The organism is Arthrobacter sp. NEB 688, from assembly GCF_013201035.1.
In the GTDB taxonomy this organism is placed as follows: Bacteria; Actinomycetota; Actinomycetes; order Actinomycetales; family Dermatophilaceae; genus Phycicoccus.
In genome coordinates this window covers 2435940-2550972 of record NZ_CP053707.1, presented here as the reverse complement: position 1 = coordinate 2550972, position 115033 = coordinate 2435940, and the positions used below count along the sequence as shown (strand labels likewise).

At 74.4% G+C, this 115033-nt stretch carries 103 protein-coding genes (2 of these 103 only partly in view); 51 read left to right on the top strand and 52 right to left on the bottom strand.

Annotated elements, in window-relative coordinates; all coding sequences use genetic code 11:
• Nucleotides 1-128 carry the final stretch of a LacI family DNA-binding transcriptional regulator gene (locus HL663_RS11920; protein ID WP_286175583.1) on the top strand. 841 nt of this gene lie to the left of the window's left edge, so only the last 128 of its 969 coding nucleotides appear in the window; the start codon falls outside the window, past its left edge; the stop codon is at nt 126-128.
• On the opposite strand, the gene HL663_RS11915 is transcribed toward HL663_RS11920, so the two are convergent.
• Both HL663_RS11915 and HL663_RS11910 read right to left on the bottom strand, forming a co-directional pair.
• Complete coding sequence (locus HL663_RS11915) at nt 121-1566, bottom strand: APC family permease (protein WP_286175582.1); 1446 nt, start codon at nt 1564-1566, stop codon at nt 121-123. The two genes, HL663_RS11920 and HL663_RS11915, sit on opposite strands and share 8 nt — an antisense overlap.
• A 136-nt stretch (nt 1567-1702) precedes the next feature.
• Complete coding sequence (locus HL663_RS11910; RefSeq protein ID WP_173028587.1) at nt 1703-3829, bottom strand: DNA gyrase/topoisomerase IV subunit B; 2127 nt, start codon at nt 3827-3829, stop codon at nt 1703-1705.
• Nucleotides 3830-4065: 236 nt separating this feature from the next.
• Here HL663_RS11910 and HL663_RS11905 point away from each other — a divergent pair, with 236 nt between their 5' ends.
• Together HL663_RS11905 and HL663_RS11900 are read left to right on the top strand one after the other, a co-directional pair.
• The gene (locus tag HL663_RS11905; RefSeq protein WP_173028586.1) at nt 4066-4278 is read left to right on the top strand and encodes a DUF7455 domain-containing protein; all 213 of its coding nucleotides are present in this window, start codon (nt 4066-4068) and stop codon (nt 4276-4278) included.
• A 33-nt stretch (nt 4279-4311) separates the two neighbouring features.
• Nucleotides 4312-4794 carry a DUF456 domain-containing protein gene (locus HL663_RS11900; RefSeq protein WP_173028585.1) on the top strand — a complete coding sequence of 161 codons (483 nt, stop codon included), beginning with the start codon at nt 4312-4314 and terminating at the stop codon, nt 4792-4794.
• A gap of 35 nt (nt 4795-4829) precedes the next feature.
• Here the strand turns inward: HL663_RS11900 and HL663_RS11895 are convergent, their stop codons facing one another.
• From HL663_RS11895 to HL663_RS11870, 6 genes are all read right to left on the bottom strand, one after another.
• Entirely contained in the window at nt 4830-5207 is a 378-nt protein-coding gene (locus HL663_RS11895) for an SCO2097 family morphological protein (protein ID WP_173028584.1), read from the bottom strand.
• A gap of 62 nt (nt 5208-5269) precedes the next feature.
• Nucleotides 5270-6568, bottom strand: coding sequence for a DNA polymerase IV (dinB, locus tag HL663_RS11890; protein ID WP_173028583.1), 1299 nt, complete (start codon nt 6566-6568; stop codon nt 5270-5272).
• A 182-nt stretch (nt 6569-6750) separates the two neighbouring features.
• A complete protein-coding gene (locus tag HL663_RS11885; RefSeq protein WP_173028582.1) occupies nt 6751-7524 on the bottom strand; it encodes a methyltransferase domain-containing protein in 774 nt (257 codons plus the stop codon).
• A gap of 45 nt (nt 7525-7569) precedes the next feature.
• Nucleotides 7570-11400: a DNA polymerase III subunit alpha gene (locus HL663_RS11880; protein WP_173030140.1), complete on the bottom strand. Its 3831-nt coding sequence runs from the start codon at nt 11398-11400 to the stop codon at nt 7570-7572.
• 59 nt (nt 11401-11459) lie between these two features.
• The gene (locus tag HL663_RS11875; RefSeq protein ID WP_173028581.1) at nt 11460-11873 is read right to left on the bottom strand and encodes an SAV_6107 family HEPN domain-containing protein; all 414 of its coding nucleotides are present in this window, start codon (nt 11871-11873) and stop codon (nt 11460-11462) included.
• Nucleotides 11874-11887: 14 nt separating this feature from the next.
• Nucleotides 11888-12163: a DUF6504 family protein gene (locus HL663_RS11870; protein WP_173028580.1), complete on the bottom strand. Its 276-nt coding sequence runs from the start codon at nt 12161-12163 to the stop codon at nt 11888-11890.
• 207 nt (nt 12164-12370) lie between these two features.
• Between HL663_RS11870 and HL663_RS11865 the strand changes: the two genes are divergently transcribed.
• Complete coding sequence (locus tag HL663_RS11865) at nt 12371-12910, top strand: YbaK/EbsC family protein (protein WP_173028579.1); 540 nt, start codon at nt 12371-12373, stop codon at nt 12908-12910.
• A 308-nt stretch (nt 12911-13218) separates the two neighbouring features.
• Here the strand turns inward: HL663_RS11865 and HL663_RS11860 are convergent, their stop codons facing one another.
• Entirely contained in the window at nt 13219-13629 is a 411-nt protein-coding gene (locus HL663_RS11860) for an MmcQ/YjbR family DNA-binding protein (RefSeq protein ID WP_173028578.1), read from the bottom strand.
• A 273-nt stretch (nt 13630-13902) separates the two neighbouring features.
• Between HL663_RS11860 and HL663_RS11855 the strand changes: the two genes are divergently transcribed.
• Nucleotides 13903-14550 carry a leucine-rich repeat domain-containing protein gene (locus tag HL663_RS11855; protein WP_173028577.1) on the top strand — a complete coding sequence of 216 codons (648 nt, stop codon included), beginning with the start codon at nt 13903-13905 and terminating at the stop codon, nt 14548-14550.
• Between the two features lie 271 nt (nt 14551-14821).
• Here HL663_RS11855 and HL663_RS11850 read toward each other — a convergent pair whose 3' ends face one another.
• Nucleotides 14822-15727 carry a methylenetetrahydrofolate reductase gene (locus HL663_RS11850; protein ID WP_173028576.1) on the bottom strand — a complete coding sequence of 302 codons (906 nt, stop codon included), beginning with the start codon at nt 15725-15727 and terminating at the stop codon, nt 14822-14824.
• 94 nt (nt 15728-15821) lie between these two features.
• Here HL663_RS11850 and HL663_RS11845 point away from each other — a divergent pair, with 94 nt between their 5' ends.
• Nucleotides 15822-16907, top strand: a complete 1086-nt coding sequence (locus HL663_RS11845; RefSeq protein ID WP_286175577.1) for a polyprenyl synthetase family protein — start codon at nt 15822-15824, stop codon at nt 16905-16907.
• Nucleotides 16908-16916: 9 nt separating this feature from the next.
• Here HL663_RS11845 and HL663_RS11840 read toward each other — a convergent pair whose 3' ends face one another.
• Nucleotides 16917-17321, bottom strand: coding sequence for an Rv2175c family DNA-binding protein (locus HL663_RS11840; RefSeq protein WP_173028574.1), 405 nt, complete (start codon nt 17319-17321; stop codon nt 16917-16919).
• A gap of 164 nt (nt 17322-17485) precedes the next feature.
• Between HL663_RS11840 and HL663_RS11835 the strand changes: the two genes are divergently transcribed.
• Genes HL663_RS11835 through HL663_RS11825 form a run of 3 tightly spaced genes read left to right on the top strand, consistent with a single transcriptional unit; the run spans nt 17486 to nt 21503 of the window.
• Entirely contained in the window at nt 17486-18607 is a 1122-nt protein-coding gene (locus HL663_RS11835) for a lytic transglycosylase (RefSeq protein ID WP_173028573.1), read from the top strand.
• Between the two features lie 50 nt (nt 18608-18657).
• On the top strand, nt 18658-20568 hold the full coding sequence (gene pknB, locus HL663_RS11830; protein ID WP_286175576.1) for a Stk1 family PASTA domain-containing Ser/Thr kinase: 1911 nt from the start codon (nt 18658-18660) through the stop codon (nt 20566-20568).
• Between the two features lie 5 nt (nt 20569-20573).
• Nucleotides 20574-21503, top strand: coding sequence for a DMT family transporter (locus HL663_RS11825; protein ID WP_173028572.1), 930 nt, complete (start codon nt 20574-20576; stop codon nt 21501-21503).
• Between the two features lie 12 nt (nt 21504-21515).
• Here HL663_RS11825 and HL663_RS11820 read toward each other — a convergent pair whose 3' ends face one another.
• From HL663_RS11820 to HL663_RS11800, 5 genes are all read right to left on the bottom strand, one after another.
• On the bottom strand, nt 21516-22562 hold the full coding sequence (locus HL663_RS11820; protein WP_286175575.1) for a threonine aldolase family protein: 1047 nt from the start codon (nt 22560-22562) through the stop codon (nt 21516-21518).
• 5 nt (nt 22563-22567) lie between these two features.
• Nucleotides 22568-23920, bottom strand: a complete 1353-nt coding sequence (locus HL663_RS11815) for a class II 3-deoxy-7-phosphoheptulonate synthase (RefSeq protein ID WP_502709024.1) — start codon at nt 23918-23920, stop codon at nt 22568-22570.
• Nucleotides 23921-23990: 70 nt separating this feature from the next.
• The gene (locus tag HL663_RS11810; RefSeq protein WP_286175573.1) at nt 23991-24692 is read right to left on the bottom strand and encodes a response regulator; all 702 of its coding nucleotides are present in this window, start codon (nt 24690-24692) and stop codon (nt 23991-23993) included.
• The gene (gene macS / locus HL663_RS11805; RefSeq protein ID WP_173028568.1) at nt 24689-25870 is read right to left on the bottom strand and encodes a MacS family sensor histidine kinase; all 1182 of its coding nucleotides are present in this window, start codon (nt 25868-25870) and stop codon (nt 24689-24691) included. The genes HL663_RS11810 and macS overlap by 4 nt, the downstream gene beginning before the upstream one ends.
• 8 nt (nt 25871-25878) lie before the next feature.
• Nucleotides 25879-26685, bottom strand: a complete 807-nt coding sequence (locus HL663_RS11800) for a lysophospholipid acyltransferase family protein (RefSeq protein ID WP_173028567.1) — start codon at nt 26683-26685, stop codon at nt 25879-25881.
• 145 nt (nt 26686-26830) lie between these two features.
• Here HL663_RS11800 and HL663_RS11795 point away from each other — a divergent pair, with 145 nt between their 5' ends.
• The 3 genes from HL663_RS11795 (at nt 26831) to HL663_RS11785 (ending at nt 27998) form a co-directional block, all read left to right on the top strand.
• Nucleotides 26831-27388 (top strand): hypothetical protein, encoded by a 558-nt coding sequence (locus HL663_RS11795; RefSeq protein WP_173028566.1) that lies wholly within the window; start codon nt 26831-26833, stop codon nt 27386-27388.
• Nucleotides 27389-27445: 57 nt separating this feature from the next.
• On the top strand, nt 27446-27679 hold the full coding sequence (locus tag HL663_RS11790) for a ribbon-helix-helix domain-containing protein (RefSeq protein ID WP_173028565.1): 234 nt from the start codon (nt 27446-27448) through the stop codon (nt 27677-27679).
• A gap of 82 nt (nt 27680-27761) precedes the next feature.
• Complete coding sequence (locus HL663_RS11785) at nt 27762-27998, top strand: type II toxin-antitoxin system PemK/MazF family toxin (protein ID WP_286175572.1); 237 nt, start codon at nt 27762-27764, stop codon at nt 27996-27998.
• Between the two features lie 66 nt (nt 27999-28064).
• Here the strand turns inward: HL663_RS11785 and HL663_RS11780 are convergent, their stop codons facing one another.
• The 4 genes from HL663_RS11780 to HL663_RS11765 are packed head-to-tail and all read right to left on the bottom strand — an operon-like array spanning nt 28065 to nt 30607.
• Entirely contained in the window at nt 28065-28748 is a 684-nt protein-coding gene (locus HL663_RS11780; RefSeq protein WP_173028563.1) for an endonuclease/exonuclease/phosphatase family protein, read from the bottom strand.
• A gap of 11 nt (nt 28749-28759) precedes the next feature.
• Entirely contained in the window at nt 28760-29800 is a 1041-nt protein-coding gene (locus HL663_RS11775) for an ROK family glucokinase (protein WP_216842555.1), read from the bottom strand.
• Complete coding sequence (locus tag HL663_RS11770) at nt 29793-30155, bottom strand: hypothetical protein (RefSeq protein WP_173028561.1); 363 nt, start codon at nt 30153-30155, stop codon at nt 29793-29795. Before HL663_RS11770 ends, HL663_RS11775 begins: the two co-directional genes overlap by 8 nt.
• 8 nt (nt 30156-30163) lie before the next feature.
• A complete protein-coding gene (locus HL663_RS11765; protein WP_173028560.1) occupies nt 30164-30607 on the bottom strand; it encodes an SRPBCC family protein in 444 nt (147 codons plus the stop codon).
• 74 nt (nt 30608-30681) lie between these two features.
• Between HL663_RS11765 and HL663_RS11760 the strand changes: the two genes are divergently transcribed.
• Both HL663_RS11760 and HL663_RS11755 read left to right on the top strand, forming a co-directional pair.
• Nucleotides 30682-32472 (top strand): AMP-dependent synthetase/ligase, encoded by a 1791-nt coding sequence (locus tag HL663_RS11760; RefSeq protein ID WP_173028559.1) that lies wholly within the window; start codon nt 30682-30684, stop codon nt 32470-32472.
• Entirely contained in the window at nt 32465-33853 is a 1389-nt protein-coding gene (locus HL663_RS11755) for a hypothetical protein (protein WP_173028558.1), read from the top strand. The genes HL663_RS11760 and HL663_RS11755 overlap by 8 nt, the downstream gene beginning before the upstream one ends.
• Here HL663_RS11755 and HL663_RS11750 read toward each other — a convergent pair.
• The 3 genes from HL663_RS11750 to HL663_RS11740 form a co-directional block, all read right to left on the bottom strand.
• Nucleotides 33810-35075 carry a serine/threonine-protein kinase gene (locus HL663_RS11750; protein WP_173028557.1) on the bottom strand — a complete coding sequence of 422 codons (1266 nt, stop codon included), beginning with the start codon at nt 35073-35075 and terminating at the stop codon, nt 33810-33812. The two genes, HL663_RS11755 and HL663_RS11750, sit on opposite strands and share 44 nt — an antisense overlap.
• A gap of 23 nt (nt 35076-35098) precedes the next feature.
• Entirely contained in the window at nt 35099-35347 is a 249-nt protein-coding gene (locus HL663_RS11745) for a hypothetical protein (RefSeq protein WP_286175571.1), read from the bottom strand.
• Between the two features lie 90 nt (nt 35348-35437).
• Nucleotides 35438-41773, bottom strand: a complete 6336-nt coding sequence (locus HL663_RS11740) for an Ig-like domain-containing protein (protein WP_173028556.1) — start codon at nt 41771-41773, stop codon at nt 35438-35440.
• Nucleotides 41774-41961: 188 nt separating this feature from the next.
• Here HL663_RS11740 and HL663_RS11735 point away from each other — a divergent pair, with 188 nt between their 5' ends.
• The 4 genes from HL663_RS11735 (at nt 41962) to HL663_RS11720 (ending at nt 45475) form a co-directional block, all read left to right on the top strand.
• Nucleotides 41962-43680 (top strand): DEDD exonuclease domain-containing protein, encoded by a 1719-nt coding sequence (locus tag HL663_RS11735; protein WP_173028555.1) that lies wholly within the window; start codon nt 41962-41964, stop codon nt 43678-43680.
• A 243-nt stretch (nt 43681-43923) separates the two neighbouring features.
• On the top strand, nt 43924-44325 hold the full coding sequence (locus HL663_RS11730) for a VOC family protein (protein ID WP_173028554.1): 402 nt from the start codon (nt 43924-43926) through the stop codon (nt 44323-44325).
• Between the two features lie 89 nt (nt 44326-44414).
• A complete protein-coding gene (locus tag HL663_RS11725) occupies nt 44415-45170 on the top strand; it encodes a dienelactone hydrolase family protein (RefSeq protein ID WP_173028553.1) in 756 nt (251 codons plus the stop codon).
• Between the two features lie 23 nt (nt 45171-45193).
• Entirely contained in the window at nt 45194-45475 is a 282-nt protein-coding gene (locus HL663_RS11720) for an Lrp/AsnC family transcriptional regulator (protein ID WP_173028552.1), read from the top strand.
• 21 nt (nt 45476-45496) lie between these two features.
• On the opposite strand, the gene trpD is transcribed toward HL663_RS11720, so the two are convergent.
• Nucleotides 45497-46570, bottom strand: coding sequence for an anthranilate phosphoribosyltransferase (gene trpD / locus HL663_RS19160; protein ID WP_216842554.1), 1074 nt, complete (start codon nt 46568-46570; stop codon nt 45497-45499).
• A gap of 5 nt (nt 46571-46575) precedes the next feature.
• Nucleotides 46576-47022: a response regulator transcription factor gene (locus HL663_RS19155; RefSeq protein WP_216842553.1), complete on the bottom strand. Its 447-nt coding sequence runs from the start codon at nt 47020-47022 to the stop codon at nt 46576-46578.
• Nucleotides 47023-47243: 221 nt separating this feature from the next.
• Between HL663_RS19155 and ctaE the strand changes: the two genes are divergently transcribed.
• The 6 genes from ctaE (at nt 47244) to HL663_RS11685 (ending at nt 53475) form a co-directional block, all read left to right on the top strand.
• Nucleotides 47244-47828 carry an aa3-type cytochrome oxidase subunit III gene (gene ctaE / locus HL663_RS11710; RefSeq protein WP_173028551.1) on the top strand — a complete coding sequence of 195 codons (585 nt, stop codon included), beginning with the start codon at nt 47244-47246 and terminating at the stop codon, nt 47826-47828.
• Nucleotides 47829-47881: 53 nt separating this feature from the next.
• Nucleotides 47882-48694 (top strand): cytochrome bc1 complex diheme cytochrome c subunit, encoded by an 813-nt coding sequence (qcrC, locus tag HL663_RS11705; protein ID WP_173028550.1) that lies wholly within the window; start codon nt 47882-47884, stop codon nt 48692-48694.
• Nucleotides 48695-48737: 43 nt separating this feature from the next.
• Nucleotides 48738-49883, top strand: coding sequence for a cytochrome bc1 complex Rieske iron-sulfur subunit (gene qcrA, locus HL663_RS11700; RefSeq protein ID WP_173028549.1), 1146 nt, complete (start codon nt 48738-48740; stop codon nt 49881-49883).
• Between the two features lies 1 nt (nt 49884).
• Complete coding sequence (qcrB, locus tag HL663_RS11695) at nt 49885-51624, top strand: cytochrome bc1 complex cytochrome b subunit (protein WP_173028548.1); 1740 nt, start codon at nt 49885-49887, stop codon at nt 51622-51624.
• Between the two features lie 82 nt (nt 51625-51706).
• Entirely contained in the window at nt 51707-53134 is a 1428-nt protein-coding gene (locus tag HL663_RS11690; protein ID WP_173028547.1) for a serine hydrolase domain-containing protein, read from the top strand.
• The gene (locus HL663_RS11685) at nt 53122-53475 is read left to right on the top strand and encodes a metallopeptidase family protein (protein ID WP_173028546.1); all 354 of its coding nucleotides are present in this window, start codon (nt 53122-53124) and stop codon (nt 53473-53475) included. Before HL663_RS11690 ends, HL663_RS11685 begins: the two co-directional genes overlap by 13 nt.
• A 91-nt stretch (nt 53476-53566) precedes the next feature.
• Here HL663_RS11685 and HL663_RS11680 read toward each other — a convergent pair whose 3' ends face one another.
• From HL663_RS11680 to ctaC, 3 genes are read right to left on the bottom strand one after another with little or no spacing between them, the layout of a single operon-like run.
• Nucleotides 53567-53980, bottom strand: coding sequence for a cytochrome c oxidase subunit 4 (locus HL663_RS11680; RefSeq protein ID WP_173028545.1), 414 nt, complete (start codon nt 53978-53980; stop codon nt 53567-53569).
• 3 nt (nt 53981-53983) lie between these two features.
• Nucleotides 53984-55729 (bottom strand): aa3-type cytochrome oxidase subunit I, encoded by a 1746-nt coding sequence (gene ctaD, locus HL663_RS11675; RefSeq protein WP_286176058.1) that lies wholly within the window; start codon nt 55727-55729, stop codon nt 53984-53986.
• Nucleotides 55730-55754: 25 nt separating this feature from the next.
• Complete coding sequence (gene ctaC / locus HL663_RS11670; RefSeq protein WP_173028543.1) at nt 55755-56648, bottom strand: aa3-type cytochrome oxidase subunit II; 894 nt, start codon at nt 56646-56648, stop codon at nt 55755-55757.
• A gap of 130 nt (nt 56649-56778) precedes the next feature.
• On the opposite strand from ctaC, the gene HL663_RS11665 reads away from it, so the two are divergent.
• Nucleotides 56779-57906, top strand: a complete 1128-nt coding sequence (locus HL663_RS11665) for an aminotransferase class V-fold PLP-dependent enzyme (protein WP_286175570.1) — start codon at nt 56779-56781, stop codon at nt 57904-57906.
• A complete protein-coding gene (locus HL663_RS11660; protein WP_173028541.1) occupies nt 57903-58148 on the top strand; it encodes a sulfurtransferase TusA family protein in 246 nt (81 codons plus the stop codon). Before HL663_RS11665 ends, HL663_RS11660 begins: the two co-directional genes overlap by 4 nt.
• Here the strand turns inward: HL663_RS11660 and aat are convergent.
• The 4 genes from aat to HL663_RS11640 form a co-directional block, all read right to left on the bottom strand.
• Nucleotides 58106-58810, bottom strand: coding sequence for a leucyl/phenylalanyl-tRNA--protein transferase (aat, locus tag HL663_RS11655; RefSeq protein ID WP_173028540.1), 705 nt, complete (start codon nt 58808-58810; stop codon nt 58106-58108). The two genes, HL663_RS11660 and aat, sit on opposite strands and share 43 nt — an antisense overlap.
• Before the next feature lie 11 nt (nt 58811-58821).
• Nucleotides 58822-59805 (bottom strand): carbohydrate kinase family protein, encoded by a 984-nt coding sequence (locus HL663_RS11650; protein WP_173028539.1) that lies wholly within the window; start codon nt 59803-59805, stop codon nt 58822-58824.
• Between the two features lie 76 nt (nt 59806-59881).
• Complete coding sequence (locus HL663_RS11645; protein WP_173028538.1) at nt 59882-60253, bottom strand: HesB/IscA family protein; 372 nt, start codon at nt 60251-60253, stop codon at nt 59882-59884.
• A gap of 207 nt (nt 60254-60460) precedes the next feature.
• Complete coding sequence (locus tag HL663_RS11640) at nt 60461-61624, bottom strand: glycerate kinase family protein (protein WP_173028537.1); 1164 nt, start codon at nt 61622-61624, stop codon at nt 60461-60463.
• Between the two features lie 87 nt (nt 61625-61711).
• On the opposite strand from HL663_RS11640, the gene HL663_RS11635 reads away from it, so the two are divergent.
• Both HL663_RS11635 and nadA read left to right on the top strand, forming a co-directional pair.
• On the top strand, nt 61712-62227 hold the full coding sequence (locus tag HL663_RS11635; RefSeq protein ID WP_173028536.1) for a DinB family protein: 516 nt from the start codon (nt 61712-61714) through the stop codon (nt 62225-62227).
• Between the two features lie 19 nt (nt 62228-62246).
• Nucleotides 62247-63443 carry a quinolinate synthase NadA gene (gene nadA / locus HL663_RS11630; RefSeq protein ID WP_173028535.1) on the top strand — a complete coding sequence of 399 codons (1197 nt, stop codon included), beginning with the start codon at nt 62247-62249 and terminating at the stop codon, nt 63441-63443.
• 19 nt (nt 63444-63462) lie between these two features.
• On the opposite strand, the gene HL663_RS11625 is transcribed toward nadA, so the two are convergent.
• Genes HL663_RS11625 through HL663_RS11610 form a run of 4 tightly spaced genes read right to left on the bottom strand, consistent with a single transcriptional unit; the run spans nt 63463 to nt 66662 of the window.
• Nucleotides 63463-64029, bottom strand: coding sequence for a hypothetical protein (locus tag HL663_RS11625; RefSeq protein ID WP_286175568.1), 567 nt, complete (start codon nt 64027-64029; stop codon nt 63463-63465).
• Entirely contained in the window at nt 64013-64240 is a 228-nt protein-coding gene (locus tag HL663_RS11620) for a hypothetical protein (RefSeq protein ID WP_173028534.1), read from the bottom strand. The genes HL663_RS11625 and HL663_RS11620 overlap by 17 nt, the downstream gene beginning before the upstream one ends.
• A 59-nt stretch (nt 64241-64299) precedes the next feature.
• Nucleotides 64300-65343 carry a glutathione S-transferase family protein gene (locus HL663_RS11615; protein ID WP_173028533.1) on the bottom strand — a complete coding sequence of 348 codons (1044 nt, stop codon included), beginning with the start codon at nt 65341-65343 and terminating at the stop codon, nt 64300-64302.
• A gap of 17 nt (nt 65344-65360) precedes the next feature.
• Complete coding sequence (locus tag HL663_RS11610; RefSeq protein ID WP_173030136.1) at nt 65361-66662, bottom strand: dipeptidase; 1302 nt, start codon at nt 66660-66662, stop codon at nt 65361-65363.
• A 161-nt stretch (nt 66663-66823) separates the two neighbouring features.
• On the opposite strand from HL663_RS11610, the gene HL663_RS11605 reads away from it, so the two are divergent.
• A complete protein-coding gene (locus HL663_RS11605) occupies nt 66824-67402 on the top strand; it encodes a DUF3043 domain-containing protein (RefSeq protein WP_173028532.1) in 579 nt (192 codons plus the stop codon).
• 19 nt (nt 67403-67421) lie between these two features.
• On the opposite strand, the gene HL663_RS11600 is transcribed toward HL663_RS11605, so the two are convergent.
• The 3 genes from HL663_RS11600 to gcvT form a co-directional block, all read right to left on the bottom strand.
• Nucleotides 67422-70610, bottom strand: a complete 3189-nt coding sequence (locus HL663_RS11600; protein WP_173028531.1) for a thioesterase domain-containing protein — start codon at nt 70608-70610, stop codon at nt 67422-67424.
• 90 nt (nt 70611-70700) lie between these two features.
• Nucleotides 70701-70916 carry a hypothetical protein gene (locus HL663_RS11595; RefSeq protein WP_173028530.1) on the bottom strand — a complete coding sequence of 72 codons (216 nt, stop codon included), beginning with the start codon at nt 70914-70916 and terminating at the stop codon, nt 70701-70703.
• A complete protein-coding gene (gene gcvT / locus HL663_RS11590) occupies nt 70913-72016 on the bottom strand; it encodes a glycine cleavage system aminomethyltransferase GcvT (RefSeq protein WP_173028529.1) in 1104 nt (367 codons plus the stop codon). The genes HL663_RS11595 and gcvT overlap by 4 nt, the downstream gene beginning before the upstream one ends.
• Before the next feature lie 56 nt (nt 72017-72072).
• On the opposite strand from gcvT, the gene HL663_RS11585 reads away from it, so the two are divergent.
• Nucleotides 72073-73599, top strand: coding sequence for a leucyl aminopeptidase (locus HL663_RS11585; RefSeq protein ID WP_173028528.1), 1527 nt, complete (start codon nt 72073-72075; stop codon nt 73597-73599).
• A gap of 80 nt (nt 73600-73679) precedes the next feature.
• Here the strand turns inward: HL663_RS11585 and HL663_RS11580 are convergent, their stop codons facing one another.
• Nucleotides 73680-73874 carry a DUF5302 domain-containing protein gene (locus tag HL663_RS11580; RefSeq protein ID WP_173028527.1) on the bottom strand — a complete coding sequence of 65 codons (195 nt, stop codon included), beginning with the start codon at nt 73872-73874 and terminating at the stop codon, nt 73680-73682.
• Nucleotides 73875-73949: 75 nt separating this feature from the next.
• A complete protein-coding gene (locus tag HL663_RS11575; protein WP_173028526.1) occupies nt 73950-74276 on the bottom strand; it encodes a hypothetical protein in 327 nt (108 codons plus the stop codon).
• 160 nt (nt 74277-74436) lie between these two features.
• On the opposite strand from HL663_RS11575, the gene lpdA reads away from it, so the two are divergent.
• The 3 genes from lpdA to HL663_RS11560 are packed head-to-tail and all read left to right on the top strand — an operon-like array spanning nt 74437 to nt 78665.
• The gene (gene lpdA / locus HL663_RS11570; RefSeq protein ID WP_173028525.1) at nt 74437-75819 is read left to right on the top strand and encodes a dihydrolipoyl dehydrogenase; all 1383 of its coding nucleotides are present in this window, start codon (nt 74437-74439) and stop codon (nt 75817-75819) included.
• A gap of 39 nt (nt 75820-75858) precedes the next feature.
• Nucleotides 75859-77763: a 2-oxoglutarate dehydrogenase, E2 component, dihydrolipoamide succinyltransferase gene (gene sucB, locus HL663_RS11565; RefSeq protein WP_173028524.1), complete on the top strand. Its 1905-nt coding sequence runs from the start codon at nt 75859-75861 to the stop codon at nt 77761-77763.
• Between the two features lie 11 nt (nt 77764-77774).
• Nucleotides 77775-78665, top strand: a complete 891-nt coding sequence (locus tag HL663_RS11560; protein ID WP_286175566.1) for a TIGR01777 family oxidoreductase — start codon at nt 77775-77777, stop codon at nt 78663-78665.
• Nucleotides 78666-78675: 10 nt separating this feature from the next.
• Here the strand turns inward: HL663_RS11560 and HL663_RS11555 are convergent, their stop codons facing one another.
• Nucleotides 78676-80163 carry a protein kinase domain-containing protein gene (locus HL663_RS11555; protein WP_173028523.1) on the bottom strand — a complete coding sequence of 496 codons (1488 nt, stop codon included), beginning with the start codon at nt 80161-80163 and terminating at the stop codon, nt 78676-78678.
• Nucleotides 80164-80247: 84 nt separating this feature from the next.
• On the opposite strand from HL663_RS11555, the gene HL663_RS11550 reads away from it, so the two are divergent.
• Nucleotides 80248-80982, top strand: a complete 735-nt coding sequence (locus tag HL663_RS11550; RefSeq protein ID WP_173028522.1) for a Type 1 glutamine amidotransferase-like domain-containing protein — start codon at nt 80248-80250, stop codon at nt 80980-80982.
• Between the two features lie 13 nt (nt 80983-80995).
• Here HL663_RS11550 and HL663_RS11545 read toward each other — a convergent pair whose 3' ends face one another.
• Together HL663_RS11545 and HL663_RS11540 are read right to left on the bottom strand one after the other, a co-directional pair.
• Nucleotides 80996-82030 carry a Gfo/Idh/MocA family protein gene (locus HL663_RS11545; protein ID WP_173028521.1) on the bottom strand — a complete coding sequence of 345 codons (1035 nt, stop codon included), beginning with the start codon at nt 82028-82030 and terminating at the stop codon, nt 80996-80998.
• Nucleotides 82027-84327 carry an MMPL family transporter gene (locus HL663_RS11540; protein WP_173028520.1) on the bottom strand — a complete coding sequence of 767 codons (2301 nt, stop codon included), beginning with the start codon at nt 84325-84327 and terminating at the stop codon, nt 82027-82029. Before HL663_RS11540 ends, HL663_RS11545 begins: the two co-directional genes overlap by 4 nt.
• Nucleotides 84328-84399: 72 nt before the next feature.
• On the opposite strand from HL663_RS11540, the gene lipB reads away from it, so the two are divergent.
• From lipB to HL663_RS11525, 3 genes are all read left to right on the top strand, one after another.
• The gene (gene lipB, locus HL663_RS11535; RefSeq protein ID WP_173028519.1) at nt 84400-85038 is read left to right on the top strand and encodes a lipoyl(octanoyl) transferase LipB; all 639 of its coding nucleotides are present in this window, start codon (nt 84400-84402) and stop codon (nt 85036-85038) included.
• 65 nt (nt 85039-85103) lie between these two features.
• Nucleotides 85104-86129, top strand: a complete 1026-nt coding sequence (gene lipA, locus HL663_RS11530) for a lipoyl synthase (RefSeq protein WP_173028518.1) — start codon at nt 85104-85106, stop codon at nt 86127-86129.
• Nucleotides 86130-86188: 59 nt separating this feature from the next.
• Entirely contained in the window at nt 86189-86914 is a 726-nt protein-coding gene (locus HL663_RS11525; protein ID WP_173028517.1) for a DUF4191 domain-containing protein, read from the top strand.
• A gap of 18 nt (nt 86915-86932) precedes the next feature.
• Here HL663_RS11525 and HL663_RS11520 read toward each other — a convergent pair whose 3' ends face one another.
• A complete protein-coding gene (locus HL663_RS11520; RefSeq protein ID WP_173028516.1) occupies nt 86933-87379 on the bottom strand; it encodes an RDD family protein in 447 nt (148 codons plus the stop codon).
• A 188-nt stretch (nt 87380-87567) separates the two neighbouring features.
• Here HL663_RS11520 and glnA point away from each other — a divergent pair, with 188 nt between their 5' ends.
• On the top strand, nt 87568-88992 hold the full coding sequence (gene glnA / locus HL663_RS11515) for a type I glutamate--ammonia ligase (RefSeq protein WP_173028515.1): 1425 nt from the start codon (nt 87568-87570) through the stop codon (nt 88990-88992).
• A 66-nt stretch (nt 88993-89058) separates the two neighbouring features.
• On the opposite strand, the gene HL663_RS11510 is transcribed toward glnA, so the two are convergent.
• Nucleotides 89059-90000: a LacI family DNA-binding transcriptional regulator gene (locus HL663_RS11510; protein ID WP_286175565.1), complete on the bottom strand. Its 942-nt coding sequence runs from the start codon at nt 89998-90000 to the stop codon at nt 89059-89061.
• Between the two features lie 245 nt (nt 90001-90245).
• Here HL663_RS11510 and rhaI point away from each other — a divergent pair, with 245 nt between their 5' ends.
• The 4 genes from rhaI to HL663_RS11490 are packed head-to-tail and all read left to right on the top strand — an operon-like array spanning nt 90246 to nt 95791.
• Entirely contained in the window at nt 90246-91409 is a 1164-nt protein-coding gene (rhaI, locus tag HL663_RS11505; protein WP_173028514.1) for an L-rhamnose isomerase, read from the top strand.
• 2 nt (nt 91410-91411) lie between these two features.
• Nucleotides 91412-93457: a bifunctional aldolase/short-chain dehydrogenase gene (locus tag HL663_RS11500; protein ID WP_173028513.1), complete on the top strand. Its 2046-nt coding sequence runs from the start codon at nt 91412-91414 to the stop codon at nt 93455-93457.
• Between the two features lie 8 nt (nt 93458-93465).
• Nucleotides 93466-94899, top strand: coding sequence for a rhamnulokinase (locus HL663_RS11495; RefSeq protein ID WP_173028512.1), 1434 nt, complete (start codon nt 93466-93468; stop codon nt 94897-94899).
• Between the two features lie 58 nt (nt 94900-94957).
• On the top strand, nt 94958-95791 hold the full coding sequence (locus HL663_RS11490) for an SDR family NAD(P)-dependent oxidoreductase (protein ID WP_173028511.1): 834 nt from the start codon (nt 94958-94960) through the stop codon (nt 95789-95791).
• A 10-nt stretch (nt 95792-95801) separates the two neighbouring features.
• Here the strand turns inward: HL663_RS11490 and HL663_RS11485 are convergent, their stop codons facing one another.
• From HL663_RS11485 to HL663_RS11470, 4 genes are read right to left on the bottom strand one after another with little or no spacing between them, the layout of a single operon-like run.
• Nucleotides 95802-96548: a FadR/GntR family transcriptional regulator gene (locus tag HL663_RS11485; RefSeq protein WP_173028510.1), complete on the bottom strand. Its 747-nt coding sequence runs from the start codon at nt 96546-96548 to the stop codon at nt 95802-95804.
• Nucleotides 96549-96557: 9 nt separating this feature from the next.
• Complete coding sequence (locus tag HL663_RS11480; protein WP_173028509.1) at nt 96558-97376, bottom strand: SDR family NAD(P)-dependent oxidoreductase; 819 nt, start codon at nt 97374-97376, stop codon at nt 96558-96560.
• The gene (locus HL663_RS11475; protein WP_173028508.1) at nt 97373-98308 is read right to left on the bottom strand and encodes an alpha/beta fold hydrolase; all 936 of its coding nucleotides are present in this window, start codon (nt 98306-98308) and stop codon (nt 97373-97375) included. Before HL663_RS11475 ends, HL663_RS11480 begins: the two co-directional genes overlap by 4 nt.
• On the bottom strand, nt 98305-99837 hold the full coding sequence (locus HL663_RS11470) for a flavin-containing monooxygenase (RefSeq protein ID WP_173028507.1): 1533 nt from the start codon (nt 99835-99837) through the stop codon (nt 98305-98307). The genes HL663_RS11475 and HL663_RS11470 overlap by 4 nt, the downstream gene beginning before the upstream one ends.
• 107 nt (nt 99838-99944) lie before the next feature.
• Between HL663_RS11470 and HL663_RS11465 the strand changes: the two genes are divergently transcribed.
• Nucleotides 99945-101165 carry a PucR family transcriptional regulator gene (locus HL663_RS11465; RefSeq protein ID WP_173028506.1) on the top strand — a complete coding sequence of 407 codons (1221 nt, stop codon included), beginning with the start codon at nt 99945-99947 and terminating at the stop codon, nt 101163-101165.
• 39 nt (nt 101166-101204) lie between these two features.
• Here HL663_RS11465 and HL663_RS11460 read toward each other — a convergent pair whose 3' ends face one another.
• Together HL663_RS11460 and HL663_RS11455 are read right to left on the bottom strand one after the other, a co-directional pair.
• Nucleotides 101205-102197: an alpha/beta hydrolase gene (locus HL663_RS11460; protein WP_173028505.1), complete on the bottom strand. Its 993-nt coding sequence runs from the start codon at nt 102195-102197 to the stop codon at nt 101205-101207.
• Entirely contained in the window at nt 102194-104905 is a 2712-nt protein-coding gene (locus tag HL663_RS11455; RefSeq protein WP_173028504.1) for an alpha-L-rhamnosidase, read from the bottom strand. The genes HL663_RS11460 and HL663_RS11455 overlap by 4 nt, the downstream gene beginning before the upstream one ends.
• Before the next feature lie 107 nt (nt 104906-105012).
• Here HL663_RS11455 and HL663_RS11450 point away from each other — a divergent pair, with 107 nt between their 5' ends.
• The 8 genes from HL663_RS11450 to HL663_RS11415 all read left to right on the top strand — a co-directional run.
• A complete protein-coding gene (locus HL663_RS11450; protein ID WP_173028503.1) occupies nt 105013-106023 on the top strand; it encodes a LacI family DNA-binding transcriptional regulator in 1011 nt (336 codons plus the stop codon).
• 36 nt (nt 106024-106059) lie between these two features.
• Nucleotides 106060-106950: an alpha/beta hydrolase gene (locus HL663_RS11445; RefSeq protein WP_173028502.1), complete on the top strand. Its 891-nt coding sequence runs from the start codon at nt 106060-106062 to the stop codon at nt 106948-106950.
• A gap of 71 nt (nt 106951-107021) precedes the next feature.
• Complete coding sequence (locus HL663_RS11440; protein WP_173028501.1) at nt 107022-108329, top strand: MFS transporter; 1308 nt, start codon at nt 107022-107024, stop codon at nt 108327-108329.
• 350 nt (nt 108330-108679) lie between these two features.
• Nucleotides 108680-109075, top strand: coding sequence for a response regulator (locus HL663_RS11435; RefSeq protein ID WP_173028500.1), 396 nt, complete (start codon nt 108680-108682; stop codon nt 109073-109075).
• 89 nt (nt 109076-109164) lie between these two features.
• A complete protein-coding gene (locus tag HL663_RS11430) occupies nt 109165-110346 on the top strand; it encodes a glycosyltransferase family protein (RefSeq protein ID WP_173028499.1) in 1182 nt (393 codons plus the stop codon).
• The gene (locus tag HL663_RS11425; RefSeq protein WP_173028498.1) at nt 110343-112145 is read left to right on the top strand and encodes an ABC transporter ATP-binding protein; all 1803 of its coding nucleotides are present in this window, start codon (nt 110343-110345) and stop codon (nt 112143-112145) included. The genes HL663_RS11430 and HL663_RS11425 overlap by 4 nt, the downstream gene beginning before the upstream one ends.
• Nucleotides 112142-113335 (top strand): glycosyltransferase, encoded by a 1194-nt coding sequence (locus HL663_RS11420; RefSeq protein ID WP_173028497.1) that lies wholly within the window; start codon nt 112142-112144, stop codon nt 113333-113335. The genes HL663_RS11425 and HL663_RS11420 overlap by 4 nt, the downstream gene beginning before the upstream one ends.
• Nucleotides 113332-115033, top strand: partial view of a glycosyltransferase gene (locus HL663_RS11415; protein WP_173028496.1) — the 5' portion only. Its footprint extends 1226 nt past the window's final position; only the first 1702 of its 2928 coding nucleotides appear in the window; it begins with the start codon at nt 113332-113334; its stop codon lies beyond the right edge, outside the window. Before HL663_RS11420 ends, HL663_RS11415 begins: the two co-directional genes overlap by 4 nt.

The following is a 115033-nucleotide window of genomic DNA, read 5'->3' as shown; positions in this document are numbered from 1 at the left end:
CCCAGGGCCGCGAGGCCGCGGTGCTCCTCCTGCGCGCGCTGACCGGCGACGCGCCGGTGCTCGAGCAGGTCGTCATGCCGACCGAGCTCGTCGTGCGCGAGTCGACCGGGCCGGTCCCCCTCAGTTGACGGTGCCCTCGGACTCCGCGAGGTCCTCGGGGTCGCGCAGGTAGGTCTTCTTGCCGCGGATGGCGCGGTTGGCGAACCACGTGATCGCCCAGAGCACGACGCCGATCGCGAGCAGCCAGCCGGCGATCTGGTACTGCAGCCCGTCGCGCCCGGTCCACGGGCCGACGAAGAACGCGCACAGGACCGCCCCGATGACCGGCAGGACCGTCGGCGCGACGAAGTGCTTGCGGTCGATCCGGTCGCGGCGCAGGACGAGCACACAGACGTTGACGATCGTGAAGACCCCGAGCAGGAGCAGCGCGGTCGTCCCGCCGAGGGCCGAGATGACCTGGCCCTGCGCGTTCTGGGTCACGACGACGATGAGCCCGACGGCGACGGCGGTCGTGAAGAGGATGGCCGCCCACGGCGTCTGCCGACCGCGGTGCACCTTGCCGAGGAAGGGCGGCAGGACCTCCTGGCGGGCCATCCCGTAGAGCAGGCGGCTGGCCATGAGCATGTTGATGAGGGCCGAGTTGGCGACGGCGAACATCGAGATGAAGGGCAGGAGGGTCGAGATGGGGATGTCGGGGGCCGCGGTCTCGACGACCGTCACCAGCGGGGTGTCCCCGCTCGCCAGCTCGCCGACGGGGACGATCGCCACCGCGAAGAGCGCCACGAGGACGTAGATCGCGCCGGTGATGCCCAGGCCGGTCAGCATCATCTTCGGGAAGTTGCGGACCGGGTCCTTGGTCTCCTCGGCCATGTTGACCGAGTCCTCGAAGCCGACCATCGCGAAGAACGCGAGCGAGGTCGCGGCGGTGACGGCGAGGAAGGCGTTCTTGTCGCCGGGGCTGTCGAAGACGACCGTGCGGCTGAAGTCGGTGCGGCCGGCGAAGACGGCGTAGAAGCCGACCATGATGACGAGCAGCAGGCCGGAGAGCTCGACGCAGGTGAGGACGATGTTGGCCTTGACCGACTCCCCCACCCCGCGGAAGTTGACGAGCGCGACCAGCCCCATGAAGGCCAGCGCGATCGCCATGATGAGCGTCGCGTTGTCGGCGTCCAGCCCGAAGCCCTTGGCGAAGTTCGAGGCGAAGGCCCGTGAGGCGGTCGAGGCGCTCGTGATGCCGGAGCACATGACGGTGAAGGCGACGATGAACGTCACGAAGTGCAGCCCGAACGCCTTGTGCGTGTAGAGGGCCGCACCGGCCGCCTGCGGGTACTTCGTCACGAGCTCGAGGTAGGAGAACGCCGTGATCGTCGCGATGACGAACGCGACGAGGAAGGGCACCCACGCCGCGCCGCCGACCTCGGCCGCGACCTCACCGGTCAGCGCGTAGACGCCGGTGCCGAGGATGTCGCCGACGATGAACAGCAGGAGCAGCTTCGGCCCCATGACCCGCTTGAGCTCGGTGGGCTCCTCGCCCGCCACCCGGCCCTGCTCCACCTCGGTGCTCATCGTCGGTCCCCTCTGCGGGACGCCTCCGGTCCGGCGTCGGTGCGCCCACTCTGGCCCAGCCCGGGGGCCGCGGCAACAGGGCGCGCGGGCGCGAGGGGGCCGCGTCGAGGGTGGTGCGCGGCGGGGGCCGGGCCGCTCAGGCGTCGATGCGCTCGCGGTCGAGCGCGCCGGCGCTCTCGATGATGAAGTCCTTGCGCGGGCCGACCTCGCCGCCCATGAGCAGCTCGAAGACCTTGCCGGCGGTGTCGAGGTCGCCGAGGGTCACCTTGCGCAGGGTGCGGTGCGCGGGGTCCATCGTCGTCTCGGCCAGCTGGTCGGCGTCCATCTCGCCGAGGCCCTTGTAGCGCTGCAGCGGCTTGGTCTTCTTCCCGCGCTTGGTCAGGGTCGCCATCGTCCGGCGCATCTCGGCCTCGGAGTAGGTGTAGATGACCTCGTTGGCCTTGCTGCCCGGGTTGACGACCTCGATGCGGTGCAGCGGCGGCACCGCGGCGTAGACCCGACCGGCCTCGACGAGCGGGCGCATGTAGCGGAAGAAGAGGGTGAGCAGGAGTGTCCGGATGTGGGCGCCGTCGACGTCGGCGTCGGTCATGATGATGACCTTGCCGTAGCGCGCCGACTCGAGGTCGAAGGTGCGCCCGGAGCCGGCGCCGATGACCTGGATGATCGAGGCGCACTCGGCGTTGCCGAGCATGTCGGTGACCGAGGCCTTCTGGACGTTGAGGATCTTGCCGCGGATCGGCAGCAGGGCCTGGTGGTCGCTGCTGCGGGCCAGCTTCGCCGTGCCGAGCGCGCTGTCGCCCTCGACGATGAACAGCTCGGTGTGCTCGGGGTCGCTGCTGCGGCAGTCGGCGAGCTTCGCCGGGAGCGACGAGGACTCGAGCGCGGTCTTGCGGCGCTGCGTCTCCTTGTGCATCCGCGCGCTGATCCGCGACTTCATCTCGGCGACGACCTTCTCGAGGAGGGTCGCGGCCTGCTGCTTGACCGGGCGCTTGGTCTCGAGGAGGAGCGCGGTCAGCTCGCGCTCGACGACGCGGGAGACGATCTGGCGGACGGCGGCGGTGCCCAGGACCTCCTTGGTCTGGCCCTCGAACTGCGGCTCGGCCAGGCGCACGGTGACGACGGCGGTGAGGCCGGCGAGTGCGTCGTCCTTCTCGAGCTTGTCGGAGCCGGCCTTGAGCCGGCGGGCGTTGGCCTCGACCTGCTTGCGCAGCACCTTGAGCAGCGACTGCTCGAAGCCGGCGACGTGGGTGCCGCCCTTGGGGGTGGCGATGATGTTGACGAACGAGCGCAGCGTCGTGTCGTAGCCGGTGCCCCAGCGCACCGCGACGTCGACGGCGCACTCGCGCTCGACCTCGGTCGGGGTCATGTGGCCCGCGGCGTCGAGGACCGGCACGGTCTCGGTGAAGGAGCCGGTGCCCTGCAGGCGCCACACGTCGGTGACCGGGGCGTCGGCCGCGAGGTACTCGCAGAACTCGGAGATGCCGCCGTCGTGGAGGAAGACCTCCTCGGTGGGCTCCTCGCCGCGCTCGTCGCGCACGACGATCGTCAGCCCGGGCACGAGGAAGGAGGTCTGGCGCGCGCGGCCGAGCAGGCCCTCGAGGTCGAGTCCGGCCTCCTGGAGGAAGATCTGCCGGTCGGCCCAGTACCGCACCCGGGTGCCGGTGACGCCGCGCTTGGCCCGCCCGATGACCTCGAGGTCGCTCGTGCGGGTGTAGGGCGTGAACTCGTGCTCGGGGTCCTTGCGGCCCTGGGCGCCGGCCACGTCGGAGAAGACGCCCGGCTCGCCGCGGCGAAAGCTCATCGCGTAGGTCTTGCCGCCGCGGTCGACCTCGACGTCGAGGCGCGAGGAGAGGGCGTTGACGACCGAGGCGCCGACGCCGTGCAGGCCACCGGAGGCGGTGTACGAGCCGCCGCCGAACTTGCCGCCGGCGTGCAGGCGCGTGTAGACGAGCTCGACGCCGGTCAGGCCGGTGCGGGGCTCGATGTCGACGGGGACGCCGCGGCCGTTGTCGCGGACCTCGACCGACCCGTCGTGGTGGAGCGTCACCTCGACGCGGTCGCAGAAGCCGCCGAGGGCCTCGTCGACGGCGTTGTCGATGATCTCCCAGAGGCAGTGCATGAGGCCGCGGGAGTCGGTGGACCCGATGTACATGCCGGGACGCTTGCGCACCGCCTCGAGGCCCTCGAGGACCTGGAGGTGGTGGGCGGTGTACTCGGTCGCGGACTTGCTCGTCGCGGTCTTCTTGGCAGCGGTCGCAGGCACCTACGGAGCGTATCCGCCGCCCCCGACGGCCCCCGACAGGCGCACCGGCCCGCCCGGTGCCGTCGCGGCGGCGGGGTCGGTCGAAAGGTCACGATCTCGACACCGGCCGGTCAGATGCTCACCCCCTGCGCCGTGGGAAGGATCTGGCGTGCTTGACTGTTGCAACGCCTGCCGATCCGCACAGGGTCGGTGGACCGAACACCTAGCACTGACCCGGACGAGCCGAGGAGGCCGACGTGAACGCCGCACTGGCACCCACCCTGACCGCCGCGGACCGGTGCGACCGCTGCGGGGCCCAGGCGTACATCCGCGCCCGTCTCCACGCCGGCGGAGAGCTCCTGTTCTGCGCCCACCACGGCCGTGAGCACGTGCCGGCCCTGGCCGACAAGGCCGACATCATCGACGAGAGCGAGCGGCTGACCGAGCGTCAGCCCGTCGTCGGCGACTGACCCCGAGGCACACCCCTCACCGTGGACGCGCCGGTGGATGACATCTGGCTCGTCCTGCCCCCGCTCCTCATCCTGCTCGGGCTCGTCGGGATCGTCGTCCCGGCGCTGCCCGGCACCCTCCTCGTCATCGCCGGCATCGCCGTCTGGGCGGTGACGACGCACACGCCGACGGCGTGGGTCCTCCTGGCCTTCGCCGTCGTCGTCGCGGTCGCCGGGCGGGTGCTGCAGTACCTCGTGCCCGGGCGCCGGATGAAGGCCCAGGGCGTGCGCACCTCGACCCTCGCGCTGGCCCTCGTGCTCGCGGTCGTCGGGTTCTTCGTCATCCCGGTCATCGGGGCGCTCATCGGCTTCGTCCTCGGCGTCTGGCTCGTCGAGTCGGGCCGGGGCGCCTCACGGGCGCAGGCGTGGTCGCGCACCAAGCACGCCGTCGTGGCCGTCGCCCAGAGCATGGGCATCGAGCTCGCGGCGGCGCTCGTCGTCGCCGGGCTCTACGTCCTCGGGCTGCTGCTCACCTGAGCCGCAGCCCGCTGGGCGTCATCTGCTGGTCTGCGTCACCAGTTGTTCTGGCGGCGCTCCCATCGCTCGTCGAGCCGGTCGATGAGGGAGCTCTTGCGGCGCCCGCGGCTCTTGGCCTGCTGGACCCCGCCGGTGTCGGTGACGACGCCGAGGTGGGCCTTGCGGGGCGGGGTGACGGCGTAGGCGACGGAGGCGACCATGAGGGCGAAGCCGACGGCCCCGACCCACATCGTCGTGTTGACCCCCACGAGGACGAGCCCGAGCCCGGCGACCAGACCGAGGACCCCGAGGATCCACCGTCGTCGCTGGAGTGACCCGCCGCCCTTCATGCTGGAGGCGAACTTCGGGTCCTCGGCGGCGAGCGCCTGTTCCATCTGCTCGAGCATCTTCTGCTCGTGGTCGGAGAGGGGCACAGATCCTCCCTGGTCGGCCCGCGGCGCCGCGACGACGCCCCCGGGGGTGTAGCTCTGGGTCCTCAGGATATGTCGCGCGGTCCTCCCACGGAAGCGGATGGACGAGGTTGCACACCAGACGGACGAGGTTGGTCCTCAGGACGCGGGGTCCGGACGAGGCTGGCCGGCCGGACCACCCCCGACCCGAACCGCGCGCGGGCCCGGTCGACCGCCCGGTCGGCGTCCCGCCAGCCGTGCTCGGGCTCGCCGAGCACCCCCTGCAGAGGCGCCTCCGACGCCGGGACCAGGCCCGACAGCCGCACCCCGACGAGCCGGATCCGGGCCCGCTGGAGGCCGAGGGCGTCGAAGAGCCCGACCGCCGTCGCGTGCAGCGTGCGCCCGCTGTCGGTCGGCTCGCGCAGCGTCCGGGACCGGGTGATCGTCGTGAAGTCGCTGAACCTCACCTTGAGGGTGACGGTTCGGCCCGTGAGGCCGGCGGCCCGGGCGCGCGCCGCCGTGCGGTCGCCGAGGCCGAGCAGGCGCCGTCGGATCTCGGTGGCGTCGTCGATGTCGGCCTCGAAGGTCTCGTCGCTGCCGATGCTCTTCTCGCGCTGCTCGCGCTCGACCGGCCGGGGGTCACGGCCCCACGCGAGCTCGTGGAGGTGGCGCCCGGTGGCGGTGCCGAGCCCGCGCTCGAGCGTCGCGAGCGGCGTGTGGGCGATGTCGGCGACGGTGTGCAGGCCGAGCCGGGTCAGGGCCTCCTCGGTCCGGTCGCCGACCCCCCAGAGGGCCGCGACGGGCAGCTGCTGGACGAACGGCACGACCTCGTCGCGCGGGACGACGAGCATCCCGTCCGGCTTGGCCAGCCCGGAGGCGAGCTTGGCGACGAACTTGCTCGGGCCGACCCCGACCGAGCAGGTGATGCCCTGCTCGTCGTGGACGGTGTCGCGGACCAGCTGGGCGATCGTCGCCGGGCTGCCGAGGCGGCGCAACGCCCCCGAGACGTCGAGGAAGGCCTCGTCGAGCGAGAGCGGCTCGAGGTGCGGCGTCACCGACCGGAAGGTCTCCATCACCCCGGCCGAGATCGTCGCGTAGAGGTCGTGGTCCGGGCGCAGCACCGTGGCCTGCGGGCAGAGCCGCCGCGCCCGCGACATCGGCATCGCCGCGGCGACCCCGAACCGGCGCGCCTCGTAGGTCGCCGAGAGGACGACACCGCGGGTGCCGCCCCCGATGATGACCGGGGTGCCGACGAGCTCGGGGTGGGCGAGCAGGCTCGCGGACGCGTAGAAGGCGTCCATGTCGACGTGCAGGACGGTGCAGCCGGTGTCGTCCGGCGGGGTGTCGGCGAGCCGCTCGGGCAGCGCGAACTGGCGCCGGCTCACGGGGCGCTCCCCCGGTGATCGCGCCCCATCCCGGCCGGGGTGCCAGCGATGGCCCCACCCGCGGTGGCGGAGTGGGGGTGATCACCCCCGGTCCGACGCCACGAGCCCCGCCACGAGGTGGGTCGGGAGGCGGCCGCGGGCAGCGCGAACTGCCGCCGGCTCACGGGGCGCTCCCCCGGTGCTCAGCCCCGGGTCGCGAGGACGTGCAGGGCGCTGCCGAGGCTGCCGAGCAGCGGGTGGCCGGTGTCGGTCGCCGCGGCCTCCTCGAGGGCGGCCAGGGTGGTGCGGTCGGCCTCGGAGTCCAGGAGCGCGGAGGGCACGAGGTCGGCGAAGACCCGCACGCCCTGGACGTGGACCGGGGTGAGCCCGTGCGCCTCGACGAGCGCGACGACGGCGGCCTCGTCGAACCGCCGCGGCGCGGGGTCGTCCTCGCCCCAGCGCCCGTCGGGTCGCTCGAGGACCGCGCGGGCCCGGTCGAGCCGGCCGGCGAGGGCGTTGGTGAGGACGGCGTGCAGCCGCTGGGCGACGACGAGGCTGAACGTCCCACCCGGGGCGAGGAGGCCGGCCGCCGCGCCGACCGCGGCCGCGGGGTCGTCGACGACCTCGAGGGTGCCGTGGAGGCAGACGAGGTCGAAGGGGTCGTCGGCGCCGACGAGGGAGCCGACGGTGTCGGCGTCGCCCTGCAGCGCCCGGACCCGCTCCTGGACGCCGCGCTCGCTCGCGCGCCGGCGCAGCGAGAAGAGGGCGTCCGGGCTGGGGTCGACGACGGTGAGCTCGTGGCCGGCGACGGCGAGGGGCACGGCGGTGCCGCCGGTGCCGCCCCCGAGGTCGAGGACCCGCAGCGGCCGCCCGAGGGCCGCCGCGCGCTGCTCGGCGTGGGCGTCGAGGACGCGCTGGACCGCCGTCGTCCGCGACCCGCTCGCGGGGCCGGGCCGCCGGCCGCGGTCGTCGGACACGGTGGGTCTCCTCCGGGGCGGTGGGGCGCTGGTGCGGTGCCCACCCTAGTGTCCCGAGCTGCCGGGGCTCGCGTGCCACAGCTTGCGCGACGGCAGCGCCGGGGCCGCGGCCGCCGCCGGGACGACCTGCCCCGGGGGCGTGACCGTGACCGGGCGGGGCAGGCCCCCCGGGTGGTCGAGGACCGGCACCCCGCGGCCGGCCCGGGGGTCGGCGCCCGCGGGCTTGATGTCGGCGTACGGCGACTGGCGGAAGCCGGAGGCGTGGACGAGGACCCGGCGCCCGGAGCGCTCGGCGGCCTCGCGGGCGGCGTGCTCGGCGGCCTCGGCCCGGGCGACCGCCTCGGCCTCCCCCGCCGCGACGGCGGCCCGCACGGCCTCGAGCCCGCCGAGCTGCCAGGCGTCCCAGAGCGCCGCGAGCTCCCAGGCACCGGTGGCCCGGATCGACACGCCGCGCTCCCCCGTGCGGCGCAGCACCCCGCGGACGAGGAGCAGCCACGAGTGGAAGACGACCCCGGAGTAGGGGCCCTGGACGTCCTCGAAGAAGGTGCAGTCCGAGGGTCCGGTGCCGTCGTCGAGGGTGAGGAAGACCACGCGCCGGCCGGAGCGGACCGGCGGCGTCTGGGTCGCGACCTTGACCCCCGCGACCCAGACCTCCGAGCGGCTCCGGGAGCCGACGAGGTCGCGGCTGCGGGTGACCCCGAGGGCCTCGAGCAGGGGCTCGTAGAAGCTGACGACGTGGCTCGAGACGTCGAGGCCGAGGACGTCGAGCTCGGCGCGGACCCGCTCGGCCCCCGTCATCTCGGGCAGTCCCGCCCCGGCGACAAGGCGCGGGCGGTCGCCGAGGTCGAGGGTCAGCTGGGTCGGCTGCTCGGCGGCGGGCACGACCTCGCGGGCGGCCCGGCTCTGGGCGGCGGCGCGCAGCCGGACGTCGACCCCGCCCGCCTCGACCTCGGCCGCCGCGGAGGTCGGCAGGGCCCGCCGGGTGGTGCGCGCCCCGCGGGAGCGGGCGGTGCCGCGGTCCCAGCGGTCGAGCTCGGCGACGTGGAGGAGCAGGTCGCGGCGGGTGACCCGGCCGCGCCGCCCGAGGCCGCCCCCGGTGGCGGTGCCGTGGAGGGAGTCGAAGGCGCCGGCGAGGACGAGCCGCTCGGTGACCGGCCGGCTGACCCGCGCCCGGGCCCAGAAGTCACCGAGGTCGGCGTAGGGCTGGCCGGCGACGACCCGCGCGACCTCGGCCTCGCTGATGCCCTTGACGTCGGCGAGCGAGAGCCGGATGCCGTACGGCTGCGGGTCCTGCTTCCAGCCCGGGCCCGCTGCGCCCGCCTCGTCCGGCCCGAGGACCCGCTCGATGCGGTAGACCTCGCGCGAGGCGTTGACGTCGAGGCCGAGGACGGGGATGCCGAAGGAGCGGGCGTCGTCGAGGAGCAGCCGCTTGGGGTACATCCCCGGGTCGTGGGTGAGGATGCCGGAGAGGAAGGCCGCCGGGTGGTGGGTCTTCAGCCACGCCGAGTGGTAGGTCGGCAGCGCGAAGGCCGCGGCGTGCGCCTTGCAGAACCCGAAGGACGCGAACGACTTCAGCACCTCCCAGATCCGGTCGCGGTCCTCGGCCGCGTAGCCGCGCGCGGCCGCCGCGGGGCGCCACCACGCCTCGACCTCCTGCTGGCCGTGCGGGGTGCCCATCGAGCGGCGGACCTCGTCGGCCTGGGCCAGGCTCACCCCGGTCGTCTCGGCGACGATGAGGAGCACCTGCTCGTGGAAGACGACGACGCCCTCGGTCTCCGCGAGCGCCGGGACGAGGCTCGGGTGGAGGAAGCGCGTCTCGCGCCAGCCGTGCCGGGACTCCAGGAACGGCGTGATCATGTCGGACTTGACCGGGCCGGGCCGGAAGAGCGAGATGTCGACGATGAGGTCGTCGAACGCGGTGGGCCCGAGCTTGCCGACGAGCTCGCGCTGGCCGGGGCTCTCGATCTGGAACATCCCGAGGGTGCGGGTGGTGCGGATGAGCTCGAAGGTGTCGGGGTCGTCGAGCGGCACCTGCGCCTCGTCGTCGAGGTCGATGCGCTCGCCGGTGACCCGCTGCACCTCGGCGACGGCGTGCGCCATCGAGGACTGCATCCGGATGCCGAGGACGTCGAGCTTGAGGAAGCCGAGGGTCTCGACGTCGTCCTTGTCGAGCTGGCTCATCGGGAAGCCGAGCCACGAGGCCTCGACGGGCGTGCGGTCGAGCATCCCGGCGTTGGACAGCACGACCCCGCACGGGTGCAGCGCGATGTGCCGGGGCAGGCCGTCGAGGGACTCGACGAGGTCGAAGAACTGCGCCAGCCGCGGGGAGTCCAGGCCGCGGCTGCGCAGCTCGGGCAGGTCGGCGATGGCGTGCCGAGCGTCCTTGGCGCGCACGTGCGGGAAGGCCTTGGCGATCTCGTCGACCTCGAGCGGGGGCATCCCGAGCGCGGCGCCGACGTCGCGGACGGCGTGGCGGACCTTGTAGGTGTCCATCATCGAGACGCACGTGACGCGCTCGCCGCCGAAGCGCTCGAGGACGGCCTCGTAGATCTCGGTGCGGCGGGCCGACTCGACGTCGACGTCGATGTCCGGCAGCTCGGCGCGCAGCGGGGAGCAGAACCGCTCCATGAGCAGCCGGTGGCGGATCGGGTCGACCCCGCTGATGCCGAGGAGGTGGTTGACGAGGCTGCCGGCGCCCGAGCCGCGGGCCGCGACGCGCACGCCACGGGCGCGGACGAGGTCGGTGACCTCGGCGACGGTGAGGAAGTACGTGGGGTAGCCGAGCGAGCGGACGACGGTGAGCTCGGCGTCGAGCCGGTCGAGGACGACCTGCCGCTCGGCGTCGGTCGCGTCGGGGTAGCGCCACCCGACCGCGGCCCGGCACTTCTGCGCGAGGACGTCCATCGGGTCGGTGCCGGGCTCGATGCCGAGGACCTCGGGCTCGGGCAGGTGGACCGCGCCGATGCCGAGGTCGTCGCGGGCGTCCTGGACGCACTCGGCGGCCACCCGCGCGGTCATCGCGAGGAGGCGCTGCGCGCGGGAGGTGTCGCCGCCGGTGACGACCAGGGCGCGCGCGTGCATGTCGGCGGTGCTCGCGAGGTGGCCGGCGTCGGTGACCCGGTCGAGGTGGCGGGAGTCGAGGACGACGAGCCGGCGCGCGGCGTCGAGGACGTCGACGGTGCGCACCTGCCCGGGCTCGGCGTGCCGGACGGCGGCGCTGAGGACCGCCGTCACCCCCGCGGCGTCGGCGAGGGCGAGCATCCGGCCGGCGTGCGACCGGCAGCCCGGCGTGCCCTCGGGGCCGCCGTGCAGGACGACCTCGACGGCGAGGCCGTCGCGCGGCAGGAGCGCGCGCCAGCGGGCGAGGAGGTCGCGGGCGTGCTCGCGCTGCCCGGCGAGGACGGCCCGCCCGACGTCGGAGTCGGGGCCGAGGAGGACGACGAGGCGCGCCGGGGCGGCGGCGTCGTCACCGCCCGGGGCCGTCCACCGGGCGAGGAGGGCCGGGGTGGTGACCGGGACGCCGCGCTCGCCGCGCAGGTGGGTCTCGGTGACGAGCCGGCAGAGGGAGGCCCAGCCGGCCGCGGCCGCCGCTCCCCCGCCGCCGCCCCGGCCGAGGACGGTGACCCGGGGCCGGCGCGGGTCGACGATCGCGCCGCCGCGGACCGGGGTGCGCGCCCGTCGCACGGGCGGGGCCGGCAGGAGGTCCTCGACGGCGAGGTCGACCCCGAGGACGGGGTCGACGCCCGCCGCGCCGCACGCCTGGGCGAACCGGACCGCGCCGTAGAGCCCGTCGCGGTCGGTCAGCGCGAGCGTGCCCTGGCCGAGGTCGACGGCACGGGCGACGAGGTCGTCGGGCTGCGAGGCGCCGTAGCGCATCGAGTACCCGGAGGCGACGTGGAGGTGGGCGAACCCGTCGGTGGAGGGCACGGCGGGGCTCAGGCGGAGCGGACGGGGGCCAGCCGCCGGGTGGTGTGGGCCGCGGGGACGCCGAGGCGGGTCGCGACGAGGTCGAGGAGGACCTCGGCGTCGCGCAGGAGGTCGTCGGCCTCGCGGGCGGTGACGCGGACCAGGCCGGTCTCGACCCCGACCCGCTGCCCGGTCACGGCGGCGAAGCGCTCGGCCCACTCGGTGAGCTCGGGCGCGCAGCGGGCGACGAGCGCCCAGACGTCGTGCGGCCCGGCGCCGGGGGCCTCGGGGGCCGGCCGGGACGCGACGAGCGCGGCGGCGGCCCGCAGCGCGGCGAGCGAGGCCTCGAGGTAGCGGGTGGAGGCCCGGCCCGCGACGCAGGCGGCGGCGAGCGAGGCGCGGGAGCGTTCGAGGAGGTCGAGGGTGGTGGCGGCGTGGGGCATCGGTCTCGTCCGTCTCAGTCGTGGGCCCGCAGGAGGAGCCAGTGGTCGTCGTCGCGGCCGAGGTCGAAGACCCCGACCGGACCGGACGGCGGGTGGGCCTCGACCCGCCACACCCGTCGCTCGGTCGCGGTGGCCGCACCGTCCTCCCCCACCTCGCGCCACCAGGGGCGCCGTTCCTGCCAGGCGTCGAGGACGGCGCACACGGTGTAGCGCCGCCCGCGCCAGACGAAGGAGCGCGGGGCCGGGTCGGCCCCCGCCACCTCGAGCGGGTCGTCGTGACGACGCACCATGAGGCACCTCCGGACGGGCAGGACCGATCGCCCGGCGACCTCGCGGGGCCGGTGGACCGGTGGGGGATGTTCGAACGCGTGTTCGACCTGATGACCACTGTAGACCCCCCGTCCGACATCCCGTCAAGCGACGGCGGGACCCGTCCGGACCCCTCCGGGACGCCGCACCACCTCCCGCCGCGGGGCCCGCGTCACTACGCTGCGGCCATGTCGCCCGAGCCCGCCGGCGTCGCCCCGCAGGAACCCCCTGCCGAGCGCGACCTCACCACCCACCGCCGCGTCGCGGGGGTGCTCGAGACCCTCGCCCTGCACCACGTCCGCCCCGAGCTGCGCCAGCTGCCCGGGGCGGTCCGCACCGCGCAGGCCGCCGCCGACGCGCTCGGGGTCTCCCCCGCCGAGATCGCCAACAGCCTGATCTTCGCCGCGCTCGGCGCCGACGGCTCCCGCACGCCGCTGCTCGTCCTCGCCTCGGGCGGGCACCGCGTCGACACCGCGAAGGTCGCGAGCCTCCTCGAGCTCGACGCCCTCGAGCGGGCCGACCCCGACTTCGTCCGTGAGCACACCGGGATGGCCATCGGCGGCGTCGCGCCCGTCGGGCACCCGCAGCGGCTGCGGACGGTCATCGACGTCACCCTCGGGCGCTACGACCGGGTCTGGGCGGCCGCCGGGCACAGCCACGCCGTCTTCGCGACGACGTACGACGAGCTGATCCGGATCACCGGCGGCCAGGCGATGGACGTCGCCTGAGGGGCTGACCGGCTCAGAACATCCGCGTCGTCACGGTGACGACGCGGACAGCGGCTCGTGGCGGGGATACGTCCGCGTCCTGCGCCGATTTCCCCGCCATCACCGTGATGACGACGCCCAGCGGGTTCCCCAGCGGCGCAACGACTCTGCACATCGTGCCCACGCCGGAGACGTGATGCCGGCCCACGGCCCTGGCAGAAGCCCCCTCTTTACGGCGCCATGGCCCAGGTCCCGCTGGCGACCAACCGGTGTCACGAACGGCGCCGAGCAGGCGAGAGGCCGCGTCCCTCCGGACGGACCGCGCGACGTCATCGATCCAGCTGGCGCCCGAGCTTCGCGGGTGCGCAGTACCGGTAGCTCTCGATCACGAGCTCGGCGACCTCGTCCCAGTCGGTGTCGTCGTCGAGCACCATGCCGACGATGGTGGGCGACCATGGCGGCTTGTAGAACGGCGGCCCCATGTGGGTCAGGGCGTGAAGTTCCTCGCCGGCTGACCGGAAGGTCAGCACCGTGGTCGGTCGGGTCACCCCGGTCAGGTCGCGGTATGTGGACAGGTAGCCCTCCTGCGACACGGCAGCGTGGGCGAAGGTCTTGTTCCGGACCCGCCATCTCACCCCCGTCCAGGCGTCCTCCTCGTAGGCATCAGGAAGCGCCAAGACCGTGTCCGCGACCCTGGCAACCACGGCAGCGGAGGGCTCGATGCGCGATCGCTCCGGCACGCTCCGAGTCTGTCAGCGCCCTCTGACACGTCCTCGCATCGCTCGCGGTGGTGGCGTGCGTCCCGGGAAGGTCTTCGACCAACTGCCACGTGGACGACGACAACGTGGGCGTCTGGTGCGGCCAAGTGGAGCGGGTCGCAGTCCGTCACAGGCGCTGACTCAGCTTGGCTTGGCGCCTGTACGTCGTCACCGTGACGGACCGGGCGTTCACGGGTTTCGGGCTCTTTCCTGACCGCCGGGCCGCCGTGGGCTCCCCGTGGCACGATCACCACCATGCCGGGCCGCCGCGAACTACCAGTGCCGATCTGGCGTGACGGCGGAAGCCTGTGGCTGGAGCACACGGCCCTGACGGAGGCGGACCTGGAGTGGCTCCGCCCGGTACGCCGGCTCACTGCATGGGCTGTGCAGTTCCCACCGGGGCTACTTGCCCAGCTCCCCGACCTCGAGCTGCTGGATCTGCGCGGGGGCTCCGGCGCCCACATTGAGCAGAACCGCGGCTGCGGCGCGTTGCGCGTGCTCGTCGTGAATCAGATCCGGGGCGTCACCGACGTCTCCGCCGTGGCGTCTCTCCCAGCGCTGCAGCTGCTCTCCCTCTACGGTCTTCCGCGCGTGACACAGCTGCCCTCGGTCGCACACCTGCCCGAACTGGCGCGCGTCGAGCTCGGATCCATGAAAGGGCTCGACGGGCTCGCGCCGTTGCTGGAGGCACCCAGTCTTCGGGAACTGCTCCTCGTTCGTGCGGTGCGCCTCACTGACGTTGACCCGACGGCGATTCGTGACCACCCGACTCTGGAGCGCTTCGACTGGTTCGCCGAGGATGTCCCGGTCAAGACCTGGATGCCGGTCCGCGAGACAGTCGGCAAGCCCACGGTCAAGGTGATGCACGTAGGCGATTGGCTCGACCAACACGGCACCCGCTAGCGCTGCCAGTCACCTGCACCTATCGCTTTGCGACTTCCAGCTGGCCGCTGAGGCCAATGGGCCGGTCAACGAATCCCTCGCTCCGGGCGCCTGATAGGCGGCGGAAGGACGCACTTCCGCCGCCAGCACCTCGGATCGGCCCGCGGTCGGCGTCCGGAGGATGCGGGGCCACTCCCCCGGTGTCCCGGCCGGTGGCACCGGGGTCCTTGCGCGATGACGTGGCAGCTGCCCGGGCATCCGGCAGGTCCTGCGGCGGACCGGCCCCAGCACCTCAGAGGCCGAGGGCCTCGTGCACCTCGAGCGTGGCGGTCGAGCGGTTCATCGTGATGAAGTGCAGCCCCGGCGCGCCCTCGTCGAGCAGGCGGCGCCCGATCTCGACGGCGATCTCGACCCCGGCCGCGCGCACGGCCGCGGGGTCGTCCTTGACGACCTCGAGCCGCTCGACGACGCCGGGCGGCAGGGGCGTGCCCATGAGCTCGCTCATCCGCTGGATCTGCCGGTAGCTCGTCACCGGCATGAGCCCGGGAGTCACCGGCAGGTCGCGGCGGGCGGCGACCCGGTCGCGCAGCCGCAGCCACGTGGCGGGGTCGAAGACCATCTGGGTGATGGCGAACTCGGCGCCGGCGTCGGCCTTGCGGACGAGCACCTCGACGTCGTGGTCGAGGTCGGGGCTGTCGGGGTGGACGTCGGGGAAGGCCGCGACCCCGAGCGTGAAGTCACCGAGCCCGCGGACGAGGCGGACGAGGTCCTCGGCGTGGTCGAGGCCGTCCGGGTGGCTGCTCCACTCCCCACGGACGTCGCCGGGCGGGTCGCCGCGCAGGGCGAGGACGTTGCGGACGCCGGAGGCCGCGTACTGCCCGACGACGCGGCGCAGGTCGGCGACCGACTGGTCGACGCACGTGAGGTGCGCGAGCGGGGTGAGCGAGGTCTCGTCGGCGATCCGGCCGGTGACCCGCACGGTGCGGTCCTGGCTGGTGCCGCCGGCGCCGTAGGTGACGGACACGAAGGCCGGTCGCACACGCTCCAGTCGACGGATCGCGTCCCAGAGGAGGACCTCGGCGGCGTCGTCCTTCGGCGGGAAGAACTCGAAGCTCACCGCCGGCCGGTCCGCCCGCAGGCGCGCCGGGATGGACGCGACGAGGTGCTCGGGGCGGCCGCCCCCGCCGAAGTGGGCCATGGCGGCGAGGGTACGCGAGGGCCGACACCGTAGGCTCGGGGCGCCACCATCCGGCCGCGGCCGGACCGTCACCACCCCGCCGAGGAGCCCCCGCGTGACCAGCGTGCTCGACACCGCCGACCTGCGCGGGCGGGTGCAGCGTGCCCTCGACGACGAGCTCGCCGCGCAGGCCCACGTCCTCGCCGAGCTCGGCCCGGACGTCGAGGACCTCCTCCTCGCGATCGGCGACCTCCTGCGCGGCGGCAAGCGGCTGCGCGCCGCCTTCCTCTACTGGGGCGGGCGCGCCGCCGGCCTCCCGGACTCCGAGGCGCTCGTGCGCCTGGCGGCCGCGATGGAGCTCTTCCAGGCCGCGGCGCTCATCCACGACGACGTCATGGACGACTCCGACACCCGCCGCGGGATGCCCGCCGCCCACCGCGCGCTCGCGACCCGCCACGCCGACCGCGGCTGGTCCGGCGACGACGCCCGCTTCGGCCTCGCGGGCGCGGTGCTCGCCGGCAACCTCTGCCTCACCTGGACCGACGAGCTCTACGCGACCTGCGGCCTGCCCGACGCCGACGTCGCGCGCGGCCGCCCCGTCTTCGACCGGATGCGCACCCAGCTGATGGCCGGGCAGTTCCTCGACGTCGTCGAGTCCGTGCGCCCCTGGGACGGCCTGCCCGACGACGAGCGCGTCGCCCGCGCCGGCCGGGTCATCCGCTACAAGAGCGCCAAGTACACGGTCGAGCACCCGCTGCTCATCGGCGCGAGCGTCGGCGGGATGGACGCCGCCGGGCTCGACGCGCTCTCGCGCTACGGCCTCGACGTCGGCCGCGCCTTCCAGCTGCGCGACGACCTGCTCGGCGTCTTCGGCGACCCCGGCGAGACCGGCAAGCCGGCCGGCGACGACCTGCGCGAGGGCAAGCGCACCGTCCTGCTCGCGCACGCCCTCGCGGGCAGCGACGCCGGCGGGCGCGCCCGGGTCGAGCAGCTCGTGGGACGCCCGGACCTCGCGGCCGGCGACGTCGACGAGCTGCGCGGCCTCATCACCGGCTCGGGGGCGGTCACCGTCCTCGAGGACGAGATCGCCCGGCTGGCCGACTCCGCCCGCGCCGCGCTCGGCGCCGCGCCGGCGCTGGACCCGCAGGCCCGCACCGTGCTGCTCGAGCTCGTCGCGACCGCGACCGCCCGCCGCGCCTGAGGCGAGCGCCTAGAAGGCCTCCTCCATCGCGCGCCGGCGGACCTCGGTCTTGAAGCCGGCGCGGATGGCGTCGAGCGGCGTGCCGGGCACCGGCAGCGTGTCGTCGGGGGTGTGCAGCCAGCGGATGATCTCGGCGTCGTCCATCCCTCCGTCGGCGAGGACGGTGAAGGTGCCGCGCAGCTCGGGCAGCGGCCCCTCGGCGTCGACGAAGCCGGCCGGCACCGAGACGACGTTGCGCTCGCCGCGACGCACCGAGATGAGCTCGCGCTCCTCGAGGAGGGTGCGGACGTCGGAGAGGCGGCGGCCGAGGCGCTCGACGAGGTCGGGGACGGTCAGCCACTCGGGGACGAGGGCGTCGAGCTCGTCGCGGGCGCTGCCGGGGGCGCTGTCGGGGGTGCTGGGGGTCTCGCTCACGCGGGCCAGCGTGCCACAGGCCGGGCCCGCGCCGGCTGCCCCGCCGGGTCCGCCACCCCACGGACACCACCCACACCAGGCGTCACTCCGGTACCTTGAGTCCCAGATATCACAGCCGGGGGGTCTGCACGCGCCCCGGCACCCCCGACGAAGGACCCACCCGCATGGTCACCGCCGCCCCTCCCCCTGCTGCTCCCGCCGCCACGCTGCACGCCGTCGTGGCCCCCGTCCGGGTCGCCCCGCACGGCTGGACGACCCACACCGTCCGCGACGGCGAGACCCTCGACGGCATCGCGCAGCGCTACCGGACGACGGTGCGGGTCCTCGCCTCGCACAACGGCATCCGCAACCCCGGGATGATCCACGCCGGCGACCGCCTGTCGGTGCCGCGCACGTCCGGCAGCGCGTCCTCCGGCTCGTCGGGCTCCTCCTCCTCCGGCTCCTCGCGCAGCGCGGTCCACGTCGTGCGCGACGGCGACACGATGAGCGGCATCGCCGCCCGCTACGGCGTCTCCCTCGCCGGCCTGCTCAAGACCAACCACCGCTCCGCGAGCAGCCTCATCCACGTCGGCGACCGGATCGTCGTGCGCGGCGGGAAGGCCGGCTCGTCCTCCTCCAAGGCCGCCTCCCGCTCCTCGAAGCCCGCCTCGCGCACGTACGTCGCCCGCTCCGGCGACACCCTCGGCGGCATCGCGGCCCGCTACGACACGACCGTCGGCGACCTCGCGCGGGCCAGCGGCATCTCCTCGCGCTCGCTCCTCCAGGTCGGCCAGCGCCTGCGGGTGCCGACGACCGCCGCGCACGCGGTCTCCGACACCTTCAACGGCGTCCGCTACCCCGCGGGGGTCGTCGGCGCCGCCCGCCGCAACCACGACCTCCTCGCGCGCCGCTCGGTGCCGAGCCGGACCGAGACCAAGCGGCTCATCGCCGAGACCGCCCGGCGGCACGGGGTCGACCCCCGCCTCGCGATGGCCGTCGGCTACCAGGAGTCGGGCTGGAACCAGCGGGCCGTCTCCCCCGCCAACGCCGTCGGCGTCATGCAGGTCATCCCCTCCGGCGGCGACTGGGCCTCCTCGCTCGTCGGCCGGCGGCTGAACCTCCTCGACACCCGCGACAACATCACCGCCGGGGTCGTCATGCTCCGGGCGCTCGGCCGCGCCGCGTCGGGCACGGACCAGGCGATCGCCGGCTACTACCAGGGCCTGGCGTCGGTCCAGCGGCACGGGATGTACTCCGACACCAAGGCCTACGTGCGCTCGATCAAGCGCCTGCGCGCGACCATGTGACCGGCCGGTCGCGGGACGGGGGCAGGGTCGTGACTACGTACACTCCTACGGTGTCATCCACCGGCGACGCGCTCATCGGGCGCACCCTCGACGGCCGCTACCGCGTGCTGTCGCGCCTCGCCGACGGCGGGATGGCCACCGTCTACCTCGCCCTCGACGAGCGTCTCGAGCGCGAGGTCGCGCTCAAGGTGATGCGGCCCCACCTCGTCCACGACGAGGCGTTCGTCAGCCGCTTCCGGCGCGAGGCCCGCTCGGCCGCCTCTCTCTCGCACCCCAACGTCGTCGCCGTCTTCGACCAAGGCCAGGACGGGGGGCACGCCTTCCTCGCGATGGAGTACGTGCCCGGCCAGACCCTGCGCGACGTCCTGGACACCGAGGGCTCGCTCTCGCCACGGGCCGCCCTCGACCTGCTCGAGCCGGTGCTCATGGCGCTCGCCGAGGCGCACGGCAAGGGCCTGATCCACCGCGACGTCAAGCCCGAGAACGTCATCATCAACGACAACGGCACCGTCAAGGTCGCCGACTTCGGGCTGGCGCGGGCGGTCTCGAGCCAGACGATGACCAGCTCCACCGGGGTGCTGCTCGGCACGGTCGCCTACCTCTCCCCCGAGCAGGTCGAGCGCGGCGTCGCCGATGCGCGCTCCGACGTCTACGCCGCCGGGCTCGTCCTCTTCGAGATGCTGACGGGCACCAAGGCCTTCACCGGCGAGACGCCCATCCACATCGCCTACCAGCACGTGCACGGCGGGATCCCGGCCCCGTCCGAGCGCGTCCCGGGGCTGCCCGCCGCGCTCGACGAGCTCGTCGCCGAGTCCACGGCCCGCGACCCCGACGAGCGCCCCGCCGACGCCGCCGAGCTGCTGGCGCTGCTGCGCCGCACCCGCGCCGGCCTGTCCGCCACCGAGCTCGACGCCCGGCCCGCGGGGGTCGCGGCCGCCGCCGCGGCGAGCGTCCCGACCTCGACCACGGCCCTGCCGGTGCGCGACCGCAGCGCCCTGGCCCCCGCCGCGGACACCGCCCGCACGACCGCCATCGACGTCGGGTCGCGCCCGATCGAGGGCGTCGTCGTCGACGACCGGCACCGCCGGCCGCGCAACTGGTGGCCCGCCGCGGCCGCCTCCGTCCTCCTCGCGGCCGCGACCGCCTGGTTCTTCTTCCTCGGGCCGGGCGCCACGGCCACCGTCCCCTCGGTGCTCGACCGGCCGCAGGAGCAGGCCGTCGCCGCGCTCCGCACCGCCGAGCTCGACGCCACGGTGCAGCAGGCGTTCTCGGAGGACGTCGCGAGCGGCACCGTCATGGAGGTGCGTCCCGGCGTGGGCTCGACCGTCCGGCGCGGCAGCGACGTCGTCCTCACCGTCTCCAAGGGCCGGGAGCGCTACGCCGTCCCCGACCTGCTCGGCTCCTCGCTCGCCGAGGCCCGCCGCCAGCTGGAGTCCGGCAGCCTCGCGCTGGGCAAGGTCACGGAGGCGTTCTCCGAGAAGGTCCCCGACGGCCAGGTGGTCTCGGCCTCGCCGAAGGCCGGGACTCAGCTCAAGCGCGACGCCACCGTCGCGCTCGTCGTGTCCAAGGGCCGCCAGCCGATCACGGTCCCAGACCTCACGGGCAAGGACGCGGCGCAGGCCCGGACGGCGCTGGAGGACCTCGGGCTCACGGTCGACGCCGACCGCCAGGAGAACAGCGACACGGTGGCCAAGGGCGCGGTCGTCAGCCAGTCGCCGCGCGACGGCACGCTGTTCCGCGGCGACACCGTCACGCTCGTCGTCTCCAAGGGCCCGGTCCTCGTCGACGTGCCGAACGTCGTCGGCAAGCAGCTGCCGGAGGCCCGCCGCCTCCTCGAGGGCGCCGGCTTCCAGGTCAAGGTCGAGCGCGCGCTCGGCGGCATCTTCGGCACCGTCCGCTTCCAGGACCCCGAGAACGGCAAGGCCCCCAAGGGCACGACCGTGACGGTCACCATCGTCTGACGACGGTGACCGGCTCCCCCCGCCTCGCCCGCACGGCGACGCTCCTCCTGCTGTTCGTCACGGCCGTCTGGGGCTCGACGTTCTTCCTCATCCGCGACCTCGTCGAGACCGTCCCGCCGACCGACTTCCTCGCGGTGCGCTTCGCGATCGCGGCCGTCGTGATGTTCGCCGTCTTCCGGCGCCAGACCCTCGCCCTCTCGCGCGCCGACCTGCGGCTCGGCGTCGCCCTCGGGGTGCTCTACGGGCTGGCCCAGGTGCTGCAGACGGTCGGGCTCGCGCACACCGACGCGTCGGTGTCGGGGTTCGTCACCGGCACCTACGTCGTCCTCACACCGGTCCTCGGCGCCCTCCTGCTGCGCGACCGCGTGGATGCCGTGACGTGGGGCGCGGTGCTGCTGACGACCGCCGGGCTCGCCGTGCTGTCGCTGCGCGGGCTGTCGGTGGGCTACGGCGAGGGCGTGACGCTCGCCTCCGCCGTCCTCTACGCCGGCCACATCATCGTCCTCGGGCGGTGGTCGACCCCGTCGGCGGCCGTCGGGCTCGCCACGGTGCAGGCGGCGGTCATCGCCCTCGTCGCCGGCGTGGGTGCCGTGCCGGGCGGCCTGACCCTGCCCAGCGGCGGCGGCCAGTGGGCCTCGGTCCTCTACATGGCCCTCGTCGCCGGGGCCGCGGCCCTCTGGGCGCAGACCTGGGCCCAGGCGCACCTCACGGCGACGCGCGCGGCCATCGTCATGGCGATGGAGCCGGTCTTCGCGGCGTTCTTCGCCGTGCTGCTCGGCGGCGAGTCCGCCACGCCCCGGCTGCTGTTCGGCGGCGGGCTGGTCGTGGCGTCGATGTACCTCGTCGAGCTGCGCGGGATGCTCGCGCGCCGGCGTCTCCGGGGCGCGAGCGCGGCGGAGGACCCGCCGGTCGAGGCCCTGCACCACGACGTCTGAGCGCCGGGGCGCTCAGTCCGTGGTGAGCACCTCGCGCGCGGCCCGGATGGCGGCCTCGGTCCCCGCGTCGTCGACGTCGAGGTGCCAGACGAGGCGGACGGCCTTCGGCCCGACGGCGTACGTGCGGATCCCGTGGGCGAGCAGCGCCTCGACGAACGCCGCGGACGTCGTCCCGGCCGCCCCGACGTCGAGGACGACGATGTTCGTCTCGACGGTGGCGGGGTCGATGACACCGGGGACGGCTGCGGCACAGGCCTCGGCGAACCGCCGCGCCCGGGCGTGGTCGTCCGCGAGCCGCTCGAGGTGGTGCTCGAGCGCGTGCAGACCGGCCGCGGCGAGGATGCCGACCTGGCGCATCCCGCCGCCGTAGCGCTTGCGCCAGATGCGCGCCTCGGCCATCGCGTCGGCGGAGCCGACGAGCACCGAGCCGACGGGGGCGCCGAGGCCCTTGGACAGGCAGACGGACACCGTGTCGAACTCGCGGCCGTAGTCGGCCAGCGGCACCCCGGACGCGACGTGCGCGTTCCAGAGCCGGGCGCCGTCGAGGTGCATCGCCACCCCGAGAGCCGTCGTCGCCGCCCGCACCTCGCGGATGGCCTCGATCGGCTGCACCGTCCCGCCGCCGAAGTTGTGCGTGTTCTCGACGACGACGAGCGAGGTCTCGACCTGGTACGGGCCGACGCCGGTCGTCACGAGCGACATCGGCCCGGCCGGGTCGAGCAGCCCGCGCTCGCTGGCCCAGGTGCGGCTCGTGATGCCCGAGAACACCGCCGCCGCCCCGAGCTCGGCGCGCACGACGTGGGCCTGCTGGTCGGCGACGAGCTCGCGGCCCGGCGCGACGTGCAGCCGCAGCCCGAGCTGGTTGGCCATCGAGCCGGTCGGCGTGAACAGCCCCGCCTCGTGGCCGAGCAGCCCGGCGACGTGCTCCTCGAGGGCGCGGACGGTGGGGTCCTCGCCGAAGACGTCGTCGCCGACGTCGGCGTTGGCCATCGCCTCGCGCATCGCGAGGGTCGGACGGGTCAGGGTGTCGGACAGGAGGTCCGCGACGACGTCGGTCACGGCCATCAGTCCTGCGACAGCATCTCGGCGACGAGGAACGCCAGCTCGAGGCTCTGCTGGTGGTTCAGGCGCGGGTCGCACACCGACTCGTAGCGGGTGCCGAGGTCGGCGTCGAGGATCTTCTCCGAGCCGCCGATGCACTCGGTGACGTCGTTGCCGGTCAGCTCGACGTGGATGCCGCCCGGGTGCGTCCCGAGGCCCTGGTGCACCTCGAAGAAGCCGCGGACCTCGTCGACGACGTCGTCGAAGTCGCGGGTCTTGAAGCCGGACGCCGACGAGAACGTGTTGCCGTGCATCGGGTCGCACACCCACGAGACCTGCGCCCCGGAGGCCGTGACCTTCTCGACGATCGAGGGCAGCGCCTCGCGGATGCGGCCGGCGCCCATCCGGGTGATGAAGGTGAGGCGGCCGGGCTCGCGCTCCGGGTCGATGACGTCGATCATCCGCAGGAGGTCGTCGACGTCGGCGCCCGCGGACACCTTGACGCCCACCGGGTTACGGACCTTCGAGACGAAGTCGATGTGCGCGCCGCCGAGGTCGCGGGTGCGCTCGCCGACCCAGATGAAGTGGCCGGAGGTGTCGTAGAGCTCGCCGGTGCGCGAGTCGACGCGGGTCATCGGGCGCTCGTAGTCGAGCAGCAGCGCCTCGTGCGCCGAGAAGAACTCGGTCGTGCGCATCGCGTCGAAGTCGGCGCCGCACGCCGACATGAAGCGCATCGCCTTGTCGATGTCCTTGGCGAGGCGCTCGTAGCGGACGTTGGCGGCGTTGGCGACGAAGCCCTTGTTCCAGTCGTGGACGTGGCGCAGGTCGGCGAAGCCACCGGTCGTGAAGGCGCGCACGAGGTTCAGCGTGGCGCTGCTCGCGTGGTAGCCGCGCACGAGGCGCATCGGGTCCGGCTGCCGCGACTCGGGGGTGAACTCGTAGTCGTTGACCATGTCGCCGCGGTAGGCCGGCAGGGTCACGCCCTCGCGGGTCTCCTCGTCGCTCGAGCGCGGCTTGGCGTACTGCCCCGCCATCCGCCCGACCTTGACGACCGGCATCGAGGCGCCGTAGGTGAGGACCGCGGCCATCTGGAGGATCGTCTTGACCCGGTCGCGGATGTTGTCGGCCGTCGCGGAGGTGAAGGTCTCGGCGCAGTCGCCGCCCTGGAGCACGAACGCCTCGCCGCGCGAGACGGCGCCCATCCGGGCCTTGAGGACGTCGCACTCCCCCGCGAAGACGAGCGGCGGATAGGTCGCGAGCGTCCCGACGGCCTCGTCGAGGGCGGTGCGGTCGGGCCAGGTCGGCTGCTGCGCAGCCGGGAGGTCGGCGCCGGCGGCGAGCCGCTGGAGGGGCGTGGAGGAGGTGGTCGTGCTCACGAGCGTCAATGGTAGGTGCGCGTCCGCCATCCGGGACACGGGGCCCGGATGCCGGATGGCCGCCCGGGCGTCAGGAGGAGGCGGGCTCGTCGTCCTCGAGGCCGTGGGCCAGCGCGAACCGGACGAGCTCGACGCGGTTGTGCAGGTGCAGCTTGCCGAGCGTGTTCTGCACGTGGTTCTGCACCGTGCGGTGCGACAGGACGAGCTGCGCGGCGATCTCCTTGCTCGTCATCCCCGTGGCGACCAGGCGCAGGATCTCGGTCTCGCGGGCGGTCAGCTGCGGGATGGGGCGCTCGGGCGCGGTCTCCGCGGGCTCCTCCGCGGCGCCCAGCCGGCGGAACTCCCCGAGGACGAGCCCGGCGAGCCCGGGCGTGAACACCGCCTCGCCGCGGGCCGTCGCGAGCACCGCGTCGAGGATCTCGCCGGGCGAGGCGGACTTCACGAGGTAGCCGGTGGCCCCCGCCTTGATCGCCGCCAGGACGTCCTGCTGCTCGCCGCTGGCCGAGAGGATGAGCACGCGGGTCGGCAGGTCGCCGAGCGCCCGGCAGACCTCGTCGCCGCGCATCCCGGGCAGGTTGAGGTCGAGGACGAGGACGTCCGGCGTCGTCGCGCGGGTGCGCCGCACGGCCGAGGGCCCGTCCGAGGCGGTGCCGACGACCTGCACGCCGCGGGCCACGAGGTCGCGCTCGAGCGCGGAGAGCCACAGCGGGTGGTCGTCGGCGACGAGCACCCGCGGGGCGGCGTCCGTCCCGGTCGGCGGGGCGTCGGTCACGGCTGCTCCTGGGCTCGGCGCGGGACGGTGAGGTGCACGGTGCATCCTGCCCCGGGGCGCGTGGTCCACGTGGCGGTTCCGCCGAGGTCCTCGACCCGGCCGCGGATGGAGGAGGAGACCCCGAGCCGGCCGCGGGACGCCGCCCCCACGAGCTCGGCGGGGTCGGCGCCGGCGCCGTCGTCGCGCACGGTCAGCTCCACGCCCGTCGGGTCGCCCTCGAGGAGGACCCAGGCCCGGGCACCCGGGCCGGCGTGCCGCTCGACGTTGTCGAGGACGGCGGTCAGGGCCGCGTCGAGCTCGCGCGCCACCTGGGGGTCGACGAGCAGCGGGTCACCCGGCACGGCCACCCCGACCCCGGGGCGCTCGTGCGCGGTGACGAGCAGGCGCAGGTCGACCTCGGCGCCCTCGACGCCGTGCAGGTCGACGGGGTCCTCGCCGGGGGCGCCCGCCCCGGAGACGAAGCGCCGCAGCGCCCGCTCCTGGTCGGCCGCGAGGTCGGCGAGCTCTTGCGCCGGGCCGCCCAGCTCGACGCCGCGGCGGTGGATCCACGCGAGGGACTGCAGCACGCCGTCGTGGACGACGCGGGCGATGCGCTCGCGCTCGCGCAGCCGCTCGCGCTCCAGCAGCACCTGCTCCGCGCGGGCCAGCCCGGAGCGGGCAAGGTCGACGGCCAGCCCGATGAGGCCACCGAGCAGCACGAGGATGACGATGTTGTGCACGGTCGCCTGCGTCGGACGGCCGGCGATCTCGACGAGGTCGGCCGCGGCGATCACGAGCGCCGCGAGCAGCCCGCCCCGGGCCCCGGCGACGACCGCGCTCCCCGCGACCGAGCCGGCCGCCCAGACGGTCGGCAGCGTGTACTGGCCGGCGCTGACGGCGGCCATCCCGTCGGCGAGGGGCGTCGCGAGGATGGCGAGGACGGCGATGACGACCTCGACGGCGACGACGACCCGGCTGCGCCGCCGGTAGAGCAGCAGCCCGAGCGACCACGCGGCCATGACGCCGAGGACGAGCACCGCGACCCACGGTCGGAGCATGTCGTCGCGGCGCGTCCACGCGAGGAAGGCCGCGTACGCCGTGCCGATCGGGCGGAAGACGTCGAGCCCGCGCAGGAAGGCCTCGACGACGACCGGCTCGCGGCGGCCGGTGCGCGGTGAGCGCGGTCCGAGGACTCCCACGTCGCGCCTCAGCTCGCGCGACGCTCCGGACCGGCGTCGCCCTCCAGCCCCTCGGCGTCGAGGGCGGCCTCGAGCTCGCTCGCGGCACGGCCGGGCGTGGCGGCCTCGGCGGCCTCCTTGGCCTTGTTCTTGCGCTCGCGGGCGATGCGGTCCTTCATCGCCGTCGCGTACATGTCGACGTACTCCTGGCCGGAGAGCTCCATGAGGGCGTACATGATCTCGTCGGTGATCGAGCGCAGGACGAAGCGGTCGCCCTCCATCCCCTCGTACCGGGAGAAGTCGAGGGGCTCGCCGATCCGCACGCCGATGCGGACGAGCTTGGGGACCTTCTTGCCGGTGGGCTGCGCCTTGTCGGTGTCGATCATCGCGACGGGGATGACGGGCACGCCGGCCTCGAGGGCCATCCGGGCCACGCCCGTGCGTCCCTTGTAGAGGCGGCCGTCGGGGCTGCGGGTGCCCTCGGGATAGAGGCCGAGGAGCTCGCCGCGGTGCAGGACGCGCAGGCCGGAGGTCAGCGCCGCCTCGCTCGCGCGCCCGCCGGAGCGGTCGATCGGCAGCTGCCCGACACCCCTGAAGAACGCGGCGGTCAGGCGGCCCTTGAGGCCCACGCCGGTGAAGTAGTCGGCCTTGGCGAGGAAGGTCATCCGGCGCGGCACGACGAGCGGCAGGAAGATGGAGTCGCTGAAGGAGAGGTGGTTGCTCGCGAAGATCGCGGCCCCCTCCTCCGGGATGTTCTGCTCCCCCTCGACCCACGGCCGGAACAGGAGGCGGAGGACCGGTCCCAGGACGACCGTCTTCAGCACCCAGTAGAACACCGGACCACCCTTCTGCGTCTGTGCCGGGAAGCCTAGTGCACCCCTGCGGTGTTGCCCCCTCCGTCGGGAACGGCCCGGGCGACCCCTTCGCCCAGCGGGTTCCCCGTGCGAAGATCGTGCCCTGCCCCGGACCCCAGGAGAGACCGTGAACGAGCGGCCAGGCGAGATGGACGAGCGCGACGTCGACGAGCGCTTCGCGTCCATCGTGGCGGCGTGGGACGGCGCCCTCCCGGTGGCCGACGACGTCGAGGCCGACGTCGAGCGGCCCACGACGGAGCAGGAGCCGGGTGCGGCCCGCTCCGAGGAGCCCCCGGCCGCTCCCCCGGCCCCGGCGGCGCCCGCCGCGCGGCCCCCGTGGGTCAACCCGCCCGTCGACGTCGTCGTCCCCGCGTCCGCCTGGCGGGCCGCGGAGCCCACGCCCGAGCCCGCCGCCGCGTCGGCGTCGGGGGACGACGCCGACGACGACGAGCACTACGAGCCCCCGGCCGTCGAGCTGCCCCCGCAGGAGGATCTGCACTTCTGGGGCGCGGTCGTCGGCCTCGTCGCCGGGCCGCTGTGCCTGCTCTACGTCGCGCTCTTCCGGCCCTTCCACAGCACGCGATGGTTCGTCGCCGGCCTCGTGCTCGCCCTCGCCGGCTTCACGCTGCTCGTCCTGCGCCAGCCGCGCCACCGCGACGACAGCGACGACGGCGCCCGCATCTGAGCCGCCGGCACGCCTGAGTGAATCCCATGTCGGGATGCACTGACGTATGCTCGGACCATGAGCACGCAGATCGCTGTCCGCCTTCCCGACGAGCTGGTCGCCTTCCTCGACCGCAGCGTCGCCGCCGGCAAGGCACCGAGTCGCGCCGCACTGGTGACTGCGGCAGTGGAGCGGGAGATGCGCCGGCTGGCCGCCGAGCAGGACGCGCACCTCCTGCGGACCCGGGGGGCCGAGGACGACCTCGATGAACTCGTCGAGTGGACCGGCACGCACGTCGTCCTCGAGGACTGAACGGGTGCGCGAGATCTGCCTCGTCCGCCTCGACAAGACGCGGCCCGCTCTCGTGCTGACCCGGGAGGCTGCCCGGGGAGCGATGACGAAAGTGACGGTCGCCCCGATCACCAGCACGGTCAAGGGCCTGTCCAGCGAGGTGCTCGTCGGACCGGAGAACGGGCTGGACCACAGGTGCGCGGTCTCGCTGGACAACGTCCTGACCGTCCCGGTCGGTGCGCTCGGCCGCACCATCGGGTACCTCGGTGCCGAGCAGGAGACCCAGCTGGCCCGTGCGGTGGTGCTGGCCTACGACCTCGACCTCTCGGTCCTCGACTGACGTCCGGCGAGCATGCCCCGGCTCGCGACGACGGCGCCCGCCTCTGACCCGACCGGGCCGGCGGCCTCAACCGACCTCGAGGTCGACCCACGCCGGCCGGTGGTCGCTCGCGCGCGCCCAGACCGCCTCCGGGACGGCGACGTCGCGGAAGGGCAGCACCCGCAGCCCGGGCGAGGCGAAGAGGACGTCGAGCCGGCTGCGCGGCGCGCGGGCCGGGAAGGTCGGGACGTGCGGGCCCGCGACGCCGAGGCGCTCGGGGCGCGCGACCCGGCGGAAGGCCTCGCCGTCCTCGCCCTCGTTGAGGTCGCCGGCGACGACGAGCGGCTCGACGCCCTCGAGCGCGGCGAGCACCGCCTCGACGTGACGCACGCGCTCGGCCGCCCGCAGCGAGAGGTGCAGCGACACGGCCGTCACCTCGTGGCCACCGGGCAGGCGCACCGTCGCCCGGGCCCAGCCGCGGGTGCGGTCCGGCCAGCGCACCGGCAGCCGGTGGTGGGCCGCCGACAGCAGCTCGACGTGCGGCGCGGTGAGCACGGTCGTCCCCCCGCTCCCCCGCTGCGGGCCGCTCCACCGCATCCCGCAGGCGTCGGCGAAGCGCCGCAGCCGCCACGGGGCGAGCAGGCGCCGGGGCACCTCCTGGAGGCAGAGCACGTCGGGGTCGACCGCCCGCACGAGGCGCGCGGCGAGCCGGTGGTCGTCGAGGAAGTCGCGCGTGTTGTACGTCGCGACCCGGAACCGCTCGGTCGGCACGTCGGTGGCGGTCAGCCGGCGGGCGGCGGGTCGGCGGGCGCCTGGTCCGCCGCGCGGTCGCCGGCGTCGGCCCACGCGAGGTCGGCGGCGCCGACGCGGGCGAGGTCCGCCGCCCCGACGAGGCCGGCCTCGTTGCCGAGCTGCGCCGCGACGATCGTCGCCTCGGGCCGGTAGCCGCGGCCGGTCAGCTGGCGGCGGAAGGCCTCGCGCGCCGGGCCGAGCAGCAGCTCGCCGGCGGCGCTGACCCCACCGCCGATGACGAAGGTCCCCGGGTCGAGCGCGGCGGCGAGGTCGGCCATCCCGACCCCGAGCCAGCGGCCGATCTCGCCGAGCAGCTCGCGGGCCAGGGCGTCGCCGTCGCGCGCGGCCTCGGTGACGAGCGGCCCGGTCAGCTCGCTCGGGTCGCCGCCGACGCGCTCGAAGAGGTCGGAGACGACCGGGCTGCCGGCCGACATGAGGGCGCGGGCCTCGCGGACGAGCGCGTTGCCGGAGGCGTACTGCTCCCAGCAGCCCCGGTTGCCGCACTCGCAGCGGATGCCGTCGGGCACCACCTGCATGTGGCCGAACTCCCCGGCGATGCCGAAGCGCCCGCGGACGACCCGTCCGTCGAGGACGATGCCTCCGCCGATCCCGGTGCCGAGGTTGACCATGACGAGGTGGCTCTCGCCGCGGCCGGCGCCGAAGCGGTGCTCGGCCCAGACCGACGCGTTGGCGTCGTTGTCGACGAAGATGGGCAGCGCGAGGCGGCCGCCGAGCGCGGCGCGCAGCGGCTCGTTGCGCCACGAGAGGTGCGGGGCGAAGACGACCGTGGCGCGGTCGGCGGCGACGAAGCCCGCGGCCCCGATGCCGACCGCCACGACGTCCTCGCTGCCGGCGTCGAGCAGCTCCTCGACGGCGGAGACGATGGTGTCCTCGACGACCCGGGGGCTCGTCGAGCGGTGCGGGGTGTCGCGGCGGGTGCGGCGCAGCACGGCGCCGCTGCCGTCGACGAGGCCGGCGGCCACCTTGGTGCCTCCGATGTCGACACCGATCGCGAGGGGTCCCTCAGCCACGGTCGCCTCCCTGCTGGTCGTCGTGGGCGCGGCCACGGGCGGACGCGAGGTCGCCGAGCACGGCGGCCGCGAAGCCCGCGAGCTCGGCGAGGGTGCCGAGGGTCTCGGGGCTCAGCTGGCGCACGAACCCCGACGCGCGGCACACGGGGCACCACTGGCACACCGGGTCGTCGCACGAGAACCCCTGCGCGGGAGGGGTGTCGGCGTCCGACGCAGCGGGCGCGTCGGCGCCCGGCGGCGCGGCGGCGTCGGGCTCGGGGGCGCCCTCCCGGCCGGCACGGCGCAGGCTCTCGAGGAGGCGCCCGGCCTCCTCGGCGACGCTCCCGACGTCCTCGTGCCAGCGCTGCGCGGTCATCGTGGCGCTCAGCCCTCGACGCGCTTCTTCAGCTCGCTCAGGGCGGCGTCGATGATGAGCTTCTCGGCCTTGCGCTTGAGCATCCCGATCATCGGGATGGTGAGGTCGACCTCGAGGTCGTAGGTGACCCGGGCGCCCGCGCCGACGGCCTCGAGCGTGTAGCTGCCGGTCAGGCCCTTGAGGAGCGAGGCCCGCACGAGGTGCCAGGAGATGACGCCGGTGCCGTCCTCGGCCACGGCCCAGTCGTACTCGAGGACGTACTGGTCCTTGATGGCGCCCGCGTCGAGGGTGAACTCGACCTGGTCGGCCCAGCCGTCGCCGTCCTCGGTGAGCACCGAGCACGCCTTGACCTGCTCGGCCCACTCCGGGTAGTCCTCGAACGCCGCGATGACGTCGAGCACCTCGCCCGGTGCGGCGGCGATCTCGATGGAGGAACGGGTGCGGTCGGCCATGGCACCGCAGGCTACCCGTAGCCCGGGGCCTAGAGTTGGGGGGCTTCCCCACCCGAGACCGAAGGAGTCCGACGGTGCACGAGACCTCCACGCCCCTCGTCCTGCCCGCGACGAACGAGGGCACGCTGGGAGACCTCCCGGCCCGTCTGGCCGCCGACCGACCTGGGCGCGTGGCGTTCTCGGTCCGCTCGGGCGCCGGGTGGACCGACGTCACGAGCGCCACCTTCGCCGCCGAGGTCGCCGCGCTCGCCAAGGGCTTCCTCGCCGCCGGCATCACCGTCGGTGACGTCGTGGGGATCATGAGCCGGACCCGCTACGAGTGGACCCTGGCCGACTTCGCGCTCTGGGCCGCCGGCGCCGTGCCCGTGCCGATCTACGAGACCTCCTCCGCCGAGCAGGTCGAGTGGATCCTCGGCGACTCCGGCGCCGTCGGCGTCCTCGTCGAGACCGAGGCCCACCTCGCGTCCATCGAGCGGGTCCGCGGGGGCCTGCCGGGCCTGACCCACGTCTGGGTCCTCGACCACGGCGACGTCGACACGCTGAGCCGCGACGGCGCCGACGTCGAGGACCGCGAGCTCGACGAGCGCCGCGCCGGCCTCGACCGCGACTCGCTGGCCACCGTCATCTACACCTCGGGCACCACCGGCCGCCCCAAGGGCGTCGAGCTGACGCACGGCAACTTCCTCACCCTCGCCGAGAACACGGCCGAGCAGATCGCCGCGGTCGTCAAGGGCGAGGGGGCGGCCACGCTGCTCTTCCTGCCGCTGGCCCACGTGTTCGCCCGCTTCATCGAGGTGCTGGCCGTCACCGCGGGGGTCCGGATGGGTCACTCCTCCGACCTCAAGACGCTCATGGACGACTTCGGCGCGTTCCGCCCGACGTTCGTCCTCGCCGTGCCGCGCGTCTTCGAGAAGATCTACAACTCGGCCGAGGCCAAGGCGGAGGCCGGCGGCAAGGGCAAGATCTTCGCCGGCGCGGCCGCCACCGCCATCGCCTGGTCCGAGGCCCTCGACACCGGGTCGGTGCCGCTCGGCCTCAAGGTGCGGCACGCCGTCTTCGACAAGCTCGTCTACGGCAAGCTGCGCGACGCGATGGGCGGCCGGGTCCAGTACGCCGTGTCCGGCGGCGCCCCGCTCGGCACGCGCCTCGGGCACTTCTTCCGCGGCATCGGCGTCTCGATCCTCGAGGGCTACGGCCTGACCGAGACCACGGCGCCGGCCTGCGTCAACCTCCCCGACGCCATGCGCATCGGCACCGTCGGGCCGCCGCTGCCCGGTGTCGACCTGCGGATCGCCGACGACGGCGAGATCTGCATCCGCGGCATCAACGTCTTCCGCGCCTACCGCGGCAACGACGACGCCACCCGCGAGTCCGTGCGCGACGGCTGGTTCCACACCGGCGACATCGGCGAGCTCGACGCCAAGGGCTACCTGCGCATCACCGGCCGCAAGAAGGAGATCCTCGTGACGGCCGGCGGCAAGAACGTCGCCCCCGCCGTGCTCGAGGACCGGCTGCGCGCCCACCCGCTCGTCAGCCAGTGCATCGTCGTCGGCGACGGCAAGCCGTTCATCGGCGCCCTCGTGACGCTCGACGACGAGATGTACCCGGGCTGGGCCGCCAACCACGGCCTCGAGGACCTGCCGTTCTCGAAGGCGAAGGACGACCCCCGCATCCACGACGAGATCCAGCGCGCCGTCGACGAGGCCAACACCGCTGTCTCCAAGGCGGAGTCGATCCGCAAGTTCGTCATCCTCGACTCCGACTTCACCGAGGAGTCGGGTCACCTCACCCCGTCGCTCAAGCTCAAGCGCAACGTCGTGATGCGCGACTTCGGCGACGAGGTCGACGCGCTCTACGGTGGCTGAGACGGCCGTCGGCCGCGCCCCCGCCGGGGTGCGGTCGACCCTGCCGGCGGTCGTCCTCGCCGTCGCGTGGCTCGCCTGGTTCGGCGTCGCGCAGTGGAGCGTCGTGCGCTTCCGGGTACCGATCCTGCTCGGCCTCACGGCCGGCACGGCGCTGCTCGCCTGGTGGCTCGTGCGCCGGGTGGAGGTGCCCCTCCCCCGCTGGCTCGCCCCGGTGCTCGTCCTCGGCTCGGTCGTGCTCACCCTCACCGTGCCGCTCTTCTCGTACCTGCGCGGCGGGTGGCTGACGGCCGCCCTCGTCGTGCTCTCGGTCGGCGGGGTCGCGCTCGCCGGCCTGCTGCTGGTCCGTGCGCCGTGGGGTCCGCCGGCCGTCCTCGGCGGCGCCGCCCTGACCCACACCGTGCTCGCGACCGTCGCGGTGCTCGGCGACCGCGCGCCGCGGATCGACGTCTGGGTGATCCTCCAGCAGGGCGCCGACGTCTCGGCCCGGTTCGGCAACGTCTACACCGCGCAGTGGACCGGCTCCCCCGGTGTGCAGGACCACTTCACCTACCTGCCCTGGATGATGGTCCTCACCGCGCCGGGGCGCTGGCTCGCCGGCGACGTGCGCTGGATGCTCCTCCTGTGGATGCTCGTCCTGCTCGCCGGGCTCTGGTACCTGGCCGGCGGGACCCCAGCGGGCCGCGTCCGGGCCGCCGCCGCGGCCGCCGTGCTCGTCGTCGTCCCGGGCACCATCACCCAGGTCGACCAGGCCTGGACCGAGCCGGTGCTCGCCGCCCTCCTCGTCTGGTGGGCCGCGCTGGTCCGCCGCGGCCACGCCTGGTGGGCCGTCGTGCCGCTCGCGCTGGCCTGCGCGAGCAAGCAGCACCTCGCCCTCGTCGCGCCGGTCCTGCTCGTCTGGCAGCCCTTCGGGTGGCGGCGCACGCTGGCCACCGGTGGCCTCGCCGGCGTCCTCGTCCTGCCGTGGCTCGTCGCCGACCCCGCGGCCTTCGTCGACGACACCGTGACGACCCTCCTCACCTTCCATCCCATCAAGTTCGCCAACACCTGGTACCTCTACTTCCTCAACGTCCACGGCGTGACGCTGCCGTTCGCCGTCACCGGGCTGGCGATGCTCGCCGCCGTGGGTGGGGCGATGTGGGCCGTGTGGCGCCGTCGGCCCCCGGTGGGCGAGGTGCTGCGGTGGGCCGCCCTCGTGCTCGCGGTCGCGAACCTCGTCAACAAGCAGGCGTTCTACAACCAGTTCTGGCTCGTCGCCGCGCTCGTCCTCGCGTCCGTCGTCGTCCCCTCGCGGACCGACGAGGTCGATCCGCCGGAGGATGTGCAGGCCCCGGACGGGCTCACCGAGCGAGGTCGTCCAGGCGTCGGCGCCACTGCCGGGTGAGCGCGTCACGGTCGAGCCCGACCACGGCGGGCAGGGCTGCGGCGCAGGCGCGTTCGGCCGCCTGCTCACCGTCGGTCGAGGCGCACGCCGTGAGCAGCCGGTCGAGCGCGGTCTCACCGCTGCCCTCGGCGATGAGCTCGACGGCCTGCCAGGCCGCGAGGTAGGTCACCTCGACCGACCCGGTGGCGGCGGCGAAGGCGCGGGCGTCCGGCAGGTCCCGAGGCGCGTCCCCGGCCCGCACGGCGGCGGCGAGCGGCGCGAGCAGGGCCGCGGCCGGCACGTCCGCCCGGGCGTAGCCGACGTGGTCGGCGTAGCCCTCCGCGAGCCAGACCGGCAGGTCGCCCGGCAGCGTGGCCCGGACCGCGACGTGCGCGAGCTCGTGGGTCAGCACGACGGCCCGCCCGGTCGGCGTGAGGCGTGCGTGCGCCGACGGGTCGAGCACCACGCGGTCGCCGGTCGACCGGCCGTCCTGCCCCGTCGGGCCGTCGGTGCTCGCCCCCACCTCCCCGGTCGGCGCGGCCCCGAGCAGTGCCTCGCCCTGCGCCGCGGTGGCCGGGGCGAGGACGAGCACGAGGGCCGGGGTGCGCGCCCACCGCCGGGCCAGGGCGGGCAGGCCCTCGTCGACCGTCCGCGCGGCGGTGGCGAGGTCGCCCGGCGGCAGGGTCCCGGCGACGACGGCGTGGGCGGTCCGGCGCACGACGAGGCCCGGCATCGCGACCCACGGGGGCGCCTGGCTGCCCGGGACCGGCGCCTGCGAGGCCACGCGCCAGCTGTCGCCGGTGCGCGCGAGGGCGTAGCGGGCGCTCGCGGTGCGGTCGCCGCGGTCGAGCCCGTCGAGGCGGTAGCGCAGCCCGACGTCGAGCGCCGACGGGTCGTCGACCGGGGCGGCGACGTCGTGCGCGAGGCGCACCGGCCGCAGCGCGCGGGCGGCGTCGAAGGCGGCGAGCTGGGCGCGGCCCGGGGCGCCGGTCGGGTCGGCCACGGTGGCGCGGAAGGCGTCCCGGTCACCCCGCAGGATCGCCGCGTCCCGGCGGGCGAGGAGGTCGTCGAGCGCCATCGCGAGGGCCGAGGCGTCCTCGGCCCCGCCCGCCGTCGTGGGGGGCGGCGTCGGCGCGGGTGTCGTGCCGACCGGCTGCGACCCGGTGCCCCCGGTGCATCCCGTGAGGAGCGCCAGCCCCAGCGCCGCCGCCGCGCTCCGGCGGGTCGGACGGAGGGCGGGCACCGCGCCATCGTACGGACGGGCCCTCAGCCGACGGCGCGGCTCCCCCGGCCCAGCCCGGGCTCGACCGTGGCCCGCACGGTGGCGGCGGTCTCGGCGTCGACGAGGCCGGCGCGGACGAGCCGGGTCACGACGGCCCGCTCCTCGGCGTCGAGGGCGCCGTCGGTGCGGGTGCCGGTGATGCTCAGCAGCACGGGCACCATGCAGTCGTCGCAGTGCAGCTCGCGCACCGGGCAGGTGCGGCAGTCGATGGTCATCACGTCGTCACGGGTCATGCGTCTCACCTCGTCCTCGTTGTCGTGACCGACGCTAGGGCCGACCACCGACAGGCCCCCGCGCCGCGAGGGCCCGCCGGCGCCCGGGCGCTACCAGTTGAGGCTGCCGCTCGTCCCGCCGCAGGAGGCTGTCACCGTGCCGGTGCCCCCGTAGAAGTTGTCGCTCTCCTTCGTGGCGTTGCCGCCCATCGTCAGGTTGCGCCAGCCGCTGACGGACCGCCCGTCGACGGAGAAGCTGCACGTGACCGACCCGCCGAGACCCGAGGTCCGCACGGCGATCCACCGGCAGCCCGCGCTCGTGCACGAGCCGTTGCCGGTGGCGCACGAGCGCTCGCCGCACGTGCTGCCCTTGAGGACGTCGACCGTCTTCGGGTCCGGGATCGACTCCCCGACCGGGCCGGCCCACGCGGACCAGCCCGCCTCCGACCTCGAGCGGACCTCGAGCCGGTAGGTGTTGCCGGGCGAGCCCGTGTAGCTGACCTGCGTGCGGTTGCCGCCGAAGGTCTGGTCGACGGCGCCACGGACCTGGACGTCGGTGATCCGCCGGCCGTTCTCCGGGAGGTTCCACGACCACGTGATGGTGTTGCCGCTGCGCGAGCTGCTGAGCCCGGTCGGCGTCAGCGTGTCGCCGTAGGGCTGCGCCGACGCCGAGCTGCGCACCGACTCCTGGGCACCGGAGTTCACCGTCCAGACGGTGATGGCGTACTGCTGCGTCGGGTTGGTGTCGAACGGCCCCACCGAGAACGTCTTCTGCGAGCCCGGGGCGCAGCCGCAGGCCACGGACCCGCTCTTGCCGCCTCCGGACCAGCGGATGGCGCTGAAGGAGCCGGCGCGCGGCTGGCCCACGCCGACCGTCAGCTGGATCTGCCGGTTCGCCGACGGCGTCGACGCCGTCACCGTGGGCGTCGACGGCTGCCCGACGGAGGTGAACGACGAGGAGTTGGTCTTCGGGCCCTCGAGGTCGGCGCCGTTGGTCAGCGTGGCGGTGTAGCGGTACTGGCGGCCGTCGTAGGGGATGACGACGGTCGCGCTGCGGTCGCCCGCACCGGTCTGCGCGGCGGCCGTCCAGCCACCGCCGTCGACGGACTGGTAGAGGGTGTAGCCCTTCGTCGGCGGGCCGTTGGGGCTGCCCTGGTCCCACGAGATGGTCAGGGTCGCCGAGTCGGCCGCGGGGCCGGGGCCGCTGGCCGCGATCCTCGGGGCGGGCAGCGCCGGCGGCGTGCCGGCCGACTGCATCGAGACGGCGGGTCCGAACGGGCCGGCGCCGAGCTCGTTCCACGCCTGGACCTGCACGTCCTGCTCGGCCATGTTGTCCAGACCGGTGACGGTGGCCTGCCGCTGCGGCGCGACGACGTCCTGGGTCTTGGTCTGCCCGGTCGAGGAGATGAGGCGCACGACGTACTTGCGCAGGGGGCTGCCCTCGTTGACCGGCTCGTCCCACGCGACGGTCAGGGTGCCGTCGCCGCGGTCGACCATCCGGACGCCCGTGACCGCGCGCGGCAGCGTGTCGGGGCGGACGGCGGCGCTCGCCGCCGACCGGTCGCCCTCTCCCACACCGTTGACCGCAGCCACGGTGAACCGGTAGTCCTTGCCGTTGGTCAGGCCCTGGATCGTGCAGGGCGAGGCCGTGCACGTCGAGCTGCCGGAGGAGCCGCCGGTCCAGCGGACGACGTAGGAGGTGATGGTGGAGCCGCCGTCGTACGTGGGCGGCAGCCACGCGACCCGGGCCTGGCCGCCGGCGTCGCGGTCGGCGACCGCCTGGACGCGACGGGGCGGGTCCGGGCGGCCGAGGAGGGTGACCGTGATGCGTCCGCGGGCGCTGCGCTTCGGACCGTCGCTGACGGTCACCGCGACCGCTGCCTTCTGCGAGGGACGGTCGCCGGCGGTCAGGGTGACGGAGCAGCCGGAGCGGGAGACCGTCAGACCGGTGCCCTGCTCGACGGCCGCGGCCGTCACCGTGCACTGCGGCTGCGGCAGAGGAGAGTCCAGGTAGGGGCGGAGGTCGACCGTGCGCGACTGGCCGGCCTCGAGGCCGTCGACGGTGACGGGCCGGACCCGCGCGGGCGGGAGCGGGTCGTCGGGTGCCTTCCCGTCGGCGCCGTCGGCTCCGTCGGCCCCGGCGGTGGCCTCGCGCCCGATGACGCGGACCGCGATCGTCGAGGGCTCCCGCAGCCCGGGCGCCGACACCTCGATGGCCCCTTCGCTGCTGCGCGCGCCGGTGTCGGCGTGGAGGGTGAGGCGGCGGTTGCCGTCACCGTCGACGCGCAGGTCGGCGTCCGGCTCCTCGCGCCACCGCGCGCTGAACTCCACGTCGTCGAAGGTCATCCCGACGGGCAGCCACGCGTGGCAGACGGTGGGGATGTCGACCGTGCGGTCCAGCCCGCCGGCCGTCACGGTCACGGCGCCGTCGGGGCAGCGCAGCAGCGGCACCAGGGGCCCGACCTGCACCGGGACCGAGACGTAGGCGGTGCCGAAGTCGGTCTGCCCGACCGCGCTCTGGTCGGTGACCTCCAGCATCACCGCCGCCGGGCCGACGTACCCGTTGGAGGAGGTCAGCTGCAGCGTGCGGTTGTCGACGAGCGTGACCGAGAGGTTCTCCGCCGGGGAGGCCGAGACCGTCGAGGCCGTCGTCACCGACACCACCCGCCCGCGCGGGGAGCGCACGTGGTCGGCCAGGTTGACGGTCTTGCTCGAGTCGGGGTCCATCTTCACCAGGGACCCGGCCACGACGAACGGCTGCCCGTTGGCGCCGGTCGGGACGTGGATCAGCGCCATCGCCCGCTCGCCGTCCTCGTCGACCACGACGTAGGGCACCGAGTAGGCGTGGTCGAGGATCTTCACCGACACGCGCCCGTCGGCGGTGACCTGCGCGTCCGGTGAGAGGACCTCGGCGATCTTCAGCGTCGCGGGGTCGGAGTCGACGTCGGTGTCGTTGGCCAGGGCGTCGACCACGCTCGAGGTCTCCCCCGGCTTCGGCGCCGCCACGTCGTCGTTCGCGACCGGCGGGTTCTTGTAGCCCTTGACCGGCCGGACGAGGATGCTCGCCCGCGACGGGTCGTACAGGCCGTCGCTGATGCCGTACGCCAGCTGGTGCACGCGGGCGGTGTCGTCGGGGACCTTCGTCCGCACGACGTGGTCCTCGTCGATGCGCCAGGCGCGCTGCGACTCAGGGGTGTTCAGCGACTCGGTGTCGACCTCGACGGAGTCGCCCCGGGCGATGAGGTCGTTGACGAGGGGCTTGACCGTGACGGTCTTGCCCGGCGCCGCGAACACCTCGTCGTCGACGGCGACGGGCGGCTGGGGGTCGCCCGGCTGGACGACGCCGACCCTGACGAACGCGCGGCTGGTCGCCCCGAACCGGTCGCGCACCTCGTAGGTGATGACCTCGGTGCCCGCGGCCAGCGGGAAGGACTCGTAGCGGATGGTCGTCGGCCCCACCCCGACGACGCGCCCCAGCGCGAGGTCGACCGGACCGTCGTCCGCCCCGACCACGCCCGTCAGGGTCACGCTGTCACCGTCGGCGTCGACCCCGAAGGTCGGGATGGTCATCGTCAGCGGGTCGCCGGCCGTCACGGTCGCCGTGAAGCTGCGCGCCACCGGCGACTGGTTGACCTGCTGCTTGCTCGGGAGCGGGTTGACCTGCACGCGCGCCCGCGCCGTCTGCGCCCGGCCCTTGCTGCCCTCGGCGTACGCGGCGTACTCGATCGTCACGAACTTCGCGGCCCGCAGCCCGCGGGCCTCCGGGACGTAGCGGACGACGTTCCCTGAGGCGAACGCGCGCTGGGCGTCGCCCTTGCTCACGACCTTGACCGAGTCGGGGTCCAGGCGCAGCGGGATGCCGTCGGCCATCGTGTCGTTGTCGAGCACCGGGATGCTCACGGTGTCGCCCTCGCGCACGGTGGCGGTGTCGTCCTCGACGAGCGGCACCGCGTCGTCGGCGGGCGGCTGCTGGAGCACCGACACCTCGCCGCGAACCTGCTGGGTGCCGTCGCTGACGGTGTACTGGACGGTCCCCCGGCGGCCGGTGCCGGCGTCGAGCGGCGCGGGCTCGGCGGCCTCGAGGCGCAGCCAGCGCCCCTGGTAGATCGAGGTCCTGACCCAGCCGGAGCCGGAGCCCGGGCCCGTCGACGCCGTGACGAGGACGTCGCCGCGGGGCGAGTAGTCGTTGGCGAGGACGTCGACCATCGCGGGGGCCTGGTCGTGCAGGGTCGCGTTGTCCGGCACCGCGACCGGGGGCGCACCCTCGGGCGGGGCGGTGAGGTCGACTCGGATGCGGCCCGGGGCGGCGCCCGCGCCCGTGACGGCCGAGTAGCTCAGCTCGAAGGTGCCGGCGGCGTTGCCGGTGACCGTGACGGTGCCGGTCGCGAGGTCGGTGTCGACCTGCAGCGGCCCGACGGGGCGCACCTCGGAGCGCAGCCGCAACGAGGCGTCAGGCTCCCCCGGGTCGGCGCCGGCGATGTCGTTGCCCAGCGGCTCGACCTGCAGCGGCTTGCCGACGACCCCGCGCACGGCATCCGGCTGGGTGGTGGGCGGCTGGAAGCGGACCTCGGGCCCGGTGCCGAGGACCTGGGCGTCGACGCTGCCCTTGGTCGAGCCGCCGCGCCCGTCGGTGACGACGTACCCGACCGGCTGGCGCCCCTCCTCGACGGGGGCCGTCAGCGTCACCCGTCCGGCCCCGTCGACGACCGCACCCTCGGCGTCGGCGCGCGCGGCGAGCGTGTCGTTCTCGGGGTCGCGCCAGTCGGCGAGCACCGGCACCGACAGGCGCTTGCCGGCGATGACCGGGTAGCGCCGCTGGGTGAGCTGGGCGCCCCCGGGTCGCAGCGTCGGCGCGGAGTTGACCTCGTCGCCGACGACGCGGACGGTGACCCGGCCGGCGCCCTTCGAGGTGACCTTGCCGTTGTTGACCTTGTACGAGAACTCGAGGGTCTGGCCGAGGGCGTCGGCGGGCACCGAGAGGTCGATGGCCTGCCCGTCGGACGACACCGTCGCGCTCGCCCCCTGGAGGGAGGGCGCGGTGACGTCGCGCTGGTCGATGGCCAGGACCGAGCCGGCGACGTCGGTGTCGTTGTCGAGGACGTGCAGCTTGCTGACCTTGCCCGGGCGCACCGTCTCGGCGTCGGCGACCGCCTTGGGGGGCTGGCGGGCCGAGGCCTCGTCGACGAGGTTCTCGTCCTTCTTCTGGTTCTTGTCGTCCTGGCGCGTCGGCGGGGTCAGCGCGTCCCAGTTGTCGATCTTCTGGGGCTTGTCCTCGAGGTCCCAGACGCCGCCGTTGTCGAGGTCGTTGAGGACGACGAGGCCGCGGTTGACGCGCAGCGCCACCCCGTCGCGGGTCGGCTGCTCGCCGTCGGCCGGGAGGGTCGCCGTCGGCTCGTCGCCCTCGCGACCGCAGTTCGCGCCGTAGAAGACGCGGCCCTCCTCCGCCCACGCGGCGTGGAGGCAGCCGCCGAGCACGACCGGTCGGCTGAGGAGCGTGGCGCCGGGGACCCGGTCCACCTGCTCCGCCACGGCGACGCCGCCGGGCGAGACACCGCCGTCGAGCGGCACCTGGACCGCACGGGCCGCGGACTGCACGACGACCGTGTCGGCCTCCGGCCCGGGCACCTGGAGGGCCGCGAGGCGGGCGCCGTCGGTCGTCACCTGCGCGTCGGTGCCGTCGGGCTTGGCGGCCGTGAACACCCGGTCGGAGGCCGGGTCGTAGGCGACCCAGCGCGCCCCCACCGCGGTGACGTCGGGGCTCGGCGAGCGCAGCGCCGTCGACACGACGACCGGGCGCGAGAAGCCGCCGGTGCTCGTCGGGGTGAGGGTCGTGACCTTGCCGTCCGCCCCGGAGACGACGTGGATGGCGCCGTCGATGCCGACGGCCACGGAGGCCTGGCGGCCGACCTTCGCCAGCGGCTTCGCGCCGGCCGCGACGCCGGGGAAGTCGGTGGTGCCGGCGCGGGGGTCGACGCGCTGGCCCCACACCGTGCCGCGGGCGGGGTCGAGCAGGGCGAGCGTGCCGCCGCGCAGGTCGACCGGGCTCGGGTGGAAGCCCTTCGTCGACCCGGGACCGGGCACGACGGCGACGGGGTCGCCGGCGGTCGACCCGGCGACGTCGAGGGCGGTGAGCTCCCCCGTGCCGGTGTCGAGGCCGAGGACGACCGCGCCGTCCTGGAGGACGTCGAGCCCGGCGCCGGGGGCGGCGTCGGTGGCGATGCCGGTGTCGAGCTGGCCGATCGGCACGTTGGCCTTGGCGTACTTGGCCTGCGCCCCGGAGCTGACCCAGACGCCGGCGTCGTTGAGGTCGGCCTCGTGCACCGTCGTGCCGTCGCTCGCGACCGCGGCGTAGCCGAGGCCCGAGGCGACGAGGACGACGGCGAGCAGGCTCGCGATGCGTCCCCTGGACCGACGCCCCCGGGCGCGCGCGCCACCGCCACGTGCCACTGGTGCCTCCCTCGTGCTTCCCCCGGTGCGTCCGGCCGGGGCCGACGCGACGTCGCCACACTGTAACCGCGCCGCGCAGCCGTCGGGCGCGGACGGGGTGGGGAGCACTCCCCGTCGCCGCGAGGGTCCCGGGGCCCGCCCCGCGCGCCTCGGGCGAGGTGTCGGTGGTCCGACCTACCGTTCGGGGCATGGTGATGGTCCAGGGCACGTTCGACGACCTGGGCACCCCGCTGTCGGGCGTCGACTTCGTCGTCGTCGACCTCGAGACCACCGGTGGCAGCCCGGCCGAGTGCGGCATCACCGAGATCGGCGCCGTCCGGGTCCGGGGCGGCGTCGTCGTCGGCGAGTTCCAGACGCTCGTCAACCCCGGCGAGCCCATCCCCGCGTTCATCTCGGTGCTCACGGGCATCACCGACGCGATGGTCGCCGGCTCCCCGCGCATCGAGACGGTGCTGCCGCAGTTCCTCGAGTTCGCGGCCGGGTCGGTCCTCGTCGCGCACAACGCCCGCTTCGACGTCTCCTTCCTCAAGGCGGCGGCGCTGCGCTGCGACCGCGAGTGGCCGGCCTTCCCCGTCCTCGACACCGTCCACCTGGCCCGCCAGCTCGTCCCCCGCGACGAGGTGCGCAACCACCGGCTCGGCACGCTCGCCGCCCACTTCGGCGCGACGACCACCCCGGACCACCGGGCGCTGCACGACGCCCGGGCCACGGTCGACGTCCTCCACGCGCTGATCGGCCGGGTCGGCAGCCTCGGCGTCCACTCCCTCGAGGAGCTCGTCGACTACACGGCGCGCGTCTCCCCCGCACGCCGCCGCAAGCGCCACCTCGCCGACGGACTCCCGGACGCCCCGGGCGTCTACCTCTTCAAGGACGGCGACGACCGCGTCCTCTACGTCGGCACCTCGGTGTCCATCCGCACCCGGGTCCGCTCCTACTTCACCGCGTCCGAGCACCGCCGCCGGATGGGCGAGATGGTCCGCCTCGCCGAGTCGGTCTCCCCCGTCGTCTGCGCGACGACCCTCGAGGCCGAGGTCCGCGAGCTGCGGCTCATCGCGCTGCACAAGCCCCGGTACAACCGCCGCTCGCGCCATCCCGAGAAGGCGCTGTGGGTCAAGCTGACCGTCGAGCCCTTCCCGCGCCTGTCCATCGTCCGCACGGTGGCCGACGACGGCGCGCGCTACGCCGGGCCGTTCGGGTCGCGGCAGGCGGCGGAGGCCGCGGTCTCGGCCGTCCACGAGGTCCTGCCGCTGCGCCAGTGCGTCGAGCGGCTCTCGCCCACCCGGCTGCGCTCGGCGTGCGCGCTCGCCGAGATGGGCCGGTGCGGGGCGCCCTGCACCGGGGCGCAGGGCGTCGAGGAGTACGCCGAGGTCGTCGCGCAGGCCGCGGCCCTGCTCGACGGGCACGCGCGCGGCCTGCTCACCGCGCTCCAGGACCGGATGGCGACCCTCTCCGGCGCCGAGCGGTTCGAGGACGCGCAGATGGTCCGCGACCGGCTCGTGGCGCTCGTCCGGGGCACGACGCGCAGCCAGCGCCTGCACCCCCTCGCCCGCATCCCCGAGCTCGTCGCCGCCCGGCGGTCGGTCACCGGCGGCTGGGAGGTCGTCTGCGTCCGCTACGGCCGGCTCGCGGGCAGCACCACCTCGCCGCGGGGCGCCGACCCGATGCCGTACATCGGCGCGCTGCGGGCCAGCGCCGAGGTCGTCGCCGCACCCGTCGCCCCCGCCACCGCGGCGACCGCCGAGGAGAGCGAGAAGGTCCTGCGCTGGCTCGAGGCCCCCGGGGTGCGCGTCGTCGACGTCGACGGCGACTGGACCTGCCCGGTCGCCGGCGCCGCTGCCGTGCGCGAGCAGCTCGAGCCCCTCGAGACCTCCCGCCGCCGCACCGCCGGCTTCGCCGGCGTCTCTTGACCCCGGCCTTCGTCCAGGGCCTCGGGAGGGGCCGCCCCGGGTGGCCGTCGCCGCCCGCACCCTGGCGTCGCTGGACACCCACGTCGGGTGGGCGGGCCGGCCCGGTCACGCCCGGCCATCTCCAGGAACGTGTGTGAAGAACGTCGGTAGGCCGACGTTCTTCACACACGTTCGGAGGAGGAGGGTGGGCGCCGAGGTCGATGCGGACGCCGTCCGTCCGGTTCTGGTCCTAACGTCGGGCCCATGACACCGAGACCGGTCCTCGACCTCGTCGTGCTCGACTGCCCCGACCCCCTCCGTCTGGCCCGCTTCTACGGCGAGGTGCTCGGCTGGGAGCTCGAGGACGACTCCGGCGCCGACTGGGCGACGCTCCTCCCGCCCGGCGGCGGCGTGGGGCCCGGCAGGCCCGACGGGCGGACGACGCTGGCCTTCCAGCGCATCGAGGACTGGGTCGCCCCGACCTGGCCGGGCGGCGCCCACCCCCAGCAGTTCCACCTCGACCTCTCCGTCGAGGACATCGACGCCGCCGAGCCGACCGTCCTCGCCGCCGGCGCGAGCGTGCACGCAGAGCAGCCGTCGTCGGACGGGGGCTTCCGGGTCTACCTCGACCCGGCCGGGCACCCCTTCTGCCTCGTCCGCGCCTGAGGCCCCCACCACGACAAGCCCGCACGTGCGGGGTCGTCGCCACCCACCCCGACCCCGCAGCGGGCAGGTCGCGGCGTAGCGTCGCCCCCGTGAGCGACCTCCACCTCGTCGACGTCCGCGTGCCCGGCGGCTCCGCCGAGGCCCACCTCTCCCTCCCGCCCTCCGGCCACGGCCCCGGCGTCCTGTTCGTCATGGACGCCATCGGCCTGCGCCCGCAGATCGCCGCGATGTGCGAGCGCATCGCCTCGTGGGGCTACACCGTGCTGGCGCCCAACGTCTTCCACCGCGAGGGCACCGCCGCCGAGCTCGCCCCGACCGGCGACCTGCGCACCCCCGAGGACCGCGACGCGTTCATGCAGCTCGCGATGCCCCGCGTCGGTCACCTGACGAGCGACCTCTCGCGCCCCGACGTCGCCGCCTACCTCGAGCACCTGCGCGGCCTCGACGCCACGGACGACGGCCCGGTCGGCGTCACCGGCTACTGCATGGGCGCGCGCATCGCCCTGCGGGCCGCCGGCGACCACCCCGACGTCGTCGCGGCCGTCGGCGGCTTCCACGGCGGCGGGCTCGTGACCGACGAGCCGGACAGCCCCCACCTCTCCCTCGCGACCGCGCGGGCCGAGCTCGTCCTCGGCCACGCCGACCACGACCGCTCGATGCCGCCGGAGGCCGTCGAGGCGCTCGGAGCGGCCGCCGCCGACGCCGGGCTCACGGCGCGCAACGAGGTCTACCCCGACGCACCCCACGGCTACTCGATGGCCGACACCGCCATGTACCAGGAGGCCGGGGCCGAGCGGCACTTCACCGAGCTGCGCGACCTGCTCGACCGGACCCTGCGCCCCTGACGGCCGCTGGCTAGGCTGGCCCGGTGATCACCGCCATCGTCCTCATCACCGCCGACGTCGACCGCATCCCCGAGGTCGCCCAGGAGATCGCCGACCTCGAGGGCGTGACCGAGGTCTACTCGGTCGCCGGCGACGCCGACCTCGTCGCGATGGTCCGCGTCCGCCAGCACGAGGCCCTGGCCGACGTCATCGCCGACCGGCTCAACAAGGTCACCGGCGTCACCGGCACGAACACGCACATCGCGTTCCGCACCTACTCCTCGCACGACCTCGAGTCGGCGTTCAGCCTCGGCCTCGAGGACTGACGCCCCCGCGGGCGCACCGCCTCAGGCGCCCGCGATCTCGCGGGTCGTCGCGACCCAGCGTTCGAGCAGCCCGGCCGCGGCGCCGGAGTCCAGCGCCTGCTGGGCCCGTCGCACCCCGGTGGCCAGGGCCGCCGTCAGCGCCTCGCGCGTCGGCTCCCCGTCGAGGCCCGTGGCGACGGCCAGGGCCATCCCGGCGTTGAGCACGACGGCGTCGCGGGGCGCACCCGCCTCGCCGGCGAACACCCGGCGGGCGACGTCGGCGTTGAAGGCGGGGTCCCCACCTCGCAGGGCCTCGACCGGCGCCGTGGCCACGCCGACCTCGGTCGGGTCGACCGCGAGCTCGGTGACGAGACCGTCCCGCACCCACCAGACCGTCGAGGTCGTCGCGAGGGTCAGCTCGTCGAGCCCGTCGTCGCCCCGGAACACCGCGGCCGCCCGCCCCCGCCCGGCGAACACGCCGGCGATGAGCGGCGCGAGGCGCGCGTCGGCGACCCCGACCGCGGCGTAGGTCGGCTGCCCGGGGTTGGTCAGCGGCCCGAGCGCGTTGAACGCGGTCCCGACACCCAGCCCCGAGCGCGCCTGCGCGGCGTGGCGCATCGAGGGGTGGAAGGCGTTCGCGAAGCAGAAGGTGATGCCGGCGCGCACCGCCACCTCGGCCACGCGCGCGGGCGCGAGGGAGAGGTCGACGCCGAGGGCCTCGAGGACGTCGGCCGACCCGGAGGACGAGGACGCCGCCCGGTTGCCGTGCTTGACGACCCGCAGGCCGGTCGAGGCGACGACGACCGAGGCCATCGTCGAGATGTTGACCGAGTGCATCCGGTCACCACCCGTGCCGACGATGTCGATGCTCTCGCCCGGCACCTCGATGCGGTTGGCGTGCGCGAGCATGACGTCGGCGAGGCCGCGCAGCTCGTCGACGGTCTCGCCCTTGGCCCGCAGCGCGACGAGGAAGCCCGCGAGCTGGACCGGCGAGGCCTCGCCGGACATCACCCTGTCCATCGCCCAGGCGGCGGCGTCGGTCGAGAGGTCCTCGCGCCGCAGCAGCGCCGCGAGGAGGTCCGGCCAGGTGTGCTCGGCGGTCGGGCTGGTGCTCACGCCGGTCAGCCGACGGTGGCCCGCCCGCGGGCCAGGCCGGCGATGGCCTCGGCGACCGCGATCGGGTCGAGGGGGTGCGGGACGGCGTCGTCGGCGAGCGACCAGCCCGCGAGCCACGCGTCCTGCGGGCGGCCGGTCAGCACGAGGATCGGCGGGCAGCGGAAGATCTCGTTCTTCAGCTGGCGACACAGGCCGAGCCCACCGACCGGGGCGGCCTCGCCGTCGAGGACGACGACGTCGAACCCGCCGGCGTCCATCGCCTCGATGACGGCCTCGGACGTGGCGCACTCCTGCCACGACGCCACCTCGACGTCGCGGGCCGGACGGCGGCCGGCCGCGGCGCGCACGGCGTCCCGGGTGGTGATGTCGTCGCTGTAGAGGAGGACGCGCACCCGGTGGATGCCGTCGGCGCTCGAGGTGGACGGGCCCGCGGGGGCGTGCGCATCGGTCATGACACGCATCGTAGCGAGACGCCCGCGTCGCGCCGGACCCGACCGCTCGGCGGGAACACGGCACCGGCACGAGGCGTTGTCGAGCCTTTCGGGGGGTCGCCTCGTCACACCCCCTCCGGTGTCGGCATAATGCGTCCGTGGCGACTTCTGCAGCAGCTTCGGTCAAGAACGCGGGACCGGTCCCGTCCATCCCCGGCTCCGGCCCCGCGACGCGGCCGAACATGGTGGCCGTCGGGACGATGGTCTGGCTCTCCAGCGAGCTCATGTTCTTCGCGGCGCTCTTCGCGTTCTACTTCACCCTGCGCGGGCACCTGCCCGACATGTGGGCGGAGGAGAGCGCGATCCTCAACGTGCCGTTCGCCACGGCCAACACGATCATCCTCGTCGTCTCGTCGGTGTGGTGCCAGCTCGGCGTCCTCCAGGCCGAGCGCGGCGTCGCCGCCCGCCCAGCCGGCACCCCCCTGACGAAGGTCAGCGCGTGGGGCATGCGCGAGTGGTACGTCGTCACCTACCTCTTCGGCGCCGTCTTCATCGCGGGCCAGGTCCTCGAGTACGCCACGCTCGTCACCGAGGGCGTCACCCTCTCCTCCGACTCCTACGGGTCGATCTTCTACCTCGCGACCGGCTTCCACGGGATGCACGTGACGGGTGGCCTCATCGCCTTCCTGCTCATCATCGGCCGCACGTTCACGACCCGCCGCTACAGCCACGCGCAGGCCACCGGCGCCGTCGTCACCTCGTACTACTGGCACTTCGTCGACGTGGTCTGGATCGCCCTGTTCCTCATGATCTACGTCCTCAGATAAGTTCTCCCGCACGCCGACTCGACACGTAACGCAGCAGACGACAGGAACTCTCCGTGAACGCACTGGCAGCCCGCCGCCGGCATCCCGCAGCGATCGCCGTCCTCCTCATGATCGGCCTGTTCCTCACGGGGGCCGTGTACGCCGCGGTGGCCCCGGAGCCCGCCGACGCGACGACCCAGGCGCTGCCCGCCCAGTCGGTCGCCGAGGGCAAGGCGCTCTTCCGCGCGAACTGCGCCTCCTGCCACGGCCTCAACGCCGAGGGCCGCCAGACCGGCACCGGCGACCAGATCGCGGGCCCGCCGCTCGCGGGCGTCGGCGCCGCCGCCGTCGACTTCCAGGTCGGCACCGGCCGCATGCCGATGACCCAGCCCGGCGTCCAGGCCGCCCGCTCCGACGACGTCAAGTTCACCGACGAGCAGATCGCCTCGATGGGCGCCTACATCGCCTCCCTCGCCCCGGGCCCCTCGGTCCCCTCGGACGAGGCCGTCGACCCGACCAAGGGCGACGCCGCGGTCGGTGGCGAGCTGTTCCGCGTCAACTGCGCCATGTGCCACAACTTCGCCGGCTCCGGCGGCGCGCTGACCCGCGGCAAGTACGCCCCCTCGCTGCGTGACGTCTCCGGCAAGCACATCTACGAGGCGATGGCCACCGGCCCGCAGAGCATGCCGGTGTTCAACGACGCCAACATCACGCCCGAGAGCAAGCAGGACATCATCGCCTTCCTCGACACGCTCAACAAGGAGGAGAGCCCCGGGGGTCTGACCCTCGGCTCCCTCGGCCCGGTCACCGAGGGCCTCTTCGCCTGGGTCTTCGGTCTCGGCATCCTCGTGGGCTGCGCCGTCTGGCTCGGCTCCAAGGCCGCCTGACCCCCTCACCGTTCCCTTCCGTCGACGACAGATCGGTACCCCGATGAACGAGCAGGACCCCCACACCCCCGGCACCGAGGTGACCCCGACCGGGTCCCACGGTGAGGCCGTGCGCCTCGACGAGGGCCACGTCGTCGGGACCGGCGGCCTCCCGGACCGCTTCACCAACCCCGGTCTCCCCCACCACGTGCCGCGGATGGCCGACCTCGACGAGTCCGCCGCCAAGCGCGCCGAGAAGCAGGTCGCGGTGCTCTTCGGCGTCTCGATCCTCGGCACGCTGCTCTTCATCGTCCTGTACTTCGCCCTCGACGTGGACCAGAGCGTGTTCATCCCGGGCATCGGGGCGACGAGCGCCACGAACGCCGGCCTCGGCATCGCCCTGGCCCTCAGCCTCCTCGGCATCGGCCTCGGCGCCGTGCACTGGGCCAAGACCCTCATGCCCGACGAGGAGGTCGTCGAGGAGCGCCACCCGCTGCGCGCCGCCGACGCCGACCGCGCCGAGGTCGTCCGGGTCATCACCGAGGAGGGCGGCAAGTCCCAGATCACCCGCCGCCCGCTGCTCAAGATGACGATGGGCGGCGCCCTCGGCCTCTTCGCGGTCCCGCTCGTCCTCCAGGTCGGCGGCTCCCTCGGCGAGCTGCCGAAGAAGAGCCTCTCGCTCACCTGGTGGAACGGCGGCCCCAGCGGCCCCGGCGAGGAGCCCACCTTCAAGCCGATGCGCCTCATGAAGGACCCCGAGAACCAGCCGATCAAGGCCTCGGACGTCACGATCGGCTCCGTCTACCACGTCATGCCCGACGGCCTCCTGCCCAACCCGGAGACGGGTGACGGCGGCGCCGAGCACCTCCTCGAGGAGAAGGCCAAGGCCGCCGTGCTCCTCATGCGCCTGGACCCGGCCCAGATCCGCTCCCAGAAGGAGCTCGACTGGGGCTACCAGGGCATCGTCGCCTACTCGAAGATCTGCACCCACGTCGGCTGCCCGGTCGGCCTCTACGAGCAGCAGACGCACCACCTGCTGTGCCCGTGCCACCAGTCGACCTTCGACGTGACCCAGGACTGCAAGGTCATCTTCGGTCCTGCGAAGCGTCCGCTGCCACAATTGAAGATCACCGTCGACGACGAGGGCTACCTCGTCTCCGCACAGCCGTTCCGCGAAGCGGTCGGCCCGAGCTTCTGGGAGCGTGGCTGACATGACCACGACCGCGAACCAGCGTCCGGCGGACGCCCTGCGCACCGGTGACGGGCCGCGCCACGTCGCGCCGTCCGCCGGCGCGAAGAAGATCGGCGGCCTCGCCGGCTGGGTCGACGACCGCACGGGGGCCGCCAAGCCCGTCGGCTACCTCATGAAGAAGGTCTTCCCCGACCACTGGTCCTTCATGCTCGGCGAGATCGCCATGTACTCGATGATCATCTGCCTGATCACCGGGGCCTTCCTCACCTTCTGGTTCGTCCCGAGCGCCGGCCACACGGTCTACGACGGCTCGTACGTGCCGCTGCGCGGGGTCCAGATGTCCGAGGCCTACGCCTCGACGCTCAACATCTCGTTCGACATCAAGGGCGGCCTGATCATCCGCCAGATCCACCACTGGGCCGCGCTGATGTTCGTCGTCGCGCTCGTGGTCCACATGTTCCGGGTGTTCTTCACCGGCGCCTTCCGCAAGCCGCGCGAGATCAACTGGGTCATCGGCTCGGTCCTGGCGCTCCTCGCGATCGTCGAGGGCTTCGCCGGCTACTCCCTCCCGGACGACCTGCTCTCCGGCACCGGCATCCGCGCGATGGCGGGCTTCGTCCAGACGGCGCCGGTCATCGGCTCCTACCTGGTCTACGGCATCTTCGGCGGGCCCTTCCCCGGCGAGATGATCATCCCCCGCCTGTACTCGGCGCACGTGCTGCTCATCCCGGCCATCCTCATCGGCCTGTTCACGGCGCACATCGCGCTCGTGGCGCTGCAGAAGCACACCCAGTTCCCCGGCCCGGGCCGCACCAACAGCAACGTCGTCGGCTACCCGGTCATGCCGGTCTACGCCGCCAAGGCCGGTGGCTTCTTCTTCATCGTCTTCGGTGTCCTCGCCCTCATCGCGGCGCTCGTCCAGATCAACCCGGTGTGGGCCTACGGCCCCTACGACCCCTCGCCGGTGACGGCCGGGTCGCAGCCCGACTGGTACATGGGCTTCGCCGACGGCGCGCTGCGCCTGCTGCCCGGCTGGCTGGAGTTCACCGTCTTCGGCTTCACCGTGTCGATGAACATCTTCCCCGGCGCGCTAATCCTCCTGCCGCTGGTCTACGTCATCCTCGGCGCCTACCCGTTCGTCGAGCGCTGGGTCACCGGTGACGAGCGCGAGCACCACCTGCTCGACCGCCCGCGCAACGCCCCGGTCCGCACCGGTATCGGCATGGCCGGCATCACCGCCTACACGGTGCTGCTCTTCGCCTCCGGCAACGACATCATGGCGATCAAGCTCGGCATGTCGATCAACGACCTCACGTGGTTCTTCCGCATCGGGTTCTTCGTCCTGCCGGTCGTCGTCTTCTGGGTGACCAAGCGGGTCTGCCTCTCGCTCCAGCGCCGCGACCGCGACACGGTCCTGCACGGGCGCGAGTCCGGCACGATCGTCCGCACCCCCGACGGCCGCTTCTTCGAGCGCCACGAGGCCGGGCTGCCCGAGGACCAGTGGATCCTCGTCCAGCACGAGGCCGTCGCTCCGCTCGAGCTCGAGCCCGAGGTCGACGAGCACGGGGTCGCCCGCCCGGCCGCCCGCAAGGACCGGATGCGCGCCCGCCTCTCGAAGTTCTACTTCCAGGACGCGGTCAACCCGGTCACCCCGGCCGAGCTCGCGGCCGCGCACCACCACGGCCACGAGACCGAGGCCCTCGAGGGCTCGCAGGCCGCCGGCGAGATCGAGTCGCCCGAGAAGGCCGGCCGCTACTGACGCGCACCGCCCGCACGACCGAGGCCGCACCCGCCCGCCGGGTGCGGCCTCGTCGTGTCCGGGCCCGCCTAGGCTGGGGGACGTGACGACGTCGGCACCGGTCCCCCTCCCCCGCAGCCGTCCCGAGGACGCCGGGGTCCCGCCGGCCGCGCTCGAGGCGCTGCTCGAGCGGTGGGAGCGGGTCGGCGTCGAGGCGCACGGTCTCGTCGTCCTGCGCCAGGGGGCGGTGCTCGCGCAGGCCGACTGGGCGCCGTACACGCCCGACGGCATCCGGCTCGTCTACTCGGTGAGCAAGACCTTCACCGCCTGCGCCGTCGGCTTCGCCGTCGCCGACGGCCTGCTGCGCCTCGAGGACCGCCTCGTCGACCTCTTCCCCGAGGCCGCGCACCTCGCCGGTTCCCGGGCCTCGACCCTCACCCTTCACCACGTCCTGTCGATGTCGACCGGCCACCGCACCGACACCCTCACGTGGCGCGGGCTCGACGAGGCCGGCTTCGCGGCGCAGTTCCTCGCGGTCGAGCCCGAGGAGGAGCCGGGGTCGTGGTTCGTCTACCACAACGGCGCCACGCTCATGGCGGCGCTGGCCGTCCAGCGGGCCACCGGGCAGCGGCTGCTGGACCACCTGCGCCCCCGCCTGCTCGACCCGCTCGGCGTCGGCGCGGCCGCGTGGCAGGGCAAGGACGGGCTCGACCTGGGCTACTCCGGCCTCCACGTGACGACGGAGGCGCTGGCCCGGCTCGGCGAGCTCCTGCGCCTGGACGGCGTGTGGGAGGGCCGGCGCATCCTGCCCGAGGGCTGGGTCGAGCGGATGACCTCCGTCCACGTCGACACCGCCTCGCACCCCGAGAACGTCGACTGGCAGCAGGGGTACGGCTACCAGGTGTGGCGATGCCGCCACGACGCCTACCGGGCGGACGGCGCGTGGGGGCAGTTCTCGGTCGTGCACCCGCCCTCCGGGCTCGTGCTCGCGGTCACCTCGACCGCCACCGACACGCAGGCCCTGCTCGACGCCGTGTGGGAGGAGCTCCTGGCAGCGCTCTCCCCCGAGCCGCTCCCCCACGACGACGATGCCATCGCGCGCCTCGAGGAGCGCCTCTCGGGCGCCCGGCTGGAGCCGGTGGTTTCCGACGACGCCGCCGGCGGTCACGGCCGTCAGGCGCCGCCCACGGCCCGGCACGAGCCGGACGAGGACCACCCCTCGCTGCGCTCGCTCGCCGTTCGCGCCACCGGGGACGCCGCGGCCCCGTGGGAGCTGACCGTCGACGACGGCGCCTCCCTCGTCCTGGCGGCCGGCGACGGCACCTGGGCCGGCGACGGGCCGTGGTCCGCCTCGGCCGGCTGGACCGCCCCCGGTGTCTTCGAGGCGGTCGTCGTCGCCCGCGAGACCCCGCACGTCCTGCACCTGCGCGCCCAGGACGGCCGCCTCACCGCCACGTGGAACGGCCGCCCCCTCGGGTGGCCGGCCCTCGTCGCCCTGCGCGCGCCCCGGGAGGACGCGTGGACGCCCTGACCCCCGAGCACTTCGACACCATCGTCGAGGACGCACTCGACGAGGTGCCCGAGGAGCTGATGTCGATGCTCGACAACGTCGTCTTCCTCGTCGAGGACGAGCCGCCCGCCGACGACCCCGAGCTGCTCGGCGTCTACGACGGCATCCCGCTGACCGAGCGCGGCGACGGCTGGGGCGCCGGCGCCCTGCCGGACCGGATCGTCCTCTTCCGCGGTCCCCTGACCCGGATGTGTGCCGACCTCGAGGAACTGACCGACGAGATCGCCGTCACCGTCGTCCACGAGTTCGCCCACCACTTCGGGATCGACGACGACGCCCTGCACGAGCTCGGCTGGGGCTGAGCCGCGCCCGCGACCCCACGCCCGTCGCGCGGACACGACGAGGGCCGCCCGGGAGATCCCGGGCGGCCCTCGTCGTGGTTGCCTGCGGCGCTCAGAGCGCGTTCGGGCCCTTCCAGTACTCGAAGGTCCAGCCGACGAGCGCGGGGATCGCGAAGAACGCGCCGATGATGAACAGCCACCAGCCGACCGCGAGGCCGAGGAAGCAGACCGCCGCGGCGCCCGCGAGGAAGAGCGGCTGCCAGCTGTGCGGGCTGAAGAAGCCGTACTCGCCCTGGATCTCGTCGATCTCACCCAGCGGGTCGTCCGCCGGGTCGCGGTCCAGGCGCCGCCGGGTCATCCAGAGGTACCAGGCGATCATCATCCCGAGCAGGCCGCCGAGGATGAGGCCGATCGTGCCGACCCACTCGGTGCCGAGGACCGTGGAGGACGTCCACGTGCCGTAGATGGCCGCCATGATGAACGCGAACACGCCGATGAGCATGCCGATCCGTTCCATCGCCCGCATGGCTCAGGCCTCCTTGTTCTTCTCGTCGACGAGCGCCTCGCCGTGCAGGTCGGCCGGGCCGAGGGCGGCGACCAGCCCGCTGTCGGAGCTGTGCGCGGCGTCGTGGACACCGGCCACCGCGGCCTCCGGGTGGTGCAGGTCGAACGCGGGGCGCTCGGAGCGGATCCGCGGGATCCGGTCGAAGTTGTGCCGCGGCGGCGGGCAGGACGTGGCCCACTCGAGCGAGGCGCCGTAGCCCCACGGGTCGTCGGTCTCGACGAGCGGCGCGTAGCGCCACGTCTTCCAGACGTTGTACATGAACGGCAGCATCGAGGCGCCGAGGAGGAACGCGCCGGCGGTGGAGATCTGGTTGCCGAGCGTGAACCCGTCCTCGGGCATGTAGTCCGCGTAGCGGCGGGGCATGCCCTGCGCACCGAGGATGTGCTGCACGAAGAAGGTGAGGTGGAAGCCGAGGAACAGCATCCAGAAGTGGATCTTCCCGAGCTTCTCGTCGAGCATGCGGCCGGTGAACTTCGGCCACCAGAAGTAGAACCCGGCGAACATCGCGAAGACGACGGTGCCGAACACGACGTAGTGGAAGTGCGCGACGACGAAGTAGCTGTCGGAGAGCTGGAAGTCCAGCGCCGGGCTCGCGAGGATGATGCCGGTCAGGCCACCGAAGAGGAAGGTGACGAGGAAGCCCAGCGCCCAGAGCATCGGCGTCGAGAAGTCGAGCTTGCCGCCCCACATCGTGCCGATCCAGTTGAAGAACTTCACGCCCGTGGGGACCGCGATGAGCATCGTCATGATCGCGAAGAACGGCAGGAGCACCTGGCCGGTCACGTACATGTGGTGGGCCCAGACGCTGACCGAGAGCGCCGCGATGGCGATGGTCGCGTAGACGAGGGTCTTGTAGCCGAAGATCGGCTTGCGCGAGAACACCGGGAGGATCTCGGAGATGATCCCGAAGAACGGCAGCGCGATGATGTAGACCTCCGGGTGCCCGAAGAACCAGAAGATGTGCTGCCACATGATGGCGCCACCGCTGGCCGGCTCGAAGATCTGTGCCCCGAACCTCCGGTCGGCGCCGAGCGCGAAGAGCGCGGCGGCCAGGGCCGGGAAGACGAGGATGACGAGGATCGAGGTGACGAGCACGGTCCACGAGAAGATCGGCATCCGGAACATCGTCATGCCGGGCGCGCGCATCGTGAGGATCGTCGTGATGAAGTTGACGGCGCCGAGGATGGTGCCGAAGCCACCGAGCGCGAGGCCGAAGACCCAGAGGTCACCGCCGATGCCGGGGCTGTAGGCGTTGTCCGACAGGGGCGCGTAGGCGAACCAGCCGAAGGCGGCGGCGCCGTTCGGGGTGATGAAGCCCGCCGCGGCGATGAGGCCGCCGAAGAGGTAGAGCCAGTACGCGAACATGTTCAGCCGCGGGAACGAGACGTCGGGCGCCCCAATCTGCAGCGGCATGAGCGCGTTGGCGAACCCGGCGAACAGCGGCGTCGCGAAGAGCAGCAGCATGATCGTGCCGTGCATCGTGAACAGCTGGTTGTACTGGTCCGGGTTGTCGACGACCTGCAGGCCCGGCTCGGCGAGCTCGGCGCGGATGAGCAGCGCCATGACGCCGCCGATGAGGAACCACGCGAAGGAGGTGATGAAGTACAGGTTGCCGATGACCTTGTGGTCGGTCGTCGTCACCCACTTGACGACGGTGGCACCGGGCGAGAGCCGGCGGGTGCGCTGGCGGACCCCCGCCTCGCGCAGCATCGTCGTGTCGGTCGCGGCGCTCATCTCAGTTACCTCCGCCGGGCTGGACGGTCTGGCCGCTCATCAGGGCCTCACGGTTGAGGGTGTTGTTGAGCAGACCGGTCTGGTCGGCCGCCCGCAGGTCGGCCATGTGCTGGTCGTACTCCGCGCGGGAGACGACCTTGACGTTGAACAGCATCTGGGAGTGGTAGGCGCCGCAGAGCTCGGCGCACTTGCCCTTGAACTGGCCCTCCTGGGTCGGGACGACCTGGAAGCGGTTGACCCGCCCCGGGAGCATGTCCATCTTCTGGAGGAAGGCCGGCACCCAGAACGAGTGGATGACGTCGCGCGCGGTGAGCACGAACTCGACCCGCTCGCCGACGGGGAGGTACAGCGTCGGGATGGTCTCCTCGGCGCCCGGCTCCCCCGTGAGGATGGCCTGCGTGCCGACCTCGTGGACGTCGTCCTCGAGGTAGTTGAAGTCCCAGCTCCACTGCTTGCCCACGACGTTGACGGTGACGTCGGGCTTCTTCGAGGTGTCGACGAGGGCGGCCTCGTCACGCGCCGTGTAGTAGAAGAACACGACGATCATGAGCATCGGCACGACCGTGTAGAGGATCTCGATCGGGATGTTGTAGCGCAGCTGGACGGGCAGCTCGGTGTCGTCCTGGCGGCGGCGGTAGGCGCCGAGGCACCACACGATGAGGCCGATGACGAGCAGGCCGACCGCGATGAGCGCGATCCACGCCCCGATCCACAGGGTCGTGACGCGCTCGCCCCCCTCGGTCACCGCGTGCGGGAGCCATCCGGTGGAGGCGTCACCGCGCAGGTCGCCGCTGGCGCAGCCACCGAGCGCGAGGGTGGCGAGGGCACCGACGAGAACCGTCGTGCCGAGCCGCCGCCGTGGGCGACGGGGCGAGGAGGAGTCGTGCTGGCGCACCGCTGCACCCTTCGTGTCGTGGAGCGAGGACGATCGAGGCAAACCCTACTGCACGGGTACCTCACCGGGCATGCAGGGGGGCTACCGTCGACCCGTGGCGCACACCACCGTTCAACCTTCCACAGCGTCCTTGACGGCGGGCCTCCTGGACGCCTCACGGGGCCCTCTGCACCCCCTCGGGGAGGCGACGCTGACCGCCGCCCTCGGGGTCGCCTGGGCCGACCCGGCCGCCCGGCACGCCCCCGGCCGCGCCGCACGGGCGCACCTCGACACGGCCCGGGCCGTCCTCGCCGGGGCCGTCGGCGTGAGCCCGGACGAGCTCTCGGTGCACTCGAGCGCCGAGGAGGCCCTCGCCGTCGGGCTGGACGGACTGCTCCACGCCCGCCGGCGCACGGGCACCCGCGTCGTGGCAGGCGCCACCGAGCGCTCGGTCCTGCTCCTGCGCGCCGGCGACGCCGAGCCCGTGCCCGTCGACCGCCACGGGCGCGTCGACGTCGACGCCTGGGAGCGCGCCGTCGCCGCCCCCGGGGTCGCCGCGGCCGTGCTCCAGACCGCCAACGGCGAGGTCGGCACCCGCCAGCCGGTCGACCACCTCGCGGCGGCGGCCCGGGCGGCCGGCGTCCCGCTGCTGCTCGACGCCACCGCCTCCCTCGGCCGCGAGCCGCTGCCCGGCGTCGGGGACGTCGTCGTCGCCGACGCCTCGTCCTTCGGTGGGCCGCCGCTCGGAATGCTCGGGGTGCGCACCGGGACGCGCTGGTCCCTGCCCGGCCCGCGCCGCGAGGCCGAGCACGGGCGCGCCCTCGCGGCGCCCTGGGTCCCGCTCGTGCTCGCCGCGGCCGAGGCGTGGCGCCAGACCGAGCGGTCGGCCGAGGACGACGCCCGCGAGGCCCGCACGCTCGTCGCGCGGGTGCGGGAGGCCGCCGCCGGGGTGCGCGACGTCGAGGTCCTCGGCGACGCCACCGACGCCCTCCCGCACGTCGTGACCTTCAGCGTCCTGCTCGCCGACGGCGAGGCCCTCGTCGACGAGCTCGCCGCCCGCGGGCTGGCCGTGGCCTCGGGGTCGGCGTGCACCTCGAGCGTGCTGCGGCCGAGCCACGTCCTCGCCGCGATGGGCGTCCTCACCCACGGCAACGTCCGGGTGGTCCTTCCCCTGGCCTCGGTCGCCGTCGACCGCGAGGCGTCCGTCGAACGCCTCTGCCGCGAGCTGCCGGAGGCGGTCCGCGCCGTCCGGACCCGGATGGGCACCGAGGACCTGTGAGCGAGCCCGCCGTCGTCGACGCCCGCGGCACCCGCTGCCCGGTGCCGGTCATCCGGGTGGCCCGGGCCGCGCAGGGCCTCTCCCCCGGCGCCTCGCTCGTCCTGCTCGCCGACGACGTGGCCGCCCGCTCCGACGTCCCGGCGTGGGCGCGGATGCGCGGTCACGGCCTCACGCTGGCCGACGAGGGGTCGTGGACCCGCTACACCGTCGTCGTCGGGGCCACGGCCGCCAGGTCGACCTGAGGCGCCCGCAGCGCCGGCCCCAGCGCGCGGCGGTAGTCCTCGCGCGACCACTCCTGCGCCCCCATCCGGCGCAGGTGGTCGGTCGCCCACTGCACGTCGACGAGCCGGCGGGGGTCGCCGTCGGCGAAGAAGCGGCCCACGAGCCCGACGAGCGCGACCTTCGAGGCGTCGCGGACGCGGTGGAACATCGACTCCCCCGCGAAGAGGCCGCCGACCGAGACCCCGTACAGCCCTCCGACGAGGGCGCCCTCCTGCCACACCTCGACGCTGTGGGCCCACCCCAGCCGGTGCAGCTCCTCGTAGGCGGCGGCGATCTCGTCGGTGATCCACCGCCCGTCGCGCGAGGGGTCGGCGCACCCGGCGACGACCTCGGTGAAGGCGGTGTCGACGGTCACCTCGAAGCGCGGCAGGACCTTGCGCAGCGAGGAGCGCACCCGCAGCGCCCCCGGTGGGATGACGCCGCGCGGGTCGGGCGACCACCAGCCGACCGTCCCGGCGCCGTCGCGGCCCAGGCCCATCGGGAACAGGCCGAGCCGGTAGGCCGCGAGGAGCGTGCCGGGCTCGAGGTCGGCCCCGGCGGCGACGAGGTCGTCACCGTCCACCGCGTCGGCGGCGTCGAGCAGCCAGCCGGTCGGCGGCGGCTCCACGGGAGGGAAGGCCACGGCGGGCGGCGTCAGTCGCGGGCGAAGCGCACGTGCGGCGCGATCTCGGCGCTCGCCTGCGCGCCGTAGGCCGCCTCGACGCGGGCGAGGAAGCCGGCCCGGCCGACGACGTACTCCTGCGTGCCGACCGTCTCGAGGACGAACGCGGCGAGCACCGAGCCGATCTGCGCCGAGCGCTCGTGCGACAGGCCCCCGGAGAGCCCGACGAGGAAGCCGGCCCGGAACGCGTCGCCGACCCCGGTGGGGTCGACGCGCTCGACGTCGCCCGCGACGGGGACGTGGACCGGCTCCTGGCCGCGGGTGCGGATCTCGGCGCCGTCCTTGCCGAGCGTCACGACGCGCGTCGTGACGCGGGAGTCGATCTCGTCCTGGCTCCACCCGGTCTTGGTGGAGGTGAGGTGCGACTCGTACTCGTTGGTGATGAGGATCTCGGCGCCGTCGACGAGCTTGCGGATGAACGGGCCGTCGGCGAAGGCCAGCTGCTGCGAGGGGTCGGCGATGAAGCGGATGCCCCGCTCGCGGCACTCGTCGGTGTGGCGGAGCATCGCCTCGGGGTCGTCGGCCCCGATGAGCACGAGGTCGAGGTCCCAGCGCTCGTGGATCGGGCCGAGCTCGATCATCCGGGCCTCGCTCATCGCGCCCGCGTAGAAGGTCGCGATCTGGGCCATGTCGTCGTCGGTCGTGCAGACGAACCGGGCGGTGTGCCGGGTGCCGGAGACGAGCACGTGGTCGGTGACGACGCCGTGCCGGCCGAGCCAGCTGCGGTAGTCGGCGAAGTCCTCGCCGGCGGCGCCGACGAGGAGCGGCCGGGCCCCGAGCACGCCCATCCCGAAGCAGATGTTGCCCGCGACGCCCCCACGACGGATGTCGAGCTGGTCGGCGAGGAAGCTGACCGAGATCTTGTCGAGCTGCTCCACGACGAGGGAGTCGGCGAAGCGGCCGCGGAAGGTCATGAGGTGATCGGTCGCGATGGACCCGGTGACGGCGATCTGCACCAGAGCAACCTACCCGGCGGCCGGGGACGCGGACGGGCCCGGACCCCGCGAGGAGGTCCGGGCCCGTCCGGGTGCGTCAGCTGAAGCTGTCGCCGCAGGCGCAGGAGCTGCCCGCGTTGGGGTTGTCGATCGTGAAGCCCTGCTTCTCGATGGTGTCCGAGAAGTCGATGCTCGCGCCCTCGAGGTAGGGGGCGCTCATGCGGTCGACGACGACCTCGACACCGCCGAAGTCGCGCACGAGGTCACCGTCGAGGGTGCGCTCGTCGAAGTAGAGCTGGTAGATGAGGCCCGAGCATCCGCCGGGCTGGACCCCGACGCGCAGCCGGAGGTCGTCGCGCCCCTCCTGCGCGAGCAGGGAGGCGACCTTGGAGGCGGCCACGTCCGTGAGCAGCACGCCGTGGGCGGCGGTCTCGGTGGTGGCCTCGGTGGTCTGGAGCTGGTCGCTCATGGGTGAGGACTCCTCGTCGCTGTCGGTGGGCCGGCCGGCTGGCCGCCACGAGGGGGAACCGAGGGCGGGGCCCCGGTGTTCCCGGACTCCTCCACTGTACGTCGCGCCACCGACGGGTGGAGCCACCGCCCGGTCCGTGTGCCGGCTACACCGCAGTAACTGTCGCCAGGGCAGCACCTCCTGCGGCGTAGCCCGCGTCGGAAGGGGTCAGCGGGCGGGCGACCAGGTGCGGGCGACCCGCCGGGCCCGGGCGCGCAGGGTGCCGACGGGGTCGGCGAGCATCGCGTCGACCTCGGCCGGGTGGTCGGCCAGGGCGTAGCAGCCGGCCAGGCCCATCGTCATCGTCTCGCGCCGGCCGACGAGCAGCTCGCCGGCGACGACGACGGCCGGGCGGCCGGTCGCGGCGGTCGCCTCGGCGACCCCGGAGACGACGGAGCCGCGCACGCTGGTCCAGTCGAGCCGGTCGGTCGCGGTGACGACGAGGTCGCTGCCGGCCGCGGCGACGTCGAAGCCGGTCAGGCGCAGCACCTCGGTGACGGCGGGCACGGGGCGCGCGCCGAGCACGAGGAGCGCGTAGCCCAGGCCCCCGGCGGCGCCGGCGCCGAGCTCGCGGTCGAGCCGACGGGGCTGACCGCTCAGGAGGTCGAGCGGGCGCGGCACCGCCCGCCCGACGACGTCGGTGAAGTGGCCGAGCGCGGACTCCAGCGCCTGGGAGGTCTCGGGCGTGGCCCCCTTGCCGGGCGCGCCGACGGCGCTCGTGCCCGAGAGGCCGAGCAGCGGGGTCTCGTCGTCGGTCGCGAGGACGACCTCGGTGCCCGAGAGACGGTCGAGGACGCCGGGCAGCCCGATGAGCGCCGACTCGTCCGCGGCGCCCAGGGCGAGGCCGCCGCGCGCGAGGAGGTCGGCGGGGCCGGCCCCGAGGGCTGCGAGCATCCCCGCTCCCCCGTCGTTCGTCGCGCCGCCGCCGACCCCGACGACGACCCGGTCGACGCCCTCGGCGAGGGCGGCCTCGAGCAGCTGCCCGACGCCCCACGTGCTCGTGATGCCGGGGTCGCGCTCGTCGGCGGCGAGCAGGTGCAGGCCGATGGCCTGGGCGGCCTCGACGTACGCGGTGCGCCGGCCGGGCTCGTCGACGAGGAGGAGGGTGGCGGGCACCTCGCGCCCGAGCGGGTCGCTGACCGTCGTCGCGACCATCTCGCCGCCGCAGGCGCGGGCGACGACGTCGAGGAAGCCGGGGCCGCCGCCCGAGAGGGGCAGCAGCCGCACCTCGTCGTGGGGCGCGCCGAGGGCCCAGCCCTCGGCCATCGCGGTGGCCACCTGGACCGGCCCGAGGGTGGAGCCGAAGGCGTCGGGGGCGATGAGCACGCGCACGGGGCGAGCGTATCGCCGACGGCCCTGGCGGGTGTCGGTGGACGGGCCTAGGGTCGCGCCACCAGACCAGCCGCCAGGAGGCCCCCCGTGTCCGACGCCCAGCCCACCGACCTCGACCCCGAGCGCGTCGCCCTCCTCGAGGCCCTCGCCCAGCAGCGCTACTTCTTCCTCCACACCGTCGAGTGCCTCACCGACGACCAGGCGCGCCTGACGCCGACGGCGAGCAGCCTCTGCCTCGGCGGGCTCGTCAAGCACGTCGCGCTCACCGAGCGCGGGTGGACCGACTTCGTCGAGCACGGGACGATGGCCGGCGGCGACGACGCCGACTACGACGCGCGCGAGCGTGAGTTCCGCCTCCTCGAGGACGAGACCCTGGCGGAGGTCGTGGCGCTGTACCGCGAGGTGGCGGCCCACACCGACGAGCTGGTCCGCACGGTCGACCTCTCGGCCAGCCACCCGCTGCCCCCCGCGCCCTGGTTCACGCCGGGCGAGCGGCGCAGCGCCCGGCGCACCTTCCTCCACCTGCTCTCCGAGCTCGCGCACCACACCGGCCACGCCGACGTCATCCGCGAGACGGTCGACGGTCAGAGGTCGATGGGCTGAGCACCTAGGATCGGGCGCCGTGACCACCACCGCCGGCACGCCGCAGCACGCCCCGCTCCCCCTCCTCGTCCTCGGGCGGGGCCGCGAGCTCGCCACCGAGCGGGGGGTCGAGTGCCCCGGCGACCTGCCGGCCCCCTCGGACCCCGGCCTCGTCGAGCGGGCGAGGGCGGCCCGGGCCGCCCTCGGGGACCGGCTCTTCGTCCTCGGCCACCACTACCAGCGCGACGAGGTCATCGAGTTCGCCGACGTCACCGGCGACTCCTTCAAGCTGGCCAAGGAGGCGGCCGCGCGACCGGACGCCGAGTTCGTCGTCTTCTGCGGCGTGCACTTCATGGCGGAGTCGGCCGACATCCTCACCTCGGACGCCCAGACCGTCGTCCTGCCCGACCTCGCGGCCGGTTGCTCGATGGCCGACATGGCCGCCCTGGACCAGGTGCAGGAGTGCTGGGACGAGCTGGTCGCCGCGGGTGTCGCCGACAGGACGGTGCCCGTCACGTACATGAACTCCTCGGCGGCCATCAAGGCGTTCACCGGCCGGGAGGGTGGCACGGTCTGCACCTCCTCCAACGCCCGCACGGCGCTCACCTGGGCGCTGGAGCAGGCCGGCGAGGGCGGCAAGGTGCTGTTCCTGCCCGACCAGCACCTCGGCCGCAACACCTACGTGCGCGACCTCGGCGGCCGCCTCGACGGCTGCGTCGTCTGGGACCCGCACCGCCCGATGGGCGGCCTCACGCCCGAGCAGCTGCGCGACGCGACGATGATCCTCTGGCGCGGGCACTGCTCGGTGCACGGCCGCTTCTCCGTCGAGGCGGTCGAGGCCGCCCGCCGCGAGGTGCCGGCCGTGCGCGTCATCGTCCACCCCGAGTGCCGCCACGAGGTCGTCGAGCTCGCCGACGAGGTCGGCTCGACCGAGAAGATCATCCGCACGATCGCCGCCGCACCGGCGGGGACGGCGTGGGCCGTCGGCACCGAGCTCAACCTCGTGCGACGCCTCGCCGCGCAGTTCCCCGAGCAGCGCATCCTCTTCCTCGAGAAGAACGTCTGCTACTGCTCGACGATGAACCGCATCGACCTGCCGCACCTCGTGTGGGCGCTGGAGTCGCTCGTCGACGGCCGGGTGGTCAACCCGATCCGTGTCGACCCCGAGGTCGCGCACTGGGCGAAGGTGGCGCTGGACCGGATGCTCGCCTTGCCCGGCGAGACCTCGAAGGACTGAGGCCTCCGAGCCCGGCCCCTCAGGCGCCGGGCTCGGCCGGCAGCCCCGTGTCCCGCACGAGGTAGAGCCAGGGGAAGGCGCGCACCGCGACGACCCAACCGTCGCCCTCGTACGCGTCCGCCGGCCGCGACCAGAGCACCCGCCGGTGCTCCCACTGCGTCGGCGTCCGGGCGACGCGGTGCCGCAGCATGCCCGCCCCGACGGTGCGCCAGCCCTGCCGGCCGGCGATCTCGAGCTCGTGCATCTCGTCGAAGGCCGTGACCGGGCCGAGCCAGCGCTCCTGCGCCTCGGGGCCGGCGTCCTCGCTCGCCCCGCCGAACCGCTGCTGGGCGGCCTGACGGGTCAGGCCGAGCACCTCGCCGACGGCGGCCCAGCTGCGCCCGTCGGCGCGCGCGGCGAGCACCGCCTGCTGGAGCAGGTCACGGGTGGCGGCGTGGGCCTGCGCGGCCCGCTCGACGAGCGCGAGGGCGTCCGGGGCCTCACCGGCCGCGCCGAGCGGGCCGAGGACGACGTGGGCCAGCCGGTCGGCGAGGGCCTCGTCGCCGGGCGCGACGCCGGGCCGGGCCGGGTCAGGAGTCACGGTCACGGCTCGGCAGCCACAGCCCCTCGCGGTCCGACCCGCGGCCGCGCGCGCCACGGCCGATCGCGACGGCCCCGAGCACCATGAGGGCGACGGTCATCCCCTGGAAGAGCCCGTGGACGAAGCCGGAGTCGACGAGGCGGCTGAGACAGAAGGTGACGAGGCCGGCGAGCACGAGGACCGTGCCGCCGCCGAGGGCGGTCCGTTGCGCGTTCATGCGTCAACGATCTCTTGACACCACGGAGATGTCAAGAGGACGTTGACAGCGGGCCGGCGTCAGCCGACGTGGACGAGCCCGTCGTCGCCGACGTGGGGGTTGTGCGCGGTCGGGACCCGCTCCCCCACCGGCGGCGGGCCGGGCGGGGTGCCGTCACCGAACGGACGACCGCCGAGGGCCTCGCGCCCGTGCGGCGTCGCCCAGCCGGCGAGGTCCGGGCCCTGCGGCACGACGCCGGTCGGGTTGATGTCGCGGTGGACCTCGTAGTAGTGGCTCTTGACGTGCACGAAGTCGGTCGTGTCGCCGAAGCCCGGGGTCTGGAACAGGTCGCGCGCGTAGGCCCAGAGGACCGGCATCTCGCTCAGCTTCGTGCGGTTGCACTTGAAGTGCCCGTGGTAGACCGGGTCGAAACGGGCGAGGGTCGTGAAGAGCCGGACGTCGGCCTCGGTGATGCTCTCGCCCATGAGGTAGCGCCGCGTCGCGAGGCGCTCCTCGAGCCAGTCCAGCGCCGTGAAGAGGCGCTCGTAGGCGGCGTCGTAGGCGGCCTGGGTCCCGGCGAAGCCGCAGCGGTACACGCCGTTGTTGACCTCGGTGTAGACCCGCTTCATCACCGCGTCCATCTCCTCGCGCAGCGCCTCGGGGTAGAGGTCGGGCGCACCGTCGCGGTGGTGCTCGCGCCACTGCGTCGAGAGGTCGAGGGTCATCTGCGCGAAGCCGTTGGTCACGACCTGACCGCTCGGCACGTCGACGATCGCCGGCACGGTGATGCCGCGGGGGTAGCCGGGGAAGCGCTTCTCGTAGGCGTCCTTGATGCGCGGGATGCCCAGGACCGGGTCGACCTCGCCGGGGTCGAGGTCGAAGGTCCACGAGTCGGCGTCGTGGGTCGGGCCGCAGATGCCCATCGAGATCGCGTCCTCGAGCCCGAGCAGGCGCCGGACGATGATCGCCCGGTTGGCCCAGGGGCAGGCCCGCGCGACGACGAGCCGGTAGCGCCCGGCCTCGACCGGCCACGCGTGCTCGCCGGACCCGTCCGTCGTGATGCGGTCCTCGATGTAGTTGGTGTCGCGCTGGAAGTCTTCCTCGACGTACGTGCCCTGGGCCACGGTGGGTCCTCTCTGGTTCAGGCGGGGAGCGCGCCGAGACGGGCGAGCAGGAGCGCCTCGGCGAGGCACACCGACTCGAACTCGGCGAGGTGGAGCGACTCGTTCGCGCCGTGGGCGCGGGTGTCGGGGTCCTCGACCCCGGTGACGAGGATCGCCGCGTCGGGGAAGCGCTCGGCGAACGCGGCGACGAACGGGATGGACCCGCCGACGCCGATGTCGACCGGCTCCGTGCCCCAGGCGTCGGTGAAGGCGGCGCGCGCCTGGTCGTAGACCGGGCCCTGCGCGTCGGCGGCGAAGCCGAGGCCGCGCTCCTCGAGCTCGACCTCGACCCGCGCGCCCCACGGGGCGTGCGCGAGCAGGTGCGAGCGCAGCGCCTCGAAGGCGGCGAGGTCGTCCTGGGTCGGGGCCAGGCGCATCGAGACCTTGGCGCGGGCCGAGGGCACGAGGGTGTTGGACGAGCGCTCGATCGTCGGCACGTCGAGGCCGATCGTCGTGATGGCCGGACGGGTCCAGAGACGCGAGAGCAGGGAGCCGCTGCCGATGACCTCGACGCCGTCGAGCAGGCCGGACTCGGCGCGCAGGCGCGACTCCGGGTAGTCGAGGTCGGAGGCCTCCCCCGCGTCGAGCCCGGAGACCGCGACGTCGCCGGCGTCGTCGTGCATCGTCGCGAGCAGCCGGACGAGCGCGGTGATGGCGTCGGGGACGGCGCCGCCGAACATCCCGGAGTGCACGCCGTGGTCGAGGGTGGTCACGGTGACGACGACGCGGATCATCCCGCGCAGCGTCGTCGTGAGGGCCGGCTCGCCGACGTCCCAGTTCTGGCTGTCGGCCAGGACGATGGCGTCGGCCCGCAGCCGCTCGCCGTGCCGCTCGAGGATGGTCGGCAGCGAGTCGGAGCCGATCTCCTCCTCGCCCTCGACGAAGACGGTGACGCCGACCGGCAGGTCGTCGCCGTGGGCGCGCAGGGCGGCGACGTGCGCCATGACCCCGGCCTTGTCGTCGGCGGCGCCGCGGCCGTAGAGCCGGCCGTCGCGCTCGGTGGGCTCGAACGGCGGGCTGTCCCACAGCGCCTCGTCGCCGGGCGGCTGGACGTCGTGGTGCGCGTAGAGCATGACGGTGCGCGACCCGGGCGGGCCGGCGCGGTGGCCGATGACGGCGGGGCGCCCGCCCTCGCGGACGATCTCGACCTCGAGGCCCTCGGCCCGCAGGAGCTCGGCGGTGGCCTCGGCGCTCGCCTCGACGTGCGCCTGGTCGAAGGCGTCGAGCGAGACGGACGGGATGCGGGTCAGCGCCTCGAGGTCCGCGCGGACCTGCGGCATGAGCTCGCGGATGCGCTCGCGGAGGGCGGTCTTCTGGGCGTCGGGGAGCACGTCGGTCACGTCTCGAGACCCTACCGACCCGCGGGGTCCGGGTGGCGCCCGCGCCCCGGCCGGACGGCGCAGCGCGGAGGCACCCCGCGGGTGCACCTAGAGTTGCCCTCGTGTTCGGACGCAGCAAGTCGAGTGAAGAGACCCCCGCGGAGCAGGCGCACGCCGCCCGGGAGGGGGCCAAGGGGCGCCCCACGCCGAAGCGGCGCGACCAGGAGGCCGCCCGTCGGCGCCCGCTCGTCGTCACCGACCGCAAGGCCGCCCGCAGCTCGGACCGCCAGCAGCGCCGCGAGGAGCTGGCCAAGGTCCGGCGCGCGCTCGAGACCGGTGACGAGACGCACTTCCCGCCGCGCGACCGCGGCCCGGTGCGCCGCTACATCCGCGACTTCGTCGACGCCCGCCGCAACCTCGGCGAGTTCCTCCTGCCGGTGATGCTCATCGTGCTGGCCTTGAGCCTCATCAACATTCCCGCCATCTTCGCCGCGAGCGTCTACCTCACGTGGGGCGCCGTGCTGCTCGTCGTCATCGACACCGTGCTCATGTGGCGCAGGCTCAAGGGCCGCCTCGTCGCGAAGTTCGGCGCCGACGGCGTGCCGAAGGGCAGCGTCACCTACGCCGTCATGCGCGTCTTCCAGCTGCGTCGCAGCCGCCGCCCCGTGCCGATGGTCGCGCGCGGCGACTACCCGGCCTGACCGAGGCCGCGCAGCCCGCTCAGCCCGTCCGGCCCGCTCCGGCGGCGCGGGCGAGGCAGAGCGCCGAGCGCATCGTCCCGTAGCCGCGGGAGGACAGCGGCGAGGCGTCGCGGTCGGCCGCCGTGCAGGCGTCGGTCGCCGCCGTCGGCGCGAGCCCCTCGCCGGCCACCGCGGGCGCGGTGTCGCAGTCGCCCCGGGCGACCGGGGCCAGGCCCGAGCCGGCGACCTGGTCGTCGCGCGCGCAGCGCAGCGTCCGCAGCGACTGGTCGGACAGCACCCACCCGAGCGGGGCCGCGAGCGAGGGACGCGTCGGCTGGTAGAAGACCTTGACCGCCGGGCCGCGCCAGCCCTCGACCGCGGCGCACACGGCGAGCGTGTCGTCGTCGCAGCCGGGCACGAGGTCGGCGGTGGAGAACGCGGCGAGCGCGCGGTGCAGCTGGGTGTCGGTCGAGGACAGGGCCGCCGTCGCCGACCCCTTGGTCAGCAGCGGCACGAGGACCTCGTTCGTCGCGCCGGCCGGGTCGGCCGCGAGGTCGCTCCCCTGACCGTTGTCGAGGTAGACGACGACGGGCAGCACGAGGGCGCCGTCGCGGCGACCGTCGAGGACGGCCGCGTTGTGCGCCCGCAGGGTCGGCAGCCACCGGGGCGCGAGGTCGACGAGGGTGCCGAGCCCGTCGTTGTCGGCGTAGCCCCCGTCGACGACCTGCTGGGCGTCGGGCGAGGTGCCGCCGTCCGGGCAGCCGGTCGTGACGACCCCCGAGGGGGTGACGTACGGGAAGCGCGAGGCGAGGAGGGCGACGGTGCTCGCCCGCAGCGCCGGCGCGCGGTCCGAGCACCCCACCCGCAGCGTCGCGAGGAGGTCGACCGAGTCCGGCACCGCGGTCGGGGTGCGGCAGTCGCGCGGGTCCGGGGCGGGGTCGAGCCCGACCTGGCTGAGCAGGGTGCGGCAGTGCGTGGCGACGGAGGTCGAGTTGAGGACGAGCGCCCCCGTGACCCGACCGCGGGGCGCCGCGAGGTAGGGCGCACGCAGACCCGGGACGGCCTGCTCCCACGCCCGCTCCATGAGGCCCGCGCGGTCGACCCAGCCGCGCTCGCCGGAGGTCGGGAAGGCGAGCCCGGTGACCGAGCGCAGGGGGTCGCGGACGAGCAGTCCGGAGACCGCCGACCCGAGGGCCTCCGGCCCGGCCATCCGCTCGACCGCGGGGAAGGCCTGGCCACCGACGTCGGCGAACGCCGACACGGTCAGCCCGACCGCGCCGCCGCTGGCCCCGGACGACACGAGCGCCTCGGAGCACGCACCCCCGGCGTCGGCCAGCGCGTCGGTGCCGAGCGCCGTCCAGGCCGCCGCGCGGATGCCCCCGCCCTCGGCCGCGAGGAGGAACAGGGGCCGGACGCGGTAGGACGTCCCCGGCAGCGCCGTGCTGCAGCCGGGTTGCGCCAGCATCGTCGACAGCCGCGCCCCGAGCCCGGTGCGTGCGGCGGGGTCCGGGGCGGCAGCGGTGGTCGTCCGCAGCCCGTGGACGCGGGCGTCGCTGCCGGTCAGGCCGACGACGAGCCCGGACAGCAGGACGATCGTGAGGACCGGCGCGGTGCGCAGCACGGGCGTCAGCGGGCGGGACAGCAGGTCGGGGGCTCCCCCGCCCTGGAGGAGGATGACCGTCGCCCCGAGCGGCAGCGCGACCGCCGTCACGGCGAGCAGCATGACGCCGATGACGCCGAGCCGGTCGGCGGTGGCCTCGGGGCGCAGCCCGAGCAGCGTGAAGAGGGCGACCCCGAGGGCCAGCAGCCCCCACCCGGCCAGGCGCGAGCGCCGCTGCGAGGTCTCGCCCATGACGCGGCCGGGCACGAGCGCGGTGAGCAGGTCGTCCGGGGCGTAGCGGCCGACGAGCCCGGCCAGCCACCGCGCGACCGGCCAGGTGAGCACCGACCCGACGACGCCGAGGACGAGCAGCCCGATGTTCCACCCGCCGTTGCCGAGCGCGACGGGGGCGGCGAACGCCCGCACGAGCCCGAGCCCGGGGATGACGAGGACGAGGACGCCGAGCACGTCGCCGACGACCCGGGTCGTCGCGGCCTGCTGCGCGGTGACCGGCCGGCGGTAGGGGCTCCACGGCACCTGGCCGCCGCCGCGGCGCAGCCACACCGAGCCGGCCCAGACGACGAGCGGGATGCCGACCGCGATGCCGAGGCGCACGCCGATGACGTCCCACCGGCCGAGCAGCAGGCGCGAGAGGAGGAGGGCGACGAGCACCACCGCGAGGGTGACGAACCACGGCAGGAGCGAGGGTCGGCGGTAGGGGGCGGCGCTCGGCGGGGTGCCGGCGCCGAGGACGCGCATCGCGACGTGGTGGCTGCGCAGGCGCCCGACGACGACGACGAGCGCGGCGACGAGACCGGTGAGCACCCCGCTGACGAGGGCGCGCCACGCCGGCCCGGAGTCGACCCACTGCCGCTGGACGTCGGGCAGCTGGTCGAGGACGTCGGTGCCGGACGCCAGCCCGAGCGCCCCGAAGGGCACGACGACGAGCAGGCTGAAGCGGTGGGTGTAGAGGGCGCCGAGCACGCGGCGCACCGGCCCCGCGGGGGTGCGGACGTCGTCCGGGCCGTACGGGGTCGGGTGCGCCGGCCCGCGCGGCGTGTCGGCGTGCTGTCGGCGCGCGAGCACCACGGCGAGCACGGCGAGGAGCAGCCCGAGCCACTTGACGGTGCTCGTCACGACGAGCGCCCGGGGGTGCCCCGAGCCGTCGGTGAGGTCGACCAGCAGCGCCGACTCGACGAGGTCGGCCGCCGCCCCGACCCCCAGGAGCAGGAGGGCCGCGGCGTACCAGGGCCGTCCCGGCGAGGTGCCGGTCGCGGCCGCGCGCAGCAGCGCCCCCGCCCCGAGGGCGTAGAGCGCGACGAGCACGACGTCGACGAGGGCGTAGGCCACGACCCAGCGGGCCGTCCCCGGCACGGCGGTCGCCGCGGTCGCGACCCGGGCCCAGGCGGCGTCCGTCGTCCCGGGCGCGAGCACGGCACCGACGGAGGTCAGCCCGCTCAGCGACGCTGTGCGCCCGGCGGTGACGACCTGGGCGACGAGGCCGTCGAGCTGGGCCAGGGCGATGAGGGTCGCCACGACGGCGGTGGCCCAGGCGCCGGCGAGGACCGCACGCCCGGACGGCAGCCCGGCCGCGAACGCGTCACGCACGGGAGACGGCTGCGTCGCCATCGGACCCTCCTCACCCGGGCCCACCGGCCCGCCGACCCATCGTCCTCCGGCAGGAGGCACGGGGGTCGGACGGTGATACGTCCCGGCGCGTCAGGGAGCGGGCTCGAGCCCCATCGGGCCGTAGACGACCGCCCCGTCGCGGTGCAGCGTCACCGAGGCGACCCCGGCGTCGGCGAGCTCGTGCCAGACCTCGCCGAACCAGCTCTCGGCGTCGGACTGCGTCGGGAAGGTCGTCGTCGTCGTCGGCTCACCGGTCACCTCGGCCCCGTCGGCGTCGGCGAAGGTCCAGCCCCACTGCTCGCTCATGCGCCACGCACCCCGGCCTCGACGAACGGCGGCTTGCTGACCGTCGCCGCGACCGACCGGCCGCGGACGTCGATCGAGACCTCGTCGCCGAGGGTCACCGAGCGGTCGAGCAGCGCGAGGGCGACGCCCTGCTTGCGGGTCGGCGAGAAGGTGCCGGAGGTGACCTCGCCGACGACCGTGCCCTCGGCGTCGAGCACGGCGCAGTGCGAGCGCGGGATGCCGCGGCCGGTGACGACGAGGCCGCGCATGAGGCGGCTCTCCTTGGCGGCCCGCTGCGCGGCGAGCGCGTCCTTGCCCCAGAAGGTGTCCTTGTCCCAGCCGACCGCCCACGCGGCGCCGGCCATCACCGGGGTGATGTCGAGGGAGAGGTCGTTGCCGTGGAGGGGGTAGCCCATCTCGGTGCGCAGGGTGTCGCGGGCCCCGAGCCCGGCGGGCAGGCCGCCCTCCTGCGCGACGGCCTCGGCGAGGGCGTCCCAGACGGAGCCGGTGACGTCCCACGCGGGGACGATCTCGTAGCCGCGCTCCCCCGTGTAGCCGGTGCGGCAGACGATGACCGGCAGCCCGTCCCACTCGGTCTCGACGAAGCTCATGTAGTCGTGGTCGACCGGCAGACCGAGGCGGGTGAGGACCTCGTCCGAGCGCGGGCCCTGGACGGCGATGACGCCGTAGCGGTCGTGGAGGTCCTCGACGACGACGCCCTCGGGTGCCGCGGCGGCGAGCAGCTCGACGACGCGCGCGGTGTTGGCCGCGTTGGGGATGAGGAAGACGTCCTCGTCGGAGCGCAGGTACTGGATGAGGTCGTCGACGACGCCGCCGTCCTCGGTGCAGCACATCGTGTACTGGGCCTGCCCCGGGCCGATCCGGAGCAGGTCGTTGGTCAGGCACGCGTTGACGAAGTCGGCGGCACCGGGCCCGCTGACCCGGGCCTTGCCCAGGTGCGAGACGTCGAACAGCCCGACGCGCTCGCGGACCGCGGTGTGCTCGGCGACGACTCCCCCACCGGGGTACTCGATCGGCATCGACCACCCCCCGAAGTCGGCCATCTTCGCCCCGAGGGCGACGTGCCGGTCGTGCAGCGGCGAGTGCTTGAGGTCGGTCATGGTCGCACCGTACCGCGCCCCGCGGACGCCCCACCGGCCCCGGTTAGTCTGCCGACATGACTTCACTGACCGTGACGACCAAGACCTCCGCCGACCTGCCGGTCGACGCCCTCGTCGTCGGCTCCGTCCGCACCCCGGACGGCGTCGACCTCGCCGCCGGGCACGGGCTCCCGCGCAAGGCCGTCGTCCACCTGCAGGCGGTGCTCGCCGACCTCGAGGCCACCGCGAAGGCCGAGGAGGTGCACCGCGTCGTCGCGGTGCCCGGCGTCAAGGCGACCTCGGTCGTCGTCACCGGCCTCGGCGAGGGCACGACCCGCCGGACCTCGTTCGAGCACACCGTCCTGCGCGAGGCCGCCGCCGTCGCCCTGCGCTCGGTCCGCGGCAAGAAGGCCGTCGGCGTGGCCCTCCCGACGCCCGACACCGACTCCCTGTCGGCGGTCTCCGACGGCGCCTTCGCCGGCTGCTACGTCTACGACAAGGCCGCCCCCCTCCCCGCGCGCAAGGGCCGCCCGGCCGCCGCGCCGGTCACCGGCCCGAAGATCGTCGTCGTCTCGGGCCTCGGCCAGGGCAAGGCCGCCAAGGACGCCGTGACCCGCGCCGGCGTGCTCGGCGCCGCCCGCGACTGGGCGCGCGACCTCGTCAACATGCCGCCGAACCTGCTCTACCCGCAGTCCTTCGCCGAGGCCGTCAAGAAGCGCGCCGCGGACTCCCCCGCGAAGATCACCGTCTCGGTCCTCGACGAGAAGGCGCTCGTCAAGGGCGGCTTCGGCGGCATCACCGGTGTCGGGCAGGGCTCGTCCAACCCGCCGCGCATCGTGACGATGACCTGGGCCCCCGCGAACGCCCAGGGCTCGGTCGCGCTCGTCGGCAAGGGCATCACCTTCGACACCGGCGGCCTCAACCTCAAGCCGTCGACCGGCATGGTGACGATGAAGTGCGACATGGCCGGCGCGGCCGCCGTCGCGGCGACCGTCCTCGCGGCCGCCGAGACCGGTGTGCCGGTGGCGGTCACGGGCTACCTCTGCCTCGCCGAGAACATGCCGAGCGGCACCGCGCAGCGCCCGAGCGACGTCGTCGTCATGCGCGACGGCACGAGCGTCGAGATCCTCGACACCGACGCGGAGGGCCGGATGGTCCTCGGCGACGGCATCTGCCTGGCCGCCGAGAAGACGCCGGACTGGATCGTCGACATCGCGACGCTGACCGGCGCCCAGATGATCGCGCTCGGCGACGACATCGCCGGCGTCATGGGCAACGACGACGCCTTCCGGGCCAAGGTCGTCGCGGCCGCCGACGCCGCCGGCGAGGGCGCCTGGCCGATGCCGCTGCCGGCGTCGCTGCGCGCCAAGCTCGACACCCCCACCGCCGACATCGCGCACAAGGGCGACCGCGCGGGCGGGATGCTCACCGCCGCCAAGTTCCTCGAGGAGTTCGTCCCCGAGGGCATGACCTGGGCGCACGTCGACATCGCCGGGCCGGCCTTCAACGAGAAGGGCCCGAAGGGTCGCAACCCCAAGGGCGGCACCGGGTTCGGCGTCTCCACGCTGCTCGGTCTCGTCGAGGGGCACGCCCCCCGCGCCTGACCCCCCCCCCCCCCGCACGAGGCACGGCGGGCACCCCGGGTCGGGGTGCCCGCCGTGCGTCGTCCGCGGGAGGGGCCGGCTCAGCCGCCGCTCTTGCGGCGGAACATCTGCTGGCGGGCGCTGGCCTCGGGGCCGTGGGCGTGGTCGACCTTGCCGTGCTCCGAGGAGTCGGACACGTCGGCCCCGCCGTGGGCCTGCTTCTTGTCCAGGGCCGCCCGGAAGCGGGCCTTGACGTCGTCGGGCACTGCGGCGCGGGGTCGGTCCTTGGCTGCCATGGCGGGTCCTTCGGTCGTCGGTGCGGGGACCCCACGGTGTCACGCCCGACCGTCGGGCGGCCACCCGGTTCCGGCTCAGGCCTTCTCGTCGCGCCGCTGGCGGGCCGTCCACGCGCGCATCCGCGCCGGGTAGCCGGTGAGGTTGACGTCGTACACGGGCACCTGGAGGGCCCGGGCCACCTCGAAGGCCTGGGGGCGGGAGGGCAGCGCGCGCCGCGTCCACTCGCCGTCGTGCGCGATGAGCACGACCGTCGTCGCGGTGATGTTCGTCGCCGGCTCGACGTACGCCTCGACCCCGCGCCGGGTGCCCACGAACTCCTCGAGGTGGGCCCGGGCACTGCTCAGGTCGCTGCCGTCGTGCGGTGCGGCGCCACCGCGCCGCCCTCGTCTCCACCAGGCCATGCGCACACGATAGGCGAGGCACCTGCCCGTTCCCTGTGCGTCCGGCACGCGTCGCCACCTCGTCCTCCACCCGCGGGGGTGACAGGATGCGGGACGAGCCCGGCGCGCCCACCCACAGCGCCGCCGTGCCCACCGACCGCCACCGCGAGAACGGAGCAGCATGCCGGCCACCGCCGAAGCCACCCACGACGTCGTCGTCCTCGGAGGAGGGAGCGGTGGGTACGCCTGCGCGCTGCGCGCCGCCGAGCTCGGCCTGAGCGTCGCCCTCGTCGAGAAGGACCTGCTCGGCGGGACCTGCCTGCACCGCGGCTGCATCCCGACCAAGGCCCTGCTGCACGCCGCCGAGGTCGCGGACGCGGCCCGCGAGGCCGGCCGCTTCGGGGTCCGGGCGACGTTGGAAGGCATCGACCTCCCGGCCGTCACCGCCTACCGCGAGGGCGTCGTCGCGCGCCTGCACAAGGGCCTCCAGGGCCTCGTCGCGGGCCGGCAGGTCGAGTACGTCGAGGGCGCCGGACGGCTGGACGGCCCGCACACGGTCGTCGTCGGAGACCGCCGCCTCGTCGGCCGGCACGTCGTCCTCGCCACCGGCTCCTACGCCCGCACGCTGCCCGGCCTCGAGCTCGGCGGCCGGGTCGTGACGAGCGACGGGGCGCTGGGGCTCGACGAGGTCCCCGGCCGCGTCGTCGTCCTCGGTGGCGGCGTCATCGGCGTCGAGTTCGCCTCCGTCATGCGCTCGTTCGGCTCCGAGGTCACGGTCGTCGAGGCCCTCCCCCGCCTCGTCGCCGCAGAGGACCCCGCCTCGAGCAAGGCGCTCGAGCGCGCCTTCCGCAAGCGCGGCATCACGGTGCGCACGGGCGCCCGCTTCGCCTCGGCCACCGACGGCCCGGACGCCGTCACCGTCCGCCTCGAGGACGGCACCGAGCTCGAGACCGACCTCCTGCTCGTCGCCGTCGGCCGCGGCCCGGTGACCGACGGCCTCGGCTACGAGGAGGCCGGCGCGACGGTCGAGCGCGGCTTCGTCGTCACGGACGACCGCTGCCGCACCGGGGTCGAGGGCCTGTGGGCCGTCGGCGACATCGTCCCCGGCCTCCAGCTCGCGCACCGCGGCTTCGCCCACGGGATCTTCGTCGCCGAGTCGATCGCCGGCCTCGAGCCCGCGCCGCTCGTCGAGTCGAGCATCCCCCGGGTCACCTACTGCGACCCCGAGGTCGCGTCCGTCGGCCTCACCGAGGAGCAGGCCCGCGAGGTCCACGGCGACGCGGTCGAGGCCTACGAGTACAACCTCGGCGGCAACGGCAAGAGCCAGATCCTCGGCACGCAGGGCTTCGTCAAGCTGGTCCGCGTCACCGACGGCCCCGTCGTCGGCGTCCACATGGTCGGCTCGCGGATGGGCGAGCAGGTCGGCGAGGCCCAGCTCGTCGTCGGCTGGGAGGCCCACCCCGAGGACGTCACGCCGTTCGTCCACGCCCACCCCACCCAGAACGAGGCCCTCGGCGAGGCGCACCTGGCGCTCGCCGGCAAGCCCCTGCACGCGCACAACTAGAGTGATGACCGCCACCGCCCACGAAGGAGAGCACCACTGATGTCGGAACGTGTACAGATGCCCGCACTCGGCGAGTCCGTGACCGAGGGGACCGTGACGCGGTGGCTCAAGAGTGTCGGCGACGAGGTCGCGGTCGACGAGCCGCTGCTCGAGGTCTCGACCGACAAGGTCGACACCGAGATCCCCTCGCCCGTCGCGGGCGTGCTCCAGGAGATCCTCGTGCAGGAGGACGACACCGTGCCGGTCGGCGCGGACCTCGCCGTCATCGGTGACGGGTCCGCCTCCGGCGGTGGCGACTCCGCCCCCGAGCAGACGCAGGAGCAGGCCTCCTCCGACGGGCCGGCCGACGAGGTCGCCGACCCGGCCGACACCGGCGCGGTCGCCGAGGCGGGCGACGAGGGCGGCCAGGAGCCGGCCGAGCCGCAGTCCGGCGGCAGCGAGCAGGAGCAGCCGGCGCCGTCCTCGGAGGGCTCCTCCGGTTCCTCCGACGGCTCGGGCGAGGGCACGACCGTCCAGATGCCCGCGCTCGGCGAGTCCGTCACCGAGGGCACCGTCACGCGCTGGCTCAAGGCCGAGGGCGACGAGGTCGCCGTCGACGAGCCGCTCCTCGAGGTCTCGACCGACAAGGTCGACACCGAGATCCCGTCGCCGGTGGCCGGCACCCTGACCAAGATCCTCGTGCCCGAGGACGAGACCGTCCCCGTGGGCGCCGACCTCGCGGTCGTCGGTGGCTCCGGTGGCGGCTCCGCCCCGGCCGCCGAGCCCGAGCAGGCCCCCGCGCAGGAGACCCCCGCGAAGGAGGACGCCCCCGAGCCCGAGCCGCAGCAGCCGGCCGCCGAGGAGAAGCAGCCGGAGCCGGCCCCTGCCGCCGAGGCCCCCGCGCAGGAGACCCCCGACGCGGCCGCCGCGGCCGCCGACGAGGCCCCCGCCGCGAGCACCGCCCCGGCGTCCTCGACCTCGACCGCGCCGACCCCGCGCGCCACCGAGGAGTCGGACGCGAGCAGCTACGTCACCCCGCTCGTGCGCAAGCTGGCCGCCGACCACGGCATCGACCTCGCGTCGGTGACCGGCACCGGCATCGGCGGGCGCATCCGCAAGCAGGACGTCCTCGCCGCCGCCGAGGCCAAGAAGGCGCCGGAGCCCGAGGCCCCTGCCGCGGCACCGGCCGCTGCCGCCTCGTCGTCCTCGGCCCCGGCCGCCGCGGCGAAGCCCGCGGCCGACGGTGGCCTGCGCGGCACGACGCAGCCGATGTCGCGCCTGCGCAAGACGATCGCCCGCCGGATGGTCGAGTCCCTCCAGGTCTCGGCGCAGCTGACGACGGTCGTCGAGGTCGACGTCACCCGCATCGCGCGCCTGCGTGACCGGGCCAAGGCCGACTTCGCCCAGCGCGAGGGTGCGAAGCTCAGCTTCCTGCCGTTCTTCGCCCTCGCCGCGGTCGAGGCCCTCAAGGCCCACCCGACCGTCAACGCGAGCATCGAGGACGACCAGGTGACCTACCACGGCACCGAGAACCTCGGCATGGCGGTCGACACCGAGAAGGGGCTCATCGTCCCGGTCCTCAAGAACGCCGGCGACCTCAACCTCGCGGGCCTGGCCCGCGGGATCGCCGACGTCGCGAACCGGACGCGGAGCAACAAGATCATGCCCGACGACCTCGCGGGCGGGACCTTCACGATCACCAACACCGGCTCGCGCGGTGCGCTCTTCGACACCCCGATCATCAACCAGCCGCAGGTCGGCATCCTCGGCACCGGGGCCGTCGTCAAGCGCCCGGTCGTCGTGACCGCCGAGGACGGCGGCGAGACGATCGCGATCCGCTCGATGGTCTACCTCGCGCTGTCCTACGACCACCGCATCGTCGACGGCGCGGACGCCGCCCGCTTCCTCACGACGATGAAGCAGCGACTCGAGGAAGGGGCGTTCGAGGCCGACCTCGGTCTCTGACGCGCCCTGCCGTGAGCCGCATCGTCGTCACCGGCTCGTCCGGCCTGATCGGCACCGCCCTCGTCGCCGCGCTCCGTGAGCGCGGCGACGAACCGGTCCGGCTGGTCCGTCGCGCCCCCTCCGCCGCCGACGAGGTCCGCTGGGACCCCGCGAGCCGGCGGCTCGACCCGGCCGTCCTCGACGGCGTCGACGGCGTCGTCCACCTGGCCGGCGCCGGCGTCGGCGACAAGCGGTGGACGCCCGCCTACAAGCACCAGATCCTCGCCTCGCGCACCGACTCGACGACGGCCGTCGCGACGGCGGTCGCGCAGGCCGGGCACGAGGTCCGCCTCGTGTCGGGGTCCGCGGTCGGCTTCTACGGCGACCGCGGCGACGAGGAGCTGACCGAGGCCAACCCGGCCGGCACCGGCTTCCTCGCCGACGTCGTCCTCGCGTGGGAGGCCGCGGCCGCCCCCGCGGTCGAGGCCGGGGCGTCGGTCGCGTTCGCGCGCACCGGGATCGTCATGGCCCGCGACGGCGGGGCGATGGAGCCGCTGCTGCGCCTGGCCCGCCTCGGGCTCGGCGGACCACTCGGGCTGGGCCGCCAGTTCTGGCCCTGGATCACCCTCGTCGACGAGGTCCGGGCCCTGCTGCACCTGCTCGACCACCCGGAGGTCACCGGCCCGGTCAACCTCGCCGGCCCGACCCCCGCCCGCCAGAAGGACGTCGCGGCCGCCCTCGGGCGCGCCCTGCACCGCCCGGCCCTGCTGCCCGCCCCGACCCCGGCCCTGCGCCTCGTCGTCGGCGAGTTCGCGGGCGAGATCATGGGCAGCCAGCGCATCGTCGGCGAGGCCCTCGTCGCGAGCGGCTTCGTCCACGAGCACGGCGACCTCGACACCGCGGCCCGCTGGCTGGTGGCCTGACCCACCCCGGTCACGGCGGCCTCAACGCCTCGAGGCGCCAGCCGGCGGGGGTGCGCACCAGGTCGACGACCACGGGCTCCCCCGGCGACGCCGCGACGGCGGTGTCCGCACCCGGTCGCACGACCCGGTGGGCGCCGACGCCGACGACGGCCCGCAGCTCGGCGCGGTCGGCGGCTGCCGAGCGCACCGACACCTCGGTGACGCGGTAGGCGAGGCCGTCGTAGCGGGCGGAGGCCGTGCGCAGCGCCGCCAGCGCGGCCGCGTCCCGCTCGTGCAGCGCACCCCCGCTGGTCTCGGCGGCCCCCAGCCGCTCGGGGTCGCTCGACCGGTAGGCGGCGGCCCGCGCGTCGGCGAGCACGGCGAGGAGCTCCTGCGGGCGCTCGACCGGGGCCCGCGCGTCCGTGCGGGGGTCGGCCGGCCGGGCCGCCGCCGGGCCCGCCTGCTGACCGACCGCCGACGCCGTCGACGCCGCCGGGGCCGCCGCCCGGGCCGGCTCGTCGCGCCCGAGCAGGCCGCCGAGGACGACGAGCAGCCCGACGACGCCGAGCCCGACGGCCCCGAGCACCACCGGCCGCGCCACTCCGCGCTGCCCGGTGGGGCGTGGACCCGCGGGCGCGCGGTGGCGTCCGCGCTCGAGCACCGGCGGCACGGGTGGGCTGCCCGCCGCCGCACGGAGCCGGTAGGTGACCGCGCTCTCGGTGTCGCCCGCCACGACGAGGTGCAACGGCTCGGGCCGGGCGGCGGCGAAGAGCAGACCGGCGAGCTCGTCGGCGTCCGGACGCTCCTCGGGGCGCGGCTGCACGGCGGCCTCCAGCGCCGCCACGACGGCCTCCGACCCGGCCCCGGCACGGCTCACCTCGACGAGCGAGGGCCGCAGCCCCGGCGCACCCGGGACCTCCCCCGCGAGGCAGAGCCAGCCGAGGGCGCCGAGCGCGTAGACGTCGGCCGCCGGCGACGGCGCCGCCCCGAGCAGGACCTCCGGGGCCAGGTGACCCGGGGTGCCCCACACCGGGGTCGGGGCGTCGCCGAGCACGCGGCCGACACCGAGGTCGGCGAGGGCCGGACGCCCGTCGAGGTCGAGCAGGACGTTGCCCGGCGACACGTCCCCGTGGACGACCCCGGCGGCGTGCAGGCGCCCGAGCGCCTCGGCGAGCGGCGCGAGGACCGTGACGACCTCCCCCGGCCCGAGGTGGCCGCGCGCGGCGACGAGCGCGGCCAGCGAGCCGCCGCGCATGAGGGGCATGACGAGCGCGACCCGCGCGTCGGGCAGGGTCAGGCAGGCCTCGACCGGGACGACGTGGGCGGACACGGTGCGGCCCGCGACCGACGCCTCGCGCACCGCGGCCTGCGCGGCCTCGGCGTCGCCGTGCGAGACCTTGACGGCGACCCGGCGCCCGTCGTCGAGACGCTCCGCCTCCCAGACCTGCGCGCTCCCGCCCCGGCCGAGCAGGCGCCCGAGCCGGAGCCCGGGCAGCACTGGTGGCTCCGTCGTCTCCATGTCGACCACCGTGCCCGATCCGGCGACGGCGGCCGCGGGGTTTTCCACAGGCACCGGGCGCCGGCCCACGCCTAGGGTGGCGCGATGACGACCGACGTGCCGACCATCCTCGCCACCTCCGGCGGCTACCGCCCCGGCCGGCGCACCTGGATCGAGTTCGACGCCCTCGTCCACCACGCCGTCGAGCTCTCGGGCGCCCACGGCCGGCGCCCCCGCGTCACGTTCGTCGGCACCGCCTCCGGCGACCCGCGCTGGTTCTCCCACGAGGCGACCGAGGCCGGCCGGGTGGCCGGGTTCGACGTCACCGTGCTCGACCTCTTCCCGATGCCCAACCTCGAGGACCCCGCGGCGCACCTCCTCGAGCAGGACGTCGTGTGGGTCAACGGCGGCTCGGTGGCCAACCTCCTGGCGGTCTGGGACGTGCACGACCTGCGCCCGGCGATGCGCGCGGCCTGGGAGGCCGGCGTGGTGCTCTCCGGGGTGTCGGCCGGCTCCATCTGCTGGTACCTCGGCGGCACGACAGACTCCTTCGGGCCGGAGCTGCGCGCGGTGACCAACGGCCTCGCGCTGCTGCCGTACGGCAACGGCGTCCACTACGACTCCGAGGCCCGCCGGCGCCCGCTGGTGCACGCGCTCGTGGCCGACGGGACGCTGCCCGAGACCCACTGCACCGACGACGGCGTCGGCCTCGTCTACTGCGGGACCGAGCTCGTCGAGGCGGTCTCCGAGCGCGACGGCCCGGGCGCGTACGTCGTCACGGCCGCAGACGGGTCGGCGCGCGAGGAGCGCCTCGAGCCGCGCCGGCTGCCCTCTCCCTGAACCCGACCCGTGCTCAGCGCGGCGGGTCGACGACCGTGACCACCCGCTCCTCGCGGGCCGCGACCCGGGCCGCGTCGAGCACCGCGAGGGTGTGCACGGCGTCCCACGGGTCCACCGGCATCGCGACCTGCGGACGCGGCGCCGCGAGGGCCCGGTCCACGGCGCGGTAGAAGTCGCCCTGCGAGACGTCCAGGGCCCGGGGCACCGCCTCGGGCCCGGCACCCCGGTAGACCCATCCGCAGTGGTCCGCGTCGAGGTCCGCCTGCCCCGACCACGGGTGCTCCTCGCCCTCGAAGTCGGCGAGCACGTAGGCGCCCTCCCGGCCGAGCAGCCGGACGCGCGGCCCGGGTGCGGCGGCGAGCGAGGTCGCGGACAGGTGCGAGACGACGCCCGAGGTGTGGGTCGCGAGCACGAAGGCGTCGTCCTCGGCGACGGTCGTGCGCGAGGCGAGGGTCGCGGCCACCCGCTCGACCCGTCCGAACATCGTGACGGCGGCGTCGACGAGGTGGGTGTGCAGGTCGAGGAGCAGGCCGCCGCCCTCCTCGGGCGGGGCGTTCTCGCGCCAGCGGTCCTTCGGCACCGGCCGCCACCGCTCCCACCGCATCTCGAACCGGAACGGCTCCCCGACGAGCCCGGCAGCGAGGACGCCGCGCAGCGTGACCGCCGACGGGTCGTAGCGTCGGTTCTGGAACACGGTGAGCGGCACGCCGGCCCGCGCCGCGTACCGGACCGTGTCCGCGGCCGAGGCGGCGTCGACGGCGAGCGGCTTGTCGACGACGCAGGCGACGCCGGCATCGACGACCACCCGCACCTGCTGCGCGTGGCCACCGCTCGGGGTGGCGAGGACGACGACGTCGAGGTCGGGCACCGCGAGCAGCGCGTCGAGGTCCGCGACGACCTCGACCCCCGGCAGGTCGGTGCGCGCGGCCGCGGCGCGCCCGGCGTCCCGCGTCGACACCGCGACGACGTCCAGCCCCGCCTCGAGCAGCCGCGGCACGTGGATGTCGCGCCCGGCGAAACCGAAGCCCGCCAGCCCGACCCGCGTCATCGCCCTTCCTCCACCGGCTCGGTCGCCGGCTCCGTGGCCGGCGGGTGCGCACCGGCGGCGTGGTGCCCCGGCCCGGACCGGCCCCCGTCGGCGACGAGGCGCGCCGGCCACCAGACGCGTGGGCCGAGGTCGTGCGCCATCGCGGGGACGAGGAGCGAGCGGACGACGAAGGTGTCGAGGAGGACGCCGAACCCGACGATGAAGGCGATCTGCACGAGGAACTGGATGGGCAGCACCGACAGCGCCGAGAAGGTCGCCGCGAGGACGATGCCGGCGCTCGTGATGACGCCGCCGGTCACCGCGAGGCCGACGAGCACCCCCGGCCGGGTGCCGCGCACGAGCGACTCCTCGCGCACCCGCGTCATGAGGAAGATCGAGTAGTCGATGCCGAGCGCGACGAGGAACACGAACCCGTACAACGGGATCGCGGGGTCGCCACCGGTGAAGCCGAGGACGTGGTCGAAGACGAGGGCCGAGATCCCGATGGTCGCGGCGAACGAGACGACGTTGCCGACGACGAGCACGAGCGGCGCGACGAGCGAGCGCAGGAGCAGCGCGAGGATGACGAAGATGACCGCGAGGATCGTCGGGACGATGACCTTGAGGTCTCGCGCGCTCGCGTCGAGGACGTCGAGGTTGGTGGCCGCGTTGCCGCCGACGAGCGCGTCGGGGCTCACGGCGTCGAGGTCGGTGCGCAGCCGTTCGACGGTGTCCTCCGCGCCGGCGCTGTCGGCGGCGTCCTTCGTCGTGGCCTGGAGCAGCACGTCCCCGTCGACGACCGTCGGCGGCGGGGCGTCCTGGCCCGGCTGCGGCGGCACCAGCCCGAGGTAGGCGGAGTCGATGCCGGGGTCCTTCGACACGAGCTCGAGGGCCGCGTCGGCGTCGGCCTGCGGCACGACGACCTGGAGCGGCTGGGCGGCCCCGGCCGCGAAGTGCTTCTCGATGACCTGCTGCGCCGTGATCGAGTCGACCTCGGTGAGGAAGGTCTCGTCGATCGACGCCCCGCTCGCCTTGAAGGTCGGGACGAAGGCCGCGGCCGCGAGGAGCGCGACGAGCGTGACGACCCAGGTGCGGCGCGGGTGCGTCCCGACCAGGCGCGCGACCCGGCCCCAGATGCCGCGCGCCGACCCGACCGCGTCCTCGGCGTGCGCGTGGTCGACCTTCGGCGCGAACGGCCAGAAGATCCGCCGGCCGAACAGCAGCAGCACGGCAGGCAGGAAGGTGAGCGACGCGAGCAGCGCCCCCGCGATGCCGAGGGCGCCCACCGGCCCGAGCCCGGAGGTGCTGCGCAGCTCGGCGAGGAGCAGGCACAGCAGGCCGATGATGACCGTCGCCGCCGAGGCCCCGACGGGCTCGACCGCCCCGCGCCAGGCCCGCTTGAGCGCGACCCACGAGCTCTCCTCGTCGTGCAGCGCCTCCTTGAAGCGGCTGACGAGCAGCAGCGCGTAGTCGGTGGCGGCGCCGACGACGAGGATGAAGAGGATGCCCTGCGACTGCCCGGACAGCGTGATGACGTCGTTCTTCGCGAGCTGGTAGACGACCGCGGCCGCGGCGCTCAGGCCGAGCACCGCGCTGACCAGCACGGCGAAGGGCAGGATCGGGCTGCGGTAGACGATCAGGAGGATGACGAGGACGACGACGAGCGCGACGAGCAGGAGGATGCCGTCGATGCCGGCGAACGCCTCGGAGAAGTCGGCGATGAGCCCGCCGGGGCCCCCGACCCATCCCTGGAGGCCGTCCGCCGCGAGGTCCGTCCGCAGTGCCTCGCGCAGGGCGTCGGCGCCCTCGGCGAGCGGGGTGGTCTCGCCGCTCGCCGCGGTGCCCCTGGTGCCGTCGAGCGGCACGGACAGCAGGACGGCCTCGCCGTCCTGCGCCGGCACCGGGAGCACCGTGGCGCCCGGCACGAGGTAGTCGCCGAGCGTCCGCCCGTCGCCGAGGGCGGGCAGGGCGAGGGAGGGCACCTCCTGCGCGAACCGCTGCACCGCCTCGAGGTCGCCCGCGTCGAGGGCGCCCCCGCCGGTGGGTTCGACGACGACGAGGTAGGGCAGCTCGGTGTTCTCGCTGAAGCGGGCGACGGCGTCGCTGACGAGGGTCGACTCGGCCTGCGCGGGCAGGAAGGTCGAGTTGTCGTTGGACTGGACGCCGGAGAGCTTGCCCTGCGCCTGCCCGCCGACCGCACCGACCGCCAGCCACAGCAGGACGACGACGAGCGCGCCGAGGACCGCCCAGCGGGGGCGGCGGGCCCGGGCGCGGGGGTCGTCGTCGGGGGCCTTCGGGGTCTGGCGGTCCGCGCTCATGGGGCTCAGCCTAGGGACGTCGGGGCGGGCCGTCCGGCGGCCTTCGACAGCGCCCGGCGTACCGTGGGTCCCATGCGCTTCGTGCACCTCGGCTTCGCCCCTGACCTCGTCGACTACGAGGCCGGGTGGGCCACGCAGCGCGAGGTGCACGCGCAGGTCGTCGAGGGCTCGCTCGGCGACACGACGCTGCTGCTCGAGCACGCCGCCGTCTACACGGCCGGCAAGCGCACGGAGCCGCACGAGCGCCCGCTCGACGGCACCCCGGTCATCGACGTCGACCGCGGCGGCAAGATCACGTGGCACGGGCCCGGGCAGCTCGTCGGCTACCCGATCGTGCGGCTGCCCGAGGTGCCGATCGACGTCGTCGCGCACGTCCGTCGCCTCGAGGAGGTCATGATCCGCACCTGCGCCGAGTTCGGCGTCGAGGTCGTCCGGGTCGAGGGCCGCAGCGGGGTGTGGGTGCTCGCCGACGAGCGCGGGCCGGACCGCAAGCTCGGGGCCATCGGGGTCCGGGTCAGCCGCCGCGTGACGATGCACGGCTTCGCGCTCAACTGCGACGCCGACCTCGGCTGGGCCGACGCCATCATCCCGTGCGGCATCGCCGACGCCGGCGTCTCGTCGCTCACGCGCGAGGCCGGGCGCACCGTCACCGTCCAGGACGTCCTGCCCTACGCCGAGAAGCACCTCGCCGACGTCCTCGGCCGCGCCTGAGCGCAGCCATACCCCCGGGGCACCGCCGTCCCGGCCTGTCGGGAGCGGAGCGTAGGCTGGAACGCGTGACTGTCGCACCCGAGGGACGCCGCCTGCTGCGGGTCGAGGCGCGCAACGCCGAGACCCCGATCGAGCGCAAGCCCGAGTGGATCCGCACGACGGCCCGGATGGGGCCCGAGTACACCCAGATCCACTCGATGGTGAAGAGCCAGGGCCTGCACACCGTCTGCCAGGAGGCGGGGTGCCCCAACATCTTCGAGTGCTGGGAGGACCGCGAGGCGACCTTCCTCATCGGCGGTGACACCTGCACCCGGCGCTGCGACTTCTGCGACATCGCCACCGGCCGCCCCCAGCCGCTCGACCTCGACGAGCCGCGCCGCGTGGCCGAGTCCGTCGCGACGATGGGCCTGCGCTACGCGACGGTCACCGGGGTCGCCCGCGACGACCTCGCCGACGGCGCCGCCGGCCTCTACGCCGACACCATCCGCCAGATCCACGCGCTCAACCCGAACACCGGCGTCGAGATCCTCCCGCCCGACTTCGGCGCCGAGCCCGCGCTCGTCGGCCAGGTCTTCGACGCCCGGCCCGAGGTCTTCGCGCACAACCTCGAGACCGTGCCGCGCATCTTCCGCCGCATCCGCCCGGCGTTCACCTACGAGAAGTCCCTCAAGGTCCTCTCGATGGCCCGCGAGGCCGGCCTGGTCACGAAGTCCAACCTCATCCTCGGGATGGGCGAGGAGGACCACGAGGTCGAGGAGGCCATCCGCGACCTCCACGACGCCGGCTGCGACATCCTCACCATCACGCAGTACCTGCGCCCCTCGCCGCTGCACCACCCGATCGACCGGTGGGTCAAGCCCGAGGAGTTCGTCCACTGGTCCGAGGTCGCCGACGAGGTCGGCTTCAAGGGCGTCATGGCCGGGCCGCTCGTGCGCTCGTCCTACCGCGCCGGCCGGCTGTGGGCCACGGCGATGCGCCGCTGGGGTCGCCCGATCCCCGAGCACCTCGCCCACCTCGCGCAGGCCGCGAACGACCCGGCCCGCCAGGAGGCCGCGTCGTTGGTCGCCAAGGCGGCCCGCCCCGTATCCTGAGGCCCGCGGCCCCGCACTCGCTGGACCCCGCACCGCCCCCGACCAGGAGCTCCTCCCCCGTGTCCGACGCACCCGAGAAGAAGCAGGGCCGCATCGCCGAGATCCGGCAGGCCTACCAGGCGATCAAGTCGCTCGACCCCAAGCTCGGGTGGTGGATGCTCGGGGCCGGGCTGCTCACGGCGGCGGTCATCATCGGCATCGGCACGATCTTCGGTGGCGGCTGGATCATCTACGCCGCGATCATCGCGATCCCCTCGGCCTTCCTCGCCGCGGTCGTCGTCATGAACCGCCGGGGCAACACGGCGATGTACAAGGCGCTCGACGGCCAGGTCGGCGCGGCCGGCGCCGCCCTCACGGGGATGGGCCGGCGCGGCTGGTTCGCCTCGCAGGAGCCGGTGGCCATGGAGGGCGCCCGCGGCACCCGCGCCCAGGACATGGCGGGGGCCGCGATGGTCTTCCGCGCGCTCGGCCGCCCGGGCGTCGTCCTCATCGGCGAGGGCCCCCAGGGCCGGGTCACCAAGCTGCTCAAGCAGGAGGAGAAGAAGGTCGCGCGGGTCGCTCCCGGCGTGCCCGTCCACCTGTGGACCGTCGGCGACGGCGAGGACCAGGTCCCGGTCAAGAAGCTCTCGGGCAAGCTGACCCGGATGCGCCCGGTGCTCACCAAGGCCGAGGTCTCCGTCGTCAACAAGCGCCTGAAGTCCCTCGGCGGTCTCAAGCCGCCCGTGCCCAAGGGCATCGACCCGACGAAGGCCCGGATGGACCGCAAGGCGATGCGCGGCCGCTGAGGCCCTGCGCGCCGGCGCTCAGGCGTCGGCGCGCGTCGTAGCCGGGGCTCCCGGCCGGACGATCCGCGTGCCCGCGGCGAGGTCGTGCAGGCTGCGCCCACCGGCGGTGAACAGGGCCGGCAGCACGAGCGCGGCGAGCACCGAGCGCAGGAGCACCTGGAGCGGGAAGGGCTGCGGGCGCACCTGCCACACCTGCAGGCCCATGAGGCGGTGGCCGAGGCTCGAGCCCGTCAGCGACACGAGGAGCGTGCTGAGCACGACGTAGACGCCCGCGACGGCCCAGCTGCTCGTCGGCAGGCCGAGGACCATCGGCGGGGTCTCCCCCGGCTGCGCGAGGTCGAAGGGCAGGACCGTGAAGGTCACGACGGCGCTGACCACCCAGTCGACGACGAAGCCGCCGAAGCGGCGCAGGAGCGTGGCGTCCGCCGGGGTCGCGGTGGGGCTCGGGGCGGGGGTCGTCGGCACGGTCCCAGCCTACTGGCCGACGCGTTCCACGCTTCGGGCGCGTCGTCCCACTCCTTGATACGGTGGCTGGCGTTACGTCGGCGAAACATCCGGGTCACGGTCGGGAAACCGCCCCGCCCTAGCGTCGTCGGCAACGCCATCAGGGCTGGCTCCCATAGCCCCTGCACCGAACCAGGAGGTTCAACACAGTGTTCAGCTCCGCTGACGAGGTCCTCGCTTTCATCAAGGCCGAGGACATCAAGTTCGTCGACATCCGGTTCTGCGACCTTCCGGGCGTCATGCAGCACTTCAACGTGCCTGCCGCCACGGTCGACGAGGACTTCTTCACCAACGGCCAGATGTTCGACGGATCCTCGATCCGCGGCTTCCAGGCCATCCACGAGTCCGACATGAAGCTCGTCCCGGACCCGACCACGGCCTACGTCGACCCGTTCCGCGTCGAGAAGACGCTCATCATGAACTTCTCGATCGTCGACCCCTTCACCGGTGAGCCCTACAGCCGCGACCCGCGCAACATCGCGGCCAAGGCCGAGGCGTACCTCAAGTCGACCGGCATCGCCGACACCGCGTTCTTCGGCGCCGAGGCGGAGTTCTACGTCTTCGACGACGTGCGCTTCGAGACCAAGGCGAACGCCAGCTACTACTTCATCGACTCCGTCGAGGCGGCCTGGAACACCGGTCGCGTCGAGGAGGGCGGCAACCGCGGCTACAAGACCCGCTACAAGGGCGGCTACTTCCCCGTCCCGCCGGTCGACCACTTCGCCGACACCCGCGACAAGATCTGCCTCAACCTCGCCGAGGTCGGCCTGCTCGTCGAGCGCAGCCACCACGAGGTCGGCACCGCCGGCCAGCAGGAGATCAACTACCGCTTCAACACGCTGCTGCAGTCCGGCGACGACATGATGAAGTTCAAGTACGTCGTCAAGAACACCGTCTGGGCCGAGGGCAAGACCGCGACGTTCATGCCGAAGCCGATCTTCGGCGACAACGGCTCGGGCATGCACACCCACCAGTCGCTCTGGAAGGACGGCGAGCCGCTCTTCTACGACGAGCGTGGCTACGGCGGCCTCTCCGATCTCGCCCGCTGGTACATCGGCGGCCTGCTCAAGCACGCCCCGGCGCTGCTGGCCTTCACCAACCCGACGGTCAACAGCTACCACCGCCTGGTCCCGGGCTACGAGGCGCCGGTCAACCTCGTGTACTCGGCCCGCAACCGCTCCGCCTGCGTCCGCATCCCGATCGCCGGCGACAGCCCCAAGGCCAAGCGCATCGAGTTCCGCATCCCCGACCCGTCGTCCAACCCCTACCTGTGCTTCGCCGCGCAGCTGATGGCCGGCCTGGACGGCATCCGCAACCGCATCGAGCCGCCGGAGCCGGTGGACAAGGACCTCTACGAGCTCCCGCCGGAGGAGCACGAGGCCATCGCGCAGGTGCCCGGCTCGCTGCCGGCCGTCCTCGACGCGCTCGAGGCCGACCACGAGTTCCTCCTCGAGGGCGACGTCTTCACCGAGGACCTCATCGCGACCTGGATCGAGTGGAAGCGCAAGAACGAGGTGGACCCGATCCGCTTCCGCCCGCACCCGCACGAGTTCGAGATGTACTTCGACATCTGAGCCGCCGCACGCCACGACGCCCCCGCCGGTCCATCCGGCGGGGGCGTCGTCGTGCTCGGCCGCGGTTCAGCGGGTGGAGCCGCGCACCACCAGCACGGGGTCGTAGCGCACCTGTTCGTGCGTGTGATCCTCGTCGTGGGCCTCACTGAGCAGGAGGCGGGCCGCGGTGCGCCCCAGGTCCTTCGCGGGCTGGCGCACGGACGTGAGCGGGACCGCGGCGCCCGCCGCGAACTGGATGTCGTCGTAGCCGACGATGGCGAGGTCGCCGGGCACGTCGAGTCCGAGCTCGGTGCAGCGCTGCAGGACGCCGAGGGCCACGAGGTCGTTGGCGCAGAAGACGGCGGACGGCCGAAGCTTCGCCGGCATCCCGAAGAGACGCTCGGCAGCGGCGCGGCCCTGCCCGACGGACAACCCTTCGGTCGCGAGGTGCACAAGCGTGGAGGGATCCCGCCCCGCGTCCTCCACGGCCGCGAGCGCCCCGTGCCAGCGGTCGGCGACCTGCGGCACCTGCATCGGTCCGCCCACGAAGGCGATCCGCTCGTGGCCCAGCTCGAGGAGGTGGTCGAGGGCGAGGCGCCCACCACCGACGTCGTCGACGGTGACGGAGCAGTGGCGCCCGTCGGGCGACGGCCGGTCCACGAGGACGACGGGCAGCCCGCGCGCGGGCAGCTGGCGCAGGAGGTCGCTCCCGGAGTCGACGGGGGTGACCAGCACCCCCGTCACGCGCTGCTGCTCGAGGAGCCGGAGGTACGAGGCCTCGCGGTCGGCGGACTCCCCTGCGTTGCAGAGGAACACCGCGAGCCCTGCGGCCTCCGCGACCTCCTCGAGGCCGCGCGTCACGTCGGCGAAGAACGGGTTGCCCGCGTCGAGCGCGACGTAGGCGAGCGTCCGGCTGTCGCCCATTCGCAGCTGGCGCGCGCCCTCGTTCCGGACGAACGCCAGCTCGTCCATCGCCGCGCGCACCTTGAGCTGCGTCGCCTCGCTGACCCGCTCGGGTCGGTTGAGCACGTTCGAGACCGTGCCGAGGGAGACCCCGGCCAGGGCTGCGACCTCCCGGATGCCTGCCGGCCGAGCCGCCACCCTGCACCTCCCGTATCGGATTGAACTGTTCAATCCCAACCGTAGCAGACCACCTGTCGTGGGGCCGAGGCCTACGTCGCATGGACGACTTCCGTTGTTGCCCTTGACGCCTGCCACGGCCACACTTATGGTCGCCCTGTTAAAACCTTTCAATCCACGGGCGGTCCTGGCTCATGACGACGTTCGACTCCATCACCGACGACCTCGCCCGGCTGGCGATCGAGGTCCCGTCGTGGGCCTACGGCAACTCGGGCACCCGCTTCAAGGTCTTCGGCTCGGCCGGGACCCCCCGGACGGTCCACGAGAAGATCGCGGACGCGGCGACGGTCCACCGGATGACCGGGCTGGCCCCGACCGTGGCCCTGCACCTCCCCTGGGACCGGGTCGAGGACTACGCAGCGCTCTCCCGCTACGCGCAGGACCTCGGGGTCTCGCTCGGGACGGTCAACAGCAACACGTTCCAGGACGACGACTACAAGCTCGGGAGCCTGACCAACGCCGACCCCGCGGTGCGTCGGAAGGCGGTGCAGCACAACATCGACTGCCTCGGGGCGATGAACGAGACCGGATCCCGTGACCTGAAGATCTGGCTCGCCGACGGCACCAACTACCCCGGTCAGGGCGACATCCGCGCCCGGCAGGACTGGCTCGCCGAGGGCCTGGCCGAGATCTACGCCCACCTGGGCACGAAGCAGCGCCTGGTCCTGGAGTACAAGTTCTTCGAGCCGGCGTTCTACCACACCGACGTTCCCGACTGGGGCACCTCCTACGCCCACGTCGTCGCCCTCGGCGAGCGGGCGATGGTCTGCCTCGACACCGGTCACCATGCCCCCGGGACGAACATCGAGTTCATCGTCGCGCAGCTGCTGCGTCTGGGCCGGCTCGGCTCCTTCGACTTCAACTCACGCTTCTACGCCGACGACGACCTCATCGTCGGAGCCGCCGACCCCTTCCAGCTCTTCCGCATCATGGTCGAGGTCATCAGGGGTGGCGGGCTCACCCCCTCCACCGGCGTCGCGTTCATGCTCGACCAGTGCCACAACATCGAGGACAAGGTCCCCGGACAGATCCGGTCGGTCCTCAACGTCCAGGAGATGACGGCCCGCGCCCTGCTCCTCGACACCGACGCCCTGGACCGGGCCCGCACCGCGGGTGACGTGCTCGGCGCCAACGCGGTCCTCATGGACGCGTTCTACACCGACGTGCGCGCGCCCCTGCGTGCGTGGCGCGAGGAGCGTGGGCTCCCCGCCGACCCGATGGCGGCCTACGCGGCCAGCGGCTACCAGCAGACGATCGAAGCGGACCGCGTGGGCGGCACGCAGGCAGGATGGAACTGACCATGACCCGGACGACCACGTCGCCCTCCACCGAGCTCATCGAGCGCTCCAACCGGCTCGGGGCCGACCCGCGCAACACCAACTTCGCCGGCGGCAACACCTCCGCCAAGGGCACGGCCGTCGACCCTGTCACGGCCGAACCCACCGAGCTGCTCTGGGTCAAGGGTTCCGGCGGCGACCTGGGCACCCTGCAGGAGGGCGGCCTCGCCGTCCTGCGGCTGGACCGCCTCCGCGCGCTCGTCGACGTCTACCCCGGTGTCGAGCAGGAGGACTCGATGGTCGAAGCCTTCCAGCACTGCCTCTTCGGCCTCGGGGGCGCCGCCCCGTCGATCGACACGGCGATGCACGGCCTCGTCGACGCCGACCACATCGACCACCTCCACCCCGACTCCGGCATCGCCGTCGCCACCGCGGCCGACGGCGAGGTCCTCACCCACCGCATCTTCGGCGACCGCGTGGCGTGGGTGCCGTGGCGCCGCCCGGGCTTCCAGCTCGGCCTCGACATCGCCGCCATCCGCGCCGCCAACCCCTCGGCCATCGGCTGCATCCTCGGCGGTCACGGCATCACCGCCTGGGGCGAGACCTCGCAGGAGTGCGAGGCCAACAGCCTCGAGATCATCCGCACCGCCGAGCGGTACATCGAGGAGCACGGCGACCCCGAGCCCTTCGGTCCGGTCGTGGCCGGGCGCGAGCCCCTCCCGGACGAGGCGCGCCGCGCCAAGGCCACCCGCCTCGCCCCCGTCATCCGCGGCCTGGCGTCCACCGACCACCGCATGCTCGGACACTTCGACGACAGCGACCTCGTCCTCGACTTCGTCTCCCGCGAGAAGCTGCTGCCGCTCGCCGCCCTCGGGACCTCCTGCCCGGACCACTTCCTGCGCACCAAGGTCTCCCCGATGGTCGTCGACGTCGCCGCCGACGCCCCGGTGGAGGAGGTGCAGGAGGCCCTGCGCGCCGCCCACGCGCGCTACCGCGAGGACTACGCGGCCTACTACGCCCGCCACGCCGAGCCCGACAGCCCGGCGATGCGCGGGGCCGACCCCGCCATCGTGCTCGTGCCCGGCGTCGGCATGTTCAGCTTCGGCAAGGACAAGCAGACTGCGCGCGTCGCAGGAGAGTTCTACAAGAACGCGATCGGCGTCATGCGCGGCGCCGAGGCCCTCTCGACCTACTCCCCCATCGAGGAGCGCGAGAAGTTCCGCATCGAGTACTGGAGCCTCGAGGAGGCCAAGCTCGCCCGGCTCCCGAAGCCCAAGCCGCTCGCCGGCCGGGTCGCCCTCGTGACGGGCGCCGGTTCCGGCATCGGCAAGGCGATCGCCGAGCGGCTCGCCGCCGAGGGCGCCTGCGTCGTCGTCTCCGACCTCGACCAGGACGCCGCCGCGGGCGTGGCCGAGGGCATCGGCTCGAGCGACCGCGCCGTCGCGGTCGTGGCCGACGTCTCGGACGCCACGGCCGTCCAGCACGCGGTCGACGAGGCCGCGCTCGCGTTCGGCGGGGTCGACCTCGTCGTCAACAATGCCGGCCTCTCGATCTCCAAGCCGCTGCTCGAGACCACCGAGCGCGACTGGGACCTCCAGCACGACGTCATGGCCAAGGGCTCCTTCCTCGTCTCCCGCGCGGCCGCCCGCGCCATGGTCGACCAGGGCATCGGCGGCGACATCGTCTACATCTCGAGCAAGAACGCCGTCTTCGCCGGGCCGAACAACGTGGCGTACGGCGCGGCCAAGGCCGACCAGGCCCACCAGGTGCGCCTGCTCGCCGCCGAGCTCGGCGAGCACGGCATCCGCGTCAACGGCGTCAACCCCGACGGCGTCGTCCGGGGCTCGGGCATCTTCGCCAAGGGCTGGGGCGCCGAGCGCGCCAAGGTCTATGGCGTGCCCGAGGAGGAGCTCGGCGCCTTCTACGCCCAGCGCACCCTGCTCAAGCGTGAGGTCCTCCCGGAGAACATCGCCGCGGCCGTGTTCGCCCTGACCGGCGGCGACCTGTCGCACACGACCGGTCTGCACGTGCCCGTCGACGCCGGCGTCGCCGCCGCGTTCCTGAGCTGAGGGCCGGCGTGGACCCCCGCGTCTTCGGCGCCATCGACATCGGTGCCTCGAGCGGCCGCGTCGTGGCCGGTGTCGTCGACACCGGCCACGTCCGGCTCGAGGTGGTGCACCGCTTCCCCAACGGCGCCACCGAGCGGGACGGCCACCTGCGGTGGGACCTCACGGAGCTCTACCGGCAGGTGCTCGAGGGGCTCGCGGTGCTCGCCCGGCGCCACCCGGGCGTCGAGTCCGTCGGCATCGACACCTGGGCCGTCGACTACGGCCTCCTCGACGACCGGGGAGACCTCCTCGCCGAGCCGGTCTCCTACCGCGACGCGCGGTGCGTGCACGCGGCCCAGGACTTCGAGCGCCGGTGGCCGCGCGAGGAGGTCTTCGGCGTCAACGGGCTGCAGCACCTGCCCTTCACGACCGTCCACCAGCTGTGGGCGGAACGGAGCTCCGCCCTGTGGCCGCGGCTCCGGCACGTCGTGCTGCTGCCCGACCTCCTCGCCTACTGGCTCACCGGGGCCCTGTCCACCGAGCGGACCAACGCCTCCACGACCGGGCTCCTCGACGCCGTCACCGGGACGTGGTCGCACGCCCTCCTGGACACGATCGAGCTCCCCGAGGAGGCGCTGCCCCCGCTGGCGGACCCCGGGTCCGTCCGCGGGCCCCTGACCCCCGAGCTGTGCACCCGGACCGGGCTCCCGGCCGGCTGCGTCGTCACCACCGTCGCCTCGCACGACACCGCCTCGGCCGTCGTCGGGGTGCCCGCCACCAGCGACCGGTTCGCCTACGTCTCCAGCGGCACCTGGAGCCTCGTCGGGGTCGAGCTGCCCTCCCCGGTCCTCACGGCCGGTGCCCGCACCGGCGGTTTCACCAACGAGGCCGGCGTCGACGGCACGACCCGCTTCCTGCGCAACGTCGGTGGCCTGTGGCTGCTCCAGGAGTCGGTGCGCCAGTGGCGCCGGGAGGGTCTCGCCGTCGACGAGACGGACCTCCTCACCGCGGCTGCCGCCCTGCCGCCCGGAGGCCCGGTCGTCGACGTCGACGACCCCGGCCTCATCCCGCCCGGCGACATGCCGGCACGCCTGCGCGTCGCGGCCGGCCGACGCGGTGCGAGCCTCGACGAACCGGCAGCCGTCGCCCGCTGCGTCCTCGACTCCCTCGCCCACGCCTACGCCCGTACGGTCGCGGACGCGCAGACCGTGACCGAGCGCCCGGTGGAGGTCGTGCACGTCGTCGGCGGAGGCTCGCAGAACGAGCTGCTGTGCCGGCTCACGGCCGACGTCTCCGGCCTCCCGGTCCTCGCCGGCCCCGTGGAGGCCACCGCGCTCGGCAACGTCATGGTGCAGGCGCGGGCCCACGGCGCCCTGACGGGAGACCTGGCCACGCTACGGGCCGAGACCCTGGCCCGGTGGGGCACCGCACCCCGCCGGTACGAGCCCGCCTCCCCCGGCTGACCACCCCGCGTCTGCGACCTCGACACGACCCCGAACACCCATTCACAGAGGAGATCCCATGCCCCGCTACTCCCTCGACGGCCGCGTCGTCGCCATCACCGGCAGCACCGGCGGTCTCGGCCGCGAGGTGGCCTCGGCCCTGCGCGCGCGCGGCGCCCGCCTCGCGGTCCTCGACCTCGACCAGGACGCCGTCGACACCCAGGCGCTCGCGCTCGGCGGTCCCGACGTCGCTCGCGGGTGGCGCGTCGACGTGCGTGACATGGCCACCCTCGAGGACGCCCTCGCCGGCGCCGCCGAGCACTTCGGCGGCATCGACGTCGTCGTCGCGAACGCGGGGATCGAGTGCATGTCCGCCATGTCGACCCTCAGTCTCGAGACGTTCGAGCGGATCGTCGACATCAACCTCACCGGCGTGTGGCGGACCTTCAAGGCCGCCCTCCCCCACGTCAGCGAGCGGCGGGGCTACCTCATGGCCGTCTCCTCCATGGCCGCCTTCGTCCACTCACCCCTGCAGGGCGGCTACACGGCGAGCAAGGCCGGCGTCTGGGCCCTGTGCGACAGCACCCGGCTCGAGGTGCGCCACCTCGGCGTGGACGTGGGCAGCGTGCACCCGACCTTCTTCCAGACCCCGATGATGGACAACGTCTTCGCCGACCCGGCCGGGCTGCGCCTGTGGGGCGGCAACAAGAAGGGCCTGTGGAAGATGGTGTCGCGAGACTCCGTCATCGAGGACATCGTCAGCGGCATCGAGCACCGCCGCAAGATGGTCGTCTGCCCCAAGCGCAACACCTTTCTCGCCCGGATCCCGGGCCTGGTCCACCCCGTCATCGACCGCATCGGGTTCCCCGGGCGCACCGTCCCCGACGCGATCGCCCTGACGACGCGGGGCTGACGCCCTCTCCTCAGCCGCCGGCGCGGGGCGACGACGCGCTCGTCCCGCGCCAGGCGCAGCGGATGTGCTCTTCGGTGAGCCGGGACGCCGTGTCGCCGTCGCCGGCCGCGACCGCGGCGTAGATCTCCTCGTGGTCGCGCCGCAGCACCGGCGCCACGTCGTCCCAGACCGCGAGGTGGCGGAAGCGGTCGAGGATGGGCAGACGCATCGACTCGCGGATCGCCGAGGTGAGGTCGCGGGCCAGCGCGTTGCCCGCGGCCGCCGCGAGCGCGACGTGGAAGGCGGTGTCGCAGTCGTTGAACCGCGCCCGGTCGATGCCGGGGTCGGCCATCTCGTCCAACAGCGCCCGCATCGCCGCGAGGTCCTCTGCCGTCGCGTGGGTGGCGGCCAGCCGCACGCTCAGGCGCTCCAGCGCGATGCGGACCTCGACGACGTCGGGCAGCGGGAACGCCGCGAGCGCGACGTGCAGCCGCAGCAGCCGGCCCAGGGCCCCGCTCGGCACGGCGGTCAGCGTCGTGCCGCCGGCCGCGCCCGCCCCGACCGAGGAGCGCACGACCCCCTGCGCCTGCAGCGTGCGGACGGCCTCGCGCACCGCGGCGCGGCTGACGCCGAGCTGCGCGGCGAGGTCGCGCTCGGCCGGCAGGTGGTCGCCGACCTCGAGCTCACCCCCGAGGATCCGCTCGTCGACCCAGCGCAGGACGAGCTCGAAGGCGCGCACGCCCCCCGCGTCGGGGACGGGCATCGGGTCGGTGGTCATCCGAGCCGCTCAGCGGACGTCGATCTTCCGCAGCCGCATCATCAGCCGCGCGGCATGGACGTACCCGTTCGGCAGCAGTCGGGTCAGGACGTCCTGCGCCCTCCCGTCGCTGATGAAGATGCGCCCCCTGCCCTTGAGCACCCCGGTCAGGATGACCCGTGCCGCCTCCTGCGGCGGCGTGCCCTTCTGCAGCTGCTCGTGGAAGCCCTGGGAGCCGGAGTTCACGTAGTCGGCGTTGAGGGTGATGTTCGTGGCGACCGCCCCGGGGTGGACGGTGTGGACGCTGACGTTCTTGACGCCGCGGATGCGGTGCTCGGCCCGGAGGCTGTCGGTGAACCCGCGGACGGCGAACTTGGTCGTGCAGTACGGCACCAGGTACGGCAGGCCCATGATCCCCTGCGAGCTGGAGATGTTGACGATCGCGGCTTCGGGCCGGGTCAGCAGGTGGGGGTAGCAGCGCATCGTCGTGTGGATGACGCCCCAGTAGTTGATGTCGGTGATCCGCTGCATGTCCTGCGGCGTCACCTCCCCGAAGGTGCGGTCACCGAGCGGGATGCCGGCGTTGTTGACCACGAGGTCGATCCGTCCGTAGCGCTCGATCACGTGGTCCACGAACCGGTCGATGGCCGAGCGGTCGGCCATGTCGGTCGTCTCCGCGAGGAACGTGGCTCCGAGGGCCGTCAGCTCGGCCTCGGTCTTGTCGAGGTCCTTGATGTCGCAGAAGGCGACCGTGGCACCGGCTTTCGCCAGCTCGTTGACGAGGGCGTTGCCGATGCCGTCACCACCACCACCGGTGACGATCGCGACCTTGCCGTCGAAGCTCTTCACGGTTTCCTCGTGTCGGGGTGGTGGTGGGGGTGGGCTTCCTGCACGTGGTCGGCCACGAGCTCGACGAGCCGGTCGAGGAGCGTCGGCGCGAGGTGGTGCCCCATCCCCGGCACGGTCACGTGGCGGGCGCCGCCGATCGCGCGGGCGGTCGCCTGCCCTCCCGAGGGGTGCACGATGAGGTCCCGGTCGCCGTGGACGACGAGCGTCGGCGCAAGGACCCGGGCCAGACCCGCCGTCCGGTCGCCGGAGGCCTGGATGGCCTGGATCTGGCGGGCGGTGGCCGCCGCAGCCGCCTTCGGTGTGCCGCCCGAGCGCCGCCAGGCCAGCGCGGCATAGGCGCGTTCGACCTCCTCGTCGAGCGGGTGTCCCGTCCCCGCGAGGTGTGCGGTCATGTCGAGGTGGGCGGCCACGAACTTCTCGGCGGTCCGCGCAGGAGGGGCGACGAGTCGTCGCTTCGTGGACCAGGCCGCCTGCCCGACCCGGGGGGCTCCCGTCGTGGAGATGACCGAGACGAGCGAGAGGCACCGGTCGGGATGGCGGGCGGCGACCTCCTGGGCGATCATCCCCCCCATCGACATCCCCACGAGGTGCACCTGCTCGATGCCGAGGTGGTCCAGGACCGCCACCGCGTCCGCGGCCATGTCGATCAGGCGGTAGGCGTCCGGGCGGGGGCGGGCGAGCAGCTGGCGCCAGATCGCCGGGGGCGGTGCGGCCACGCGGCTGGACCGACCGCTGTCGCGGTTGTCCAGGCGCACCACCCGCAGCCCACGGGCCAGGAGCCCCTCGACGAACGGAGCCGGCCAGGAGTGCAGCTGCTGCGCCAGCCCGGCGACGAGCAGGACCGCCGGGGCGCCGGCCGGCCCCTCGTCGACAGCGCAGATGCGCAGGCCGCCCGGGACGTCGACGAGCTGCTCGTCGACACGCGCGGTCACGCGTCCGCCAGGGACCGGCGCTGACCGCTGCGGACCGCCGGCCCGCTGAAGGTGAGCCCCTCCGAGAGCAGCGGCCCGTCGAGCAGGCGGCGGTCCGAGTGGTAGTCCATCGACATGAGCCAGGGCGCGGCGGCCCCCTGCTTGGGCAGCATGCTGAGCGAGCGCTGGACGTAGCCGGCCCCGAAGTCCAGCAGGGGGCGCGTCTCCTGGTCGGGGTCGGCGACGACCCAGGCGGTGTCGTAGCCGTTGTCGTCCATGTGGCGCAGCAGCTGGCAGAGGTACTCGCAGAGCATGCCGATCTTCAGCGTCCACGACGAGTTGGTGTAGCCGATGGCCAGCGAGAAGTTGGGAACCCCCGACATCATCGTTCCGCGGTGGACCACCGTCTCGGAGAACGTCACCGGGCGACCGTCGACAGCGAGCGCGATACCGCCCGCGACACGGAGGTTGAGGCCGGTCGCGGTCACGATGATGTCGGCCTCGAGGTGCTGGCCGCTCTCCAGGGCGATCCCGGTCTCGGTGAAGGTCGCGATGCGGTCGGTGACCATCTCGACCTTCCCGTCGCTGATGGCAGCGAAGAGGTCGCCGTCCGGGACGAGGCACAGGCGTTGGTCCCACGGGTCGTACGGCGGGTTGAAGTGCCGGTCCACGTCGAAGCCCTCGGGCAGCTCGCGCGCGTTGGTCCAGCGGATGAACCGCCGCGCCTGGCGCGGGAAGCGCTGGCACAGCCTCCAGATGGCCCGCTGCTGGGCGATGTTCTTGCGCCGGGCGACCTTGAAGCCGCGCTCGGCGCCCAGGACACGGCTGAAGGCCAAGGCGATGGTGTCGACCCTCGGCAGGGGCAGGATGTACGTCGGCGTCCGCTGCAGGACCGTCACCCCGGCCGCACGGTCGGCCATGGCGGGCGCGATCGTCACCGCCGTCGCGCCGCTGCCGATGACGACGACCTTCTTGTCCGAGTAGTCGAGGTCTTCCGGCCAGTGCTGCGGGTGGACCACCTGACCGGTGAACCGCTCACGCCCGGGGAACTCCGGGGAGTAGCCCTGCTCGTAGTCGTAGTAGCCGGTGCCCGCGAAGAGCCAGCCGGCGCTCAGGGTGAGCCGCTCGCCGGTGTCGCCACGCTCGACCTCGACCACCCAGCGCGCCTGCTCGGAGGACCAGTCCGCCGAGATCACGCGGTGCTGGTAGCGGATCTTCTCGGCAAGGCCGTTCTCCTCCACCGTCTCGCGCAGGTAGTCGACGATCTGGTGCGCATCGGCGATGGCCTCGCGGTTGCGCCAGGGCTTGAACTCGTAGCCGAAGGTGTGCAGATCGGAGTCCGACCGGATCCCCGGGTAGCGGAAGAGGTCCCAGGTACCCCCGAGCCGCTCGCGCCCCTCGAGGACGACGACCGTCCGCTGCGGGTGCTCGACCGCGAGGTAGCGGGCGGCCCCGATCCCCGAGATGCCGGCGCCGACGACGAGGACGTCGACGTGCTCGATCGGGGCAGAGGTGTGCTGGCGGGTGGTCGACGCTGCGTCATCGGGCATCGGAGTGGGCCTCTCGTTCGGTTCGGTCAAGGGTGCGCGACGGTTCGTGGACCGCGCGAGGTCGATGTGCACCTGATCGGCCCTTCTGCGGGTTCATACTGTGCGGCATGACGTCCCCTCCGGCCGACCCCTGGCCGACGGTCGGCGACCGGGTCGCCGAGCTGATCCGGCGCGGCGCGCTCGCGGTCTCCGAGCCGGGGGCCACGTGGATCGAAGACCTCCACGCGGCGTCCCTCGGCGGCGAGACCATGGCGGTCATCGCCGCCGATCCGGCGCTCGCCGAGTCCACCCGCCGTGCCAACGTCGCGATCGTCATGGGGTGGGTGGCCGCCAACATCGAGCGGCCGGGAGAGCGGGTCCGCCCCAGCCTGACGCCGCAGATGCTGTCGCACTCGCGCGACCTCGTCCGGCGCGGACTCGAGGAGGTCGTCCTCGACGCCAACCGGAAGGGGCAGTCCGCCGCCTGGCGGCACTGGATGCAGGTCTGCTTCGGGCTGACCGACGACCCGAGCGAGCTCTCGGACCTGCTCCAGGTGACGGCGCTCTCGATCTCGACGTACGTCGACGACACCATGGATGCCGTCCGGGTCCGGATGCAGCAGGAGCGCGCCGACCTGACCACGGGGACGCACGCCGAGCGGCTCGCGGCCGTCACCCTGCTCCTCGAAGGCGCTCCGCTCGACCCCCGGGCGGTCGAGGCCCGGTTGGGGTACCGACTGACGGGTCCGCACACGGCCGCCGTGGTGTGGGGTCCGCCGGACGTCTCCCCCGGCCTCCTGGAAGCAGCGGCCGAGGCCCTCCTCGACGCCGCGGGGGGAGGACGCCGACTGACCGTCATCGCCAACGCGTCGACGCTGTGGGTGTGGCTCCCCCACGCGCTGGAGGACGGCCCGCGGCCGGCGGTTCCGGACCCGGTCCGGGTGGCGGTCGGTCGGCCGGCCGCTGACCGGGACGGCTTTCGGTCGAGCCATCTCGACGCCGTCGAGGTGCAGCGCACGATGAGCCTGGCGACGAGCCGGCGACGCCTCGCCTTCCACCGCGACATCGCCCTGGTCGGGCTGCTCGAGCGCGACCGGCAGGCCGCCGACGCCTTCCTCGAGGGCACTCTCGGCGCGTTGCGGGACGCCGACCCGGAGCTGCGGAGCGTCGCCCTCACGTACGTCCGGGAGCTCTGCAACGTGACGCGCACGGCAGAGCGCCTGTACACGCACCGCAACACGGTGCTGCGTCGGCTGCAGCGGGTGGACGAGCTGCTCCCGATCTCGCTGGCGCAGAACTCCGTCCACGTGGGAGCGGCCCTGGAGCTCCTGTCGTGGCGGGACTCCTGACGCCGCGTCGCAGCTCATGCCCCGCGCCGACCGATCAGCTCAGCCGACCGGAGCCAGGGCAGCGCGCAGGGCCTCGAACCACGAGCCGACGAACGCCCGCGTCGCGGGCCCGTCCCCCGCGACGTCGATGCCGTGAGGCATGCCGGGCTGCACGTGCAGCTGCACCGCGACGCCGGCCTCCCGCAGCCGTCGGGCGTACTCGAGGTCCTCGTCGTGGAAGAGGTCGAGGTCGCCCACGCCGATCCACGCCGGGGGCAGGCCGGTGAGGTCCTCCCGGCGGGCTGCTGCCGCGTACTGCCGGGAGGCGCCGAGGGCGGGCCGGCGTCCGAGGTAGGCCGCCCACGCCCAGCGGTTGGACCGGGGGGTCCACACCAGGCGCCCCCGGCCACGGTGGTCACGCCGCAGGACCGTGCGGTCGTCGAGCATCGGGAAGACGAGCGACTGGAAGGCCAGCCGGATCCCTTCGTCGGTGGCGCGCTGGGCCAGCGAGGCCGCGAGCCCGCCGCCGGCGCTGCCCCCGCCCACCGCGATGCGCCGGTCGTCCACGCCCAGCTCGTCGCAGGACGCGACGAGCCACCGCAGTGCGGCTGCGCAGTCGTCGAGTCCTGCAGGGAAGGGGTGTTCGGGAGCCAGCCGGTAGCGCACGCTGACGACGACGATCCCGAGCTCGCGGGCCATCCGGCTGCACGTGAGGTGGTCGACCTCCGGCGTGCCCATGACGAGACCCCCACCGTGGATCCACAGCAGGACCCCGGTGCGGTCCGTCCGTCCCGGGACGTCGTAGACGAGCACGTCGCGGCCGCCGGGGACCGCGTGAGGCGTGACGGTCACGCCGTCCACGGGCCGGGTCGCGGGGAGGAAGAACCGGCGGCCGACCCCGAGCTCCAGCCGCGAGGCCACGACGAGCGGCAGCCACATGACGGGCAGGCGCAGCTCGGCGTCGACGGCGGCCACGGTGCGTCGCCGACGGGCCAGCGCGGTGGCTGCGGTGGCGGCGACAGCCGCTCCGAGGGCGGTGGGCAGCAGGCTCATCGGACATTCCCTTCGACGGAGGACGGTGCACAGGAGAAGTCGAGCTCGTGTCGCCCCGGGCCGACCTCGCGGGCGGCGTGGTGCGCGACCCGCACCCTCGCCACCGCCCCGGTCGGGACCGCGACCTCGAGATGGACGTGCACGCCGTCCTCGGCCTGCTCTCGACGCCACGCGACGGCGGCGCGGCCGTGCGGCGTCAGGACGGAGGCGGACGCGTGCGAGACCGGACCGTCGACGAGGGGGGCGACCTCGACGACGTCGTAGCCGGGAGCACCCGGGGCGAGCCCGGCCACCCGCTCGACGAGGAAGGCGCCGATCGACCCGAAGGCGTAGTGGTTGTGGCTGTCCCGGGCCTTGCCGTGCTCGTCGTACCCCTCCCACGACTCCCACGTCGTCGTCGCGCCGGCCTCGACCTGGTGCAGCCACGACGGACTGCTGGTCTGCAGCAGCAGCTTCCAGACGACGTCCTCGTGCCCGTGGTCGGCGAGCACCTTCAGCAGCATGGGGGTGGACAAGAACCCGGTCCCGACATGGAAGCCGTTGTGGCGCAACCTGCTCAGCAACAGCTCGAGCGCCGGCCGGATCTCGGACGGCTCGAGCAGACCGAACGCGATCGCCCGCACGTAGTCGTCCTGCTCGTCGGCCCCGACGCGCCCGTCGGGGCGGACGAACGCGGCGCGGTAGGCATGCCGTGTGCGCTCCGCCAGCCGCCGGAAGCGTGCCGCGTCCTCTGCCCGGCCGAGGACGTCGGCCACCTCGGCCGTGCGGGCCGCCGTGTGCGCCAGGTAGGCCGTCGCCACCTCGGGGTGTCCGAGAGTGAGGTTCCCCGCGCTGATGGCGAGCATGCCCTCCCCCGGCCGCAGCCACTCACCCCAGTCGTAGCCCACGGACACCACACCCTCGGGCAGCCGACGGCCGCGCCCCCGGACCCGAGCCGCGAGGTGCTGGACGGGGCCCTCGGGCCGGGTGCGGCGCTCTAGCCGGTCGACCCACCGCACCACGACCGGGTACATCTCGCGCAGCACCTCGACGTCACCTCGGTAGGTGTGCAGCGCCTGCGGCACGTAGACCGCCGCGTCGCCCCACCCGACGGAGGTGGAGGTGTGCTCGAAGTACCTCGTGAAGAGGCTGCGCCTCGAGGTGAACTCGGACGTCTCGGAGGGGATGACAGGTGGGATCGAGCCGTCGGGCCGTTGCTCGAGGGCGAGGCTGCGCAGGTACCGACGCAGGTAGCCATGGGCCTCGACCATCGACAGCGCGGTTGGGGCGAAGAGCTGGATGTCCCCGGTCCACCCGGAGCGCTCGCGGGTCGGGCAGTCGGTGGAGGTGTCCATGAAGTTGCTCCGCAGCGACCACGCGATGTTCTCGCGCAGGCGGACCAACCGCGGGTCGGAGCAGTCGAACTCGCCGACGTCCGGCAGCTCGCTCGACAGGACGACACCCTCGACGTCCGCGGGCGACAAGGAGGTCGGCAGGCCGTCGACCTCGACGTAGCGGAAGCCGTGGACGGTGAACCAGGGCTGCCACCAGACCTCTTCGCCGCCGAGCACCACCTCGTCTCGCTGGTACCACCGGCCGAACGGGAGGAGGTGGATGTAGTCGGTGTCGAGCTCGCCGTCGCTGCCGACGATCTCACTGTGCGTCAGGCGAACCCGGGTGCCGGCCGGCCCGTCGAGTCGCAGCCGCACGACGCCCGCGAAGTTCTGGCCGAGGTCGACCAGCTGCTTACCGGACGGCGTGCGCACGACCGAGACCGCGGACAGCGTCCGGACCTGCTGCACCCGCCCGGTCCGCTCGCCGACGAGCCGACGCCGGGAGGGCAGCACCTCTGCCGGGAGGGCGCCGGCGGGCCTGCGCTGCGGGTCGAACCACGCGGAGTCGTCGATGCGCAGGTCGGTCCGCTCCCCCCACTTGGGGTCGGACTCCAGGATCGAGCCCGTCCCGGTGACCCACGAGCCGTCGCTGCCCACCCTGCGCGTGCTGCCGTCCGCGAGATCGAGGTGCACCTCGACCAGCCCGGCCAGACGGTCCCCGTAGAGGGCGCGCTCGTTCTTGATCCCGTTTCGTCCTCGGAAGCGGCCGTCACCCACGACGAGGGTCAGCGCGTTGGCGCCGGAGGTCAGGGCGTGCGTGACGTCGTAGGTCTGGAACTCCACCTCGGTGTCGAAGGGCGTCCACCGCGGCACGAGCGCCGGGCCGGTGTGGTCGACCCCGTTGACGAAGAGGCGGCACCACCCGAGCGCCGACACGTGCGCCCGGGCCCGGACCACGGGGGCGAGCCCGGACAGGTCGAGATCACCGCGCAGGTACGCGACCCCGGTCGCCGCCGGCGGGCCGGCGACCCACGCCGCTGACCACGCCTCCCCGCGCAGGACGCCGGTCTCGAACAGGGCCCACTCGCTCCAGGGTCCGGCCTCGTCCTCGCCGGCCGTCCACGTCCTGACCCGCCACGCGTACGTCGTGCTCGAGCGCAGGTCCTCCCCGTCCCAGCGCACCCCCCACGGCCGGCTCCCCGGCACGCGGTCGCTCTCCCAGACACTGCGGCCGTCGGGCCCGCCCTCGCGGGCCTCGACCTGCCACGCGGCCATGGCCGCACCCTGCGCACCGTCGGCCAGGGCGTCGAGACGCCACGCGAGCTCCGGCCGCTGCGTGTCGATGCCGACGGGTTCGACGAGCGTCTCGACGCGCAGGTCGTGGGTGAGCGTCATCGCGTCCTCCTCGACGAGGACCGTCTCGACCGTTGACGGGACGACCCAGTGGTTATACGTTTAACCAAACTGTAGGGCATCGAGGCCCACCGAGGAAGGGAGTCCGGATGACGACGAAGGCACCACGTCGCCCGACCCTCAACGACGTGGCCCGCGAAAGCGGCGTCTCGAACGCGACCGTGAGCCACGTGCTCAACCCGCTGTCCGAGAAGGCGATCGCCGAGCCGACCCGGGCCAAGGTCCTCTCGGCCGCTGCGCGCCTGGGCTATGTGCGCAACACGGCGGCGGCCACCCTCCGACGCGGCCACTCCAGCACCGTGCTCCTCGTCGTCGACGAGACGTACGCCGGCGACGTCAGCGCCCGCACGGTCGCCAACATCACCGGCGGCCTCGCCGACCTCGGGTGCACCGTCATCGTCCACACCCTGCGCGACGTCGACCTCCTGCTCGAGACCGTCCAGGCCGTCCAGCCGGTCGGCGTCATGCTGCTCGCCCTCATCGCCGGCGACGTCCGCGACCGCATCGTCGCCCTGGGCACGCCGCACGTGCTGGGGCTGGACGTACGGCCCGGCGAGGACGAGGAAGCCGCCCGGTTCTGGGAGGTCGCCATCGGCGCCGCCCAGGTCCGCCACCTCGTCGGCTCCGGCCACACCGCGATCGGCTACCTCCTGCCCGTCGCCTCCCCCCGCCTCGTCGTGGCCCGGGCCCGCCTGCGCGGTGCCCGGGAGGAGGCGGATCGGCTGGGCATCGCGCCACCGCTCGCCCTCGCCGCGCCCCTCGACCGCCAGGCCGTCGCCCGTCTGCTGCCGGCCCTGCGCGGAGAGGGCGTCACCGCCGTGTGCGCCCACGACGACCGGATGGGCGCGGCCGTCCTCGCGGCGATGCACGACCTCGGCTGGCGGGCCCCCGACGACCTCGCCGTCGTCGGGGCCGACAACGACGAGCAGTCGGCCCTCACCGTGCCGGCCCTGACCAGCGTCGCGATCCCGGACCACGACTACGGCCCCGACACCGCCCGCGCCTTCGAAGCCGCCTTCGCCGGACAGACGGTCGACGCGCGCGCCGCCCTCGAGGCCGCGCTGGGCACGCCACAGGTGCACCGTCGTGTCTCGGCCTGACGCCCCGGCGTCCGCCCCGTTCGCCGCAGGAGCGCGATGACCACCCTGACGATGCGTGCCGTCGCCATGATCCTCCGACGCACGGCCCAGCCCGGGATGGCGACCGCCGAGAAGGCCCGCGAGGTGATGAGCCGCCCTGCGGTGCACGCCGACCCGCCTCGCGCGCTGCGCCGTCGCCACCGGCTCGTGCAGGACTCCTCCGACGGGTTCGACTGCTGGAGCGTGCAGCCCGGCTCCGGGCCGGCGAAGACGGCCGTGCTCTACCTCCACGGCGGGGGGTACATCGCCGGGATCCACTCGGCGCACTGGTCACTGGTCCGTCACGTCGCCGACGCCGGGCACCGGGTCGAGGTGCCGTTCTACGGGCTCGCTCCCCGCTTCACGGTCGAGGACGCGGTGCCCTTCGTCATGGCGAGGTACCGCAGACTGCTGGACGAGCTCGGCCCGGGTCGGGTGGCGCTGGCCGGTGACTCCGCCGGTGGGGGGCTGGCACTCGCCGTCGCCCAGCAGCTGCGCGACGGTGGGCACCCGGCACCCGCGGCCCTGGGACTCGTCGCGCCCTGGTTGGACCTGACGCTGTCCAACCCCGCCATCGCGACGGTCGACGACCCCTGGCTGTCGGCCGAGGGGCTGCGGGAGGCCGGGCGGGCGTGGGCGGGATCGACGAGCCCCCGCGCGTCGGTGTGCAGCCCGGTCAACGGCAGCGTCCAGGGCCTGCCGCCGATCGAGCTGTTCGTCGGCACGCGTGACCTGTTCCACCCCGACGCCGAGGTGCTCGCGGTGCGCTGCACCGAGGTCGGCACGACCTGCCGGCTCCACGTCGAGCCCGGCAGCGTGCACGTCTACCCCCTGACCCCCACCCCGGAGGGCCGGCGCGGGCGCCGCCTCCTGGTCTCCGCCCTCGACCACCACCTGCGGGCGGCCTGACCCCGGGCACCACGGCCCACTCCCCCAACCCCCGCCGGCCCCACGGCGGCGTGCACGTCGAAGGAGACGTCATGAGCACCACCGTCGCACCCCACCGAGCACGCCGCAGCGGACCCTGGTGGGTCGGCACCGTCGCCGGGATGGCCTCCTACATCGACGCCGCGGCCATCACCTCGATCAGCACCGCACTGGTCATCCTGCAGACGACGATGGGCCTGAGCGACCTGCAGGTCGGCGTCGCCGCCGGGATCCAGGCCGCGAGCATCGCGCTGGGTGCGGCGGTCGGCGGACGCATCGGCGACCGGTTCGGGCGACGCCCGGTCTTCCTCACGGCGATGGCGAGCATCGCCGCGGGCATGACCGGGATCGCCTTCGCGCCGGGCTTCCCGCTCCTCGTCGTCGGGATCGTCGTCGTCGGCGTCGCGATCGGCGCCGACCTGCCCGTCTCGCTCGCCACGATCGCCGAGGCCGCGGACGACGACAACCGCGGACGGCTCATGGGGTTCAGCAACCTCCTCTGGCTCGCGGGGATCGTCGGCAACGGGGTCGTGGCGTTCCTCGTCGGGGACAGCGGCCGGGCCGGTGCGCGGATCCTCTTCCTCCACGTCGCCGTGGTCGCGGCCGTCGTCCTCGTCCTGCGGCTCTCGATCCCCGAGTCGGCGCGCTGGCTGGCCGCGCGCGCGGAACGGGCCAGGGGCGTCCACACGGTCCGCGCCGAGCGGGCCGGGGTCCGGGACCTGCTGCGCACCCCCTACGCGGTGCCCTTCGTGGCGCTCGTCGTCTTCTCGTCGTGCACCAACCTCGTCGGCAACACGGTCGGGCAGTTCTCGACCTACCTGCTCGTCACCTACGGCGGTGAGTCGGTCTCCACCGCGGCCCTCGTCTCCCTGCCCGCGCTCCCGGTCGTCCTCGTCGGGATGCTCTGGTTCATGAAGATCGCCGACCGCCCTGTCCGGTTCCGGTACTTCCAGGTCGGAGCCTTCTTCTTCGTCGCCTCACCCCTGGTCAACGCGTTCTTCGGCGTCTCGGCCGTCCCGATGATGGTCGCGGTCGTCCTCAACGCGGTGGGCGCCTCGTTCGCCTTCGAGGGCATCGCCCGGGTGTGGACCCAGGAGCAGTTCCCGACCCTCCTGCGCAGCACCGCGACCGGCTCGATCATGGCCGTGGCCCGCATCGGCGCTGCCCTGCTCGCCGTCGTCACCCCGACGCTCGTCGCCGGGGTGGGAGTGCGCACCTTCTACCTCGGGCTGGGCGCCGCCTGCGCCGTCGGGCTCGCCGTCGCCTGGGTGGTCTTCCGCACCCGCGACCGGATCGACGCCTTCGCTGACGAGGCGCTGGCCGCACCCGTGCTCGAGCAGACGACGGCACCTGTCGTGTGACGGCGGGACAGCCTGCGCAGGCGTCCCTCGTCGTCGCAGGCGCCCTGCCGGTTCGTCCGAAGAACTCTCGCCACCCCGTGCCGACCACCGTCCTGAGCCCGACCTGCGCGCGACGTTGCCCGGATGTCACGAGGGTCCCCCGAGCCACTGCACGCCACGATCTTCCGGGGCACCGGTACCCCGCACGTGCGGGGTACCGACCTCTCCCACCGGTCAGGTCCTGCGACCCTCCGACCGGTGGGATCCGCGACCACCGCGAGGAGTGCGCCGACCCACCGGCGAACGGCCCCCACGAGCCGGTCTACGCTGACGGCCGCCAGGCGCCGCGCCTGCCGGGACGGAGGAGCGCCGTGGCGCAGCAGGACCATCCCGCGGGCCGCCCGTCCGCCCGCGTCCTCCTCGTCCACGGCCGGACGCTCGTCCGGTCCGAGCTCGCGACCGTCCTCGGGGCCACCCCCGGCCTCGAGCTCGCCGGCCAGTGCGCGACGTCGGCCGACGCCGCCGCGCAGGTCCTCCTCCTGCGGCCCCACGTGGTGGTCGCCGACGTCCGGCTGCCCGACGGCAGCGGCCTCGACCTGTGCCGGCACCTCGTGGGCACCGACGGCCTCGCCGTGGTCCTGACCAGCGCCTTCGACACGGCCGCGCTGCGCCGGGACGCGCTCGCCGCCGGGGCGTCGGGGATGGTCGTCACGTACCGCGCGGCCCGGGTGCTCGCCGCCGTCGTCGTCGCCGCGCTGGCGCCCTGAACCGGCCGGGGGCGTAGTACCTCCGGACAGGTCGGGGTGGGCCAAGGGCCAATGGTGGGTGGACGGCGGGTGAACCTACGGTTCCGGCCATGGACACGTGGAGCCCGCCCCGCCCCGAGGCGACCCCCCTGCTGCAGAGGGCCGGCCGGGCTCCACGTGTCGTCCTGGTCTCGCACGACGGCTTCGGCCTCGGCCACGCCCGACGCAACTCCCGCATCGCCGCCGCCGTCCGCGCGCTCGCTCCCTCGGCGGAGGTCACCCTCGTCACCGGCCTCGCCAGCCACCACGCCTGGCTGGGTGCCGACGGGGTGCGCGTCGTGCGCGTCCCGGCCGTCACCAAGGACGCGAGCGGCCGCTACGTGACCGGCGGGGCCGACCTGCCCACGACGCTGCGCGAGCGGGCCCGGGTCTTCGCCGAGGTCGTCGAGTCGACGCAGCCCGACGTCCTCGTCGTCGACCGGCACCCCCTCGGCATCGAGGGCGAGCTGCGGCCGGCGGTGGCGGCGGCCCGCCGCGCGGGCGCCGCGGTCCTCCTCGGGCTGCGCGACATCCTCGACGCTCCCCCGGTCGTCCGCGCCGAGCTCGCCGGGCCGGAGTGGGCCGGGGCCGGGCGCTGGGTCGACGAGGTCCTCGTCTACGGCTCCCCGTCGATCTGCGACCACGTCGCCGAGTACGCCCTGCCGGTCCGCCCCGTCTACTGCGGCATCGTCACCGCCCCCGTCGCGCCGCCGCGGCCGCTCGCGCCGGCGACCGGCGGCACGGTCCTCGTCACCGCGGGCGGCGGAGGGGACGGCGACGTGCTCGCCTCCGTCCTCGAGGCCGTCGCCGCGACCCCCCGCTACGAGCACGTCGTCGCCGTCCGCGGCCCCGCCGCCCGCTGGACGGTCCCCGCCGGGGTCGAGGTCCTCGCCCCGCGCGACGACTGCACCGAGCTCTACGCCGCGGCGTCCGCCAGCGTCCAGATGGGCGGCTACAACTCCGCCTACGAGGCCGTCGTCTCAGGCCTGCGCCCGCTCCTCGTGCCGCGACGGGCGCCCCGCCGCGAGCAGGCCATCCGGGCCGGTCGCCTCGCCTGCCTCGGCCTCGCCGACGTCCTCGACCCCGGGGCCGGGCCGGACGAGGTGCGCTGGCTCCTGGACCGCCCCCGGCTGCAGACCGGGTGGGACCTCGCCCGCAGCGGCCTCGACGTCGACGGCGCGGCCCGCGTCGCGGCGCGGGTGCTGACCCACGCCGGCGCCGGCGCGCTCCCCGCCCTGGCGGGTGCCCGATGAGCGGGGTGCTCGCGGTCCTGCGCCGCTTCTCCGGGCACGTCCGTCCCTACCGCCGCCTCCTCGCCCTCGGCGCGCTCCTCGCGGTGCTCGAGGTCGTCGTCCGGCTGGCCGAGCCGTGGCCCCTGCGCCTCGTCGTCGACCACGCGCTCGCCGACGACCCCAGCCCCGTGCTCGGGATCACGGACCCGATGGCCGTCGCCGCGCTCTCGGCCGTCATGCTCCTCGTCGTCGTGGCGCTCGCGGCGGTCCTCGACTACTGGTCGACCCGCGTGCTCGCCTCGGCCGGGCTGCGCCTCGCGGCCGACCTGCGGGGCACCGTCTTCACGCACCTGCACCGGCTCTCGCTCGCCTTCCACGGCCGCTCGCGCGTCGGCGACCTCGCCAACCGCGTCACGAGCGACGTCGACCGCACCCAGGACATGCTCGTGCAGTCCCTCGCCGTCATCGGGCCGAACGTCATGCTCGTCGTCGGGATGTTCGCCGTCATGGTGGCGATGGACGTCGTGTTCGCCCTCGTCGCGCTCGTCCTCGCCCCCCTCCTCGCGTGGACCGTCCACCGCTCGACGGTCCGGCTCAAGCGCACCAGCCGGGCGGCCCGCGCGGCCGACGGGGTCGTCGCCGCCGCCGCCTCCGAGAGCCTCGCGGCCATGCCGCTCGTGCAGTCGCTCGGGCTCGAGCCGACGCAGCGCCGCACCTTCGACCGGCTGGCGGGCGAGAGCCTGCGCGCCGGCCTGGAGTCGGCCCGCATCCAGGCCCGCTTCAGCCCGCTCGTCGACCTCACCGCCGCGGGGTCGGCCGCGATGGTCCTCTGGGTCGGGACCTCGCGCGTCCGCTCCGGGGAGATCACGCTCGGGATGCTCCTCGTGTTCGTGTCCTACCTCGGGTCGCTCTACAAGCCGCTCAAGGCCCTCTCCCGGCTCAGCACCTCGCTGGCCAAGGGAGCGGCCGCGGCCGAGCGCATCGAGGAGGTCCTCGGCGAGCTCCCCGACGTCGCCGAGCCGGCGAGGCCGGTACGCCCCCGGCGGGCCCGCGGCCACCTCGAGTTCGCCGACGTCTCCCTGCGCTACGGCAGCACCACCGTCCTCGACGGCGTCTCGCTCGAGGTCCAGCCGGGCCAGACCCTCGCGCTCGTCGGGCCGACCGGCGCGGGCAAGACGAGCCTCGCCTCGCTCGTGCCCCGGCTCGTCGACCCGACCTCCGGGGCCGTCCACCTCGACTTCGTCGACGTCCGGCGCCGCGCCCTCGCGGACCTGCGCTCGCAGGTGGCCGTCGTGCTCCAGGACTGCCTCGTGATGCGCGGCACGCTGCGCGACAACATCCGCCTCGGCGACGTCGAGGCGTCCGACGCCGCGGTGCGCCGGGCCGCCCGCCTCGCCCTCGTCGACGAGTTCGCCTCCCGCCTGCCCGACGGCCTCGACACCGCCGTGGGCGAGCGCGGCAGCACCCTGTCGGGCGGGCAGCGGCAGCGGCTCGCCATCGCCCGGGCGATCCTGCGCGACGCACCGGTCCTCGTCCTCGACGAGCCGACCTCGGCGCTCGACGTCCACACCGAGGAGCTCGTCATGGAAGCGCTCTCCAACCTGCCCGAGGACCGCACGACGCTCCTCATCGCGCACCGCCTCTCGACCATCCGGTCGGCCGACGCGGTCGCCGTGCTCGACCGGGGGCGCCTGGTGCGGGTCGGGTCGCCCACCGACGTCGACGCCGCCGTCGTCCGGCGCCTGACCGCCCCCACGGTCCCCGCCGACGGCACGGTGACCGACCTCGGGCGGCGCCGCGTCGCGGGAGGACGGTCGTGAAGGTCCACTACGTCCTCAAGCGCTACCCGCGGCTCAGCGAGACCTTCGTCGTGCGCGAGCTGGCGACCCTCGAGGCCCTCGGCGCCCAGGTCTCCGTCGACAGCCTGATGGCCCCCGAGGACGGCCCCCGCCACGCCGAGGTGCAGCACGTGCGGGCGGCGGTGCGCTACCTCCCCCGACGACCCGGCTGGGCGGCCACCGCGTTGCGCGTCGGGCTGCGGCGGCCGCGCGCCGTCTGGCGCGAGGTGCGCCGGGCCCGCTCCCGCGCCCGGGCCGGCGACGCCGTCGCGCTGCGTCGCCTCGCCCACGGCCTGCTCGTCGCCGAGCGGGTGCTCGCCGAGCAGCCCGACGTCCTGCACGCCCACTTCGCGACGGCGGCCGCCGAGGTCGCGGCCGTGGCCTCTCGCGTGACCGGCGTGCCGGTCACCGTCACCGCCCACGCGAAGGACGTGTTCCACACCGAGAACGCGGACGTGCTCGCCGGCCGCCTCGACGGCGTCGCGGCCGTCGTGACCGTCTCCGAGTACAACCTCGAGCACCTCGGGCGGACCCTGCCGGGCACCCGGATCCGGTTGGTGCGCAACGGTGTCCCCCTCGGTCGCCCGAACGTCGTGCACGCCGGCCGACGCGACGCCCCCGTCCTGTGCGTGTGCCGGCTGGTCCCCAAGAAGGGCGTCGACGTCCTCGTGCGCGCCGTCGCGCTCGCCGCGGTCGACGACCCCTGGGTGCGCCTGGACGTCATCGGCGACGGGCCGCTGCGCGAGGAGCTCGTCGACCTCGCCCGCGAGCTCGGCGTCGCCGACCGCGTCACCTTCCACGGGGCGATGGACTCCGCCGGCGTCGAGGCCGCCTACGCCCGCGCCTCCCTCGTGGCGCTGCCCTGCCGGGTCGACGGCGACGGCGACCGCGACGGGCTCCCCACCGTCCTCGTCGAGGCGCTGGCCCGTGGCCTGCCGGTCGTCTCCACCGACGTCGTCGGCATCCCCGAGCTCGTGCGGGACCGCGCGACCGGCCGCCTCGTCGCACCGGACGACCCGCCGGCCCTGGCCCGGGCCGTGGCGGAGCTGCGCGCCGACCCGGTCGCGGCGCGGGCGCTCGGCGCGGCCGGCCGCGAGCTCGTCGCCGCCGACTACGCCCCCGACCGCTCGGGCCGGGCGCTCCTCGGGGTCTGGACGGAGGTGCGGCGATGAGGGTGCTCGTCCTGTGCACCGACCAGGGCGTCCGGGTCCCCGGCGCGAAAGGCGCCGCCCTGCACCTGCGCGCCGTCGCCGAGGCGTACGCCGGGCTCGGCCACGACGTCCTGCTGCTCGGGGTCGCGGGGCACGGTGCCCCGCCGGCCCACCCCCGGCTGCGCACCCACCTCCTCCCCCACCCCGGGCAGGCCGAGGGCGTGCTGCGCGAGCGCAACAAGCTGGCCCTCGTCGAGCGCTTCGTCACCGAGGGCGAGGCCGTCGCCAGGCACTTCGCCCCCGACGTCGTCCACGAGCGGCTGGCCCTCTTCGGCACGGCCGGGCTGCGCCTGGCCCGGGCCACCGGGGCCCGGCACGTCGTCGAGGTCAACGCGCTGCTCGCCCTCGAGGAGGCGCGCTGGCGCGGCCTCGGCCACGTCGCCGTGGCCCGCGAGCGCGAGCACGCCGTGCTGGCCGGCGCCGACCTCGTGGCCCCGGTGAGCGAGGAGCTGGCCGCGCAGGTGCGGACGGTCGTCGGGCCGCACGCGCCGGTCGTCACGGTGCCCAACGGGGTCGACCCGCGGCCCTTCGACCGCCCCCTCGACCGCTCGGCCGTCCGGGCGCGGCTCGGGCTGCCGCTCGGCGCCCGCGCCGTCGTCTTCACCGGGACGCTGCGACCCTGGCACGGGGTCGAGGTGGCGGTCGAGGCCCTGGCCGCGCTCCCCCGGGACGTGCACCTCGTCGTCGTCGGCGACGGCCCGGTGCGCGAGGCGCTCGCCTCGAGGGCCACGGCGCTCGGCGTGGCCTCCCGCCTGCACCTCACCGGCGCACTCCCCCACGACGAGGCGGTCGCCGCCGTGCGCTGCGCCGACGTCGCGATCGCGCCCTACCCGGACCTGCCGGACTTCTCGTTCTCGCCGCTCAAGCTGTACGAGTACCTCGCCGCCGGCGTGCCGGTCGTCGCGTCCGACCTCGGCCAGCCGCGCGCGCTCCTCGGCGGCCTCGGCGTCGGCCGGCTGGTGCGCCCCGGCGACCCCACCGACCTCGCCGCGGGCATCCGTGCCGCCCTGGCCGTGGGGTCGGTCCCGGCTCAGGCCCGCGTCGCCGAGCACGTGCGCACGCACTGGTCGTGGCGGGCCCGGGTCGGCGAGGTGCTCACCGCTCTCGAGGCGGCGAGCACCGGCCCCGGCAGCGCCGCCGGGGCGGCCGCGGACCTCCCGCCGGAGGACCTGCCGGTGGCCGACGCGCTCCGTGCGGCCGACCGCGACCGATCCCTCGCCGGGGTCCGCCTCGGCCCCGTGCTGCGCCGGGTGTCCGGCCGCCGGGTGACCTTCGCCGCCGAGCTCGACGGGGTCGACGTCGTCGTCAAGGCCTTCTCCTCCCCCCGCGCGCGCGGCAACGCCCGCCGGCTCGACGCGCTCGCGGTCGCCGGGCTCGCCGACGTCGTCCCGACCTCCCTGGCCACCTCGGCCGACGGCTGCGTCGGGGTCGTGTCCTTCCGCCCCGGGACGGTCATGGAGGACCTCGCGGACGACGCGTTCGTCACCGCCGCGGCGGCGACCGGGCGCGTCCTGCGCCGCCTCCACGACAGCGGCGCTGCGCTCGACCGGCGCTGGAGCACCGCCGACGAGTGCGCGCAGCTGCTGCGCCGCGCCCCCGAGGGCGTGCGCGAGATCGCCGCCGCCGAGGCCGCCCTCGCGCCGGCCGACGGGCCGCTCG

Bases quoted from the DNA above. Each gene is read 5' to 3' on its own strand.
- HL663_RS11915 (WP_286175582.1), bottom strand. From the start codon at position 1,566: ATGAGCACCGAGGTGGAGCAGGGCCGGGTGGCGGGCGAGGAGCCCACC.
- HL663_RS11880 (WP_173030140.1), bottom strand. From the start codon at position 11,400: ATGCGCTACGGCGCCTCGCAGCCCGACGACCTCGTCGCCCGTGCCGTC.
- HL663_RS11875 (WP_173028581.1), bottom strand. From the start codon at position 11,873: ATGCCCCACGCCGCCACCACCCTCGACCTCCTCGAACGCTCCCGCGCC.
- HL663_RS11870 (WP_173028580.1), bottom strand. From the start codon at position 12,163: ATGGTGCGTCGTCACGACGACCCGCTCGAGGTGGCGGGGGCCGACCCG.
- HL663_RS11865 (WP_173028579.1), top strand. From the start codon at position 12,371: ATGTCGCCCGAGCCCGCCGGCGTCGCCCCGCAGGAACCCCCTGCCGAG.
- HL663_RS11855 (WP_173028577.1), top strand. From the start codon at position 13,903: ATGCCGGGCCGCCGCGAACTACCAGTGCCGATCTGGCGTGACGGCGGA.
- HL663_RS11850 (WP_173028576.1), bottom strand. From the start codon at position 15,727: ATGGCCCACTTCGGCGGGGGCGGCCGCCCCGAGCACCTCGTCGCGTCC.
- HL663_RS11835 (WP_173028573.1), top strand. From the start codon at position 17,486: ATGGTCACCGCCGCCCCTCCCCCTGCTGCTCCCGCCGCCACGCTGCAC.
- HL663_RS11790 (WP_173028565.1), top strand. From the start codon at position 27,446: ATGAGCACGCAGATCGCTGTCCGCCTTCCCGACGAGCTGGTCGCCTTC.
- HL663_RS11785 (WP_286175572.1), top strand. From the start codon at position 27,762: ATGACGAAAGTGACGGTCGCCCCGATCACCAGCACGGTCAAGGGCCTG.
- HL663_RS11770 (WP_173028561.1), bottom strand. From the start codon at position 30,155: ATGACCGCGCAGCGCTGGCACGAGGACGTCGGGAGCGTCGCCGAGGAG.
- HL663_RS11765 (WP_173028560.1), bottom strand. From the start codon at position 30,607: ATGGCCGACCGCACCCGTTCCTCCATCGAGATCGCCGCCGCACCGGGC.
- HL663_RS11745 (WP_286175571.1), bottom strand. From the start codon at position 35,347: ATGACCCGTGACGACGTGATGACCATCGACTGCCGCACCTGCCCGGTG.
- HL663_RS11735 (WP_173028555.1), top strand. From the start codon at position 41,962: ATGGTGATGGTCCAGGGCACGTTCGACGACCTGGGCACCCCGCTGTCG.
- HL663_RS11730 (WP_173028554.1), top strand. From the start codon at position 43,924: ATGACACCGAGACCGGTCCTCGACCTCGTCGTGCTCGACTGCCCCGAC.
- HL663_RS19155 (WP_216842553.1), bottom strand. From the start codon at position 47,022: ATGACCGATGCGCACGCCCCCGCGGGCCCGTCCACCTCGAGCGCCGAC.
- ctaE (WP_173028551.1), top strand. From the start codon at position 47,244: ATGGTGGCCGTCGGGACGATGGTCTGGCTCTCCAGCGAGCTCATGTTC.
- qcrA (WP_173028549.1), top strand. From the start codon at position 48,738: ATGAACGAGCAGGACCCCCACACCCCCGGCACCGAGGTGACCCCGACC.
- qcrB (WP_173028548.1), top strand. From the start codon at position 49,885: ATGACCACGACCGCGAACCAGCGTCCGGCGGACGCCCTGCGCACCGGT.
- HL663_RS11680 (WP_173028545.1), bottom strand. From the start codon at position 53,980: ATGCGGGCGATGGAACGGATCGGCATGCTCATCGGCGTGTTCGCGTTC.
- ctaD (WP_286176058.1), bottom strand. From the start codon at position 55,729: ATGCTGCGCGAGGCGGGGGTCCGCCAGCGCACCCGCCGGCTCTCGCCC.
- HL663_RS11645 (WP_173028538.1), bottom strand. From the start codon at position 60,253: ATGAGCGACCAGCTCCAGACCACCGAGGCCACCACCGAGACCGCCGCC.
- HL663_RS11620 (WP_173028534.1), bottom strand. From the start codon at position 64,240: ATGAACGCGCAACGGACCGCCCTCGGCGGCGGCACGGTCCTCGTGCTC.
- HL663_RS11610 (WP_173030136.1), bottom strand. From the start codon at position 66,662: ATGCCGCAGGTCCGCGCGGACCTCGAGGCGCTGACCCGCATCCCGTCC.
- HL663_RS11600 (WP_173028531.1), bottom strand. From the start codon at position 70,610: ATGGCGACGCAGCCGTCTCCCGTGCGTGACGCGTTCGCGGCCGGGCTG.
- HL663_RS11595 (WP_173028530.1), bottom strand. From the start codon at position 70,916: ATGAGCGAGCAGTGGGGCTGGACCTTCGCCGACGCCGACGGGGCCGAG.
- gcvT (WP_173028529.1), bottom strand. From the start codon at position 72,016: ATGACCGACCTCAAGCACTCGCCGCTGCACGACCGGCACGTCGCCCTC.
- HL663_RS11585 (WP_173028528.1), top strand. From the start codon at position 72,073: ATGACTTCACTGACCGTGACGACCAAGACCTCCGCCGACCTGCCGGTC.
- HL663_RS11580 (WP_173028527.1), bottom strand. From the start codon at position 73,874: ATGGCAGCCAAGGACCGACCCCGCGCCGCAGTGCCCGACGACGTCAAG.
- HL663_RS11575 (WP_173028526.1), bottom strand. From the start codon at position 74,276: ATGGCCTGGTGGAGACGAGGGCGGCGCGGTGGCGCCGCACCGCACGAC.
- lpdA (WP_173028525.1), top strand. From the start codon at position 74,437: ATGCCGGCCACCGCCGAAGCCACCCACGACGTCGTCGTCCTCGGAGGA.
- sucB (WP_173028524.1), top strand. From the start codon at position 75,859: ATGTCGGAACGTGTACAGATGCCCGCACTCGGCGAGTCCGTGACCGAG.
- HL663_RS11555 (WP_173028523.1), bottom strand. From the start codon at position 80,163: ATGGAGACGACGGAGCCACCAGTGCTGCCCGGGCTCCGGCTCGGGCGC.
- HL663_RS11550 (WP_173028522.1), top strand. From the start codon at position 80,248: ATGACGACCGACGTGCCGACCATCCTCGCCACCTCCGGCGGCTACCGC.
- HL663_RS11545 (WP_173028521.1), bottom strand. From the start codon at position 82,030: ATGACGCGGGTCGGGCTGGCGGGCTTCGGTTTCGCCGGGCGCGACATC.
- HL663_RS11540 (WP_173028520.1), bottom strand. From the start codon at position 84,327: ATGAGCGCGGACCGCCAGACCCCGAAGGCCCCCGACGACGACCCCCGC.
- lipB (WP_173028519.1), top strand. From the start codon at position 84,400: ATGCGCTTCGTGCACCTCGGCTTCGCCCCTGACCTCGTCGACTACGAG.
- rhaI (WP_173028514.1), top strand. From the start codon at position 90,246: ATGACGACGTTCGACTCCATCACCGACGACCTCGCCCGGCTGGCGATC.
- HL663_RS11500 (WP_173028513.1), top strand. From the start codon at position 91,412: ATGACCCGGACGACCACGTCGCCCTCCACCGAGCTCATCGAGCGCTCC.
- HL663_RS11490 (WP_173028511.1), top strand. From the start codon at position 94,958: ATGCCCCGCTACTCCCTCGACGGCCGCGTCGTCGCCATCACCGGCAGC.
- HL663_RS11485 (WP_173028510.1), bottom strand. From the start codon at position 96,548: ATGACCACCGACCCGATGCCCGTCCCCGACGCGGGGGGCGTGCGCGCC.
- HL663_RS11470 (WP_173028507.1), bottom strand. From the start codon at position 99,837: ATGCCCGATGACGCAGCGTCGACCACCCGCCAGCACACCTCTGCCCCG.
- HL663_RS11465 (WP_173028506.1), top strand. From the start codon at position 99,945: ATGACGTCCCCTCCGGCCGACCCCTGGCCGACGGTCGGCGACCGGGTC.
- HL663_RS11460 (WP_173028505.1), bottom strand. From the start codon at position 102,197: ATGAGCCTGCTGCCCACCGCCCTCGGAGCGGCTGTCGCCGCCACCGCA.
- HL663_RS11455 (WP_173028504.1), bottom strand. From the start codon at position 104,905: ATGACGCTCACCCACGACCTGCGCGTCGAGACGCTCGTCGAACCCGTC.
- HL663_RS11450 (WP_173028503.1), top strand. From the start codon at position 105,013: ATGACGACGAAGGCACCACGTCGCCCGACCCTCAACGACGTGGCCCGC.
- HL663_RS11445 (WP_173028502.1), top strand. From the start codon at position 106,060: ATGACCACCCTGACGATGCGTGCCGTCGCCATGATCCTCCGACGCACG.
- HL663_RS11440 (WP_173028501.1), top strand. From the start codon at position 107,022: ATGAGCACCACCGTCGCACCCCACCGAGCACGCCGCAGCGGACCCTGG.
- HL663_RS11430 (WP_173028499.1), top strand. From the start codon at position 109,165: ATGGACACGTGGAGCCCGCCCCGCCCCGAGGCGACCCCCCTGCTGCAG.
- HL663_RS11425 (WP_173028498.1), top strand. From the start codon at position 110,343: ATGAGCGGGGTGCTCGCGGTCCTGCGCCGCTTCTCCGGGCACGTCCGT.